This window comes from Oceanospirillum sp. (genome assembly GCF_048265165.1).
Lineage (GTDB): Bacteria > Pseudomonadota > Gammaproteobacteria > Pseudomonadales > Halomonadaceae > Oceanospirillum.
In genome coordinates this window covers 57672-173014 of record NZ_JBLXCD010000004.1, presented here as the reverse complement: position 1 = coordinate 173014, position 115343 = coordinate 57672, and the positions used below count along the sequence as shown (strand labels likewise).

The window sequence follows — 115343 nt, the reverse complement described above, 5'->3', positions numbered from 1 at the left end:
CTGCAGAACCCAGAGAGTTCAGCTCCAGGGTTACCGAGTCATAGATACCCAGTTCTTTCCACAAGCGGGCACTGAGAATAATCAGCTCAGCGTCAATATCAGGGCCTGCCATACCAAAGGTTTCTACACCGACCTGATGAAACTGACGATAGCGACCTTTTTGCGGACGCTCATGCCTGAACATTGGCCCTTGATACCAAAGGCGTTGTATCTGGTTATACAGCAAGCCATGCTCTTCCCCGGCCCGCACACAACTAGCTGTACCTTCGGGACGAAGTGTCAGACTGTCGCCATTGCGATCATCAAAGGTATACATCTCCTTTTCGACAATATCTGTGACTTCACCAATGGAACGTTTAAACAGAGCCGTTTGCTCAACAATCGGCATACGGATCTCCTGATAGCTATAACGCTTCAGGAGACTCCCGATGGTGGATTCCAGATACTGCCAGATGGCACTTTGCTCCGGCAGAATGTCATTCATCCCACGGATAGCCTGAATTTTCTTAGCCAAAATCGTTTCCTAAATACTGTCTTTTGTCTTTAAAAGGGTCTGGCAACGTGTTGAATCAGATACTACGTCACCAGGATATTAGTTTGCTCTCCCAGAGCACGTCTTTAAGCTGATACCGGAAGAAGCTCAGTACAGAGCTTAAGCGATCATTCAGACGGAAATCAGCTTTTGGCAATCAGCTGCGCCTCGGCCTCTTCTTTAAGACGAGCCTGCTCACGAATCATCTGTTCAAGCTCAGCCGCAAGATTATCATTACCTAATTTCTGAGCAGGTTTACCGTCAATATAAACCAGATTTGGCGAGCCGCCGGTCAGCCCCAGGGACACTTCTTTAGCTTCACCCGGACCATTAACCACACAACCAATCACCGCAACATCAATCGGAGTTCGCACATCTTCCAATCGGGTTTCCAGTTCGTTCATTACGCCAATCACATCAAAGTTCTGGCGGGAACAGCTCGGGCAGGCGATAAAGTTAATACCATTGCTGCGCAGTTTAAGACTTTTCAGAATATCAAAGCCGACTTTAATCTCTTCAACAGGATCTGCCGCCAGCGAAACACGCACCGTATCTCCGATACCATCCATCAGCAGCATCCCCAACCCAACAGAGGACTTAACAGTTCCCGACCGCAAACCACCGGCCTCAGTAATCCCCAGATGCAATGGTTGCTCAATCTGGCTGGCAATTTTACGATATGCGGCCACCGTCATAAAGACATCAGAAGCTTTCAGGCTCAGTTTAAACTCCTGAAAGTTAAGTCGGTCCAGAATATCAATATGGCGCATAGCAGATTCCACCAGAGCATCCGGTGTTGGCTCACCATATTTTTTCTGCAGCTCTTTTTCCAGGGATCCGGCATTGACGCCAATGCGGATTGGAATGCCATGATGACGTGCAGCATCAACCACCTGACGAACACGGTCATCGCTGCCAATATTGCCTGGATTAATTCGTAGGCAATCTACTCCCAGTTCAGCTACTTTTAGCGCAATACGATAGTCAAAATGGATATCCGCCACCAAAGGCAAATTAACCTGCCGACGGATTTTACCGAAGGCCTCTGCTGCCTCCATCGAGGGCACAGAAACACGCACAATATCTGCACCAGCCTCTTCAAGGCGACGAATTTGTCCGACAGTAGCATCTACATCACAGGTTTCTGTGTTCGTCATACTCTGCACGGAGATCGGTGCATCACCACCAACAGGGACATTACCCACCATAATCTGACGGGACTTACGGCGCTTGATCGGGGATTCAAAATGCACGAAATTGCCTCTCTCTTTAACAAACGGCCGTACTCAATACTCTAAGCCGCACTCAACACTCTATACTGCCTTACGAAACAGATAAGGCCTGCTCTACAAACAGCAAAGCTCCGGCCAATAAATTGACCAGAGCCTGACCGGAAAAGGAGCACAAATGCTCCTATTTTAAATCTGATATCACTCGTTCTGCACCCAGCTTTTACTCGCCTAATGTGAAACGCGCAATATTGTTGCGATTGGTGTGAGGTTTAAGATCAACCTCTTCACCCTGATAGCTCACCACAGCACCGGTAGCATTACCGATCATCAGTTTAAACGGTGGAACCCCTTCAACCACGGATTCTTCTCCAGCCTGTTTAAGATTTGAGACAACCTGAATACCCCGGCCATCCGTAATCTCAATCCAGCACTCTTCCGTATAAGTAATCATCAGGCGTGCCTGCATTGAAACAGCCTGACCAATTTCTTCCGGCGTTGGCTCAACAGAAACAGCCTCAGGCCCGGATTCAGAAGCACCGACTTCAGTCGCTGATTCCTGAGTCAAAGGAAGCTCTTCAGCGATCTCTTCTGTGATGGCCGGATCGTCTTCCGATACAGCTTCATCGTTTGTATCACTAGGTACTACGGCGGGTTCTTCTGTCAAACCCTCTTCGTCAGTATCAGACAGGTCCATCTGGGCAATAATGGTTTCTCCCCCCGACGTCTCAACCGTAACCGTATCGCTCTGCACCAAGCTCAGTGGCTCAGAACCATTGCGGCTTTGCCACCATATAATTGACAAGGCAATCAGAGCGGCAACAACCGCGATAGTCGTATATTTAATCAGAGGGTCAGATGAACTTCTCTGAGGCTTAATAACCTCAACCGGCTTATAGCGCTCCTCAGGCTTAGGCTCTTCATTGAAATTTGTATTATAAATATCTATCAGTGCCTCAGCCTCAACCCCAACCAGTTTTGCGTATGCACGCAGATAACCGCGGATAAAGGTTGTACCAGGTAAAGCGCTGTAATTGTCTTCTTCAATCTGAGTCACAAAGGAGTGTTTCAGATTAAGTTTTTCAGATACTTCACGGGTAGTGAGCTGCATACGCTCACGACCTTTTTTTAGCTGTTCTCCGGGCATATTCTCCGGAAGCGGGGCATCAGACTGAGTATCATCATGAGTGGCAACGGTATCGGTCATGATCGGATAAGTTCCTTGCGGTCTCGGTTCTGTATCAGTGTTTTAGCGTTTTGGTTTTTTAATTCGCTTCCTTCAGCCGGGATAACTCAAGTAAATAACGGCTGTGTTCTGCGTTTTTCCCCAACTGATCGGCCAGTCGGATACCTAACATTAAACTCCGCCCAGATGCTTTGGCAACTTTCAAATGTTTCTTTAGGTAACCCCAAGCGTTTTGCGGATAATTTTGCATATCTTTAATAGATGCTAACTCTAACAGGGCTCGAGCGGAGTTACGATCTAATTGCAGCGCTCTTTTAAAAGAAGTTTCCGCTTTAGTGATCTGGTTCAGCTGAAGCTGACACAACCCCAGATTCTCAAATGCCAGTCGCCGTTTTACATACAAGGTATCTTCTACGGTGATTTCAAGCTGATGGCAAGCCTCAACGTAGCGCCCCTGACTGTAAAGAAAAGCCGCATAGTTATTCCTTGCCACTGAAAACGAGCCACCTGCTCTTAACGCCGTTTTAAAGTACTCTTCAGCTAGCTCGATCTCACCTTCCTTCTGATAGATAAGCGCCATTCCATGCACCGCATCATAGGCTTTATCGTCAAAATTAAGAGCTTTTAAAAAAGCGCGCTTAGATCTCTCAATATTGTCACGCTCAAGATAAGCAAAGCCAAGCTGGGTATAAGAATGAACGCTTTGCTGGATAGAAGATGGATTTAGCTTAGGCTGTTCCGGTTGCGCAGAACAGCCCTGCAATGACCACATAAATATCATCATCAAATAAGCAGAAAAACAAACTCTGCTATTTATCTTTAGCACAAATTGCAATGCCATGGCCTTCCTTATGCCTGCAATAATAGAACCTAAAACAATCCAAGTTTCACACAAAACTCAATACTAGCTGAATACATGCTCAAATCTATCAGACTGCATCCTGATTCTGACCGGCGTCAACAATCTGTACAGAATCAATCAGGTTTTCCGCATATTTCGCACTACGGCGCGTTCTGTCCATCACCTGCCCGACCAGTTGGCCGCAAGCCGCGTCAATATCATCGCCACGGGTACTGCGCACAGTAACCACATAACCGGAATCGATCAGGGCATCTCGAAAACGCATGATGGCATTGCGACTTGGGCGCATATAATCATTGTTAGGGAAAGGATTAAATGGGATCAGATTGATTTTGCAGTCCAGCTTACGCAACACTTTGGCTAACTGAGCCGCCTGCTGGGGCTGATCATTAACACCGGCAATCAGAGTGTACTCAATCGTTATAGACCGGTTATCCCCCAGGGTATCCAGATAGCGCTGACAGGTATCCAGCAGCATATGAATCGGATACTTTTTGTTGATGGGCACCAGTTCGTTACGCAGCTCGTCATTTGGCGCATGCAGTGAAATTGCCAAGGCAACATCAATTTGACCGATCATCTTCTCCAGCTGAGGCACCACACCGGAGGTACTTAACGTCACACGACGCTTAGACAGACCATAACCCATATCATCCAACATCAGACGCATAGAGGACATTACCGGCTCAAAATTCATCAGTGGTTCGCCCATCCCCATCATCACAACATTGGTCACAGGGCGCTGTTTAGTATCAGTCCGTGGGCCAAAGGAGCGCTGCGCAACCCAAACCTGACCAATGATTTCTGCTGGAGTCAGATTACGTTGAAAGCCCTGCTTGCCGGTAGAGCAAAAACTACAATCCAAAGAGCAGCCTACCTGGGAAGAGACACACAAAGTACGGCGTTTCTCATCCATTGGAATCAGCACAGTTTCAATGCAGCTGCCGCCATCAACCTTCAGAACCCATTTCCGGGTTCCATCATCAGAGAAATCCTGGTAAACAACTTCTGGTCCACGCACTTCCGCAACATCTTTCAGCTTTGCCCGCAGGGCTTTGCTCAAATTAGTCATCTCATCAAAGTTATCCACACCGTAATGGTGAATCCACTTCATCACCTGAGCGGTACGGAAACGCTTCTCACCGATAGAATCGAAAAAAGCCTCCATCTGAGGTGTTGTTAAACCCAGTAGATTGGTTTTTGTTTGCTCGCTCATATCGTTATACCGGTAAAAAAAGAGAAAGGGTTATCTGGCGAAGGTTTCTGTCAGCTACTCATCAGTATAACTGGCAGCAAACATCACAGAAAAACCTGAAAGACGTTAAAATTCCTTTGTAAACAATGACCTGAAACACCGAATACAAAACCACAAACAGCCACTCTAGGTGGCTGTTTGTGTTTGGCCTGATCTGCACGGCAACACCGCTCAACTCAGTCCCGCATCAGAAATTAACCCCGTGGGCAGATTTCATCAGCGTTGAAGAAGTAAGCTACTTCACGCTCTGCAGAAGCTGCAGAATCAGAACCGTGAACTGCGTTCGCGTCGATAGACTCAGCGAAGTCACGACGGATAGTGCCTTCAGCCGCTTCTTTAGGGTTAGTTGCACCCATCAGGTCACGGTTAGTCAGAATTGCGTTTTCACCTTCCAGAACCTGTACAACAACAGGGCCAGAAGTCATAAATGCAACCAGATCGCCGAAGAAAGGACGCTCTTTATGCTCAGCATAGAAACCCTCAGCCTGCTCTTGAGACAGGTGAACCATTTTAGCTGCAACAACCTGCAGACCTGCGTTTTCAAAACGGGCAATGATCTGACCAACAACATTCTTAGCGACTGCATCAGGCTTGATAATAGAAAGAGTACGTTCAACTGCCATTGGATATTTCTCCAGCATATGTTCTGTGAAAAGTGTGAACAGTGAAAAAAGTGAACATTACTACGTAAGACATTTTTCATGTTCCGCCATAAAAACCCGCGAAGTATACGCAGATTGTTGGCAAATTAGTATGTCAAGCCGTGATTTTCTGGCAAAAAAACGTAAAAAAACCAACGTATATTTTAACACTGATCAAATCGACAATGATTCATCAACCTCACATGGGCAAACATGTCATCAGACATTAAAGCTTTCGCCACAACCGCACTCATCTTTCACATTTGGGTTGTTAAAACGGAAAAAACTGTTCAGACCCTGAGTGACATAATCAACCTCACTGCCATCCAGAATATCGAGCGCCTCAGCATCGACAATCACCTTTACATCATGCTGCTCGAATACATGATCTTCAGAGGCCACTTCATCGGCAAAATCCAGTACATAAGAGTAACCGGAGCAACCGCTTGGTTTTACCTTAACTCTAAGGCCTTCGCCTTTGCCACGATCAGCCAGGCACTTACGAATATGACCCGCTGCTGATTCTGTAATTGTAACCGCCATAACGGACTCCTTAATAATCACCTCTGCCTTACGACAGAAACAGGTTCATAAATTTCAAAAATAACACTCAGTCTGCTTAGCCGCCAAAATATCCACAGCCACCTAAGGCTTGGACAAGGCTCAGGCCAACAGGTTCTGCCTCCAACCCTAGCTGTCATATCTAACTGCGCAGCGCTGAAACTGCACGTTTAACACTGGCCACCGCCTGCTCGATCTCATCCAAAGTACTAAAGCGCCCCCAGCTAAATCGCAGAGAACTCAATGCAAGACTCCGGCTCAACCCTACGCCACTCAACACATAGGAAGGGTCAACGCTGGCTGAGTTACAGGCAGAACCCGTAGACACCGCCACATCTTTTAAAGCCATTAGCAGTGACTCACCATCGACACCAGAAAAACAAACATTGAGAATACCTGGGTAACCAGACTCCAGGTCGCCATTCACCGAAACACCATCCAGTTCAGATATCCCCTGCCAGAACTGCGAACGAAGACGGGTCAAATGCTCATGGTCCTTTTCCAAGCGATCAACAGCAATCTTCATCGCTTCTGCCATACCGACAATCTGGTGAGTCGGCAGAGTACCTGACCGCATACCTCTTTCATGCCCACCACCATGCATCTGCGCAGCAACTTTCAGCGCCGGATCACGCCGGACATAAAGAGCCCCCATTCCTTTCGGGCCATAAAATTTATGGGCACTGAAAGAGACTAGGTCTATCGGCATGTGAGCAAGATCCATTGCTATTTTGCCACCCGCCTGGGCTGCATCAACATGAAAGATTACACCGTTTTCCCGCAGCAGGCTGCCGATCTCCTGCACCGGATTAATACTGCCCAGTTCATTATTCACCCACATAAAAGAAGCCAGGATCGTATCTTCACGCAGGGCATCCTCAACCTGATCAACGGAGATCACCCCCTTACTGTCCGGCTTAAGGTAGGTTACATCAAAGCCCTGAACCTCAAGCCAGCCACAGGTATCCAGTACAGCTTTATGCTCAATGGCAGAGGTAATAATATGACGTCCTTGAGACTGACGCGCTTCAGCGACACCTTTCAGTGCCAGATTGTTCGACTCCGTAGCCCCTGACGTCCAGACAACTTCTCTCAGATCACAACCAATCGATTTAGCAATAACCTGACGCGCCTCTTCAACGGCCTGCTCTGCAAACCAACCCAGCATATGCGCACGGGAGGCCGGATTGGCAAAACAACCGTCAGAGGTCAGGTATTGCATCATTTTTTCTGCTACAAGAGGGTCAACCGGTGTGGTTGCAGCATAATCCATATATAAGGTTTGCATTGTTTCGATACCAGTTCATGCCACGACAGCAGTGGCTGATTAGCAACAAAGGAGAGAAAGGCTTGTGTAAGCTGGGCTGTCGAAGACGCACATTATATAACGCTCAGACGACAAAGCCAGACCGGGGTCTGGCTTAGTCAGGCGCGACCTCAATGCCGGATTACATCATCGCAATCTGGATCTTATTGCTGTCATCTTCACCTTTAAGGCCACAAGCCTCTCGCCCGGAATCTTCATGCTGACGCACCAACTCACCCAGACTGATGCCATTCAGGAAGTTGTGGATCTGATCACTCAGCTGACACCACAAATGATGGGTCAGACACTCACGACCATCTTTGCAATCGCCCTGTCCCTGACAACGGGTTGCATCGACGGATTCATTAACAGCATCAATTACCTGCGCAACGAAGATATCATCACTTGCGCGGCTTAACTGATAACCGCCACCCGGCCCCCGAACACTACTGACCAGCTCATTACGGCGCAACTTGGCAAAAAGCTGTTCAAGATAGGAAAGCGAAATTTCCTGCCGCTTTGAAATATCAGCCAGGCTCACCGGCCCCTCAGTCGCATGTAACGCCAGATCCAGCATCGCGGTTACTGCATAACGCCCTTTGGTCGTTAGCCGCATTGTGTTGTCCCCAATAGTTCAGATAAATCCCTGGCAACTCCAGCCTGCTACCCGACATCAAACAGATCCTGATATCAAACAAATAAATCAGCAGTAAAGACTTTAGTTTACCCTTATTGTTCAGGCATTATGATAACACCTACTGTTTTGGTCAAGTATTGAAGGGTAAAAGCAGATCGATCTCGGTCAATGCCTGAAGCACGCTTAATAAGCAACTGAATCGCCCGATGTTATTTTTTATGTTGCAGTCCGGCTGATTTTTCTGTTGCCGTCAGGATGCCACGAAGAATGTTCAGCTCTGTCTGATCCAGCCGGGCCCGCTGATAAAGCCTGCGTAAACGCTGCATCAGATTACGGGGATTATCCGGGTCATAGAAATCCAGACCAATCAGAACCTGTTCCAGATGAAGGTAGAAGCGCTCAACATCGGCAGCATCTGCCCAGTCCACATCCCAGTCATCCCTCCAGTCAGGTAAGGTTTTATTCTGCAGCTCAAGCCACTTAACCCTTAACTCGTAAACTAAAACCTGAACCGCTGCTGCAACATTCAATGAACTAAAGCTTTCATCTGTCGGGATATTGACATGAAAGTGGCAAAGAGCCAGCTCTTCATTGGTTAAGCCTCTGTCCTCCCGCCCGAATACCAGAGCTATCTGTGCATCCTGCTGTGCGATAACAGCCTGAGCCACCTCATCTGCCATCTGCCTTGGAGTGATCAATGGCCAGCATAGATTACGCTGGCGAGCACTGGTGCCAATCACTAACTGGCACCCGGAGACTGCAGATTCCAGGTTCTCAAAGGTAACGGCCTGATCCAGAATTTCATCAGCCCGGGAGCTTCGGGCATAAGCATCTTCATCAGGTTGTTTTTTTGGTGCAACCAGCGCCAGATTCGATAATCCCATATTTTTCATCGCCCGGGCCGCGGCGCCAATATTGCCGGTATGGGTGGTATTGACCAATACAATACGGACATTCTGCAGCAGCCCCTGAACACCTTCTGCCTGATCATTTACATTTGTCGGCATGACTCCAATCATCTCCATTATTTCAATTATCCGGAACCTGTTGACACCCAGCTACGATCGAAGCTGACGACAAAGGTGTGACTGATAAAACAGGAAAGCGTAAAAATTTCATTCCACAACCATGGCAGCCCATTTTCTTGGGAACATTCTGCAAAGGAGCGCCATCCAGTGAATATTTTACTTTAAACTCAATAAACTAGGGTTACCTTATCATCTGTTCAAAGATGACAACATCTCCCCCTGCGGGTAAAGCATAAGCCTGACTCAGCCCTCTCTCCCTTGTTCTAAAGAAAACAGCCCTCGATTTCCGCTTTTTTTCTGGTATGATGCGCGCCTTCGTTCTTTAACAATGTTTCATCTGACGGTAATCGCATGCATCCAATGGTTCAATTGGCGCTGCGCACTGCGCGTAGTGCTGTGCAAAATTTTCAGCGTATCAACGAGCGTCTTGAATTTGCTCGTGAAGACAACAAAATCGAACAACTTCTTGATGATACAGCCCGCTCTGTAGAAGGCTACATTATCAATCAACTGCGTCGAGCCCACCCTGAACACAGCTTCAAAGGCCAATATGAGCGGCTAAGCACCGGTGAAGGAGAGGGAAAAGACGTACTTTGGAATGTACAGCCGACTCACGGATGGAACAACCTGGCTCGCTCTATTCCTCAGAGTGCAGTCTCTATCAGTATTGAAATTAAAGAAAAAATTGAGCATGTGGTTGTTATCAACCCGTTCACCGGTGATGAGTTCTACGCGTCCCGGGGTCGCGGTGCTCAGTTAAATGGCCGCCGTATGCGTGCCAGTAACCAGCGCTCTCTCGACGCAGGCAAGTACGCACTACCTCTTCCAGGTCTGAACACCCGCGCGCGTAATTTCCCTATTTATATGGCAATGACACAACAGCTGGGCCAGGTCGCTGAAAGCTTCCACGCCAGTGGCTGTGTCTTGCTTGACCTGCTAAGCACCGTGTCCGGCCACACTGATGCCTGTGTTGCCTTTGGTGCTAAGGATCAGGAAATGCGCATCGCAGCTGTCTTCGCAAAAGAAGCAGGCTCACTCATTGGAGCCATTGACGGCAGCCCTAACCTGCCGCAGGATGGCAACCTTATTGTTGCCAATCCTAAGATGTATAAGGTTCTGTTGCAGATTACTAAAGCACACCTGTAACCGCGCTTTCATCTCGGTTTAGCTTTCTTTCTCTACGAAAGCCAGCGCCCCGTCCTAATAAGGCCGGGGCGTTTTTTATTGTCTTGCGTCTTCCTGGCAACTCTACCCTTCCGAAAAAACCTCACGGGCAATACAGAAACCAAAAAGCCGGCCACTTCACTCATTTAAGAAAAGTGCCGGCTTATAAAACAAAGACCTGAAAACAGTCTAACTAAGGACGATCATCCTCAACTTCACCTTCTTTCTCCGGTGCCATGAGATCTTCACGGTCAACCTTCAAAGCCAGCAGCACATTCGCCGCAACATAGATCGATGAGTAGGTACCAACCAGCACCCCAGCGAGTAAAGCGATGGCAAAGTTGTGGATCAGCTCACCACCAAAGAAAAAGAGCGCAAGTAGCACCAGCAAGGTGGTCAAAGAAGTGATCAGGGTACGACCCAGCGTCTGATTCAGAGAAACATTGACGATATCCTCCGGTGTACCCGTACGTAAACGGCGAAAGTTCTCACGGATACGATCCGAAACCACAATCGTATCATTCAGGGAATAACCAATTACGGCCAAAACAGCAGCCAGAACAGTCAGGTCAAAATCTAACTGAAGGATAGAAAACAACCCCAGCATAATGATCACATCATGCGCCAGCGCCGTAACTGAAGCTACAGAGAACTTCAGCTGGAAGCGAAACGCAACGTAAACCATCACCAGCCCCAGCGCCAACAACATGCCAAGACCGCCCTGATCGCGCAACTCTTCACCCACCTGCGCACCAACAAACTCGGCACGCTTCAGCTCCACATCGTAAGATGCATTGCCTTGAATGGCAGCCAGAACATCATTCCCGACAGTAGGGGAAAAGCCCTGCGCCAGCCTGACCAAAATATCAAGATCGCTACCGAAGTTCTGTACGGTAACATCCTCAAAGCCAGCATTTTCCAGCTCACTGCGCAGATCATTCAGTACCGGCGGTTGCTGAAAGCTGACTTCCACCAATGTACCACCGGTAAAGTCCAAGCCCAGTTTGAGTTGATTTACTGCCAACGATGCCAACGACAGCAGCACCAGTGCAACAGAGATAAATCCAGCAATTTTACGCTTGGCCATAAAATCGATGGAGCGATTGATCCGTGACATACGTATTCCCACTTTATAGGGTTTTCCACTTTATCAGGCGGCGAATACCGCCCGACACGATCAGAGACTTCTCATACAACAAAAGACACTCAAATCGTCAGATCGATAACTTTTTCACCTGGCGACCGCCATAAACAACATTCACCAGTGCACGGGTTACCATAATTGCGGTAAACATAGAGGTGATGATCCCCAGCGACAGCGTCACTGCAAAGCCTTTAACCGGGCCTGTCCCGACGGCAAACAGAATGACCGCTACTAATAATGTCGTCAGATTGGCATCAAAAATGGTGACAAAGGCACGCTCAAAGCCTGCATGAATCGCCATCTGAGGTGAAGCCCCATTACGCATCTCTTCTTTAATACGTGAGAAGATCAACACATTAGCATCCACCGCCATCCCGAGCGTCAGGACGATACCAGCAATACCCGGCAAGGTCAGCGTAGCAGACATCATCGACATCAGAGCGGCCAATAAAACCAGGTTCGCCGTTAACGCCACATTAGCGATAAGACCAAATACCCGATAGAAAGCCAGCATAAAGATTACAACCATCGCCATACCAATCTGGACAGAAGTAACCCCTAGTTCGATATTTTCTTTACCCAGGCTCGGACCGATGGTGCGCTCTTCAACAAAGTAGATAGGCGCTGCCAAAGAACCCGCACGCAGCAGCAGTGCCAGTTCAGAGGATTCACTTGGTGAGTCCAGACCGGTAATACGGAAGCTGTTACCCAGTGCACTCTGAATAGTTGCGAGTGAGATAATATGCTTTTCAACAAAAGGCACACGTTTCTCAATCCTTTCACCCTCGGCCTCAACGGTATGCGTCTTAACCTTATGCTCCACAAACAACACAGCCATACGGCGACGGATGTTGTTACGGGTTGCACGGTTCATCAACTTACCGCCCTGGGTATCCAGATCGATATTTACCTGAGGACGGCCGTTTTCATCAAAAGCGGACTGCGCATTAGAAACACTATTACCTGTGATAATGATGTCACGCTCAAGTGTTGCCCGACGGGCCTCATTATCGCGGAACGGATACTCTTCGGTATCGAGAACGCCAGCATCTGAGCTGGCTTCCAGACGAAATTCAAGATTCGCTGTTGCTCCCAGAATACGTTTAGCTGCAGCAGTGTCCTGAACACCCGGCAACTCAATCACAATACGGTTACGTCCCTGACGTTGAACCAAAGGTTCAGAGACACCCAACTCATTCACACGATTGCGCAGCGTTGTTAAGTTCTGTTTAACGGCATAATCTTCAATATCACGGGCTGCCTGCTCCGACAATGTCAGGTCAAGAAACAGGTCATCGCCTTCAGAGCGCTCTGTCTGAACAAAATCAACAAACTCTCTCCGTAAAAGAGATTTCGCTTTATCCAGGTACTCGTCATTAGTAAAACGAATACTGATCACCCCCTCATCTCGGGTGATACGGCGATAACGCAAACGCTCGCTACGCAGCAAGGTTTTTATTTCGCTGATATACACTTCATTACGCTGAGCCAGTGCTTCTTTCATATCCACTTCCATCAGGAAGTGCACACCACCACGCAGATCCAGCCCAAGTTTCATAGGGCCAGCTCCCAGATCCATCAGCCATTGCGGCGTGGTCGGGGCCAAATTCAAAGCAACAACAAAGTCCTGACCCAGAGTACCCTGAATCAAAGTCTTCGCTTTCAGCTGATCTTCATCATGTTTGAAACGAATGATACCGTTGTTGTTCTCAATCTCTTCACCAAAGTATTCGATACCCGCTTTATCAAGAGCACGGGTAACCTGGCTAAGATGTCGTTCGCTAACCTGTACAGAGCCACGCTGAGGCGTCAGCTGTACTGCAGGATCATCCGGATACAGGTTTGGCAGCGCGTAAACAACGCCCATTGCCACAACCACAAGAATCAGCAGATATTTCCAGAGAGGATATTTATTGATCATGAGCTGTTACGTTCCTTAAAACACCCGCTCGTAAAACCAACACTGCCGGCAAGTGCCGGCAGTATCTGGATCTACTTAGATGGACTTGATGGTGCCTTTAGGCAATACCGCTACGACAGAGGCTTTCTGTACGTTTACTTCGGTGCCTTCTGCGATTTCCATCACAACAAACTCATCAGCGACTTTTATGATACGACCCACCAGGCCACCACCAACAACAACTTCATCACCTTTTGAGATACCTGCTACCAGTTCACGATGCTCTTTGGCACGCTTACTTTGCGGACGCCACAACATAAAGTAGAAAATGACAACAAAACCGACCAGAAGGAAAATCTGGCTCATTGCGCTTGGATCAGCGGCTGCGCCACCTTCAGCAAAAGCTGGAGAGATAAAAAAGCTCATTGATGAGTCCTCTATTATTTTTTCAAATGTTTAGAATTGCTAACGTTAAAATTGCTAACGTTTTCAAACTGTTTACAGGCAACTGGCTGGTAATATCCACATATTTGCAAGAGATGCGGCCAATTTCAGCAATTACAAGGGAATGCCCTTACCACAGCTCAGGCCACAGGTTTGGTATACCGAACTGCGACCTTGCCAGATGAAGTACCAACATGACTACTATAAAGTACCAGCATGGCTTAACCGATCTGTGACACTACACTTAACGACGAGTTCCTGCAGCCTGCCGTCACCAGAGAATTACTCTGCTAATTCAGGTACTTCCCGTCCCAAACGGGCATAGAAGTCACTGACAAAGTCGTCCAATTTACCCTGTTCAATAGCATCGCGCAAACCGGCCATCAGACGCTGATAATAGCGAAGGTTATGGATCGTATTCAGCTGAGCACCCAGCATCTCCTTACACTTGTCTAAGTGATGCAGATAGCTACGGCTGAAATTCTGACAGGTGTAACAATCGCACTCTTTTTCCAGCGGGCCATCATCGTGGCGGTGCACCGCATTTCGGATCTTGATCACACCATCAGCAGTAAACAAGTGGCCATTACGGGCATTACGGGTTGGCATTACGCAATCAAACATATCCACCCCCCGACGAACGCCTTCCACCAGATCTTCTGGCTTACCAACCCCCATCAGATAGCGCGGACGATTTTCCGGCATCATCGCTGGCAGGTAGTCCAGCACCTGGATCATTTCATCTTTTGGCTCCCCAACTGACAGCCCGCCAATGGCGTATCCATCAAAGCCGATATCCGTTAAACCTTTCAGAGAAACATCACGCAAGTCTTTAAACATGCCGCCCTGAATAATCCCGAACAATGCAGAAGGGTTATCGCCATGGGCATCCTTAGAGCGTTTCGCCCAGCGCAAGGACATCTCCATGGATTCTTTAGCCTCTTTGTGAGTCGCCGGGTATGGCGTACATTCATCAAAGATCATTACAACATCAGAACCCAGATCCCGCTGCACCTGCATGGAACGCTCAGGGTCGATAAAAACCTTCTCACCATTAACAGGTGAGCGGAATTCCACGCCCTTCTCTGTAATCTTACGCATCGCACCTAAACTGAATACCTGAAAGCCGCCGGAATCCGTCAGAATCGGCCCCTTCCACTGGATAAAGTCATGCAGGTCACCATGCTTTTTCACCACTTCTGTGCCCGGGCGCAGCATCAGGTGAAAGGTATTGCCCAAAATAATCTCAGCACCGATCTCTTCAATATCACGGGGCAACATACCTTTTACCGTGCCATAAGTACCTACCGGCATAAATGCGGGGGTCTGCACCTTACCGCGCGGAAAGGTCAGCTCACCACGGCGCGCTTTGCCGTCGGTAGCTTTCAGCTCGTATTTCATAAAACATTCGCGGGACATAAAAAATCCAAGGGGCGTCACGCCCATCTGTTACTGGGTGTACGGCTGGTTTTAAACACCAACCGCAAAGCGATGGCTTAGCTGCTATGTCACCTCGCAGAAAGCCAGTCGCAGCTAAAATTTGCTACGCAACACAATCAACCTTACCGCTTAAGCTGCACTGGGCGGAAGATCGGGCTGAGTATTTTGAGAAATAAACATAGCATCGCCATAACTAAAAAAACGATACTCCTGTTCCACAGCTTCTTTATAAGCCTGCATCATAGTGCTATAGCCAGCTAACGCACTGACCAGCATCAGAAGTGTGGATTCCGGCAAATGAAAGTTGGTCAGCAGTGAATCAACTACCTGAAAACGATAACCGGGATAAATAAAAATATTCGTATCGGTCTGAACCGGCTCAATCTCACCGGGTGTACGGCTTAACTTCGCGGCAGTCTCCAGACAACGGACACTAGTCGTACCCACCGCAATCACACGATTACCGCGCGCTTTAGTCTCTTTAACCTGCTGGCAAACATCAGCACTCACCTGCACAAATTCCGAGTGCATGTGATGTTCGAAAATATTGTCAGCCTTAACCGGCTGGAACGTACCAGCTCCCACATGCAGCGTTACAAAGGCCGTTTTGACCCCTTTATCCGCCAGAGACTGCAGTAACGCTTCATCAAAGTGTAAACCAGCCGTTGGGGCTGCCACAGCACCAGCATTTTTGCCATAAACCGTCTGATAACGTTCACGGTCTTCCAGCTCATCTTCCCGGTCTATATAGGGAGGCAGCGGCATATGACCAATTTTCTCCAACAGCTCTAGAAGGTCAGCCTGCGGATCAAATTGAATCTCAAACAAAGCATCCTGGCGACCCAGCACTTCAACTTCAGAGTCATCCTGCAGAATCAGTTTCGCTCCCGCTTTGGGCGATCGACTGGACCTTATATGCGCCAGCGCCCGGTTATCTTCCTGCAGGCGCTCCAGCAGAATTTCGATCTTGCCACCGGACTCCTTCCTGCCAAACAAGCGCGCCGGTATCACACGGGTATCATTAAACACCATGAGGTCGCCCGGTCGAACCAGGTCTAGAATATCGGTAAACCGCCCATGGCTCAGCACACCAGAATCACCATCAACCTGTAGCAAACGACTGGCAGTGCGTTCTTTTGTGGGGTAACGGGCGATCAGGGATTCGGGCAGATTAAAAGTAAAATCAGTTCGTAGCATTGGGAGTCTTAGGTTATCTGCAGGGAAAAGAAGACAGGAATATTATCGGAAAGCAGCAATGAAGTCATTGACGGGACTGGAGATTCTTTTATAATGCGCCTCACGTTTGTACAGATACTTCTACACACGAGTGTGTCGCATGTATTACAAACTGTGCCAGTGTGGTGAAATTGGTAGACACGTCGGATTCAAAATCCGATTCCTTCGGGAGTGCCGGTTCGATTCCGGCCACTGGTACCACTTATTCTTTCAACAAAAGCTCACAGCGATGTGGGCTTTTGTTGTTTCTGGCCTCCGTAAAGATTTCTTCTCTCCCCTAGCCTCGCCTATTTCAGGGCCATCTGTGCTTTTTATGTGCATTAATATCCTAAACAAGTCCTGGTGAAGTTAATGTCGGTTTACTTTAAGTACCCGGAACAGATGCGCAAAGCGATTGACACGACCAATGCGGTTGGGGCGGTGCATCGCCAGTTCCGCAAACTGACCAAGACCAAAGGCGGCTTCGCCAATGAAAACTCGTTGCTCAAGCTGCTGTACGCGGGTATGTTGAAGGCCTCAGAAAATTAGACGCATCCGGTGCAAAACAGGAACCTGACGTTGTCGCAGCTGAGCATCCACTTTGAAGGACGGATCGACGGTTACGTGGATCTGTAAGTAATGGGTGACACAGAACTATGAACACCCTCCATAAATTTTTTTATACACCTCAATCCGTTGCTCATTGTCTAATGGAGAAAAACAAAATAAATCAACTGATTTATTACCGATTCGAAAAGAGAAATTATTTTTACTATATCTAGGCCAATCAAACCAAAGATCAATATTGATATAAGAAAAAAATATAGACCATTTATATGAATTTTTATCATTTGAATAAATATCTTTAGATAAATAACTCAAATCACCAGTACCGATCAATCCTTTGAAGTACGGATCGAATAAATATTTATCTAGATTAATTGAAAACTCAACCTCCAATCTATAATCGCCTATTCCATTTATACAGTTAACAATATCATCTGGGACAGGTAAGTGGTGTGCATCCAGGTCACAACCAAGAAGTTTCAAGAAGTATTTATATAGATTCTCTTGCTCAAACCTCCAATTACTACCAAAAACTTTCTCAAAGTCGATAAATCCATCGTCAATTATGCTTTTATTTTCAATCAGATATTTATAAAAAGCATCGTATGCAAAGTCAAAAGGTTGCGTTTTAACATTATTGCATTGTGAACAAATATTTTTAGGGAATTTTATTTGCTTAGCATTGGGGCCTTGTAATTCTTTCAAAAAATCTCTTCCATTCTCATCCTTTCTAAAATGAGACAAAGAGTTATCTCCTTTGTAAGGACCTTTGCCATATATATAGGTTAATAAACTCTTTTTAATTTTGTGCTCGCCAGTATCTGCATGTTTACCACAAATCCAACAATTCAAGGGTTCACTCCATTTCATAATGGCAATACCAAAAACGATGCGGGACGTCCACATTTATCTACATGGAAACTAACAAGAACCCTTTTACGTACTTCAGGCGTTATCTTGGTTGGTTGTCCGGAACGGGGTACATCTTTAAGCCCTGATAATCCTGATGCTAAATACCGCTTTCTCCATCGCGTGGCGGTGACCGTACAGCGCCTGAGTACACAGGCAGTATCTGTAATGGATACACCATCGGCTAATCGAAGCACAACCGGTGTAAGAGAAGACATAATAATCACCAATAAATAGAAGCGATGCTACTGACGATAGTTCAGTTTAGGCTGTATGTTTCAAATAAGGAAGCTCTGATTAACTCCGTACTTTTTGGATAAAATCCTCTAAAGCCACTTGATATCAAGGGGTGGAGGATTCGAAAATTTACTTAATCAGAGGTTTCCTAACCATACGGACCACTATAAATTAATTATTCTTTACTCCCAAAGAGGATGCTCTCGCCATCCATCTGGAACCCCCATTGCCATACGATAAGCCGGAATACCCGATATTGATTCAATTAATACGGTAGCTTCATCAACCCAGTCTTGATCATTACCAATATGCCGTAGTAAGTGCCTAAACATCAACAACACATAGAAGACACGATCATTTCGGGGAGTAATCGGTGGAGACCATTCTGAAAGCTTTGCTTTATCAGGTCGAATAGCCAATTTTCGGTTCCACAGTCGGCTATGATGGGCACAAACATTTCGCACATAAGTAAACGTATGCAACCAGTCACCTAACCGTTTGTGGTGCAGACCAAAATGCTGAGCAACCGCTTTCTTGTCTTCAATGCCTGCTTTATGGTCATTTCTCAGACCTTTGTAGAAAAAAGACAAGGCACCAAAGCTCATGACTTCTATCAGCATCCATACAGGGATATGAGGGAAGCCATTATATTTGTCTTTATAGTGGCGGATGAACTCGTCTGATGATCGACGGGTTTCTTCTTCCAGCTTTGCCAACCACCTGGCATGATCAAATTTGGCGTGAAAGTTACCTGCATCAGTATGGCCAAAGGCTCCATACTTATGTCCCATGTGGTAGGCAAGCTGAGTACGAACTGCAACTTCGACCCTCTCTATGGCATCAAGAATCAGTGAACGAAGCTTTCTATCAAACTCATATAGCTCAATAGCCCAGTCGAACCGAGATCCATTAATGAAACGACTGCTAATCAACCCTTGAGTATCCCTTTCTCGAAATGGATACCAATAACCACTAAGACGGTAGTAGCTGATAGAAGATAACTGGCGCAACGCCTCATCTTCATTATCAATAACCAGTCCCCTGTGCTTCAGGTGATCCAGTTGCTCAGAAAATGTTAGCGCTGGCTTCTTATAATCCTCAACCATGAGTCGTTCAGCTCCAGACAGGCATAAAAAAACCGCCAAGGTTGCGCTTCTTCGATAGGCGTGGCGGTTATGTTGAGTTCATTCTAATTCTGCACAACGCAGGATGCAACTCACCAGATATGGGTAATGATGTAAAAAAACCATAATGCCCCCCTTTGCACAGTGGGCCAAAGGCCGACCCCTGGATTATTGCTAAAGCAAAAACCATTGATGCCACAGTTGTGACTCATGAAGCATTGCTTGTACCTCAAACCTGAAAAGTGAAAGTTCCAAATATCTGCAACCAATTCGGAGTTCCGTATATAGACACTTTCAGCCTTTTGAGGAAACTAAAAGCAAAGTTTGTTTTATCCAGTGGAGCCTGAATAGATAACACCGTTTTTCCATCAAGCTCTCTAACAGAGAGCCAAATCATTTCCCGGATATAGCCTTGCTTTAAACACCTGCCCCAGTCTTAATTTAAGCGCCCTGGTTTTACCCTTTCCCATAAAAAAGCCGGAAACAGACATATCCGTTTCCGACTTGCAGTTTTTTTCTTAACCCTGACTTAGTTTTGTTCAATCATAAAATGATCAAAGAACTTAGCCAGCTCATCATGGGCGGTCACCGGCAGGATGGTGGCGACATGCTGGTCAGGGCGAACCACAACCACACAACCTTTAGCTCGGTCTACACCACGCAGATCATAGATATCATTACCAATTCTGGACTGGAAAACCTTCTCGTAATCATGCAGGCCATACTTGCCCTTAGCGGGCCACAGGTATGAGTGCAGGTCATGCATGGACAGGTCCTGCTGCTGGAAGACTGCGTAGGTATCAATAACGGAATCAACATCTGCGCCTTTTGGGGTGTATTTCACCACCGGAGAGGCGGCATCATTGGCCAGAAAATCAATCAATTTATAAGCATCCGATGATGCCTCGGCGGGATTTTGCTCGCCGCCGAAGACAAACAGCCGCCAGCGGCCATCGGCTTTAACCAGATGCCCCAGGTGCTGAATACGGCCATCAGCTGTGCGCTGAGCCTCAGCAGAGTGGAAGCGCTGACCAATTTTAAAGCCCGGAGCCAGACTCTGATGCTCCTGCCCCGTACAGATATAGGATGGGAAATATTCAATTGCAGTACCTGATACAAAGCCGCTCTGTCGCTTCATAAAGGCTTCAATCTTGGCGGTATCAACCCGAGCCTGATCAGTGCTATCCCCTGCAGCAGGACGTGTTGCCACCAGTTTCGACAGTTCGCGATCAGCATCAATCAGCTGCTGAGCAACCTTACGGCGCTCTGTTTCATATGTGTGCAGCAGCTTAGGGTCGGACTTGCCTTGCAGAACAGAAGCCAGCTTCCAACCCAGATTAAAGGTATCCGGCAGAGAGGTATTCAGCCCCCAACCACCTTTCGGACTATGGGTATGACAGGCATCACCGGCGACAAAAGCCCGAGGGATCACATTCTCAGAGCTACCGGCAGGGCGGTTATCAAAGCGCTCAGCAATACGCTGGCCTACTTCGTAAATTGACCACCAGGCCACTTCTTTAACATCCAGTTTATAGGGATGGAAAATCTGCTGCGCTTTAGCCACAAGATCTTTTTCGGTCAGGTTTACATCTCTGGCACGTTTGTCTTTAGCCAGCTGATCCAGTTCAACATAAAAGCGGCACAGATAACCGCCCTCACGGGGAATGGTCATAACAGCACCATGATCTTTGGACTGAATAAAGCTCTTCACCCGAATATCAGGGAAATCAGTATTAAGCAGGATATCCATCACGCCCCATGCTTTGTTCGCAGAGTCGCCCTGCAGCTCAATCCCCATGCTTTTACGCACGCGACTGCGGCCACCATCACAACCCACCACATAGCGAGCTTTAACGGTTTCAACCTTGCCGTTACCCTCATCATCTGAGCGCTTAAAGGTCGCCGTAATCGGGTAAGCAGTCGGGTCCTGCGTCAGGTTGTCATCGATTTCAAGATCGACCAACTCACGGCTGTAGTGGGGTTCTAGATGGGTGATCGAATTTCTCATACCATCGATCAGTAATTCATGTAAACGTGCCTGATTGACAATACTATGGGTAAACTCTGACAACCCGCCACGGGCATCAGAGATTTTCTCTGTCCGCTTGATGTTTTGCGGGTTATCCGCATCAGGTTCCCAGAAGGTGTTCTGCTTCAGCTGGTAGGCCTCTTTCACGACCATCTCACCGCTATTGAACGCTTCCATAATTTCTATCGTGCGGCAGGAGATACCGTCAGCACGACCAAAAAGCAGCGGACCCGGGGCCATGTCAACAATACAGGTTTTAATATCATCGAACTCGGACATTTGCCGCGCCATGGTCAAACCTGCGGGGCCTGTACCAATGATCAGGACATCAACCTGAGTGGGCAGATCCAAAACAGGAGGGTTCGGATAAGGTTTCCGTGCCGCGTCAGGAATCTGATAGTTACCGGGCTTAAAGCCATTGAGGTGATATTGCACGATATGCTCCTTTTAGAGGCACTTGATCGGTATTATTATTTTAAAGTAGTTAACATGTTAATTTGATTTAAGTCAACCAGGTTAAGGTCTATGCCCTGGCGAAGCGCCAGCTATCGCGGATACAGCAGAAGAACAGCCAACCTATAAGTTTTTCTCATAGATTAATGAATTATTACCATTTTTTTTCATTAATAAATCTCAGTATAAATGCACCTGTTATCAACTTAATTCCACTTCGCCTCGGGCTCTCAGCAGCTGGAAGATGCGAAGCACAAACAAAAAAGCCTGACTGAAGGCGTCTGATAAGAGCATCGACCGCTCCGGACAAAACCCAATATTCAGATCATCTTTCAACGCATTCGGATACCAGACTGACATGAACAACGTATTCAAATTTGATATCAACAGAATTACTTTCGACGAGAATTATCATCCTTCGGAAGGCACACGTTTAACCACTAATTTTGCCAATTTAGCCCGAGGTGAAAGTCGCAAACAGAACCTGAGCAATGCCCTTGAGATGATTAATAATCGTTTTAATGCACTGGCTGATTGGGATAACCCGCAGGGCAATCGCTTCTCAGTGGAACTGGAGATTGTTTCTGTTGATATGGATATCAACCATCCGGAGTCCGGAGAAAAATTCCCGGCTATTGAGATTTTAAAAACCAGCATTGTGGATCATAAGACCAACAAACGTATTGAAGGCCTGGTGGGCAACAACTTCTCATCGTACGTGCGCGATTATGATTTCAGTGTTTTGCTTCTGGATCACAATAAGGGCCGAAGTGAATTTTCTGTTCCTGACAATTTCGGCAACCTGCACGGCAAGCTTTTCCAGAGTTTTATCCGCTCAGAAGCTTACAAGGCTCAATTCGAAAAGCCGCCGGTCATCTGCCTGAGCGTCTCCGATAGTAAAACCTACTATCGCACTGATAATCAGCATCCGGTGTTGGGCTTTGAATATGAACCCAACGAGCCCTCTTTAACCGAACAGTATTTTAAGAAAATGGGCATGGAGGTTCGCTACTTTATGCCGCCTAATAGTGTGGCTCCACTCGCTTTCTATTTTTTTGGCGACCTGCTGAATGATTACAGCAATCTTGAACTGATCGGCACCATCAGCACCATGGAAACATTCCAGAAGATCTATCGCCCTGAGATTTACAACGCCAATGCCGCAGCGGGCCAACATTACAAACCTAACCTGAAAAACAGCGATCATTCATTAACTCAGATCGTTTATGACCGTGAAGAACGGGGTCAACTGGCCGTTAAACAGGCCCGCTTCACTGAAGAGAGCTTTATCAAGCCCTACGGCGCCCTGCTTGATAAGTGGGCAAGTCAATACGTCCTGTAATGCCACAGAAAATAATATAATTAAGAGATAAACATCAGCTATGAAACAACTATTACCTACATCCACTGCGGGCAGCCTGCCTAAACCTTCCTGGCTTGCAGAGCCGGAAAAACTCTGGTCCCCCTGGAAGCTTCAGGGTGAAACACTAACCGAAGGTAAAGAAGATGCACTGCGTGTGGCCTTGCAAGAACAGCAGCAGGCCGGTATCGATATTGTCAGTGATGGTGAACAAACACGTCAGCACTTCGTCACAACTTTCATCGAGCACCTGAGTGGCGTCGATTTTGAAAACCGAAAAACAGTCAGAATCCGTGATCGCTACGATGCAAGCGTACCAACGGTTGTCGGCCCGGTGACGCGTCAGAAGCCCGTTTTTGTTGACGATGCAAAATTCCTTCGCCAACAGACCGATAAGCAGATCAAATGGGCTCTGCCCGGCCCGATGACCATGATCGATACCCTCTACGATGATCATTACAAGAGTCGGGAAAAGCTAGCCTGGGAGTTTGCCAAGATTCTGAATCAGGAAGCGAAAGAACTGGAAGCAGCAGGTGTGGATATTATCCAGTTTGATGAGCCGGCTTTTAACGTCTTCTTCGATGAAGTGAACGCATGGGGAATCGCCTGTCTGGAAAGAGCCATCGAAGGGCTGAAGTGCGAAACAGTGGTACACATCTGTTACGGCTACGGTATTAAAGCGAATACAGACTGGAAGAAAACACTAGGCTCTGAGTGGCGTCAGTACGAAGAGGTCTTCCCTAAGCTGCAACAATCCAGTATCGACATTATCTCTCTGGAGTGTCAAAACTCCCACGTTCCGATCGAGCTACTGGAACTGATTCGGGGCAAGAAAGTGATGGTGGGAGCCATTGACGTCGCCACCAACCGAATAGAAACAGCGGAAGAGGTTGCCGATACTTTGCGAAAAGCCCTGCAGTTCATTGATGCAGACAAGCTTTACCCCTGCACAAATTGCGGTATGGCACCTCTATCCAGAGAAGTCGCAAGAGGCAAACTCAAAGCACTGAGCGAAGGTGCTGAAATTATCCGCAAAGAGCTGGTAGCCAACAAATAGCCATCCACTCAACAGACCTGGGTTTAGCAAGCCCACCTTATAAACAAAGAGAGCCCACATCAGGGCTCTCTTTGTTTAGCTGCAATCCTATTTTTAACCAGATTAAACAGTCTGCCTTAATACAACGCTTTCTGCTCAGCTGCCTGCCAGGTCAGCATAAGCCTGAGATCCAGTTCCAGCTGAAAATAATCCGGCTCCATATGTTGGCAAAGCTGATAAAAACTCTTGTTATGCTCCCGCTCCTTCAAGTGTGCCAGCTCGTGTACCAAGATCATCCGTAGAAATTCTTCCGGGCAACGCTTAAAGCAGGGGTCGATACGAATCTCGTGACTGGCTTTTAACTTGCCACCATGGGCGCGGGTGATATGTGCGTTTAACCCCAAGGCATGATGAATGACACTTACCTTGGGGTCGAAGGTAATTCTCTTTAAAGGTGGAGATTTCTTCATGTAGCGCTGTTTAAGCTCCAGCCCATACCGATAGAGCTGGTCATTGTTGCTGTACTGGTGGCATTTAGGGTAGCGCTGTAAAAGATGCTTATGCAGAGACTTTTGTTCCAGCAGCTCTTTAACCCGCTGCTGGATACCTGCTGGGTAGCCTTTCAGATAGATCATAGACGGGGGTTAACCTCTGGCCGTTACCACCTGCTCATTTCAGACTATAACTGGGTTGATTCCATAGCCTGCCGGAGCTTCCGGTCCGGCCAGGGTTTTGCGGCAGGTGGTGCTATTCGTTCCTGCACCGTTACTCCGTGGCCTTTCCGAGTGATCTCTGTCATCCCCTGGCTATTACGGATGTAAACACCTTTACCTCTGAACATGGCAACATCCAGGTCGCCGTTAAAGATAAAGCCACCCCAGAAGTCTGTTCCCCGAATACCTATAGTTGCAACAGGAGTTTCAACCTCAAACCGCGGATCAGACTGTTGACCAATCGCTCCGGTAATCGCCCTGAACGCCCCCTTCACCAGCTTAAAACGGGCATCTGATGTTCCGGCAACCGGATCAAACTGATAACGTTTAATCTCAAACTCTGTTGTATTCGCCAGTAGAATCCTTGAATTATCTCTCATTCTAAGGCCAACACGGCCAGAAGGGGCCGTTATTACACGATCACCCTCCTGTAGAATAGTGTTCTGTGTTATCCGTTCCACCTTACCCGACCGGAACAACTGGGCATGCCCTTGAACCTGAGTGATATTACCAACCACAGATTGTGAGTCATCCTCCGCATAGACCATAGGGTCAAAACAGCAGAAAACCAGCAAAATTAAACTAAGGTACTTTAAGAGGCGCACATCAAACCCTCTGTTAGCAAAGTGACAACCTGCGATTAAACAGGCTCACTCTGTATGATTCTGATCGACCCCATGTTTAACTTTATTTAATCAGAAGGCAAGGGTGCAGGCTATCATTAGTCTGACGAATGATCGGACCGGTCTAGCTGGAACTGTCCCACCAAAGACTGAAGTTTTTCAGCCTGTCCCCGCAAGGCATTGCTTTCCTGGGCAAGATCTGATGCGGCTTGGGTATTCTGTTCAGAGCTGTCGCTGATTTGGACAATATGCGAGTTAATCTCCTTGGTAACACTGGACTGCTCTTCCGTCGCCGTCGCTACCTGAATATTGAGTTCAGAGATCTGTCGTATATCAACCTGAATCGCTTCCAGTGCCTGGCAAGCCTGTTCAGCGGCCTCGACACTCTGTCGCGTATATTGTCCGGACTGCTCAACTTTATCTACAGCACTTTTAGCTTCATGCTGCAGCTCATCGATCATAATCTGGATCTCATCTGTCGAGTCACTGGTTCGCCGAGCTAAGTTACGTACCTCATCAGCAACAACCGCAAACCCCCTACCCTGCTCACCTGCCCGAGCAGCTTCAATAGCAGCATTCAGAGCCAGAAGGTTTGTCTGCTCTGAAATACCCCGTATCACTTCCAGGACGGTACCAATGCTGTCGCTCTTTTCCGCCAGGCGAGCAATAACCTGAGCCACACCTTCCATCTCCCCTTCCATAGAAGAGCTTTGTTGCTGAGCCTGACTAACAACATGGCGTGCAAGATCTGTATGCTCCACTGCTTTCTCAGTTGCACCTGCTGCTGCTGCTGCATTTTGAGCAATTTCAGCCGTAGCAGCACCCATTTCATGAATCGCCGAAGCAACCCAAGTAGTCTTATCCTGTTGGGATTGACTGGCATTCCGGGTCTGTTCAGAGTTAGCAGAGACTTCCGCTGAGGTCTGCCTCACACCCTGGGCCGTAACGGAGACCTCACTTAAAACGTTATGAATATTACCAATAAAGGCATTAAAGCCCCTGCCCACACGGGAGATTTCTGAATCACCTTTATCATCCAACCTCTGACAAAGATCACCACCACTATCGCCCATCTTCTGAAAAAGTGCCGCCAGATCATTGAGCGGCCGGGAAAGAGAGCGGGCCAACCAGATACCAACAACACCAAAAACTATGACGATAATCAGGATCGTCGCCATCGCCTTATATTCAGCGCGGTCAAGCTGAGCATAAAGCTCCGACTCAGGAACCTGTGCAATGACGTACCACTTCAGGCTGGGGATATAACTTGCAGCAACCAAATGATCACCAGAGCGGATAAAAGCAAAGTCCTGCTGCTGCAGCAATGACTGAACATTGGCCTGAGGATACATTTCCGAAAGCCGGCGCGTGTTATTGTAAGACGCATCAAAGTGGACCTGTACAACACCATCTCCATCTGCCAGATAGACAAAGCCGGTATTCTCTAAACGAAACTCCTTTAAATAGGCTGCTAACTCATCAAAAGAACGGGATGCCCCAGAAGAGCCGCGCCCATTCACCTGTTGATAGTTAACAAAGACATCTATATTGCCTTCTGGATAGGTATAAGTACTGGCGGATTCCGCCTGACCACTGTCTCTGAAACGGAAAAACCAGCCATCGAGCTGCCCTTCTTGCAAAACCCGCAAAAAGCCATCCTGATTCCAGTAACGGGCCGTATCACGATCAACAAAAGAAGCGTTACTGAGATTATTATTTTCAGCTATATCCTTCAAATACTGAATAAGCTGCTGCTCTCCCTCCGCATCAGCTCCTTTCTCAAGCCAGCTAAGCACAAAGGCATTCTCTGCAATACTACGAGTCAGTACCTGCATGCTGGTAATTTCTTTATCGATCGCATTACGGATTCGCTTTACCACGTTAGGCAGTTCAGAGGACTCAAGGCGATCAACCAGCACTTTTCGTGCCTCGGCATGCCCAATCCAGCCAGTGATACAGGCTGAGGCCAGAACAGCAATGATCAGAGTCATCAGCAGACGATTCTGGATTGACAATTGACGGAAGGTCTTCATGGTCGCAGCATCTCAAAATTAAACTAAAGGCTAATGGATAAGTTATTCTAGACTTTTTACTCGAATTACCAAAGAAAAAACTCAGTGAGTTACACACTAAACTCGGTGTGTTACAGATCCAAAAAACAGTTATCTTTCTTTACAAAAATATTTAAGTTTATTCAAAACAAGCCGATATGACGCCTGTTACAACTCAGTACGAATGGAACTCGAACTTTCTACTTTACGGATTAATTTCTTCCAAAGGATGTCGACATGGCCCTGTTTGTAAACACTAACATCGCTGCTTTAAGTGGCCAGAAGCACCTGTCTAACGTTGTTTCGCGCATAAACAGCTCTTATGAAAAGTTATCTTCCGGCAGTCGTATCAATAGCGCCAAAGATGATGCGGCAGGTCTGCAGATATCCAATCGCCTGGAAACTCAAATTACAGGCCTGAATCAGGCAACCCGAAATGCCAATGATGCGATATCTATTGCACAGATTGCAGAAGGTGCCATGGGAGAGATTACTAATAATTTTCAAAGGGTCCGTCAGCTGGCTGTCCAGGGAGGTAACCGTACGCTCTCTTCGGATGACCGTAGTTCCCTCGGCCAGGAGTTTGGACAACTGCTCACCACGAATGATGACATCGCTGAGCGTACGTCCTTTGGTAAGATCAAGCTGCTGAATAATGACTCCCCTACTTCAGGCTTTCAGATTCAGACAGGCGCAAATGCAGGTGAACAGAGTGAAATCACGACAGGCAACGCAACCCTCTCTGCACTTTTCGGAAAAGTGCTTGAAAATGAGGGTGTTGGCGATCAGGTTTTTTCTGCTATGTCCAATACCAACCTTGATGACTACGGAACCTTAGGTAAAGTGGTTGCCGCTTATATCGGCACCGGTAATGCCTCGACTGTGGACAACGCAGTGCTGGAGCTTTTCGGGGCTAATGCTGGTGTTAGTGCCGTTAAAAATCTGGGTGAGAAGGCCGCAGGAACGGTTCAGTTCAATGTTGGAAATTTCACAAAAATTTTAACAACAGAATTACCGGACAACTCTGTCGGAGCCGCCATTCTGGATAATGCAGACCTGGATTGGGCAACGCTACTTCCATCAGGCACACTAAACGAGGCCAGCATTGTTGCACGGGGCTTTACCGGTGATGAGATCAAGAGCCTGCATGGGTTTGCCACAGATACTCTGCTTGATTCCATGTCGGGCATGATCACACAGATTGGTCGTCAGCGCTCTAAATTAGGGGCAGAACAGAATGGCATCACCTCTCTGATCCGAAGTAACAATACAATGGCCATGAATGTCGCAGCCTCCAGATCCCAGATAACAGACACTGACTTTGCTTACGAGACAGCTGAGCTCACCCGCAATCAGATTATTCAGCAAGCATCATCGACTATTCTCTCTCAGACAAACCAGTTACCGCAGATCGCACTGTCACTCCTGCGTTAACAACCCTCAGGTACCGTAGCGCCTACCTTGGACGATACGGTATCTGTATTTCTGTCAGATACTCCTCCTGGCGATCTGTTTCGTGAATATCCAGTCTGTAGATCTCTATCGCAGGACCTACCGCAACCAACTGCTTTTCATCCATATAGGCCTGCAGCCGCTGATACTCCTGCGTAATAGTTTCCGGGCTTTCCCCTTGATAATAAAGGCAGAGATAATCCCCTTCGGCCAAACACGCCTCCCCTTGCTCATCAAAAATAAAAACCTGTTTGTATGTATGGTAATCCCCTTGCTCGAAAGCATTCTGCCCCAAAAAAACACCCGCTTTACCCCAGGCAAAATAGGTGATTTTCTGATCAGCCATCTGACTCTCCAGCTCTTTGTGGATTCTGTCCACCTCCCAAAAGCTACTGGTTTCAGCCGATGAAATCCGCACCCGGCGCTCCGGCATCACCTGATGACGAACCCCTCCGCTAACATCTATCCTACGGGTCTGCTGCAGGTAAGCTCGTCGCTCAGTAAGCTCGGCTTCAAGCTGTTCCAACTCACGTTTTTTCTCCGCGATCGTAGCTAATTGCAAATCCAGTAAATCTGCACTGCTGTCCAATGTACGATCCTGTATAAAGCGAGCGATATCGCTTAAGCCTATATCCAACTTACGCAGAGTTCGGATCAGGTTCAGCCGCCAGATCTGGCGACTGTCATAGTAACGATAGCCACTTTCCGTCACTTTCGATGGCAGCAGCAGCCCCTGTTTTTCATAGTGTCTCAGGGTTTCTACACTTATACCGTAAAGCTTGCTGACCTGACCGATGCGATACAGCTTCATCTTTGCCTCTTGTAAATCATTTTCTTAATCTCTGTCTTATTTCTCTTACCTGCCGCCCCATGCTCTACCCGATATACTCGGAGAGTCATTGACTCTGTAATAGCTTGAGACTTTAAACTGTTAATACCACCCAAAACAAGAGTAAGCATTGTGTTAACAGCGGAAACAACATCTGCCGATCAGGTGGGGAAAACCCTGCTTCGGTTCGCCCTACCCTCCATTGCATCCGTCTGGGTATTTAGCCTGTACGGTATTATTGATGGGATTTTTGTCGGCCAGGGTGTCGGCGCAGAGGCTTTGGCAGCCGTTAATTTAAGTCTGCCCTTTGTAGGAATTCTATTTGCTGTTTCTATTATTATCAGCATCGGAGCGGCCACCGCAGCGGGAGTCCAACGAGGGGCCGGTCAATTCGGAGCCGCAAACCGTATTTTTGCATCTGCTGTTTACAGTCTACTGGCCTTCGGCCTGCTTGCCTGCTCACTCAGCTTTATCTTTTTGGATCAGATCGCCTGGTTACTGGGCGCCCGGGGTGAAATGGTTGACCGTGTCAGCGAATACCTGTCGGTACTCCTGTTTTTTAACACCGCCTACTTAGTCTCTTATGCCCTGGAAGTATTCTGCAAGGTAGACGGCTTTCCCGGCCGCGAGCTGTTTGCCATCTGCCTTGCTGCATTAACCAACATCCTGCTGGATTACCTGTTTATTATTGAGCTGGAGATGGGACTAACCGGGGCGGCACTGGCAACCGGCATCGCTCAGTCAACAAGCCTGCTTGTTCTGTTGCTGCATTTTATGGGCCTGCTAGGTAACCGTGGTAGTTTAAGATTGGTTGCCGTACTCCCTCGTGGGTCACAGCTGCTCCGCTTTATCCGCACAGGACTACCGGACGGTATTACTGAAATGTCCATGGGACTGATTTTACTGGCCTTTAACAATGCCATTGCACTGTATTTAGGAATCCCCGCACTGGCTGCTTTTAGCGTTATCGGCTATATCAGCATCATGATGCTGCAAACCTTTTTAGGTTTAACTCAGGGCATGCAGCCCTTAGTCAGTTTTTTAAATGGCCAGGGCGAAACTCAACTATTGCGCCGGGTATTGCATTTAACCTTAGGCGCAGCGCTCATTTTAGGAATAAGCGCCTATAGCCTGATCTACTGTTTTGGTGACTCAGTGGCAGGTTTTTTTCTGGATGATACAGATCTCATCCACCTGTCACATCAGCTCATGATGCTCTTTTGCCTTGGATTTATTGTCATGGGGCTCAATGTTGTCAGCGCAGGCTACTTCACCGCACTGGAAAAACCTCTGCTGGCAGGCAGCATCTCTCTGTCCCGTGGTGGAGCGCTGGTAGCCATTCTGCTGCTTATTATTCCGCTGATCTGGAGTGTGGACGGTATCTGGTTGATCCCTCTGATTAGCGAAACGCTAGTATTGATACTAAGTATTGCACTACTAAAACACTCTCAGCCAATAGACGTCTAAAAAAACACCTAAAAACTACTCGTTTTTAGTCTTTTTTTTCAGAAAAGCGACCTGATTTAGCAATTTTTGTTTATATAACGCCCCTATAAATTGATATTGCCTAGGCCAAGGATAATATACTCCTCCACCTTAAAATAATGCGGACTAATTCCGATAACAATAACGATTGAGGGTAATGCGTATGTCGAATGACGCCTTAGCAGCGGACGCGACGAAGAGAAAAAGCAGCATCTGGAAATTTATCATCCCATCTCTGCTGGGTCTGCTGCTCTTTATGACACCGGTAGCCTACGACGGTAGCGTTACAATCCCGGTGGCCGTACTGGCAGGCATCTTCAAGAGCTTGCTAGGTGATAAGGCCCCGTTAATCGTCACGGGACTGATCTGTGTTGCTGCAACCCTGTCTGTAGTAACAACATTTTTCAGGCCGCTGCATGATAATAAGCTGATAAAAACCTTGTTTCTGACCAGTTATCCCTGGCTGGTAATGCGTGTACTGGGTGCTGTTTTTGCAGTTATGACCATCAGTGAGGTAGGCCCCGGCATGATCTGGCATGAGTACACAGGTGCTCTGGTTCTGAAGGATCTGATGCCAACCCTGCTGGCTGTATTTCTCTTTGCAGGATTGTTGCTTCCGCTGCTGCTGGATTTTGGTCTGCTTGAACTAACCGGAAGCCTGATGAGCAAGATAATGCGTCCGTTATTTAACCTACCCGGCCGCTCTGCAATTGACTGTACAACCTCATGGTTAGGCGATGGCACTGTAGGCGTCATGCTGACTAGTCAGCAATATGAACAAAAAATGTACACCAAACGGGAAGCTGCGGTTATTGCCACAACTTTCTCAGCAGTATCCATCAGTTTCGCGCTGGTCGTTATTGCACAGGTAAAACTGGAACACCTGTTTATTCCATTTTATCTGGCCGTTTCTCTGGCCGGGTTTGTTGCTGCATTAATTATCCCAAGACTCCCACCGCTGCGCTGGAAGGCAAACCAATACGATGATGGCACAGAGGCTGAAAACTGCGAGCTTGCAAAGAAACCTCTTTCTGAACTCTTTACCCTCGGTATAAGACAAGCCATTGCACGGGCAGAAAAAAGTAAAGGCTTTAAGGCTGTTCTGGCGGATGGCAGTAAAAATGCAGCGGAGATGGTGTTCTGCGTGCTGCCAGTCGTTATGGCGATAGGCACGATTGCACTGATGATTGCCGAAAATACATCTTTCTTCAGTATCCTGGGTGCCCCTTATGTTCCCTTACTGGAGTTGCTGCATATCCCTGAAGCAACGAAAGCATCAGAAACCCTGGTTGTTGGTTTTGCTGATATGTTTATCCCATCCATCATGGCGGCATCCATTGAAAGCGAGATGACCCGATTTGTGATTGCTGCGGTGTCCATCACCCAGCTGATCTACCTGTCAGAGGTCGGAGCCTTAATTTTGGGCAGCAAGATTCCGGTTAATATTTTTGAGCTATTTATCATCTTTATTTTGCGTACCCTTATCACGTTACCTGTGATTGCCGGCGTTGCGCACCTGGTATTCTGACCCGATAACTCAGCCCCTTGACCACAGCGACTTTGTATCGCTGGAGGTTAAGGGGCTCTTCAGAAGCAATGCTTCATAAGTTCACACTCAACGTGTTCGGCTTTACCTGAAAAAAGCTGCTGAGTCATTGCTGCGCAGGGCGCCCCCTGTGCAAGGCAAACGCGACAGGGTATTCCTGCATCCGCATCCTGCATCTGCTTTTTCTTACGGCAAACAACCTCTGTTTGAACCACAGGCTTTTTCTGCTTCATCGTAGCCGCTCTCATAAATAGACAAAGACTACAATGTTGAAGCCAGCCTCACCAGCAGTGAAATGGAACAATTCCTGACATGATGAAACACTACCAACATAGAGCCGTTTAATTATCTCATCCTAAATACAGTGGCAAGACTAACCCCATTTCATTCACTTACATTTATCAGGGAAAAGCCTACAGACCAGATTCATATCCACCTCTAGAATGCCCATAATTTTTGACGGATACACCGCTCAAACATCATGGACTAAAAGAGATCACACCATGCCCCACAGCACCACGAGCAAACGCCTGCAGAGAACCTCTCTTCTTTGTGATGAACTCGCACTGACGATGGCCGAAATTCAGTCTCGCCTTGAAGATCGTCGCAGCCGGATGAGAGACAATATGGCGCGCATGGCAAAAGGTCTAAAAATCCAGGGGCGTTTTTAGCCTGCCAAACTCCGGTGTGCTGATCAGTACACCGGAGTCCGCCCTTCTTTAAAGCTCAATATTCTGCAAGATCTGCACCACCGCCTGCCCACTCCTGAAAGAAAAACCAAAGCCTTCCCTTTAAAAGCATAAGGCTCTCCTCCTCCGAACAGAGCCACAATCATAAAAAAACCTCCGAAAGTAAACTGCGGGAAAATGCTGCATGAGACGACACTCAGTCTCTCAATTGCGCTTAAAAAACAGGCAAAACATAAAGCGATACACTTTGATGTTTTGCATTTTAAAAAACGTGTCATATAATAAAGCCTCTGAGATAAGACTTGGGTAATGCAGCCTTACTGCTTTGCCTATTATTCAAACAGGCACGCATCCTGTCGTATAGAAGGGGTGCGTTCTGATTTGCTGCAACCTGCCTGCACCAAAGACATGACTCGTTGAAACTTTAAGTTGATACAGAAATCGTCTACCACTGAATAAAATCAGTTACATGGCTTGGCAGATAATAAAAAGATCGGAGAGCATAGATATGACGCCCGAAGAACAAAATTTCATGCGTAAGATCGAAGCAGAAGAAAAGATCGAGCCAAAAGACTGGATGCCTGCGCAATACCGGAAAAACCTGATTCGTCAGATTTCGCAGCATGCACACTCTGAAGTGATCGGCATGCAGCCGGAAGGTAATTACATTACCCGTGCACCATCATTGCGCCGCAAAGCTGTACTGATATCTAAAGTACAGGATGAAGCAGGTCATGGCCTGTACCTGTACAGTGCAGCAGAAACATTGGGCATATCACGCTCAGAGATGATCGAACAGCTGCAGAGCGGTAAAGCCAAATACTCTTCCATCTTCAACTATCCGGTACTGACCTGGGCAGATGTCGCTGCGATTGGCTGGCTGGTGGATGGTGCAGCGATTGTCAATCAGGTATCCCTGCAGCGTACCTCCTATGGTCCTTATTCCCGCGGCATGATCCGTATCTGTAAAGAAGAGTCCTTCCACCAGCGCCAGGGTTATGAAGCAATGCTATCTATGGCTAAAGGCTCTCCAGAGCAGAAAGCGATGGCCCAGGATGCTCTGAATCGCTTCTACTGGCCAGCTCTGATGATGTTTGGCCCCCATGACTCTGATTCCGCTCATTCCCAAAAATCAATGGAGTGGAAAATCAAGCGTGAAACCAACGATGACCTGCGCCAGAAGTTTGTAGACCAGACGGTTAAACAGATCGAAGTACTAGGCCTTGAGCACCCGGATCAGGCGATCAAGTGGAACGAGGAGCGTGGTCACTACGACAGCTCTGATCTCAACTGGGATGAGTTCTGGAGCGTGATCAACGGTAATGGTCACTGTAACCGCCAGCGCGTTGAACACCACGTTGCCGCTCACGACGAAGGTGAGTGGGTACGTGATGCCATCACTGCATACAACGAAAAGAAAAGAGCTAAAAAAGCTCAGCACGCAGCGTAAAGGGGATATCAAACATGTCTGTTATTACTGAAAAACTTGAGTTATTCGAAGTCTTCATCCGCTCCAAGCGTGGCCTTGACCACAAACATGTTGGTAGCCTGCACGCTGAAGATCAGGAACAGGCTCTGGAATACGCACGCGACTGCTACACCCGCCGTAGCGAAGGCGTCAGCATCTGGGTTGTTAAATCTTCCGACATCTGCGCCTCCCAGGAAGACGATGCGGATAGCTTCTACGACCCTAACGATGACAAGCCATACCGTCATGCCACTTATTACGTTCTGCCTGACCCTGTGAACAACATGTAATCACGCTTTAAGCGTCAATGCGTGAAAGAAACGTGGAAAAGGTTCGGAGAAAGAATAATGAGTGAAGCAATAAAAGCGGCAACGCTTGAATACACCACCCGCCTGGGTGACGACTCAGTGGTACTGGGTCACCGCATTTCAGAGTGGATCAGCTATGGTCCTTTCCTGGAAGAAGATATCGCCTACGGCAACGTATCTCTCGATTACATCGGTCGTGCGCGTATGTTCTACGCCTATGCGGCAGAGCTGGCTAACGATGGCCGTGACGAAGACGATTTCGCTTACATGCGTAACGATCGTGAATACCGCAACCTGCTGCTGATGGAGATGCCGAAAGGTGACTTCGCCTACTCACAGGTTCGTCAGCTGTTTGCCGATGTGTACTACACCTATCTACTGCCTGAACTGCTGAAATCCAAAGACGAAACCCTGTCTGCAATTGCAGCTAAAGCGATCAAAGAAACCAAATATCACCTGCGCCGCAGCCGTGACTGGGTTCTGCGTTTGGGTGACGGCACCGAAGAGAGCCACAAGCGCACTCAGAAAGCCGTTGATGCTCTGTGGGGTTACACCCATGAACTGTTTGATATGGACGAGACTGAACAGATGCTGGCTGATGCAGGTATCGGGGTTGACGTATCCAAGCTCCGCGATGCGTGGCTGGCAAAAGTAACCGAGATCCTGAACGACGCAACCCTGACGATTCCTACCGAAGAATGGGCGGTTCGTGGCGGGCGTATCGGCTATCACACCGAGAACCTGGGTCATATGCTGACCGAGATGCAGATCGTGCACCGCTCCTTCCCGGGCTGCAAGTGGTAATAACGGCTGCACCTGTTCGTGGATAAATTGCTACCAAACTGTAACAACTGAGTCTCTGATGCCTGTCCAAAGACAGCGCATCAGTCCATTTGAGGTACTCATGCCATGACAGAAATCCCATTAATGCCGGTTGAGCAGTACAAGCGACTGCAGCTGCGCAGCGATGAAGCGGTTAAGGATCTCTGGGACCTGCTGGATGCTGTGAAAGATCCGGAAGTTCCAGCCCTGAGTCTGTGGGATCTGGGTGTGCTGCGTGACATCAAGCGCAACGGTAAACAGATTGTCGTGACCATCACGCCAACCTACTCCGGCTGCCCTGCCATGAATGCTATGGCAGAAGATATCACTCAGGCACTAAATGATGCTGGTTTTTCGGATGTCGAGATCAAAACCAGTCTGGCACCCGCCTGGAGTTCAGAATGGATGACTCAGGAAGGCCGTCGCAAGCTCAGAAATTATGGTATAGCGCCTCCGGAAGATGCTGAGCTGGATGAAGATGGCTTAACACCGGATGCCCATGCCCTGTGCCCGCATTGTAGTTCGCGAAACACCCGCCGGGTTAGTGAGTTTGGCTCTACAGCCTGTAAAGCCCTGTTCCAGTGCAACGACTGCAATGAGCCTTTTGACTACTTTAAGAAGATCTGACTCAAGATTCTGAATCAAAAAACACTGATTCAGGATGATCTGGCCGATCAAAAACAGCACAGAGTTTGCAACTACAAAAATAATCAGAGAACCTGCTTCCGGAAATGTCATTTCCAGTGCCGGTTCCGGCGAGGCTCCCACTGAGTCAGCCAACAGGATATAGGTGACATCATGTCTGACACCCAGTTTTACACACTAAAAATCGCGGATGTACAGCCGGAAACGGACACTGCGATCTGTGTAACCTTCGATGTTCCTGCGGAACTGAAAGAAAAATTTAACTTTATTCAGGGTCAGTTCCTGACTCTGCGTGCCATGATCAATGGAGAAGACGTTCGTCGATCTTACTCCATTTGCTCCGGCGTCACCGATGGCCATATGCGTGTAGGTATCAAGCGTGTTGAGGGTGGTCGTTTCTCTAACTATGCCAACGACGAGCTCAAGCCCGGCATGGATATTGAAGTAATGCCGCCCCAGGGTAGCTTCTACTCAGAACTAAAGGCTGACAACGCCAAGAACTACATGTGCATCGCAGCAGGTTCCGGCATCACACCGATGATCTCCATCATGAAATCCGTGCTGGATATCGAACCAAACAGTAAAGTTACCCTCATCTATGGTAACCAACGCAGCAACACCGTGATGTTTAAAGATGAGCTGAACTTCATTAAAAACCGTTACATGAGCCGCTTCCAGTGGATCAACGTCATGGATTATGAAGATCAGGGTGCCGACCTGCTGAACGGTCGTATCGACAACAAAAAAGGCTATGCTCTGCAGAAAGCCGGTCTGATCGATATTAAGAGCACCGACGAAGCCTTTATCTGCGGCCCGGAAGCCATGATGACCGAAGTTTCCCGCGGCTTCCGCATGGAGGGCTTGGGTGATGATCAAATTCACTACGAACTGTTCGCAAGCTCCTCAGCAGATGCAGAAGCGACTCTGGCTAAAGCACACGCCCGTGTTGAACAGTACGGTGAAAACAAAACCTCTAAAGTGACAGTGATTGCCGATGGCCGTTCTGTGATGTTCGACCTGGCAACCGTTGGTCAGAACATCCTGGATGCTGGTATGGAAGTGGGTATGGACTTGCCTTACTCTTGTAAAGGCGGCGTTTGCTCAACCTGTAAATGTAAGCTGACCAAAGGTGAAGTAGAGATGGATATCTCCCACGGCCTGGAACAGCACGAGATAGATGCAGGTTACGTTCTGAGCTGCCAGGCACACCCAATCTCCGATGAAGTGGTACTGGATTTCGACCAGCGTTAACCTTGTATCAGGTTCACCCACTAAAAAGCCCTGATTTTATCAGGGCTTTTTAGTATTTGAGATCTGAGAGAATCTCTTCAGCATATTCTGCCGGTCACTCAATACTCAGCATTGTGGTAAACATTCTGTACATCATCCAGGAAGTTCAGCATATCCAGGAATTTGTCCATGGTTTCCACATCATCACCGGAGATGGCGGTCATGTTGTGGGGAACAAACTGGATTTCATCCACTTCCAGCTCAACCGCTTCGCCCACCAGTTCAGTGATCGCTGTTTTCGCTTTAGCGTAATCGGTGTGTGGCGCAAATACCGTGAGTTTTTCATTCTCATTTTCGATATCCGTCACATCAACATCCGCTTCCATCAAGGCTTCTAATACAGCTTCTTCATCATCATAAGCAAAAACAAAGATCGCGCTGTGGTCGAACATGTGGCTTACGCTACCCTGCCCGCCAATTTTGCACTTGGCTTTGTTAAAGCATGTGCGCACATCACCAAAGGTACGGTTTGGGTTGTCAGTCAGGCAGTCGACAATCACCATGGTCCCACCTGGGCCAAAGCCTTCATAGCGTGCCGTTGAAAAATCTTCTCCGCCACTGCCTTTTGCTTTATCCAGAGCTTTATCGATAACGTGTCCGGGTACCTGATCTTTCTTTGCCCGATCAATCAGGCTCCGCAGGGACAAGTTGCCATCAGGCTCAACACCACCAGCTTTGGCACAGACATAGATCTCGCGGCCATATTTACTGTACAGCTTAGCTTTGGCGTCCGACGTTTTAGCCATGGACTCTTTTCGGTTTTGAAAGGCTCTGCCCATACCATTATCCCGTTTTATTGGTTTAAAACCCGGATTTTACCCCTAAGCGCGAAGCGTTAAAACTACCGTATAAGATTCCGACCTAAGATAAGGGCTCAACTTGCAATATTTCTGCGAAAAGCCACACCTTAACCAACGATAAGTCAGGTAGAAAATAAGTAAAAAGACTTCATTAACACACATTCAAAATGTAAATCTATGCAATATCCTGTAACATTGCCGTTACCAATAAAAAAAATAGATCTTATATCTCCTATTCAATGTAATGGTACAGCTATGTGGTTTAACAACGGACTGAAAACAGAAAATGAGTCTCTGAAACAAGAGCTGCTACAGCTTAAACAGCAGTACAAAGACGAAGTACAACAGCTAAAGGAGGTCATTGAAGAGAAGGAGAGTCATATCCGCCATATCCAGCAAACATCTGAAGACTTCTCCAGAATTATGCCTTGTATTCTTCAAGGGGGAGATATGCTGGATACTGTTCGAGATGGTCTGGCTTCCGGTGCCGAAGCACTTATTGAAGAGCGTAAAGCCCAAAAGCAGATGAACGATGTTTTTGCTGAAACCCGTGATGCCCTAGTTCGCTTAGAAAGCCGGGCTCACTTTATCAATGAGCATGCAGGTAAAAGCATGACGGCGGTTTCTGTACTGGATAAAACCGCCATCGGAATCAGCAAACTGGTCTCTTCCATTCAGGAGATCTCTGATCAAACCAACCTGCTGGCTCTGAACGCAGCCATCGAAGCAGCTCGAGCAGGAGAGGCCGGTCGTGGTTTTGCGGTCGTTGCCGATGAAGTTCGCCAATTGGCAGCAAAAGCCCACGAAGCCAGTGGACAGATCGAATCCCTGATCAGTCAGGTGATCGCTCAGACCAACGATATTAAAACCATGGTGAGTGAAAATCAGCAAAGCACTGCCGAGATCTCTGCGTCTTCATCCCAGATCGACCATGTGGTTGAACAGGTGCTGGAACGCTCTACTCACATGCAGAAAGTGATCAGCGACTCCACCACCTCAGCGTTTCTGAATACCGTGAAACTGGATCATGCGGTATGGAAAAATAATGTGTACAGTCTGATTGAGAAACAGCAGTTCACTGGCGAAGTGAACCGTCATACGGAATGCCGTTTGGGTAATTGGTACTTTAACGGATACGGTGCCAATCACTACAGCCATCTGCAAAGCTTTAAGGATCTGGATAATCCCCACAAGAAGGTACACGATTGCGGCCGCTCTGCTTTAAAAGCCGGAGCCAACGGTGATAGCCAGGCAATGCTGAAATATCTGCAATGCATGGAGGATGCCAGCCTTGAAGTGATCCACTGTGTAGACCGTCTTATGCAGGATGCCCGTACCCTCTGACACGGCCCTCAAAGCCCCGAAAAAAAGCGCCGCTGGTGATCATCGTCATCTCAGCGGCGTCTTTATTGGCAGTAACGAAAAAGTATCAGGCCTTCAGGTAGCGACTGTGGAACTCCAGGTGCTCACCAATAAAGCTGGCGATAAAGTAGTAACTGTGATCATAGCCCTCCTGCATACGCAACTGCAGTGGATAACCTGCCGCTTTCGCCGCCGCGACAAGGTTCTCGGGCTTTAACTGGTTCTGAAGAAAATCATCCCCATCGCCCTGATCAACCAAAATGGGCAGATGTTCCTTCGCTTGTCGAATCAGCTCGCAGCTATCATAAGCTTTCCAAGCCTCTCGATTATCCCCTAAGTATGCGGTAAAGGCTTTCTCGCCCCACGGCACATTGACAGGATTAACGATAGGGCTAAACGCTGAGACCGAGCAAAAACGTTCCGTGTTTTTCAGCGCCAGTGTTAAAGCACCATGCCCACCCATCGAATGCCCAGAAATTGCGCGCTTGTTCGTCACAGGAAAAACCGACTCAATCAGCTCCGGCAACTCCTTAAGAATGTAGTCTTCCATTCGGTAGTGCTGCGCCCAAGGTTCTTGGGTCGCATTCAGGTAAAAGCCCGCCCCTTGGCCCAAATCATAGCCATCATCATTGGCAACAGCTTCTCCGCGGGGGCTGGTGTCCGGTGCGACCAAAGCAATACCCAGCTCTGCCGCCATGCGATGAGCACCAGCTTTCTGCATAAAATTTTCATCGGTACAGGTCAAACCTGATAACCAATAAAGAACAGGTACCGGCTCTGTTGCAGCCTGGGGTGGTAGATAGATGGCAAAGCGCATCTCGCAGCCTAAAACATCAGAGCGGTGGCGATACTGCTTATGCCAACCGCCAAAGCTGCGGTTACGGCTGATATTTTCCAAAGGTTCCATAAGGTTCTCCTGCTGAAAACCGGATACCCCGCCTTATGAAATAGGGTATCCGGCTGTCATAACGTCAGCTCACTCGGTTTTGGAGCATCGGAGTTAAGACAGAGCTTAGTAATGAATCACACTACGAATCGACTTGCCTTCATGCATCAGATCAAAGGCTTCATTGATTTTTTCCAGAGGCATGGTGTGAGTAATAAAATCATTCAGGGCAAATTTACCCGCCAGATAATCTTCTACAATACCCGGTAACTCAGAACGGCCTTTTACGCCACCAAAAGCAGATCCGCGCCATACACGACCGGTCACCAACTGGAACGGACGCGTAGAGATCTCTTGTCCTGCACCGGCAACACCGATAATCACAGATTCGCCCCAACCTTTGTGACAGCACTCCAGAGCAGAGCGCATAACATCCACATTACCGATGCACTCGAACGAGTAGTCCACGCCACCATCGGTTAATTCAACAATCACCTCTTGGATCGGCTTGTCATACTCTTTTGGATTAATGCAATCGGTAGCACCTAGCTTCTTCGCCAGTTCAAACTTGGAGTCATTGATATCAATACAGATAATGCGGCTGGCCTTAGCCATAGTGGCACCGATAACCGCTGACAGACCGATACCGCCCATACCAAAGATCGCAACCGTTGCGCCCTCTTCCACCTTGGCGGTATTCATCACCGCGCCCATACCTGTGGTTACACCACAGCCCAACAGGCAAACTTCTTCCAACGGTGCGTCTTTATTCACCTTCGCCAAAGAAATTTCCGGTAATACGGTGTACTCGGAGAAGGTTGAGCAACCCATGTAATGGAAAATCGGCTGACCATCTTTGTAAAAACGGGTCGTACCGTCAGGCATCAGACCTTTACCCTGAGTCTCACGCACCGCCTGACATAAATTGGTTTTACCGGACTTGCAGAACTTACACTCGCCACACTCAGCGGTGTACAACGGAATCACATGGTCACCGACAACAACACTGGTAACACCTTCGCCTACGGCTTCAACAATACCACCACCTTCATGGCCGAGAACCGATGGGAAAATACCTTCAGGATCATCACCAGACAGTGTAAAGGCATCCGTATGGCACACCCCTGTCGCAATAATTTTCACTAATACTTCACCGGCCTTCGGTGGCATTACATCAATTTCTTCAATCGATAGTGGCTGGTTAGGCCCCCAAGCGATAGCGGCACGGGATTTAATCATTGGCTGAGTCATAGCAGGCTCCGGTAACTGATTCAATTAACTAAAACGGATCTCAAAGGACCGATAGCTTAATTCTATCTGTTACCGCAAAAGATATAATCATATAAAATATAAATTCACTTTTACTATAATGTAACAATAGCACTGCAAACACACAGATAAGACAAGAGAGTCAGCACCAATGAACTGGGAAGGTATCAACGAATTTGTTGCCGTGTATGAAAGCGAAAGCTTTACGCAGGCTTCGCGCCAGCTGAGCTGTTCAACAGCACAGGTCAGCCGTCAGGTGAGTCAGCTGGAAAAGCGTCTTGGCAGCAAACTCTTCTACCGCACTACGCGTCAGGTTTCAGCAACCGAAGCAGGACAAATTTTCTACCAGCATTGCCGCCAGATTCTGGATGCTCTGGGCGATGCAGAGCGCGCACTCACCGACCTGCAGGCCAGCCCCAGAGGCAAGCTCAAGATCACAGCGCCTGTCACCTACGGCGAAAGTCACCTCGTGCCTCTGCTTAATAACTTTATGCAACAACACCCGGATCTGGAGCTACAGTGCCACCTGAGCAATCAGACACTGGATCTGGTTACAGAGGGGTATGATCTGGCCATCCGGCTAGGACGGCTGAATAACTCCAGTATGATCGCCCGGCGCTTGTCCAGTCGCAGACTCTATGTCTGTGCGTCTCCGGACTACCTTGCTCGACACGGCGAACCTCATACGCTTTCTGAGCTAAATCATCACAGCTGTTTACAGGGAACATTGGATTACTGGCGCTTCCACTCCCAGGGACAGGAACGGAATATGCGAATTCACGGACGTATTCGCTGCAACAGTGGCCATGCTTTGCTGGATGCAGCCCTTAAAGGGCTGGGGATTGTTCAGCTACCGGACTATTACGTTGAAAAGGCTATGAGAGAAAAAACGCTGGTTAGCTTACTGGAGAGCTATCGGTGTGAAGATGAAGGTATCTGGGCACTTTACCCACAAAACCGACTACTTTCCCCGAAAGTTCGCCTGTTAGTAGACTACCTGATAGAAAATTTCTGAAGCCCTGCGAACGCCGGTCACCCGACCGGAGCCCAGTAGGGACGCACATCCAACCAGATAGATATCAAAAAAATAGAACTTTTAGTGTATAGAGTTTCAAAAAAACATTTAAAAGCAATCTATTTTAGCTACACTGATACTAACAGTTACAGTTATGCCCTAGACAAATAAATACAGTCACATCCGGGGCTAAAATTCCTGTCAGGTACATCCATCTCTAACTGTGCGACAAACCTGATTCTCAGACTTATGATATCGCTAGGATGCACTTGTATGAAAAAGCTCTTTTCCACTCTTTTATCGCTCCTTATCTCAATTTTGTTACCACGCTTCCTATTGTCTGTCATTTGCAAGCGAACTTCTCTGGCACTGATATGCAGCACACTGATGATCAGTCAGCTTGGGCTGGCAGCAACAAAAGATAAAGTGGTCAAAAACGGTGATCTCAATTGTGGCGTATTCCCGGATGACCCAGGCCGAAGTGCTATTAATGATAAAGGGCGCTGGGAGGGTTTTTATGTTGACTTCTGCCGTGCAACGGCAGCTGCAGTACTGGGCAACCCAGAGTTTGTAAATTTCATTGAGGTTGGTGCCAAAACCCGCTTCACAACACTAATGAAACGACAAACAGATGTGGTGATGTACAGTTCTACCTGGACACTGGGACGGGAGAATCAATACCAGATCGAGTTTCCGGCAATTTATCTGCTAGACGGACAAGGCTTTATGGTACGCAGAAGCTCAGGTATACGCAGGCTTTCTGATCTACAGGGCAAGCGGATCTGTGTAACAGCAAATACTACCACCTACAATAACCTGGTGGATACATTCAACGCCTTGAGCTACGACAGTCATATTATCTTTGCCAACGGCGACAGTTTCTTTCGTGGTAGTTGTGATGCCTACACCGCTGACCGTATGAATCTAGCAACCAATCGTGCAAACCGGGCAGACAATCCTAAAGACTATATCGTACTACCTGAAATGATTTCCCGTGAACCCATCGGCCCTAAGGTTCGTAATGATGACCCGGAATGGTCCCGAATTATTCGCTCTGTCGTTCATGCCGTTATTCTGGCTGAAGAGAAAGGTATTACCTCCGGGAACCTTGACCAAGTATTAAAAACCACCACTGATGTAGAGGTGATGAATCTGCTGGGTAAAACCAGCAACATTGGGACTGAGCTCGGCCTCGACCAAGAGTGGGCGTACCGAGTGATTAAAGCTGTTGGCAACTATGGCGAAATTTACAATCGCCACTTTGGCCTGGGAACCCCTATCAATATGGAACGTGGACTAAACCGTCTCTGGAACCAAGGTGGCGCACTGTTTGCACCACCATTTAAATAATACCGATTCCAGACATTAACTTAAGCCCACAGATTAAGAGTTCTTTTATGGGTCATCTTGGACATTTTTCCGGCAAAATCATCAGGAGCATCGGCTTTCGCCTAACTCTTTTCCTGATTATTGGCCTTGCATTATATCTGGTAATGGCAGCACTGAGCATTCAGGCTCTGGTCCAACAAACAGATGGCCTGAAAGAGTTAAGCGGCCTGCACTATGAGCGAGCATTGACTGCAGCAGAGCTTTCCCGTGATGCAGAAGTGATCGCAGCTCAGACCTTCGAAAGTATTCTGAGTACCAACCGAAGTGTCAGCCAGGAAGGTGCCATCGACCAAGATCTGATGGAGCTTTATCATTATGTGCGCAAACAACTGACCGCCACCAATGAAGAGGAGCAAGGCTATCTGGATGAGATAGACCTTTGGCAGAAGCCTTTCTTCGCCAGCCTGGAGAAGCTGGCACAGCGCATGGAAGAAGAACGTTTGTTAATGGGGCAGGAGCAAGCATTACTTAACCAACTGCAAAGCACAGCTTGGGAGCAGCCTCCGAAAACTGTGCCGCTCAAGGCACAACTGATTAGCCAGCAGGTGGTCAGCACTCTGCTGATGGCCTTAAAATCGGAAAGAAATGGTCAGCTACACCGTCTGCAGAGAAGCGCGGAAAGCTCCCTAGAACAACTGACAGACTACCCTAAACAACGGGCAAAGCTACAGCTATTAGTCAACCGAACCTTTGAGCTGCGCAGACCCGTAATTCTGAGTCACAGAGCAACACTTGCCTCCGCAAGAAAATCAAGACTCTACTCACAGCGGCTAACCACCAGTGGTTATAATTATTTCCAGAGTCTTAAAAAAACGGCTCATCTTGCCTCCAAAGCCTATGAGGCATCTGCGCAACAAGCCGTTATTGTAGTCGGTGTTTTCAGCGTTGTTTTCCTGTCCAGCATTCTTGCCATGGTGATATTCATTCGTCGCCAACTAGTAGAGCGTCTGAATCACCTGAGTGACATCATGAGTGCCCATGTTGCCGGCAACCCAAAGAAGATCCCTACCAGTGGAGATGATGAAATTTCCGTCATTGGTCAGGCCTTTGAAGTTTTTGTCGATGCCCGTAATACAGCAGAACAGCAATTAAATCAGGCTCAGGAAGAAACCGAGCAAGCCAATCAACAGTTACGCAAGCTGAACCGCCAACTTTTAGTTCTAAGTGAAACAGATCCGCTCACCGGAGTCGCTAATCGTCGCTATTTTGACCAGAAATTACAGGACTACTGGCAAATATGCCTGAATCGGGAACAACCTCTGGCTTTGGTCATGTGCGATATTGATCATTTCAAAACCTACAATGACCGTTTTGGCCACCAGGCTGGCGATCTTTGCCTGAAAAAAGTAGCATCCGCGCTCGATAAAACCATCCACCGCTTATCTGATACCTTGCTCGGCCGCTATGGTGGGGAGGAGTTTATTCTGCTTCAGGCTAACAGCTCGCAGAAGGATATCTTTGAACTGGCAGAGGCTATGAGGCTGGCGGTTGCAGAGATGCAACTGAAACACCCGGATTCAGAACAGGATATTATTACTCTGAGCCTCGGGGTTGCAGTGCTTCTGCCGGACGAAAACAATTCCGTTGACCAGTTGATCAGAATAGCGGATGACACGCTCTACAAGGCCAAAGACCAAGGGCGCAACTGCACATTGCAGGCTGCCCTCTCTGAGAGCATAAAGCTCAAATCCGGTGACTGAACACACTCATTAACTACTACCTGATAGCTCCATCATCATAAAAAGTGAATAAAAAGCGCCCAATGATAGGAGTTGCCTATCATAATAATCAGTGCAATCAATTATCTCACTTTGATAGGACACCCTATAATTCTCCTGACTTCAACGAAAAGGGCTTACAAAAAGCTCTTTTTAAAACATTAAATTGTTTACCAACTTTTTAAATGAATATCAGGAGCACTAAGATGCCACAAGCAATCAATACTGAGATCAAGCCATTTGCAGCAACTGCTTTCAAACAGGGTGAGTTTGTAGAGATCACTGAAGCAGACGTTAAAGGTAAGTGGGCGGTATTCTTCTTCTACCCTGCAGACTTCACTTTCGTATGCCCCACTGAGCTGGGTGACGTTGCAGACAAATATGAAGAACTGCAAAAGCTGGGTGTTGAAGTATTCTCCGTATCCACTGACACCCACTTCACACACAAAGCATGGCACGATAGCTCTGACACCATCGGCAAGATCAACTACTACATGGTTGGCGATCAGTCCGGCAATATCACCAACAACTTTGGTGTAATGCGTGAAGGTATGGGCCTGGCAGACCGTGCAACTTTCGTTATCGATCCGGAAGGTGTGATTCAGGCAATTGAAGTGACCGCTGAAGGTATCGGCCGTGACGCTGACGACCTGCTGCGCAAGATTAAAGCAGCTCAGTACGTTGCCGCTCACCCAGGTGAAGTTTGCCCGGCTAAGTGGAAAGAAGGCGAAGCAACTCTGGCTCCTTCTCTGGACCTGGTTGGTAAGATCTAAGTCTTCGTATTTCGAAGTACCAGGAGTTATGGGATACCCCTCTGGTTTCCCATATCTCAGGCTCTGCCAACCGGCAGATCCTGAGAGCAAAACCTGAATAAAACCTAACATCCTGATCTGCCTTTATGGCATCAGTTCTGCTTTAACCATCAAAAGCAGGATACGGCATAGCTATGTCTGAATTCTGTCTAAGACAAGCGTCCATCAAGCCTGATGACTAAAAGAGCAACACGGATCACCGTAAACCAGACGGATAACTTTTTAACTAAGTGGGTGAAATAACCATGCTTGAAGCTAATCTGAAACAACAGCTGGATGCCTATCTGCAACGCCTCGTTAATCCGATCGAGTTGACGGTATCCATAAACGGCACAGCAAAATCTGATGAATTACTGGAACTGGCCCGTGAAATTGAAGGCCTGAATGACAAGATTTCTCTGACGATCGATGAAACACCCACCGGTCGTGCACCACAAATGGTGGTGGCACCTCAGGGTGAGAAAGGTCGCGTGACGTTCGCTGGCATTCCCATGGGCCACGAGTTTACCTCCCTCGTTCTGGCGCTGCTGCAGGCCGGGGGTTACCCGTCCAAAGAAGAGCAAGCCCTGCAGGAGCAGGCAAAAGGTCTGACCCGAGAACTGAATTTCGAAGTTTATGTCTCACTCTCCTGCCATAACTGCCCGGACGTGGTTCAGGCGGTAAACCTACTGGCCGTTCTGAATCCGAACATCACCGCAACCATGATCGACGGCGGCGTCTTTCAGGATGAAGTCGAAGAGCGCGAAATCATGGCGGTTCCTTCCGTATACCTAAACGGAGAACTGTTTGGTAACGGTAAGATGACCCTGGCTGAGATCCTGAATAAAGTAGACGACGAAGCTGATGCTAAAGCAGCCGCCGCATTGGCCGATAAAAAAGCTTACGACGTACTGGTCGTTGGCGGCGGCCCGGCAGGTGCGTCATCTGCCATTTACTCCGCCCGAAAAGGAATACGTACCGGCATTATCGCTGAACGCTTCGGCGGTCAGGTAGCGGATACCGTGGGTATTGAGAACTTTATCTCAGTTTCTTACACCGAAGGCCCCAAGTTAGTCGCTCAGCTGGAAGAACACGTTAAAGAGTATGACGTGGATATTATGAAGGCCCAACAGGCAGTTGCCCTGCGGGATAGCGATGATGGTCTGAAAGAGGTTGAACTGGCTAACGGCGCAGTACTGAAATCCAAGACTGTGATTCTGGCCACCGGCGCCCGCTGGAGAGAGATGAATGTACCGGGCGAAGCTGAGTACAAAGCAAAAGGTGTTTGCTTCTGCCCGCACTGTGATGGCCCGCTGTTTAAAGGCAAGCCGGTTGCGGTCATCGGTGGTGGTAACTCAGGTATCGAAGCCGCTATTGATCTGGCCGGTATCGTGAAACACGTAACCGTACTGGAGTTTGGCGACAGCCTACGGGCTGATGATGTTCTGGTGAAAAAAGCGGAATCGCTGCCAAACGTGAAAATTATCAAACAAGCGATGACCACCGAAGTGCTGGGCGATGGCAAAAAGGTTACCGGCCTGACCTATAAAGACCGGTCTACCGATGAGATTCACACCGTAAATGTGGACGGCATCTTTGTTCAGATCGGCCTGGTGCCGAACAGCGACTTCCTGAAAGATACACTAGAACTAAGCAACCGCGGCGAGATCGAAGTAGACCCGCGCGGACAAACCAGTATGCCCGGTGTCTTTGCAGCTGGTGACGTGACCACAGCCCCTTATAAGCAGATCATTGTTTCCATGGGCTCTGGCGCAACAGCAGCTCTCGGAGCTTTTGATTACCTGATCCGCTCGTAAAAGTCAGGCTCACTACAGAACGATAAGCAGTGCGTCCGAAGTACCATCAAACACTGGCTGTCAGAAAATATATCACTTACTTGATCGCCGTCTGATTTATGACGGAGTTCCAACCAATACGATTCCATGCGCCTGAACCGCAGGCTATCGTATTGTTTTACCGAAGGGCTTTTCCACAGAAGAGTTCCTTCGGTTTTTTTTGTCCGCTATTAATCAAAAAGCAGTAATTAAGCTACCCTGCTAAATTTTCACCGCCAATAGCCGATACCTTCTTCAGTTCACATCTTATTTACACCAGCTAATATTAATAAGCAAAATGTGACAGGGATAGCATCACAGATTTGTCGAATCTGTCATTACCACAAGGAAGTCAGACCATGTTGAATACCAGCCATTATTTCGGCCGTTTTTTGAGCCCCTCAAACACCGCCACGACCGGAGCACAAAACACCTCATCACCTTCTGAATCTGTCCGTCAGGCAGTGCAGAGCGCCCGAGAAAACACCAAGGCACAAGCTCAGGAGCTCGGTGTTGAAAGCGTCGCAAGATTAGTGCCTGTTGATAATGCAACCTATAACGACCTGTTTCATGGCGAACAGAAAGTCAAAGCCGATGCCTTACTGGAGCGCATGTCGCCGGAACAGCGGGACTTTATAACCAGCAATATCGGTGATTACGTGAGCCTGCTGAAAGACGATGATATTTACCAGCTGGCGGAAAATCTCAGCGACGAAGAAGTGTCCCAGTTCACCGATATTATGATTGCCATGCAGTCGGAAGACCCGTGGGGCATTAGAGTCACTAATGATCTGGACTACATCCATATTAGGGATGTCATGCAGACTCTGGCTGACAGTAGGCCAGCACTGCGCCGGCAGATACTCGATCAGGCCCATGCCTATGCTGAGCAAGTGCAACCCTACACTGAACAGGTTCAACCAAGAGAAAAGCCGAGCACCTACAACCGAAAAGAACTGTTTCCCCGACCCCAAAACAAAAACAGCTCAATGGATAACCTGGTCACGTTTCTGAGTACCCTGCACAACACCAAAGACCATCAGAGCCTGATGAACAATCTGGACAGTGTTGATGAGACGCAAAAAATCCCCTTAATGCAGGTTTATATTCTGGATGAAGAATTAGGGGTACGCAGCTACGAAATACTGAAAAACAAAGCGTTCTCACCTGAAGCAAAAGAGGGATTGTTGCAATTTATTGCTGAGACTGCTGATAAAACCAGGCACTTTTTCGACCTAAAAATAGGGGCCAATAACAGCAGCAACCCGAATGACAGCAAAGCAGCCAGCGTGGCTTGGCTGGATAATCATAGCTACTCCATTGGGCGGGATATGGTTAAAGATACGCTGGACCTGCTGGATAACTATGAGTTCAGCGATGAGCAGCTGTTGAATATGACCGGCACGCTAAACAATCTGGACCGCAGTAACCAGCGCGCTTATCTGGAGATTACCGTGCAAGGTATGGAACACCTGTTTGGCAGTGATTACCTCGAACCGCTTGATCTGACAGAACACAGCGATGCTTTGGCCGCTATCGATGCGGTAAGAAACAACGCTGAAGCGCGGGATCTGGTTTTTATGTCCCGACTGGGCGATCTCTCTCGGCCTGCGGGAAAAACAGGGGATGCTACGTACTTCGTTAAAGAAAAGGGAGCTGAGCCCTATAAAGATATGGCAGAAACAGCGGAGGTACTGGTCGCCAATGCCTGGCTGGGGCAGCGCAAACTCGCCCCGGATATCTGGCCACCTGAAAGTGGCGAGTATGAAACACCACCCCTGAACAAGGATACGCTAACCATGGTGCGCCAGCTGAATCAGTTATCTGCCAAAGAGCGCGACCTGAGTGTAGACCGACTGTATGTTTTTGGCGACCTGACCCGAGGCGCGCTGGATATACGGTAGAGCGGCGTGTAAACCTTATTCAGGACGGGGCACCGCATACAAAAAAGAGCCACTAGAGCGGCCCTTTTTTATATTCTGAGGTTGCCAATCAAAGCCTACTTTTTATCCGGCAACCTTCTCTTCGCTGTTAAACTCGATCATCAGATCACTACCCAGTGCCTCAATGGCTTCTTCCACCTGAGACAGAGTCACACTGCCGGGCACCGTCAGTACCATATCGGCCTTAAACAACATCTCTGAACTCATCGGTGCAGGCTCGCAGCAGGTATCTAACTCTTTAACGTTCACCTGCAAACCGCTCAACACCTGTGACACCTCTTTCACAATACCTGGCTTATCGTTACCCACCACAGACAGCGAAACAGTGGAACCTGCAACAACATGATTCCCAGCCTTGGCAGCCGTCACTGTCAGTCCAAAATATTCCAAAGCAACCAGGTCAGCGACCAGAGCGTCCGCCTGATCATCCGCTACAGCAACGGTCAGTATACCGGCAAACTTATCCGCCAGATGAGACATACGACTTTCTAGCCAGTTACCCTGGTGCTGAACGATCGTTTCAGAAACTTTTTCCACAAGACCGGGCTTGTCATCACCGATCAGGGTTAATACCAGTTGTTGTGACATAGCCTTTCTCCGCTCTGCTTTTATTATGGCCTGTGGCTACCCTGCCGTATTTAAAAGGCAGCCACAGCTGAACTCTTCTTTAGAAATAGCATGCTTTGGTATGCTTTCAAATCACTTTTTATGGCAAAAAAAGCTATTGGATAAGCTAAGATCTGACCTAATGCATAGTAGAACACGTTCAGAGCAAATCTTTCATTACCTCACGTATACAGCTGACCACTTCACGCACACAGGTCATCCGGGAGTAGTTCGGCCGGATCAGCAGAGAGATATTTCGGGTTGGCTCAGGAGTCTTAAACCGGATATAACGAATACGGTGGGTATCTTCCAGGTTATGTGTTGCCAGCCTTGGCAACATTGTCATACCGATACCGCTGGCGACCATATAACGCAGGGTCTCCAAACTTGTGGCCTGAAACCGGTGGTCTTCTTTTGCTCCGGCAGTAAAGCAATAACCCAGAGCCTGATCTCTGAGACAGTGGCCATCTTCCAGTGTCAGTAGCTGTTGATTATTCAGATCATCAAAGGTCACCTGAGTTTTGTTTGCCAGCGAATGCTGAGGCGATACAGCGAGATCCAAAGGCTCTTCAAACAGGTCATAACGTTCAACCCCTTGCATATCCTCCAGCCAGGGCAAAATCAACAGATCCAACTTGCCTTCATTCAACTCCTGCATCAGCACCTTGGTCTGTTTCTCATGCAGGTAAAAATTCACCTTAGGCAGGCGCTCATTCAGAGGCTCCATAACATAAGGCAACAAATAAGGCGCCAGAGTCGGGATCATCCCCACATGCAGATCCCCTGCCAAAGGATCCAGTAAGGTGCGAGCTGTTTCTTCAAACACTTGGGCAGCGCTTAGTACGTTACGGGCTTCCTTTACCAACTGCTCCCCTGCTGGCGTTAACATCACATTTCTCCGGTGACGCTCAACCAGTTGCAGATTCAACTGCTCTTCCAGCTTCATAATCTGCCCACTCAGCGTAGGCTGACTCACAAAACAAGCCTCTGCAGCCTTACCAAAATGCTTAAAGCGATCAATTGCGTCCAGGTACTCCAAATCTCTTAGCTTTACCATAGGTTTCCTCTTACTTATAAGCTATTTATCTTTAGGTTTTACCTATCTTAGGTTGGCCAAACCACGCCTGCAACGACTGGAGGAAACACAAGCTTCGAATAAGATACGAATAATAACCATGATAACCAGTCCAGCATCTTGATTTATATCTGATATATATCAAAATACTGCCACTTGAATAACACAAAGCGACACAAAAATAACATTAAGGAAACAAAGGTTATTTGGCATGTCATCTGCATGTTATTCAGGCGACGGCAATAAATAATTAATAGATCACTATCAGGGTCATCATAGCAGCATCAGACTTAAAAACCGTGAAGAAAATAAAAGGCAGCTATAAAACAACACAGATACCCACTCTATCTGTGAAGAAACGTCATAACCTGGACAGTCAGTTAGCGCATTCTCTAAAGCTGGAAGCAGCTATGCTTGAACTGCAAAAAGAATTCCTCAATCGCAGCAAAAACATCTCTCATCATGTTGGGGAACTTGGGCAGTTGTTAGGCGTGAACCGTGTTGCCTGATTCATAAATGGGCAAAATCCACCAGTAACAGTGCCATGATGGCTCAGGAATACCCGGTCTCAAGTGTACTGAATACCAAGGCAACTGCATGCGGAAGGTTTTTAACAAGATAACGGAAGGGGTTTCCGTATCTCAGGTTCAGGCAAAAACGGACAGGGCCATTGGCACGCGAATGACCCTGTCCAAAAGTTTTACTATGTTATGTGACTGAGTGTTCTCAGTTCGTGGAAGCGATCAGACTGGCATTACCACCTGCAGCAGTTGTATCCACGCACAGATGACGTTCATGGACAAAGCGCTCAGGCAGATGAGCTTCTGTCAGTAACGGCAGTAAAACACCTTCCCGCTTAGCCAGTACATCACGATATGCTTTCAGCACCTCGGCATTAGCGTTACTGGCAATACCGTCAATCCCAGTCAGCCCTTGTAATACAGAAGCCTCAACCGCGCCATCCAACCCAACCACAGGAAGGCCAGCTTCAGCCAGCTGATCCGCCAGTGCTTTAATACCCGGCGCAACCACTACGACCTGATTACCCTGAGCCAGTGCAACAGCCGCTTGTTGCGTTGCACTTTCCATATCAGGACCAGCACACAGAATAAGCCCCCGAGCATGGAAACTCAGACGGTTTAACTCCCCTGTCGGCCCTGGCATTTCCCGGGTGACTAATAAATCGGATCTCACATGGGAAGCCAGACCTCCCAGCTGCTGCTCAACCAGCTCAATCGCTTCTGATCCAGGCACTACCAGTTTCAGGGCGCTGTTAACAGCTTCCTGCAGTACCGTTTCAGATACCGCATCACCCTGCAGGGGCTCTGCAAGATTCTCGCCAGTAATATTCTTAAAGCGGCGCACATACAGTGGACCACCGGCCTTAGGGCCAGTACCGGACAAGCCTTCACCACCGAAGGGCTGAGAACCGACAATCGCACCAATTTGGTTACGGTTCACGTAGCAGTTACCCACATGAACGCGCTCAGTTACGTAGTCGATACGGGAATCCATACGGGTGTGCAGACCAAAGGTCAGACCATAGCCACGGTCGTTGATATCGGCAATCACCTGATCCAGCTCGCTGGATTCAAAGGTGCAGACATGCAGCACAGGACCGAAGATCTCTTCTTCCATCTCATTAATACTGTTCAGCTTGATCACAGTTGGCGGTACAAAAGTACCGGTTGTTGGCACGTCATAGGTTTTCAGGCAGCGGCCCTGCTCTTTAAACGTGTTGATATGCGCCATGATCTTGTCCTGAGCCAGCTTGTCGATAACAGGCCCCACATCAGTGCTGATCAGCCAGGGGTTGCCCACAGTCAGCTCATCCATAGCACCGTAAAGCATCTCCAGCAGATGCTCAGCGATATCTTTCTGTACGTAGAGTACACGCAGTGCAGAGCAACGCTGGCCAGCACTCTGGAAAGAGGATGCCAGTACATCGCGGATCACCTGTTCAGGCAGAGCCGTAGAATCCACAATCATGGCATTCATACCACCAGTTTCCGCAATCAGCGGGGCTTCCGGTGACATATTGGCGGACATAGAACGGTTGATGTGTTGTGCTGTTGGCGTAGAGCCGGTGAAGCAAACACCCTTGATACGCGAGTCAGAGGTCAGGGCTGCGCCCACAACAGCACCGGCCCCCGGCAACAGTTGAATAACATCTTTCGGAATACCGGCTTCATGCATTAACTCAACAGCACGGGCAGCCATTAGAGCGGTTTGCTCTGCAGGTTTAGCCAGAACCGCATTACCAGCCGCCAGAGCTGCACAGATCTGACCGGCAAAGATCGCCAATGGGAAGTTCCACGGAGAGATACAGGTGATCAGGCCACGGGCGGTGCCATCAGCGCTGTGCAGCTCGGCTTCATCCGGGTAGTAAAGTGCAAAATCCACTGCTTCACGGATCTCAGCAATACCATCCAACAGAGACTTACCCGCCTCACGGGTCGCCAGTGCAAATAGCTCACCGGCATTCGCTTCCATCAGATCCGCAAATTTACGGATACGGGCACCACGTTCTTCAACCGGCAACGCTTCCCAGGCTTTCTGACCGCTTTGTGCAGCAACGATGGCAGTTTCGATATCTTTTTCAGAGGCTTCACGCACCTCACCCACCACATCCTGGTGATTAGCCGGGTTGATGACCGTTTTGCTGTTCGCACCGTCAACATCACCGGCAATCATAGGTCCTGCCTGCCATTTATGACTCAGGTAGGCACCGCGCTCTTTATCCAGCTGCTCAACAGTACGGACATCAGTGATATCCCAGCCAATAGAGTTACGACGGGTTTCACCACGCTCTTTATTGGTGAACAGATCAGCAGAACGGGTAATAACAGGATTAGAAATACTGTCCAGCGCCATTACCGTATCAAACGGATCACGGGCGATATCAGCCGGTGCAATATCATGATCAACAATCTGGTTTACAAAAGAGCTGTTTGCACCATTTTCCAGTAGACGCCGCACCAGATAAGCCAACAGATCCTGGTGCGCACCAACCGGTGCGTAGATACGGCAGCGTACTTTACTTTCCTGCACAACCACATCGTGCAGAGACTCACCCATGCCGTGCAGACGCTGGAATTCAAATTTATCCAGATCATCCGCCAGATTCATAATTGCAGCCACAGAGTGTGCGTTGTGAGTCGCAAACTGCGGGTAGATGCGATCAGTCATTTTCAGCAACTTAGTAGCACAAGCCACATAAGACACATCGGTGTTCACTTTGCGGGTGAATACCGGGAAGCCTTTCAGTCCCATCACCTGAGCACGCTTGATCTCTGCATCCCAGTAGGCACCTTTCACCAGACGCACCATGATCTTACGATCGAGTTTCTCGGCAGTGGCGTACAGCCAGTCAAGGACAAAAGGTGCACGCGGGCCAAAGGCCTGAACGACCACACCAAAACCATCCCAACCCGCCAGCTCAGGGCGCGCTAATACGGCACCAATTACATCCAACGACAGGTCCAGACGATCCGCTTCTTCCGCATCGATGTTAAAGCCCATATTGGCTTCTTTCGCCATCAGTGCCAGCTGGAAGGTACGCTCAACCAGAGTATCCATTACACCGTCGTATTTACCGAATTCATAGCGCGGATGCAGCGCTGACAGTTTTACCGAGATGCCGGGGTTTTTACGGATATCATCATATTTACAGGCCGAGGCGATTTTAGCTATCGCTTCAGAGTAAGCGCGATGGTAACGCAGCGCATCAGCATCAGTACGTGCCGCTTCACCCAGCATATCGTAAGAATAGTTGTAACCGCGGGCCTGTTGTTTCTTACCGTTTTTCGTAGCTTCTTCAATGGTACGACCCAGTACAAACTGGCGACCAAGCTCTTTCATTGCCTGTTTAACGGCGGTACGAACCACTGGCTCACCCAGACGCTTAATCATGCCACGCAGAGTATTAGTCAGGCCTTTCTCATCAGGAGACGCAATCAGTTTTCCGGTCACCATCAACCCCCAGGTGGAGGTGTTGATCAACGCTGATTCCGACTGCCCCAGATGCTCCTGCCACTTACCGGGAACAATTTTGTCCTCAATCAGCTCATCAATGGTTTCAGCATCCGGCACACGTAATAGTGCCTCTGCAAGGCACATCAGGGCGACACCCTCTTTTGTGGTCAGGCCATATTCCGCAAGAAAATTTTCCATCATCGAAGGCTTTGCAGATGTGCGAACGCGGGTAATCAATTTTGCCGCTTCATTTGAAATCTGCTGTCGTGTTTCGGCAGACAAGCCTGCCATCTCAACCAATGCGTTAACCGAATGGGTTTCATCTGCCAAATAATGGTCACGCATCGCTTCACGGATAGCGGTCGTGGTCATATCGGCATTTGTTATCGTCTTCATTGCCTGAGTCATATCGACACCTTTCGTTATTATGGGAATAATGCTCTGCATTCTAGCTTTTGACGAATAGACTTATTCTCTATTTTTTTTTCATATTTAAAACTTTGTTTTATTTTTTCACCGAAAAACAAAGCAAATGTAAAAAATAAATCTATTTATTTAGGTAATTAGGCTATAGAGTTTTAATAAACTATCTAACAACCTGAATGGCAGGGAAAATTGGCTAAATACCGCTAAAGCCTGCTAAATAACTCATCAGTAAAGGGCGTCACAAGAATGAAACGAACAGATGATCTCGACCGGATTGATCATGCTATTTTGCGCGAGCTGCAGAAAAATGCCCGCCTGACCGTCACAGAGCTTGCTTCAAGGGTAGGCCTATCTAAAACCCCTTGCCAGTTACGCATGAAAAAGCTGGAGCAACAGGGTTTTATTTTGGGGTATGTGGCTCTGGTCAATCAGAAACGTCTGGGCGTTAACCATATCGCCTTTGTGCAGGTAAAGCTCAGCGATACCAAAACCAAGGCATTGGATGCCTTCAATGAAGCCGTGCGTAAAATTCCTGAAGTGGAACAATGTCACATGATTGCAGCCGGTTTCGATTATTTACTGAAGGTTCGTACCAGTGGCATGGAAGATTACCGTAAAGTTCTTGGGGAACAGATCTCAACCTTGCCCTTCGTACTGCAAACCAGCACTTATGCGGTTATGGAGAGCGTTAAAGATATCGAATCCCACCTGCTCAGTCATTGATTATTAATGAGGTGCGCCCTGCAAACTGCCGCTGGGTACTACAAAAATAAATCCGACCAAACCTGTAAAATAAATAGGGTTATCACCAATACCCAAAACCATTACATAGCGTTACAATTAAGTCAGTATTGTTCTTCTTTATCTGAGGCACCTCCATGTCAGCCCGGCAGTCTCCTGCATCACTCCCAGTTTCTGAATCGTTTCAGACTGTTACCAAAAACATTACGCAACGGATCTGTCTGCTACTGCTTTTTAGCCTACCCATCCAGACTGAAGCATCTTTTGACAAAGGTATGCGCTTCTATGAACGTGAGCTGTATACCCATGCGCTGAACACCTTTCTTAAAGCCGCCAAAACAGGTGATGCCAGAGCACAGTTAATGGCGGGACGCTTGTACGCAGATGGGCGTGGTGGAGATTATGACTCCGACCAGGCCTACATCTGGTATCAGAAAGCAGCAGACCAAAACTTGCCAGAGGGACAATATCTGCTGGGTATGCAGTATCTTGAGCCCGGTAACCCGAACCACAATCAGACGAAAGCTATCGGCTGGATCAGGAAAGCGGCTGAGCAGGGGCTGACTGATGCTCAATACCAACTGGGTATGATGTATAAGCAAGGTATCGGAACAGGTTCCAGCCTGAAAAGAGCAGGGATTTGGCTGCAAAAAGCCGCTGGACAAGGCCACAGCTCTGCCCAGTATGAGATGGGACTGTTATCGGAAGATGGCCCCGGAGCCGGGCAGAACTACCCTGCAGCGGTAAGATGGCACACCCTGGCCGCCGAACAAGGGCACCCAAAAGCCTCACTGGCTGTCGCTTATCTGCATTACTATGGCCTTGGAACCTCTGTTAACCTGGAACAGGCCATTCATTGGCTTCAGAGAGCATCCGATACAGGCCTGCTGGTAGCCCAATATAATCTGGCAGTATTGTACGAACATTACCCCCGCATAAAACCCAATCTGGATGCATCACGCAAGTGGTACAAATCAGCTTGTAGTAGCGGCTACACCAGAGCCTGCAAGCCCTACCAAAGGTTACAGATGTCATACCAGCAAAAGCTGGAATCAACTGTTGAAACAGCAAAATACCCGTAGCGCCACTGAATGCTTCTGCTATACAGCAAAAAAAACACCACACAGGCAGCTCCTCATAGGGCATCTGTCTTTATTAAATAGGCAGACTGACCTAAGCGGGAAAAGCGCAGCTTATCTCATCCGGCAGAACAATCAACTAGAGGTCTGCCGGGCTCGTCTCCATGGCCTGTCGGCGCTGCCGGTAACGGGCAAGGCGGCTCTCCCCGGTAAAGAGCAGCAACCCCAGCCAGATCATCCCAAAGGTTACCAGCTTACTGCTATCCAGAGGTTCTTCATAAACGAAGACCGCCAGAACAAAAGTAATACTTGGTGCTAAATACTGGAAAAAACCTATCATCGACAACGTCAGTCGACGGGCTGCACCAGCAAAAAACAATAAAGGGAAAGTGGTCACCAGACCGGCGGCTACCAGAAGTAGGTCGGTTTGCAAGCTCTGGTGACCAAAAACCAAAGAACCTTCAGACTGCATCCAACCGAGGGCGATCAATCCAACTGGCAATACGATCAGGGTTTCAATAAACAAACCCGGTACAGCCTCCACCACCAGCTGTTTGCGTAAAAGGCCATAAAACCCAAAGCTAAAGGCCAGTACCAGCCCAACCCAGGGCAGGCTACCAAACTCAATTAACTGATACAGAACCCCTAACCCTGCAAAACTTAGTGCCAGCCACTGCATAGGCCGTAGCCGTTCTGACAGAAAAATCATACCCAGAAAGACACTGATCAAGGGGTTTACAAAATAACCAAGACTGGTTTCCAGTATGCGCCCTTCCGCCACAGCCCAGATAAATACCAACCAATTCAGGGAGATAATCAGAGCTGTTATCATCAGGCCTCCCAGTAACCTAGGCTGCCGGAAGACCGCAACCACCTTACCCAGTCGCCCGGTAAAACCGATAAAGAGTGATAGAAACACAACCGACCAGATGATCCTGTGCACCAGTATCTCAAAAGCAGGCACTTGGGCTACCGATTTAAAATAAACCGGGGCGATTCCCCAGATGGTGTATGCCGCCAGAGCAAAGATTACCCCCTGACGCAGATCTTTATCTTCAGCCACGTTCTACCACCTCATTATTAACAGTTGATACCGGATTAATGCCTGCTTTGTCAGCAGCCGAGTTGTGGATGTTTACCATTCCAGTTACCAGATAGCTTTGCCAGAAACCATCACTGGCATAACGCAGAAGACGGGTAACAATCGCCACCAGAGTCAGGCTGAATATCAGACGGAACCAGAGCGCCGCTGAGATATCCGCACCCATCACCATAATCAATAAAGTGTCTTCGATCAGGCTATGACACACGCTCAAAAGCAGCATAGCCGCAAAAATATCTTTCTTATTGATATGCCCCTTGCGGGACTCCTCTATCAGTAACCCGCCACCAAAAGAAAGTCCGAGAGTCATACCCACAATGGTCAGACTCGCAGCCTCAGGGCGAATACCCAGTAAGCGTAATACAGGCTTGAGCAGGAAAACCATCAGACGCTCTACGTGTATCCAGCGCAGAAAACGCAACAGACTAATCAGGCTGGCGATGACCAAAACAATCATGGCAAAGCTCTGTAGCTGCTGCCAAACCCACTCTGAAAGAGTTGTCCGCTGCACTTCGGGTTGCCATACAAGCTCAACGGGGTACTGCAGCCAGTTAAAAAAGTCATAAATATGAAACAGCAAAACCCCGAAGATTAGCGCAGTCACCAACCGCATTATAAGAGCTGCGAGCAAGCGTACACCTGCAATCTGCACAATACGTACCTCTATGGGTAGGCTATGAGCCACCAGCATCATACCGCCTAAAATACTGACTTGGGCAACAGTCATCGGATAGTCTGGCACTAACTGAAAAAAGATCATCAGCCCTGCATAAATATTGGTGATCAAATTGGTCGCCAACACCAACCCCATTGCCTCCGGTAATCCCACCAGAGCCATCAGAGGTTCAAGCACACGGGCGATAACTGGAATCGCTCCCAGCTCCTCCAGAACCCTGACGACAATCAAAACAGGGATCATCAGCTTGAGCAGAGTCCAGCTGACATTAAATATTTCACGCCCTAGTGATGGCAGCGTCCTGCCACGGAACCCCTGCCACCATCGCAAAAAAGAGAAATGATCTGTTACCGCCATATACCGATGCCTTAATCAAAGCCTGAATCTATCGTTTCCGGACGAAACCGATCAGGGTTAACTACGCCGGAGAAGGAGCCAGTTTACTCCGCTTTATTTTTATAAAATTTCTTTTATCTTTGTAAAAGCGAAGAAATATTTCTTTTTCTTTCAAAATAGATATTATAATTAGAAAAAAATATACACATAAGAAATATTATTAACCTACGAGATCTACCGATGGATCGTATCGATAAGCGGATTCTCAACCTACTGCAGAAAGACAACCGCATCAGTAATCAGAAACTGGCCGAAACCGTTGGCTTATCAGCTCCTGCTTGCCTGAAGCGGGTGAAAAAACTGAGGGAGAGCGGTGTCATCATGGCGGACGTTTCCATCGTCAGTCCACAGGTGGTGGGCCACCTGATTAATGTGATTGTAGAGGTGGAAATGGACAGGGATACCTTGGATGTTTACGACAGCTTCAATCGTCAGATGAGTGCCTGCCCTGAGGTCACCCAATGCTATCAGGTCACCGGCGAAGTGGACTTTGTTCTGGTGGTTCTTGTGCCGGATATGCAGGCCTATGAAGCCTTCGCTCGCCGGGAGCTAGCCAACAACCACTACCTGAGAAAGTTTCGTTCCCTGATCTCCCTGCGCCGAGAGAAATTTCGCACAGCCATCGAGCTTTGATTCTCACTGCACTATAACGCCTATTGATATATAGCAATGGATTGCTATCTAACAGAAGACGTCCCTTTGCCCCACCCGTTTAACTGATTACATTACCCCTTCGACTCAATCCCACGATATAACAGGCACTCAGGAAACGACCTTGCGTGCCAAGGATGAAGGCAAAGTGGATACACTGATACTCTCGATCTACCAACTTTTTGGCGTCAATTCTAAGGAGCAGTTTGCTGATCTGGTCAGCGCTAAGGGTCATCAGGAGATTATTCGACAGCACAGGGCAGACCTTATTGCCAGTCGTATTTTTCCCTTCGCCGTTCTGTTTGGTATCGTCGTGCCAGCCTGGGGTATCCTCGACCTGATCTACTTCCCCACAGAGATCGCTCTGACCTTTGTTGCCATGCGCCTGGCATCCGGTGGTGCCTTTTTTATTCTGGCCTATATCACAAAAAAAGTACGCATTGGCATGAAGCGGGCACTAACCAGTCTGATGGTCATGCTGATGATTCCAACACTCTTCTACCAGCTCAGCACGCCCCTGATCGCATCAGCAGAACTGACCGGTATGGCAACGACCCTGATGAGCCTTTATGGCCTGCTTCCCTATGTCGTGATCGCATCCCTGGCCCTTTTTCCATTAACACTGAAAGAGTTCTCTCTTTTCTCCCTTGTGCTGGTTATTTTATCGGGCATAGGCCTCTATCGCAGCGAGGGTAATGACCTGAATATGCTACTGGCTCAGCTATGGCTACTGTTGGTCATTCTGGGTGTTTCCATGTTTTCTTCCCTGCAACAGGTACGCTATCTGATCTCTCAGATGGTAAAAGCCAGCTATGACGGCCTGACCAAACTACTGACCCGCCGGGCAGGTATGGATATTATGGAGTCACTGTTTCGGGCGACAGGCCTTCAGCAATCCAATTTCTCAGTGCTTTTTTTAGACCTGGATAAGTTCAAAGGGATCAACGATACCCTGGGGCACGATGCCGGGGATGAGGTTCTGCGACAAACGGCCAAGACACTGAGTGAAAGTATTCGCCGTGGTGATGCGGCTATCCGCTGGGGTGGGGAGGAATTTCTGATTCTGTTGCCACATACGGATTCTGAGTCAGCCAAGAATGTTGTCAGTCGCCTTATGAATCGTGGTCTGGCAACTTTGCCCGACGGCACATCGGTTACAGCCAGCATAGGGCTATCAGAACAGCACGAAGACAATACACATAGCTGGAAGGATCTGGTGGATATTGCAGACAAGCGCCTCTATCACGCAAAACAAACGGGGCGGGCTAAGTGCGTTGCCCCGGATGGTAGTGAAGTCCACTTTCCTGCACAGAATTCCCAGGTTAAACCTAATTAAAACAACGCACTATTCTGACATCTCAATATAGAAATCAGCTCCTGAATAAGCAAACTTCAGGGGCCGGTCTCTGCTAAAGCCAGCAAAACTGTCGACAGAAAAGATCAGTATCTGAAGCGACCCAGCTGGGACTCCAACTGCTTAACTAACTCTAACAAAGCCTGACTCTCCTGGTTGGCGGCAACAGCACCATCAGCAACCAGACTGGTTTCATCACTGATATTAACGATATTGCGGGTAATATCCTCAGTTACCGCCCGCTGCTCCTCTACCACGCTGGCCATCTGTGTGGTCATATTATCGATCTCAGCAATTGCCCCTACGACCTGATTAAGATGCGTGGAAGCTTCTTCTGCCATCAGCAAGCACTCATCCGACTGAGCGTTACCATGCTGCATCGCTTCCAGGGCCTCTTTGGCGCGTAGTTGTAACTGGTCAATAAGAGCCTGAATTTCTTCTGTGGATTGCTGGGTTTTAGAAGCCAGCGTGCGAACCTCATCTGCCACAACAGCAAAACCACGACCCGTCTCACCAGCCCGGGCAGCCTCAATCGCTGCATTCAACGCTAATAGATTCGTCTGTTCAGAAATCCCCTGAATCGTTTCCACAATCTGGCTGATATTCTGACTGTCTGCCGCCAGCTGAGCCATGAGCTCTGATGTGCTGGAGACCTGGTCTGTCAAATGCCGAATAGACTCGGCACTACGATTCACATTTTCTGCACTGTTATCTACGGAGCCTTTCGCCTCACTGGATGCACTGGCTGTTGTCGTTGCAATCTGTGCAACCTCTCCGGCAGAGGCTGACATCTGGTTGATTGCTGTAGCAATCTGATCAACCTCAGCCCGCTGCTTCTCAATACCCTGAGTACTATTATCAGAGATCTCTGCCGCCCGGCACGCTGACCCCTCAACATCGCCCATGGCAGAAGCGATATCTTTAACAATACCGTGTGTTTTTTCGATAAAGGCGTCAATATTGTTTGAAAGCTCGCCCACCTCATCGCTCCGTTTAAAGTTAAGGCGCTGAGTCAAATCCCCATCCTGAGAAGCTAGCTGCCCAACCATATCAGCTGCGCGGCGGATAGGAGCAGCGATCCCCTGTGCAATCAACACCAGCAACACAATACCTAACCCCGTCACTAAAAGGCCGATAGTGATCGTTGCCGCCATGCTTTCCCGAAACTGTTTCAGCATTGACGACTCAACCTTCTTGGCGCCAGCAAGAACCCACTCAGCATCCTGGTGGATAATCACAGCCCATGGGGTAGAAACACCATCAGGTGAGATAGGCTGTACAGACCAAAAGCTGGAACCGATCTGACGGGTCACCGCTTCACCCGATTTTACACTCGCCAGCAGAAACTCTTTTTCCATGCCACTATAAGTTTTAGTCAATTCCAGCTTGTCATCGGAGTCAGCGGCCACTAAACCTTCATTGCTCAGCATAAAGACCTGTCCTTTTCCTTCATAAAGCGAGCGGTCGGCCTTATCCAGCAGTGTTTTCAGGAAGCTAAGCTCCATATCGGTACCGGTCATTCCAACGACTTTGTTTTGCACAATAATGGGCATGGTAATCGATGTGCCAACAATGGTTTTTTCTCCGGCCTTCCAGGAATAGGGCCCTATCAGACACACGGACCGGCTTTCAATCGGGCAGCTATACCAATCGCCATCGCTGGCTCCGGCAGCCGTTGCAGCTTGTGCTTCTTCTACTCCCAGCGTGCGATATCCCATGGAGCCATCATCATTCAGGAACCAATAAGGGGCAAACTGACCATTTTCATGGGTATGTAGCGCACCATCATGAAGCGCATCATCATCTACTGCATTTTTTTTCCAGGCCAGGTAGGTTCCCATAACAATGCTCTTATTTTGCGCAAGAACATCACGGGCATATCCATAGAAGCGCTCCCGACTGATATCAGCGCCCTGATCGGCAATAAAACTGGTGGAAGTATCCGTCATGGCCTTTGCTACAGCTAGAGCTCGGTTCAGCTCAATTTGAGTTTTTCCCGCTTCCGCCACAGCCGAAGCAGACATCTGAGCCAATGCTTTCTCGGTTAACTCACTGACGACCATAGATCGGGTTTTCTGCTCTACCTCGCTGTTTTTCCAGCCAAAAGTTCCCAGAAGAATAATAGATGAAAGCGCCAAACAGGCACCGGTTGCAATAGCGATGCGGGTTTTTATTTTCATAACACATCCTGACTGATAGGGTATTTACATAGCTAAAGCACAAATCCTGCCAAATAGGTATTTGGCTCATGTAAATAAAAAAAGGCACGCACCCAAGTTAGGGTGCGTGCCTTTTTATCAGTAGCCGCAAAGAGAATTTACGGCTTCACCGGACTGTCGTTTTGTTTATTTTTATTCGCCTGCCTGCTCTTTGTTAGCCAGACGCTTCTCCCAGTAGGTAGCACCTTTAATGCCCAACTTCTGAGGATCAAATGTGTACTCTGTTACACCTGCTTTCTGTTGCTCTTCATAGTCCTTCAACACCTTCATGGTCGGCTTGGACATAAAGAAGATGATGATGATACCGACAATGTTTAGCCATGCCATCAGGCCAACACCTACGTCACCAAGGCCCCATGCCAGATCAGCAGCCTTCACCGCACCATAAAAAGTAGACGCCATAATGGCCACTTTCAGTCCCAGAACCAGGCCCGGAAGATTGATGGTACGCTTCAGATACGCAACATTAGTTTCTGCAATATAGTAGTACGCCAGAATCGTAGTGAAGGAGAAGAAGAAGAGAGCCAAAGCGATAAACGGCTTACCGAAGCCAGGCATAGTGGTTTCAATCGCCATCTGAGTGAATACCGGGCCGTTAGCCGCGATATCCGCTGCAATGTTCTGAACCAGGAAGGTATCACCAACGCCATGAACGTTGTAGGCACCTGTGATCAGGATCATAAAGGCCGTCGCAGAACACACGAACAGGGTATCGATGTATACGGAGAAAGCCTGAACCAGACCTTGCTGCGCAGGGTGGTCAACCTCTGCAGCTGCCGCTGCGTGAGGACCAGTACCCTGACCGGCTTCATTAGAGTAAACACCACGCTTAACACCCCAACCAATTGCAGCACCAAAGCCCGCCATTGGAGTGAAGGCATCGCCCAGAATCTGACCGATGATCGCAGGGATCTCAGCAATATTCAGCAGAACGATAACACTTGCAATGATGATATAACCCAGCGCCATGAAAGGCACAACGATCTGAGTAAAGTGCGCAATACGCTTTACACCACCGAAGATGATAAAGCCCAGAACCAGAACCACAACCAGACCGGTGAAGATCTTAGCAGAGCTCAGCTCGCCCAGACCGGTCTGAATCATCGCACCAGAACCAAAGGTTGCTTCTACCGCGTTACCGATACTGTTCGCCTGAACCCCCGGCAATAGCAGGCCACACGCCATGATCGTTGCAATAGCAAAGATCCATGCGTACCACTTCTGGCCCATCGCTTTCTCGATATAGTAAGCCGGGCCACCACGATACTGACCATCCTGCTCTTCTTTATACAGCTGAGCTAGGGTTGATTCTGCATATGCTGTTGCGGCACCAAGGAAGGCAACAACCCACATCCAGAAAACGGCACCAGGGCCACCGAAGCCAATAGCAGCAGCAACGCCTGCAATATTACCCGTACCTACCCGACCAGACAGCGAAACAGCCAATGCCTGAAAGGATGAGATACCTTTGTCAGAGCTTTTTCCGGAAAATAGCAGGCGCCACATTTCGGAAAAGTGCCTGACCTGAACAAACCGGGTCAGTATAGAGTAGAACAAACCGGCACCCAGGCACAGGTAGATCAGTACCGGACTCCAGATAATGCCGTTCATAAAATCGACAAATGCTTGCATTAAAAATGCCTCCCGTTAGAGGTAAGCGCTTAAGCGCTTTTTAGTTCTTAGATTTATAGTAAATTACACGTGGAATATATTTATCAGACGACAGTCCTGAAAGGGATTTTACCTAAGTCGAAACAGAAAAGTACCCTGATTTTATGACTTATCAGGCACAAAAAACCTATTAATAAGAAAAATACAGAATAACCCTACAATCAAAACAGGATAAGTCAGCAATAATTATTGCAGCTTTAACAGATAATGCCGATACAGTACAGAAGCCCCTCAGAATTCAGCTAGAATTAATCTCATTAACAGGCTTATAACTCGGTTTAAAGATGAAGAAAGCCAGTGATGCACTAAAACTCACGGCCATAAGCCCTTTAGACGCACGGCTTCCCCGTGGTTAAGGAATGATGCATGTACCCTCTGCTAGAAATGGACAGGCCACCGGTCAAAATACGGACTGTTTTTTTGCGTATTTTTCTGCCTTTAGCACTCATAACCTTGCTGGTCTGCGGCCTGCTCACCCGTATCCTTTATGAAAACGAACTCAACCTGATTCGCTTGCATGAACAATCGCTTCTGGAGAGAAGCGCCCAAAGCCTGCAGCAAAACCTTCAGCCGCCACAAGACCACCTCAGAAGCCTCATTACAGAAGCTCCTGTACTCTACAGCCTTAGAAACCCAGCCGACAATCTTAAAGCAATGGAAGGTAGCTTTGCGTCACTATTAAGCCGCAACAAAGACTACTTTCAGGTTCGCTGGATAGACGAGACCGGACAGGAACGCTTGCGCCTTGAACCCACACAAAATAGCCCCTACGGGTATCTTCGGATCAAGAATGTACAGCTACAAAACAAATCAGAGCGTTACTATTTTCGAGCCACTCAGGCATTGATTGGCAGTAACAGGCTATTTCTCTCCCCAATGGACCTTAATGTTGAACAAGGGAGCATAGAGCGCCCTATACGCCCAACGCTACGTATGAGCATTCCACTTCAGGATAGAGGAGAGAACCGGGGCATTATTATTATCAATATCGATATGCGAAAGAATCTCAGTGATCTGCAACAGGTTCTGGAGCCTGATACGAACCGAATGCAACTGATCAGCCCCCAGGGATACTGGCTTCAGCACCCGGATAATAAATTGGAGTGGGGCTTTCAGCTACCCCATGGGCAAACCTTCAAAAAACAATACCCTAGTATCTGGCAGAGAATGCACAGTTTCAGCCAGAATCAATGGATTCAGGACCAAGGCCTTTGGAGCTGGGCCCCGGTTTATCCGGACAATGATCCTCAAATATTCAACAATCAGAGTATGGGATGGCTGCTACTTGAGCAGTCTCCTGAAGTCATTAACCAGCTACGCCTGAAATTCTGGGGTGGTGCTTTACTCTTACTCCTGCTGACAACCGCTATCAGTGGCTATATTCTGCAGCGGCTGCTTAAAGCTCAGCAAGCGCAGCAGCAGGCAGAAAGCCTGGCCCTACAGAATCAAATGCAGGCAGATCAGCTTAATAAACAGCGGGAAGATGAACAGCGCTTCCGGGTTATTTTTAACGCCTCGCACACACCTCTTTTAGTTTGTAATAGTCAAGGCAATATCACGCTGGTTAATCCAGCGCTGGAAAAACTCTTTGGCTACAGTGCCTTTGAGCTTTCAGGCCTGCCCATTGAGCATCTGATCCCTGTAAATATGCGCAAACAGCATATTAAAAATCGCACCAATTACCTGAACCACCTGCGCCCGCGCCGTAAAATGATGAAAAATGGTGAAAGCTTGCAGGGTGTCCGTAAAGATGGAGAACTTATTAACGTCGAAGTCGGTTTAAGCCCTTACGAAAATAAGGGAGAGACTTATATTCTGGCAACCCTGGAGGATATCAGTAGCCGGATACAATCAGAGCGCATGATCGCAGAGCTACACGCCAGAAAAACACGCCACCTGAAGAAAGCCAGAAAAGATGCAGAGCGCCTGGCCCGCCTGAAAACCGACTTTCTAGCCAATATGAGCCATGAAATCCGTACACCGCTGAACGCCATTCTGGTCCTGAGTGAGTTACTCGACCAAGAGCTGACTGAGCAACAGGCATTTTCCGAAAATACCAGAGAGCTCAGCAAAAACATTCAGCAAGCGGGAGAAAACCTGCTATTGATTGTGAACGATATTCTTGATTACTCCAGGATTGAAGCAGGGGGTTTAAGCCTGGAAGAAACCCCTTTCACATTACAGGATCTCTTTCCCCAAATACTCTCCATATGCCGCCCTCAAGCAGATAAAAAAGATCTGATGCTACAGCTGGACCCCGATGGCAATGAAAGATTACGCCTGATTGGCGACCCTTATCGTATCCGCCAGGTACTGCTTAACCTGGTCAGTAATGCCATAAAATTTACAGTTCAGGGTAGTGTCAGCATCAGGATTCATGCTCTGAAAAAAGAGCAAAATCAGATCAGCCTGCAATTCAATATCACAGATACAGGCCCGGGAATTGAACCGGAACAGCAAACTGCAATTTTTAATGCTTTTACCCAGGCTGATAGCTCAGTAACCCGGAAGTTTGGTGGTACGGGCCTAGGGCTTGCCATCAGCCAGCAGCTACTATATATGATGGGAAGCCAGTTGGAGCTCAGTAGTCAACTTGGTAAAGGTAGCGACTTTAGCTTTACCTTAAATCTGCCTCTGGCAGAGGAAGCAATCTCTGAAGATTTTTCAGAATATACGGAACCAGCCAGACCCGAAGCATCACTCTGCCTTGAGGGGCTAACTCTTCTGGTTGTTGATGACAGTGATCTTAATCGGGATCTTGCCCGACGCATTATTGAGCGGGCCGGAGGCGTGACAGTGTTAGCAGAAAACGGGGCCGATGCACTGAGTAAAGCAGAGAGTATGGTAGAAACACCACCAGACCTGATTCTCATGGATCTGCAGATGCCTGTTATGAGTGGTTACGAAGCAATCAAACAGCTTAGGCAACGACCTGCCTATCAGCAAACCCCAGTGATCGCCCTGACCGCAGATATTACAGAATCGGCCCATAAACAAGCCTTGGAGCATGGTGCAGATCAGGTATTGACGAAACCTTTCACCATACACCAGATTATCACGTGCCTGAAAGCCTGCCTTGATGGAAACAATAAAACAGACAGTGCCCCAAAAGATATGCAGCACCAGGGCGCCACACCCTTAATACAGCAAGCCTCCCAGGTAGAGCAGCACCCTATCATGGACGAAAAAGCAGCTCTGCTAAACTGGGGTGATGAAGAATCTCTGCAGCATTTTCTGGCACAATTCCAAAGACAGTACAGCCATTGCTGTCAGGAGATTACCGAATATCTTTTGGCAAATGAACGCAAGCAAGCCGAAGGTCTGGCTCACAAAGTTAAAGGGGCGGCCGGCAGTCTTTATCTGTGCGCTCTGGAGTACAAACTCCAGCAACTGGAGCACAAGCTGCGGGAAGGAAGTGAAACGAACGAAATGATCAGAGAACAAATATTACCAACGATTTCTGATACGTTAAATAATACACTGATATTTATCTCTAGCTATTCTGGTAAATAGAAGCTAACTATAATCAGGTAATAAGCATATTGAAGAAATAAGCCCTGTATACAGATAACAAACCATCGCTGACTATCAACCGGATACAGGCTTTGTAACAGGTCTCTTCAACACAGTTAAACAGCGTAAGGAGCAGCTATGAAGCCCTATCAGGTTCTTTTAATTGAGGATGAAGAGATCATCGCTGGGTTTATCGAGCACACTCTGGCTAAAGAAGATATTCAGGTTGTTCTTATGCCTAATGCTGAAAGTGCCTGGACCTATCTGCAGGATAATCCCTATCAGACGGATGTCATCTTACTGGACCGCCAACTACCGGGTATGGATGGCATTGAATTTCTGCAGCGATTAAAGCAGGACACTGCACTACAGCGAATTCCCGTCATAATAGAAACGACGGCATCGGATCAGGAAAGTATTCAGCAAGGGATCGATGCAGGAGCTTATTACTATCTGGTCAAACCTCTGCAACGGGAGCTGTTAATTCCTATTATTAATGAAGCTGCCAGCCAATATCGTGATTTCTGCACCTTGCAGGAGACTCTGAACGAAACATCCCAGGCTCTGCAACTCATGAGCCATGCGGAGTTTACACTGCGTACGTTGCCAGAAGCTCGTTTATTGACCAACACACTCAGCCAGATCTACCCTGAGCCCAAAAAGGTTGCGACAGGTCTCCTGGAGTTACTGGTCAACGCTATCGAACATGGTAATCTGAATATCAGCTATGAAGAGAAAACACTTCTGTTAATGAGCCGACAGTGGCATGAAGAAGTGGAAAATCGGCTGAGGGACCCGGAATATAAAGAACGTCGGGTGCACGTCAGTTATCGTAAAGAACCCAACCGCATTATGCTGACCATTACCGATGATGGTAGCGGCTTCGACTGGGAACCCTACCTAGAAATCCAGCCTGACCGCGTCTTTCACCTACACGGCCGCGGAATTGCAATGGCCCGCAGAATCAGCTTTGATTCTATCGATTATCAGGGCAATGGCAATCGTGTTGTCGCGATGGTTCAACTGGGATAATTCCGCTGGTTAGGCTAATATACCCGCGATTTTTCGGGTTATCTCAGGTATTGGTATCGGATATACCGTGACGGGCACCGGGCGTGAGAACAGATACAACTCTACCTGTAAGCCTCTGAAGCATTATCTGTTTTTTCGTCTTTATTTCTCCCGTCAACCTGATCGGCGATCCAGCTGATAGCTGGCGCAATAAAAGCGCAACGCCCAATCAGTAAACTCGGCGCTGAACCTTTCGGTTTGATCTTCAGCAGGCTCCGTCAACCTTCTGGATTGACATCACGCTCATCGCAAATAACGGAACAAGCGAATGCACCTGGACACATTTATTACCTCAGCTTTGATGGTTCTGATCGCAACCTCAATTGCGGTTGCCGTTTTTAAACACTTCGGGCTTGGCTCTATTCTGGGCCTTCTGGTGGCAGGGATTGCTGTCGGTCCTCACTCCTTTGGCCCTGCGATCACAACAGAAGTGGAAGATGTCCGTCACTTCACAGAACTCGGCGTGGTAATGCTGCTGTTTCTCATCGGTCTGGAGATGAAGCCTGCAAGGCTATGGTCAATGCGGCGCGAGGTATTTGGTTTAGGCTTACTGCAAATTCTGCTTTCCGGTGCCGTCATTGCAGCTTATTTTCTCTTCTTTGAACCTCACTGGACCAGCGCTCTTCTCATCGGCCTGACCTTTGCGCTCTCCTCCACCGCCATGGTTCTGCAGATACTGCAGGAAAGCGGAGAGATCAACAGTCGTCACGGTACCGCTGCTTTTTCTATTCTGCTGATGCAGGATCTGGCCATTGTACCTTTGCTAGCAATCGTGCCAATTCTATCCCAAACCGGCCGCTTATCTTCTGAAGTGCCTATGTGGCAGCAATTCAGTACTGTCGTCGGAATGCTGGCACTGATCGGTGTTTTTGGCCGCTATATTCTGCCGATGACTCTGGATGCGCTTTCAAAACGGGGTAACAAAGAAGGCTTTTTGCTCGTCGTACTTATGGCGGTTTTCCTGTCAGCCTGGTCTATGCACCATGCCGGTATTTCCATGGCCCTGGGTGCCTTTATTATGGGGATGCTGTTATCCGGCTCGAAGTACCGCCTGCAGGTTCAGGCACTGATTGAGCCCTATAAAGGCATGCTGATGAGCCTATTTTTTGTGGCTGTAGGTATGTCAATTGATATCAGTGCCCTGGCCTCTAAACCACTACTCTTTATGCAGCATGTTGTCGTTATCGTAATACTGAAATTTATTGTATTACTGGGTCTGGCAATGATGTTTGGTTATATTCGCCAACAAGCGATCCGCATTGCACTGCTCTTGTCCCAGGGCGGTGAATTTGGCTTTGTCCTTTTTGGCTCCGCCAAGGCTCTGCAGGTTATCAGCGATGAAACCTTTGTACTGGCTGTTGGTGTTATTTCTGTTTCTATGGTTGTCACGCCTCTGGCGCTGAAAGCCGCAGATATGCTGAACCACATGCTCTCCGGCAAGAAAAGCACAGAAGATACCCCCCAGATTGAAATTCCGGTGCAAAACTGCCAGGGCCGGGTAATTATCGGTGGCTTTGGTCGTGTTGGTTATACCGTCGCAACCTTATTGGAAGAGCGTAGCGTCCCTTATATTGCCTTTGATACCAATCCAACCCATATTGCCAAAGGGCAGGAGCTGGGTATGCCAGTTTACTATGGAGATGTGGGTGATCATCATCTGCTGGAGGCAGCACATATGCATGAGGCTTCACTGGTCGTTATGACCATCGACCATACCCCTTCAGCGCTACGGGCTATTCAGCATATCCGTACGGATTATCCCAACGTGCCCATTATTTCACGAGCGCGTGATCTGGCGTCCTGTAACGAACTTATCGAGGCTGGAGCCAATAGCGCCTTTCCTGAAGCCCTGGAAAGCAGTCTGCATCTTGGGGGAGAAGCGCTGAAGATGATCAACGTGAAAGAGAACGAAGTAGCTACCTTACTGGATACTGTTCGCGAGGACGGTTATCAGGCACTGATAACGGATAAGAACTAATCTCTGACCCAAGCAGCAAAGCAAGATAACCAATGAGGCACTGAATATTTTCAGTGCCCTTTCAGAGGTAGTGGTCAGTGGCTATTCAGTGTCAAAATCGCTCATATAGGCAGCATAAAGACTGTACTGGTTACGCCCGGCTTGCTTAGAGCGATACATGGCAAGGTCGGCATAACGCAGAAGTATATCTCCGGTCAGGGCATCATCAGGAAAAAAAGCCACCCCGATACTGGCGGTAACCCGGCATTCATGACCCGCTATGATATAAGGCTTTCCTATAACGGTAACAACTCTCTCAAGGCCAACAATCGCATCTTCAGTTTCAGTCAGGCCGGAAAAGAGCAGTACAAATTCATCCCCTCCCAGACGGGCGATATCATCATGCTCCTGCATACAGAGTTTAAGCCGGTCAGCAACAGCCTGCAGTAACTCGTCACCCATATCATGACCATGAGTATCATTAACCTGCTTGAAACCATCAAGGTCCATCATGGCCACCGCCAGAATCTTATGATTTACCTGGCTGTCAGCTAACTGTTTAGTTATATTTTCTTCAAGAAGGCGCCGGTTTGGTAAGCCCGTTAAGGCGTCATAAAAGGCCAATTTTTTTAACTGATGCCGACTTTCTTCCAGCTGCTTCTGGACTGCACGAATTTCAGTGAGATCCATATGGGTACCCACAAGGCGTTCCACGTGGCCACTTTCATCTTTCAGGGCAATAGCTCGGGATAAAGCATAAACCCAGTGTCCCTGTTTATGCCGCAGTCGAAACTCAACTTCATACTGGTCTTTTTTTCCAGCCACACAACGGGCGGCTTCTTCCCTGGCAGCGAGTAAATCATCCGGATGGAGCAGGCTCTCCCATACTGAAAACTTGTTTTCCAGTTCATCATCAGCATAGCCAAGCATGCTTTTCCAGCGCGGAGAGAAATAAATACTGTTGTCTCTCAGACGCCAATCCCAGAGGCCATCATTTGACCCCTGCATCGCCAGCTGGAACTGTTGCTGGCTCTCTTTCAGTGCAGCCTCAGTTCTTTTTTGCTCACTGATATCGGAGTGAGTACCTGTGACCCTAAGCGCGTTACCGTCACTATCACGCTCAAACACCATACCTCGGTCCAACACCCATTTGTAATCTCCCCTTTTGCAACGCATACGGTAGGTCGCATGGTAAACCTCTGTCTCACCCGCCAGATGAGCATCAATACGCCTGATAGCCTCTTCTAAGTCATCCGGGTGCACACGATCTGACCAATCCTCAAAGGTATTGCCTATTTCATCTTCCCGGTAGCCCAGCATCCGTTTCCACTGACTGGAGAAAAACAAACTATTGGTGCGCAGCCCCCAATCCCAAACACCATCACCCGCAGCATCCAAGGCTTTAACCCAACGCTCCTCACTGCGCCTGACCTCTTGCTCAGCCATACTCACTTGAGTCATCAGTTCATTGAAGTTTTCTGCCATCTCCACCAGTTCACAACTACCTTCAGGTTCAACCCGAGCCAAGGCATTGCCTTGACCATACTCCTGCATACGCATTCTGATCAGCTGCAACGGCTTAACAATAAAGCGGTTCAAAATAAGGGTAATCAGAAAAGCGGCAACAAGTGCAAATACCAGAAGGCGAATCCACTGTTTCGGATTCCAAACCTGTTGCGTTAACGCCGTCATCGCCAGGGATATGTCATATTCCACCACAAGAGCAGCAAGACGTTCCGGGCGCAAGGACGTACTACGCTCAAGCATTGTGACCGGCATGACAGAACAAAGGTGATTTTTACGACTGGGGTGGGCCACAACGACAGGAGAGGATTCAGTTACAGCCTCACCGACCCAGGTTCGCCGGTAGCAGCTGACATCCCCGACTTTTGAACCTTTTAATGAGAGCTGGTTAGCTAATAAGACACGTCCCTCATCAATCAGAGCAATCACCCTGAACTGGGTGCTGGCAGAATAACTGGTGATAAAACCTTCAGCGGCAGCCCGGTTATCGGCCAACATAAGGTCGGATACTGTTTGCCACATTCGAGCAGAACTTTCATTAAGACGCTGAAGCTGACGGGATTTTTCCTGAGGCACCAAGGTATATTTATATTCCAGCCAACGATCAAGTATCACTAAAGTGACCAAAATCAGGCTGATCAATATTGCCAGGCCCCGGGTAAGCCGCCAGCAGTTATTCAGTCTTATCATTCATCAGCCCTAGGTAAAAAACTATCCGTCAGAAAATCATCACCAATACTGATCTTTTGGCTCAGCAAGCCGGTATTAAGCATCATCTGCTTAAGCTGGAATATCTGCTGTCTAAATACCCCGGACTCGCCTAATAGGTTTCTGTTTTCCTCAAGGTCCGGGATACGGATGCTTTCAAAGCTGCTCAAGACCTGATACGGGGGTATTTTCAGACGCCCGGACATAATACTCGCGGACTCAGCACGGTTTTCGGCCATAAATGTCAACGCGCGAAAATGCCCAGCTAGAAGGTGACGTAACTGATCCGATCTTTTTCGGGCTGTTTCTTCATGCACAACCAGTACATCCATAACCCTCCCTGGTATCTCACTGCTATCAAAGAGTACATGACCACCTTCCAGCGCCAGTAACGACTTAAAAGGTTCAAAGGTAACAACTCCGGCAACAGCCTCATCCTGCCACATCTTCAAGTGTTCATTGACTGGGGCATTGCGAACAGAAATCTCATATTTTTCCAGGCCCGCTTTATCCAGGGCACTTTGCATAATAATAGCGCCTACAGCGCTTTTCTCGACAATCAGAGTGCGACCGGAAAGCTCCTGAAGCGTTTTAATCCTCGGCTTAGCGATAAGTACATCTGCGCCGTGGGAAAAATCCATTACCGCAATAACCCTCAGATCCCGAACACTGGCCTGCAGGGTAAGGGCTTCATCCATTGTTAATGCAGCTACATCCAGCTGACCAGCCTTGAATGCACGTAGAACCTGTGTAGCATTTATACTCTCCGTCAGAGACACCTGTTCAGAGCTAATAAATTTTTTATCACGGGCAATATAAAGGCTTTCATAACCCGGCCAGATATTGGTACCAACTTTCAGCGGTGGATGCGTTTGTTCACATCCCTGAAGAAAAAGAAGCATCAGAAATAAAAAAGCAGCCAATATGGCTATAGCACCCTGATGGCCTAAACCCACCAACGGCCTGACAGAAAAAAACGATAAAGACACCTTCATAAATCACCTTTGCAGGTCGTGCATCATTCTGTTCGCTTTTTACAGCAAATATGTGGCCAGTAAACCAACAGAGAAAAGAAAGTGTTCAAAATATCGCCATATTGGCCACTGGAAAATAAAGTGCGCACAAGACTTATCTGATAGACCAACCATTCTAAACACACAATTGCCAGTTTGGCGACAGGGCTGCAAATACCTCTAACCATTTTGCTGCAATAAACGATCTGTCACTCTCAGGGAGCATAGCCACCTTCACCGTTTAGAGTCATAATGCGCATAAACCTTTACAGGCCTGAGGCTTAACTATGTTGCTTGATGAAGCTCAAACAGCTGTTTCTGATCTGTTAGAAGCACTGCATGAATCACTGGATGATTATCAGGATAACCTTCAGCGTTTGCACCGCGCAGAGATCGCTCAGGAATTCAACGATGCGATGAATCGACGGACACAGCTGGTTAAAACCCTGGAAGAACGTATAAAAAAAGAGCTTTCTCTGCGCCCTCGTGCAGCAGATACAGAACGCGAGGACTTTAACTATCTGTGGAGCAAGCTTAAAAGCCTGGTGTTCGATGAGCAGGAAATGATGCTTCAGGAGAGGGCTGAACAGGAACGTCAGTTAATCAGCCTGGTCGCACGCTGCGAAAGCTTTGACTACCCTGAAAGTGTCAACCTGCAACTAAAAGCACTGCATCGGCACCTGACAGAGCAACTCAACCAGATCAAACATTTTCAGCTATCAGACTGAATAGAGAGAAGCAATAAGATATATTTGTATAGAATCTTTATAAAATTAAGATATGATCAGTGAAAACACAAATATAGCCACGGAGTGATCACATGGGTTCTCTTAACCAGCTTTGCATCACACGACTCACCTTTTGTGATAGCGACCTTATTCGTCGCGGGTTTGAACTGACATATCATGACACTCAACATACGGCCAATTCCTTAGAGGTCAGCGCTAAAGTTGCCAGCTTTACACTCCTGGATTACGGGCTTGATCAGGCCGGTGAAAGCGGCAAGGTGCTGCTAACCATCACTAAAGCCTGGTTACCCAATGCCAGTACACTTCCTGCTGCTAAGATTCAGGATCGGCTTGTACTTCAGCTCGATGAAGATATTTCCCCTGACCCCATCACACTGAATGCGTTGCATCACATTCGCAGTAAAGGGTTTCAGGTTGCCCTAACAAATTACACTATCAATGACCCGCGAAAAGCTCTTTTAAGTGAAGTTGATATCGTAAAAATTAACTGCCAGAAGCTGATGCCATGCGACCTGAAGCGTCTTTACGCAGAATTAAAAGGTTATTCCGTTGCGTTAATGGCCGGACAGATTGAAAACTGGCAGATGTTTGAGCAAGTGCGGGCAGCAGGCTTCGATCTTTATCAGGGCAGTTTTCTGGGTAAACCCGAGCTTTTGGATACCCCGAAAAACAGCACAAACCGTATTCTGCTGGTTAAACTGATGACGCTTCTCTTTGATGACAAAAGCAGCATCCAAGAGATCGAAAAGGTGATAGAACAGGAGCCGACTCTTTTCTATCGACTGCTCAAGTTTGTCAATTCCGCTGCATACCAACTGCCTAATAAAATCGATAGCCTGCATCAGGCTGTCATCTATATTGGCACTGAGACCCTGCGAACCTTGGTTGCTATTCTTGTTTGGGCAAAGGACGACCATAAAGCTTATACGGTCTTGCCACAGATACTTACCCGAGCCAAATCTTGCGAACTGCTGGCGAAAGAACTGGGGCTTGCTCCTTCAGAGCGTTACTTTACATTGGGCTTTTTATCCATGTTAGATGTCGCCCTAGATCAGCCTCTGGATAAACTCATTCTCAGTTTGTCACTCCCGGAAGAGATGCAAAATGCACTCCTGAAAGATGAGGGATCACTGGCAGAAGTTTTAAATTTTGTGCGTCAGTGGGAAAAAGCTAACTGGGAAATACTGCAACAGAATCAGATGTTCTCTTCGGAAAGCACACCTGAACTGATGCAGCAGGCTCAACACTGGGCACAGGAAACAGAAAAAGAGATGCAGAATATCTGAAGATAAATACCAGCGTCATTGTTAAAGTACATCCCTACTGGGAGACATTTCAGTTTTCCGGCATCATTGCTTGATATTCGACCACTATCAGGAGACCTCAGTGTCTGAATTAAACCATGCTGATGACGTATTTTTTCTGGCCCGTCAGGCGATAGCTGATCGGGAACTGAACCTCATTGGCTATGAGTTACTCTACCGCCGGAGTAAAACAGCAACCCATGCTGACATTCAGGATCATCTGCAGGCCAGCGCCCGGGTTTACTCAACAGCACTACTGGATCTTGGAGTCGGTCAGTTAGGCTCTGGTCTTCCTGTATCCCTGAACATACCCCAGCTCTGGTTGGAGCAGGATGAACTCTTCCCCACCGTAACCAGCCAAATTGTACTGGAAGTTCTGGAACAGGTGCGGCCGACAAAACAGGTGATAGAGTCACTCAACCGCCTGCGCAATAAAGGTTATACCATTGCGCTGGACGACTTTGTGCTGACAGAGGAAAACATGGCGCTAATTCCATGCGCTCAATGGATCAAGCTGGATACCCATCAGTATAGCCAGAAAGAACTGAAGGAAACGGTCAAGGCTCTGAAGCCTTATCCGGTAAAACTGGTGGCTGAAAAAATCGAAAACTGGCAGGAATATCGCAACCTGGAAGCCATGGGCTTCGATTATTTCCAGGGCTACTTTCTCTCCCGACCTCAGGTTTTTAAAGGACATCAGGCCAACAGCAGCCAGAAAGTATTGCTTGAGCTTCTTCATGAACTCTACAAAGACGATATGGATGTTAATCAACTGGTGGACACCATTGTCAAAGACCCTGGTATGACTTATCGCCTGCTGCGCCACATTAACTCTGCAGGTTATATGTTCAAGAAAGAGATCAGAAGTATCCATCAGGCTATTGTTCTTCTGGGCCAGGAGCGTCTGCGCTCTATGGTAAGTCTGCTACTGTGGAGTAAAAGCCCCTACCGTACCAGCTCTCAACTACCGGGAATTCTGGTTCGGGCAAAAGCCTGCGAAGAGCTGGCACATTTTTACGAGTTAGATCAGATTCAATGCTGCTTCACCGTAGGTGTACTCTCCAATCTGCACCTGGCACTGGGTATGGAAGCCGAAGAAATGGCAAATATGCTGAGGCTCGAGCCTGCCATCGCTGACGGCCTACAAGGAAAGGGCATTCCCGGTGAGATACTACAGCTGGTGATTGCCTATGAGCAGGGTGACTGGGATGCGATGGAAGCTTCTGACTGGTATCGGCCAGAGGTAAATGACTGCTTTATGAATGCCATGAACTGGGCTGATACCGTTGTTGGTGAGATGAGTAAAGAGTAAGCAGAGGCTGGAGATGACGGCTTCCAGCCTTAAAAAAACCCTAAGTTAGTCTTCCGGTTCGTCGGCCACCTCAACGACACCCTCAACGATGCGCACCGGATAAACATCAATATCTTCGTATGCAGGCGGTGCTGTTACTTCACCGGAGCGCAGGCAGAAACGGGCACCGTGACGGGGACAAACAATTTCACCATCCTCAATACAGCCTCCTTCCAGAGAGCCGCCATCGTGGCTGCAGACGTTCTCTACGGCATGAAACTCACCATCCACATTCGCTACCAATAGCTCAATATCATCCTCTGTGGTCACTAACTGATATTCACCATCAGCGATGGCGGCAGCAGCATCTACCTTAATCCAACCCATGTTATTGCTTTCCTTCCGGTTCAGTCTTCAGCCAACACAATCTGCGCCAGCCGGGTAAAGTCATTCAAGTGTTTATCCAGAACGGAAATTACAATCTCGATATTCAGGTTCTGGTAATCATGTACGGCTATTATCTTCATCAGAAACCGGCTGAGACGGCAGAATCGCCAGATCCAGATCACCATGCTCACCGGCACGACCAGAAGCAAAAGAACCAAACAGATAAGCAAGCCGGATACGGCCAGCGAAAAGGCGCTCAATAATATCGGGTAAGGCTTTCAAGTCTGTTGTCATAATGATCGACCTACAGGAGGAAGGCTACCACGCAGAACCAGCCTGATCAGAACATACCTGTGGCAAGCTTGGCATCTTCGCTCATCATGTCGCGATTCCAGGGCGGGTTAAAGACGATCTCCGTCAGTACCTTGGATATCTGAGGCGCACCCAAAATTTTACGGCGGGCGTCTTCGGCAATCACATCCCCCATACCGCAACCCGGTGCTGTCAGGGTCATCTTGATAATCACTACCGTTTCACCAGTGAGCAGTTTATCGATCCGGCAGCCATAGACCAAACCCAAATCAACAATATTGACCGGAATTTCCGGGTCATAACAGGTGCGCAGCTGCTCCCAGACAAAAGCTTCCAGCTCTTCTGCTGTGGCATTTTCGGGCAGTGTCGGGCGCTCTTTTGCTTCACCACCAAGGGCGTCAAGGTTATAGCTTTCGATCAGGTAAAGGCGGCTTTCAAAGCCAACACTGACACTACCGCCTTTAGCCTGCATCACCGTCACTTCACCACCTGCTGGCAGAGTGACCGTTTTGCCAAAGGGAATGGAAATCGCATCCACATCCCGGCTAAGAATAATTTTATCGTCTTTTTTCATGGCGCTTTATTTTTCCGGTTCCGGTTTGGCCAGACCTGACCTTAAGAATCTGGCCTAGCGCAACATATCACAGGCACGGTTCAGCGCCGCAATAAAGATATCCACTTCCTCTTTGGTGTTGTACAGAGCAAAAGAAGCTCTTGCCGTCGCATCGACACCAAAGTGGTGCAGTACCGGCATCGCACAGTGGTGGCCGGTACGGATGGCAACACCCAACTGGTCAATCAGCACGCCGATATCCTGAGCGTGAACCCCATCAATCACAAAGGAGATCACACCGGCCTTATGCTCAGCGTTACCAAGAATACGCATACCGGGAATCTGCTGCATCTGCTCGGTGGCGTAGTTCAGCAGAACTTCTTCCCAGGCGGCAACTTTATCCAGATCCGCCTGCATCAGCCAGTCACAGGCAACGCCCAAGCCGATCCCTTCCGCGATGGCGGGTGTACCTGCTTCAAACTTGTGCGGCAGCCCCGCATAGGTGGTTTTTTCAAAGCTGACATGGTCGATCATATCGCCACCGCCCTGCCAGACCGGCATTGCGTCTAACAGCGTTTCTTTGCCGTACAGTACGCCGATACCGGTCGGGCCATACATCTTATGAGCTGAGAAGGCATAGAAATCACAATCCAGTTCCTGCACATCTACCTTCAGATGCGGTACCGCCTGAGCACCATCCAGTAGTACCGGAATTTCATGCAGATGCGCCAGATCGACAATCTGTTTCACCGGGTTGATCGTACCCAGTGCGTTGGAAACATGGGTCACCGAGATCAGCTTGGTTTTTGCACTGATCATGGCGTTCAGTGCCGCCATATCCAGCTCGCCATCTTCATTCACCGGAGCCACCTTCAGCACAATGCCCAGCTGGTCCCGCAGAATCTGCCAGGGCACGATGTTCGCGTGGTGCTCCATCATGGAGACAATCACTTCATCACCGGCTTCCAGCTGACGACCAAAGGTGTTGGCTACCAGATTAATACCTTCCGTCGTGCCGCGAACAAAGATCACCTCTTTTGAGGAGCGCGCGTTAATAAACTGACGCACCTTCTCGCGAGCCTGCTCATAAGCATCGGTGGCTTCACCGGACAGGAAGTGTACACCACGGTGAATGTTAGAGTTCAGCTCTCGGTAGTAAGCGTTCATGCTTTCGATCACCGCTTCCGGCTTCTGCACCGTAGCGCCGTTATCGAAATAAACCAACGGCTTACCATGAACCGTACGCTTAAGAATCGGAAACTCTTGGCGCAGTTCCAGCATGTAAGCGGCCAATTCGGCCTCATTCATGTCGATTCCCGCTACGTGAGCTTTTACAGGAGCATTCATCTCAGGCATTCCCTCAATCGCGCCAGCCCCGTTTACACGAGGCCTTTCAGGTTGAACTTCTCAGGCAGACGACCGGCTACCGCGTCTTCAAGGCGGTCATGAACCGCCGGAATTTCAATACGGTCAATCACCTCGTTGGCAAAGGCCAGCGTCAGCAGGCCACGAGCCATCTCTTCACCCAGACCACGGGAGCGCAATGCGAACAGTGCGTTCTCATCCAGCTGACCTGTGGTGCTGCCGTGGGAGCACTTTACATCATCGGCGTAGATTTCCAGCTCTGGTTTAGTGTCAATTTCCGCTTTATCCGACAACAGCAGGTTGGCATTGGACTGATGGGCTTCAATCTTCTGGGCATCTTTATGCACAACAGCACGGCCATTGAACACACCACGGGAGCGGTCGTTCAGAATGCCTTTGTAATCTTCGTTGCTGTTGGTGTGCGGCGCATTATGGTTAACCAGCGTGTGGTTATCCAGATGCTGACGACCATTACCCAGATACAGACCGTTCAGATTCACTTCGGCACCTTCGCCACTCAGCTCTACCTGAATATCCTGACGGGCCAGTTTGCCACCCAGACACACATTATGTGAGGTAAAGCGGCTGTCACGCTTCTGATCAATATGCATGCTGGCAATGTGATACTGCTTACTGCTTTCCTGCTGCAGCTTGTAGTGGGTAATATTGGCACCATCCGCCAGATCCACTTCCGTCACGACATTCGTCAGATTGGCCGCTTCATCAGCACCTGCGTAATGCTCAACAATGGTTCCCTGAGCGTGAGTACCCGCTTTGATCAGAATGCGCGGCTGTACCAATACCGGGTTTTCCTGTGCGGTGGCGACAAACTGCAGGTAAACCGGCTGTTCCAAAACAGCGTTTGCTGCCAGATCAATCAGTACACCATCCTGCCACCCCGCAAGATTCAGTGCCGTAAAACCGCTGAAATTCGCCGCAGCCGTCTGACCCAGAACCGGTTTAGCGGCATTGGCATTTTTCGCCAGTGGCAGCACCTGAACACCTTGCGGCAGACTATTAAGCGTGGATGCTTTTTCAGAGAAAATGCCGTCGATAAAGACCAGTCGAATCCCATCCAGTCCCAAACTGCTCTCTTTTATTAAGGCTGCAGCATCTGCCTGCTCGTTTGGCAGTGAGAACTGACGCTTAGCCAGTGCTTTAACATCGGTGTATTTCCAGTTTTCCAGACGGGCATGGGGCAAACCCAGCACCGCAAACTGTTCAACAGCACCCTGTCGCAGGTCGGTTAACCAACCCGGACCTTCGCTGATCTGCGGGGTTACCGCGCTCAGCCACTGATCGGTAAATTCGGCCAAACTCATTGAGCCGCCTCCTCGATTACCCAATCGTAACCGTGTTTTTCCAGTTCCAGGGCCAGTGACTTATCACCGGATTTAATAATCTTACCATCGGACAATACGTGGATATGATCCGGCACGATGTAGTCCAGCAGGCGCTGGTAGTGGGTAACCATCACAATAGAGCGTCCGGCATCACGCAGGCTGTTGACCCCTTCAGACACCACTTTCAGTGCATCGATATCAAGACCCGAATCGATCTCATCTAACAGGGCCAACTTCGGCTCAAGAATCAGCATCTGCAGAATCTCGTTGCGCTTCTTCTCACCACCGGAGAAGCCTTCGTTTACCGAGCGGTGCAGGAAGCTGCTATCCATCTTCATAAACTGCAGTTTTTCACGGACCAGCTTCATAAATTCAGGGGCTTCAATCTCTGGCAGACCCAGGTGCTCGCGCTTGGCGTTCAGCGCCGCTTTCAGCAGATATACGTTTTTAACCCCCGGAATCTCAACCGGATACTGGAAGCCCAGCAGCAAGCCCGCGCGGGCGCGGTCTTCAATTTCCATCTCCAGCACATCTTCACCTTCAAAGGTGATGCTGCCGCCGGTCACTTCATAACCGTCACGACCTGCGATAACTGCTGACAGAGTGGATTTACCGGCACCGTTCGGGCCCATAATAGCGTGAACTTCACCGGGATTAATGGTCAGGTTCAGGCCTTTTAGAATCTCTTTATCTTCAACACTAACGCGCAGGTCTTTAACTTCTAACATGTGGTTTTAACCTTTTCTGTGGATGGCGGCCTGCTTCGGCTGCACCATCAAATCTGAATTCTTTTTCTGTTGAGCTGGCTAATTTTGGAGCTGGCTATTGGCTATGGTGCTAATAAAGCCTGCCGGTGTTTCCTGTTGCAACGTAGCCATGGATGGCGAAATCTGATTGCTGCAAAACAGGATGTTTTGGCAATCAGCAACAGGGAACCCGGTGAGGCTTCAGCCCCGATCTAAATCGCCCCTCTCGGTTTGTCGCCTGAGCGGGCTGCTATGTATCTGCTTTTAACCAACCGCGCCTTCAAGGCTGACGTTCAGCAGGGCTTCCGCCTCTACCGCAAACTCCATCGGCAGCTCTTTAAAAACGTCTTTACAGAAGCCGTTCACAATCATATTCACCGCATCTTCTTCGGAGATGCCGCGCTGACGGCAGTAGAACAGCTGATCTTCACCGATCTTAGAGGTGGTCGCTTCGTGCTCAACCTGCGCCGTGCTGTTACCGATTTCCTGATATGGGAAGGTGTGGGCACCACACTGATCACCGATCAGCAGAGAATCACACTGTGTAAAGTTACGGGCACCTTTAGCGCCAGGCAGAATCTTCACCAGACCACGATAGGACTGATCGGAACGACCGGCGGAAATACCTTTGGAGATAATGGTCGAGCGCGTGCCCTCACCAATATGAATCATCTTGGTGCCGGTATCGGCTTGCTGCATATTATTGGTTACTGCAACAGAGTAGAACTCACCGACGGAGTTCTTACCTTTCAGCACACAGCTTGGATATTTCCAGGTCACGGCAGAACCGGTTTCTACCTGAGTCCAGCTGATTTTAGAGTTATCGCCACGGCATTCGCCACGCTTGGTGACAAAGTTGTAGATACCGCCTTTACCCTCTTCATCACCGGGATACCAGTTTTGCACCGTGGAATATTTAATATCGGCATTTTCCAGTGCCACCAGTTCTACCACAGCGGCGTGCAGCTGGTTCTCATCACGCATCGGCGCGGTACAACCTTCAAGATAAGAGACCTGAGCGTCGTCTTCACAGATAATAAGCGTACGCTCAAACTGGCCGGTATTTTCGGCGTTAATACGGAAATAGGTAGACAACTCCATAGGACAGGTCACGCCCTTAGGGACAAAGACAAAGGAGCCATCGGAGAAAACGGCAGAATTCAACGCGGTATAAAAGTTATCCGCCACCGGCACAACAGAGCCCAAATACTGCTTAATCAGATCAGGGTACTCACGGATCGCTTCCGAGATGGAGCAGAAGATAACACCCGCCTCTCCCAGCTGCTCTTTAAAGGTGGTTGTGACCGATACAGAGTCAAACACCATATCCATCGCTACACCGGCAAGGGCCGCGCGTTCATGCAGAGGAATACCCAGCTTCTCGTATGTTTCCAACAGCTTAGGGTCAACTTCATCCAGGCTTTTCGGACGATCTTCGGAGGACTTTGGTGCCGAGTAATAGGATACCGCCTGAAAATCGACCTGAGGAAAATCCACATGAGCCCAATCAGGTTCCGCCATCGTCTTCCACTGCTCAAAAGCAGCCAGACGCCAATCCAGCATCCATTGCGGCTCTTCTTTTTTCGCAGAAATAAAGCGGATCACATCTTCATTCAGGCCGGGAGGCGCAGTATCTGACTCGATATCGGTTACAAAGCCTTGCTTGTACTCGCGACGTACAAGCTGCTCCATCTCTTGACTTGCCATTGGTCTCTCCTCACCCGGTTACAGGTTTTGTCGGAAGCTAATTCGGTTCTTCTGATCCTGCAGCTGTTGCCGAAGGATCTTATTCTGTCGTCAGCGCCACGAGAGGAATCTCGGCACTGACGCTGTCTTTATTGGTCTGCTGTGCTGCGGGTATCTCTGTACCTACGGTGTAGATATCATTACCGGACATCCACTGCAGCTGCAGAGGCTCTTTCTGAGCCAGCTGAACCAGTGTGATGCTCTGCAACAGCTGATGCATGGCTAAGCTGACCCGTTGCCAGTTATCCGCTACGCCACAGGTATCCTGCAGATCACACAGAGCGTCCTCCTGACTGCAATCTGTCATTGCGAAGGGGCCTTCAATGGCAACCAGAATATCGCTGGCCGTAATCTGTTTTGGTGGACGGGATAACCCGTAACCACCCTGAGCACCACGATGAGAGACCAGCAGGCCGCTCTTCTGCAGCATCTTAAGCGCCTTACTCACCGTTGGCTTTGGAATCTGTACCTGTTCCGCAATATCGGTGGCGGTAAACAGCTGATCCGGTGTGCGGGCGATATGAGCCATCAGCACCGCCGCGTAATCGGTCATTTTGCTCAGTTTCAGCATGATTCTACCTTCATCGTCATAGTGGACTATTTTAGTCCCATTTAACTTTGAACAAAACCCTTATACCCGAGTTTTTTACTGTGTTTTGCAAGATAACCGCGATTAACCGGCTTTTGATTAGGGTTTTAACGACGTTAGCAGCAAGTTATTGAGAATCGTTTTCAACAAGAAGTGCCAGAAGAGGTAAAAAAACAAAGCCCATCTCAAACGGATGGGCTTTCTGCCAGTACAACAGGTAAAGCTCAGACAAGGTCATACAAAGCAAAAAACACCTTTATACGACAAAGCGACAGGTCTTTTCATTCAGGTCTGAGGCCAGAGCTTTTAATTGACGACTCTCCTCCCGGTTACTATCAGCACCATCCAGCAACTGAGCGGCCATTTCGTTTACATGATTGACGGCTCCCACCAGATGATCCGCAGCCTGCTGCTGTTCATCGACAGCAAGAAACACTTGCTGGCAGCGACGATCAATCTGAACAATTCCTGTCACCACCTTATTCAGGACCTCCTGGGTGTGCTGAGACTGTCTCAACACCGATTCACTGCGATGACCACTGCGCTGACTGGAAGCGACAATCAACTCAATGCTGCCGAGCAGCCTTTCAATAACACCATCAATTTCACCGGTAGCCGTCTGGGTTTTCTGTGCCAGCATACGAACTTCATCCGCTACAACAGCAAAACCACGCCCCTGTTCTCCAGCTCTGGCTGCCTCAATAGCCGCATTCAACGCCAGCAGATTAGTTTGTTCAGCGATAGCCCGGATCGTTTCCAGAATCTGATGAATTTGGTTGCCATGCTCTGATAGCTGGGCTGATTCTGTACAAGCCTGATGAATCTCACCATTCATCGACTCCAGTTCATGGCCAACGTTATACATCACCTCCTGCGCCTGAGAAACCTGAGCATTAGCGTGACCTGCATCGAGGGTCAGTTGCTCCATACTATCGGCGATCAGATGAGAGGATTGAGACAGCTGCTCCACTGAAGCAGAGATCTGACTGACCTGTTGTTGCTGAGATACCAGTTGAGTATTCATCTGTTCAGACAGAGAAGCTCCCTGCTGTGCAGCCCCTTGCACCTGCTGACCCGAGCGTTGCACACTATCGACCAGAGCCTGAAGCTGACCGACAAACTGATTAAAATAACCGGCTACACGACCCACCTCATCCTCACGACTGACATTAAGTCGACGAGTCAAGTCACCACCACCTTGGGCCACCTCTTTCAGCATCGCCTGAACCTGGCTTAAAGGTGCTAAACGACAGTGAATGAGCCAGGCCGCCAACAACAGTGTCAGCAGTGCCAGCACGGGCCCAAGCACCAGTTGCATCAGGCTGGATTCTTTTTGTACTTCGGCAAACCGCGTCTGCAAGTGCACCAGAGGCTCCAACACAATCACTTTAGGCACCCTAATCTGCAAGATCCAGCCACTACGGGTAACTCCTTGCAGCCGAATAGGCACATCTGCATTGAGAAAATCAGAATCCTTCTGATCACTTTCAGGCGCAGCCTTCAGAGGGTTGCCTACTTCATTTGGCCGATGGCTATCACCCAAAACGATACCCTTTCGACTCAAAATCCGTACCTGTGCCTGCCCCTGATAAAGACTCTGACTGATACTTTGAGCCTGCTGCTGAATAAAGCCCAGGGAGAGGTCAGCACCCACCATGCCCAGAAAGCGCTCTTTATGCATAACGGGCACAACGACCGAGGTCAGCAGCCGATCCTGCCCCTGAACCTGAAAACGCTGAGGCTCCAGAAGGCAGGCTGTCCGCTGCTCTTTTGGACAGAGATAAAACTCTGCTTTCCGTGTACCGTCAGCAAAGTGCTCCTGACTTTCATGCGCTCTTAATGGTGTCATCTCAATATGGCCGCTCTCACTACGACTTAACAAAGGCGCAAACCGGCCATCTTCAGTTGAGCCTGTCAGGCGATTCAGCAGATTATCGTCATCTGCATCATCAAACGCATCTGCCTCCCATGCGGTATAGAGCGTCAGAAACTCCTTATGAGCCAGCAGAGAACCTCGCAGGACACCAATAAACTGCTCCCGCTCAAGCTGTAATGCCGGGTCTTCCCATGCCAGCTCCGGCTTCAGTTGTCCGGCGGTCATCGCCAGTCCATGGGTAACCTGATAAGCCCGATCCAGTAATTGCTGAATCTGACCTGCCTCCAGGGTAGCTCTTTGCTCCAAACGAATCATGGCTTCATGGCTCAGTAACTTACCCGCTTCGTCTGCCAGCAGCTGTCTGGAGCGATCACTATAGTGCAGACCTACCAGGAGTTGAGCACCCAACACCAAAAGTAATAACAACCCCAGCCCTAGAATCAGCTGATTTTTAATTGAATAACGCACATTCCAACCCTCAAACTGGTATATACCAAATAGATGGGATTTTCGCGTTTTAAGGTGTCAGGAATATGTCAGAAAAAACAGAGGGCGAACAAAAACAGTAAAGAAATGTAAGTAAACGTGTGACAGCCCATTATCTAAACAGGCCTCCCCTAGAAAACAGAGAAGCAGTCAACTTACATGCAGGGATTGGAATAAAACCCTGACAGGCTAGAATAGAAGCTGTAAAGAATGAGCCGTACACTCGGTTTACTGATGCTCAACCATCAATTCGACATTATCGGAGATCCCGGCATGCCTCTGTGGTTACAACTGCTGATTATTTTTATCGTATCAATCAGCGGTATCGTTTTTCATATCATACTGATTAAAAAAATCCGCGTTTGGGCCATTAACGACCAGATCAGCGCACTTTCCGGTGATAACAACGCTAAGAAAGCTCATCTTCAGAACCTGCATCAAAAATTATTAGCCGATAAAGTACCCCACAAACACCATCAGGATCGGCTAGAGGCTGCAGCCCAGACATTTGAAGATTAAACAACCTATGCAAAGCGGCCTATAACCAGGAGAAGGATTCTATGTTTGCCACGCTCAACAAGCTTATATCAGATAACGGATTTCAATCAGTAGCCCCCTCATTCAGCGAGTGGTTTTCTGCCGGCTCATTCAACAGCTCCTTGCCATTAACCGCAGATGCACTGGAAACTCTGCTGATGACCAGTAGTGCAGACAACCCTTCTCATCTTCGCGGCACTAAACACTGGATAAGCGAGATGAACGGCCTAATGTTGAAGCAGATGCTTCAGGTCTCTCATCTCCAGAGTGAAGCGTTCCGCCTCTACGGTGTGCCATCTTCATTATTTACTGGCTGGGCACAGCCTCTGATTCAGGCAACAGAAGACTCTGTTGCCAAGGATGAATCACCGGATATGATCACCCGCGCCGACCAGCAGCTGGACTCTGCCTATGCCGAGCAGCTAAAAATATTGGTGACCCATTTCACAAAAGAGGCTGATGGCGAGCTTAGTTTTAACAAAGAGACTTGTTCATGGGCCTGTAAAACCCTTCAGGGTCAAGTCTGGCTGATGACACAGCTCAATAATTTTCGCCTGCTGGAGTGGCAATACTATAGCCGGGGCCAAACTCATCTGACCGCCATGAAAAATCTGCTGCGCTCTCTGTTTCAGGTTATTACGGGGCAGACTTTTAGCGCCGATGAAAATCAGCCCTATCGTAAGAAAAATGCCGAAGGCCAATGGCGGGATAGTGATGAGGACTACCTGAAGGCTTGCACTCAACGTCTTCTGGAGCTGCTGAAATATAATGCTTTTGACCTGCGTAACTTTGCTCTCAACTCTCCCTATTCAAAACTGGGGGCCTGCCAATGGGAAACCATCGCCGGTTCTGAACTTTACTCCGTTAGACTACGCCACTATCCACGCCCAGCGGGCGTAAAAGCCAACGGCAAAACCCTGTACATGGCCAGCCCCATGATCAACCGCTGCGAGCTGTTTGATCTGGCACCTGAAAAGTCGGTGATCGAGGGTATGTTGCAACTGGGCTACGATCTTTATCTGGTGGATTACGGCAACCCGGAAGCAGATCAGTCTCAGCTTGGTCTGGACTTCTATGGCAAAACCGTTCACGACAAGTACCTGGATCTGATTCTGGAACGCCACCCGGGTCAGAATATTGAGGTAATGGCTTACTGCATGGGTGGCACTCTGTTTATGCCATACCTGGCCCGCAGGATTGAAGAAGCTCAGATAACCGGTAAGGATGTTTGTATCCGTCAGGTTGTATTGATGACAACCCCTATCCTGTTCGATGATGAAAGCAGTGGCCACAAACCGATGCGGGATGTCATTCGTCAGGATTACGACGCCGATGTCATGCAGCTCTTCTATGGCAACTGCAATGTATCGCCCTACGCGATTGAATCCGGTATGCACACCATCCAACCTGGCGTCGAACAAACCATGCTGGAAGGCTTTTACAGCCGTGCACATTTTCCGGGCGCAATCAAAGACTCAGCCCCCTTCCTGAACTGGCTACACAGCGGCACACGCTTTCCTGCACGCGCTCATCGTGAATGGATTCAAAAGATTTTTATGGATAATCAGATATGGGAAAACCAATACTGCCTGCCATCAGAGCTGCCGGAGCTGGACGGTAAACCGGTAAATATGGATGCACTGAACAACGCCGATATAGCACTGTTCGATTACGCTGGCTTACGGGACCCTATCGCACCGGTTGGCTCCTGTAAGACCAGCGAACGCTGGGGCCGAAAAGCAGAAAACCATCAGATGGTCTGTGGCGGTTTAAACCGTACTATCGAGAAAAATGTTGGTCATATTTTTGTCGTCAGCCACGCTCTACTGGGCGAGTTTCTGGAAGCTGTCACCGATTTCTTATCGGATGAACCACCCGCTTATCATGGGAAAAAGCCTGCATCTGCAGCAACAAAAACAGCGGCTATAACACAAGAAGCACCCACTGCTAAAGCAACTGCAGCGAAACCGAAAACTCGCAAAGCGGCATCCACTGCCAAAGCAACTACAGCGAAAACCACAGCTCGCAAAGCGACACTAGGAAAAACAACAGCAAGAAAAACAGCTCCGAAAAAGCCTGCGGCAAAAGCAGATTCCGATAACTCAGAATCCTGACAATCCCGTCGGCTGATCAAAAAATAAAAGGCGTGCCACGGCACGCCTTTTACTGATTGTCGGTGGAGAAAATTAATAACCGGGTTAGCTTTTCGTCGACTTAGCAACCAGCTTTTTTTACGGGCACTTTTCCACCTTGCCCGATATTTAAACCGCCAGATTCTAAGCGCCGTTACCGTTAGCCAAACAGAAGCTGTCATCAACAGCAGACTTAACATTCTGCTCCACCACCCCAGCTCCGACTTATGCACCGCCTCAAAACCAACGGTCATGGCATCCACTTTACTCGCCCCTGTCGCCTGAAAACGCGCCAGCAGTTTACCACTGTGCGCATCAAACCAAACGCTGGTCTTAGCGCTCTCAGCGGAATAATCCAGCGAAGAGTAACTACGATACAGATAAGTGCCTTTAAAAGCGGAATGAGATAAACCAACTGGCTGTAGCCGTTCAAAGCCTTGCTCTTTCGCCCACATCTCCGTCAGGTGCTGCCCCGTGGCTACCGCCAGTTCAAGGCTCATCGGCTGCGCCTGCCCCAAAGGTGAGGCCTCGATGGCTTTATGGGACAGCTGCCTCTGATTAAAGGGGTCAAACATCCCGTAATAAGCAGGCTTTAAGTTATAACTCAGCCCAGACAATAGAAAAATAACCACCAGCGGCGCTAGCACCAGTCCCAGCCATCGATGGTTAAAAAAGTCCTTCTGGAAGTGGCTTTTCCCTTTTCGATATTTCCAAAAGCTAAGCCAGTGCAGCAGATCCTGTCGCCATTGTTTTTTGCTCTTATTCGAATACCGGAGAGCGCTGTGGTGTGGCCAGCTCAGATACACACCCACAGGAATCATCAGCAACCAAGCCAATGTCAGCCAGCCCAGAATCAGCCGCCCCTCCTGTCCAGCCAGTATCGAATAGTGCAGTTTGTAGATCAACGGCATCAGGTTCAACAGCGGCTGCTCTACCGAAAACTGGCCCCACTTGCGCCCTCCCAGCACCTCTCCGCTGTACGGGTTCACAAAGATCTGGTTATGGACTGGAGCATGGTAATGACCAACGTCATCCCGTGTTCCGGCAATCCAGAACACAGCAGCAGGCTGCACACCACTCTGCCGAGCCTGTTGATAACCTGGTCCTTTATAAAAGCTCAGGTCAAACCAGCTGATTCGGGTTTGTGGATAAGCGGTTTGAATCCGTTTTTGCAACTGCCCAACCGACAGAGGCTGAGTATACAGGTCATACTGCTCAATCAGCATCAGGTCAGCATTCAACCACTGATCCAACTCCTGTTTATAAACCAGCAAGCCACCGGTCAGGGATAACATCAGCACCGGCAGAATCAGCAATAAGCCAAGCCAGCGGTGAAGCAGGAGGAAGGTGTGGCGGTTCAGGATAAGAGCAACCTCGATGATAAAAATTCTTTCAGAAGTATCAGTATCGGCGATGCGCCTTAGCTACAACACCCAATACAGCCTCGTCTTTGACTACAATATAAGCGGTTCTTTTTTTCAGGACATTACCAGCTTTACTCAGGCTTTCAGTACCGCTACACACAGAAAAGTTATCAGCCAACGCCTGCTCTTCTATCAACTGACCAAGCGCTTTCTCCCTCAAATCAACTACAAGCTCCCCTGCCTCCTGGAAAGATAAAAGATAAGATGCAATATGCTGAGCTTCTACAACAGCCATTAAGTCACCGGAAACATCACAGCACAGTAAAAATCTTACCGCAGGCAACTGATTTAAAGCCATAGTGACCGGAACGACCTCAAAATCAGCATCACATCGATCCTTAAAGAAAGGGGAATGCTCACCATCCTTAGAAGGTCTTGTACGCAAGATCTGATTCACGGTCGAGTAGTGCTTTACCCATTCTGCAGTCTCCTTGCAAAACCAACCAATGACATTAAGAATCCGACTGTGTTGGGCAGAGATATTTTCCTTATGAATAGGCTCATGATGAGCAATTCTGTTTCTAAATTTATTCAGATCACGAACTATCTTCTGAAACTCTTTACGTGTTGTTTTTTCCGCATTGGGTAACAAATCACCCATATGCTTTTGCCAAAAAGGCCTGTCATACTCCGGACGGAAAAGATTCGACCAAAAATCAAATGTCAGTGTTGCCACCACATCATCTAAGCTCGCTGACTTGGCTCGTGCGATGCCTTTATCCAGAGCATCAGAACTATCTTTAGACAAAACAGCCTGAAAATCAGATTCATGTAGCCAATTTGAACCAAACTCTGCGCTAAAAACAGCACTCATATGATTCCGCAAAGACACTTCCAAAACATGCAACGGAAACAAAAATGCCTTAGATAATCTAGCGTTATAGAGGTATAGATTAAAAGCGTACTCTTCAGAATAACCCGCACTCTTTAGATAAGGCGCTAGCCGACCTTCAGACAAGCTTACTCGAAGCGGTGTAAAACTTTGGTATGGGTACGGCAGTTGACTTTCAGCCATGAAGTACTAAAATCCTAGTCAGAGCAGTTGGAGAGGTCCCTCTGGTTGAAAAATCAACTACGCACCACCAACGATCTATATAGAGCCCCGAGACAGATGATTTTCATCCCTCTCGGGGTTTCGCTTTTTCAGGGCATGTTAAAATATGCCTGAGTCTAATACCAGCATATCGCAACTTGCATTCAATCCCCTGAAAAACAAAAAAACCCCTGAATTTCTTCAGGGGTTTCTTCATTTCAGCCAAACGCTATAAGTGGACTTATTCCTGAAGAACAGTTATTCCCACTCAATGGTCGCTGGTGGCTTGCTGGATACATCGTAAGCCACGCGGGAGATACCACTGATCTCGTTGATGATGCGGTTGGAAACCTTCTCCAGCAGCTCGTACGGCAGGTGCGCCCAACGTGCAGTCATAAAGTCGATGGTTTCTACCGCACGCAGTGAGACAACCCACTCGTAACGACGGCCGTCGCCTACTACACCTACGGATTTAACCGGCAGGAAGACGACAAACGCCTGACTGGTTTTGTGATACCAGTCGAAGTTGTGCAGCTCTTCGATAAAGATGGCATCCGCTTCACGCAGGATGTCCGCATATTCTTTTTTCACTTCACCCAGAATACGCACGCCCAGACCCGGCCCTGGGAAGGGGTGACGGTAAACCATATCGTATGGCAGACCCAGTTCCAGACCGATTTTGCGCACTTCATCTTTGAACAGTTCGCGCAGTGGCTCAACCAGTTCCATCTTCATGTCTTCCGGCAAACCGCCCACGTTGTGGTGCGACTTGATCACGTGTGCTTTACCGGTTTTAGCAGCAGCAGACTCGATCACATCCGGGTAGATGGTGCCCTGTGCCAGAAAGTGAACATCTTTCAGCTTGGTGGCTTCTTCATCAAACACTTCGATAAAGGTGTTACCAATCACTTTTCGCTTAGCTTCCGGATCAGAAACACCCGCCAGTTTGCCCAGGAACAGTTCCTCAGCATCGGCTCGAATCACTTTAACGCCCATGTTCTTAGCGAACATGTCCATGACCATATCGCCTTCGTTCTTACGCAACAGGCCGTTATCTACAAATACGCACGTCAGCTGATCACCAATCGCTTTATGCAGCAGAGCAGCAACCACAGAAGAATCCACGCCGCCAGATAGGCCCAACAGAACTTTCTGGTCACCAACCTGAGCACGTACACGCTCAATCTGGTCTTCGATGATGTTGGCAGCAGTCCACAGAGCCTCGCAACCACAGGCTTCCATCAGGAAGTGTTCCAGCAGACGACCGCCCTGCAGAGTGTGAGTTACTTCCGGGTGGAACTGCACACCGAAGAAATTTTTCTCCGCGTGGAACATGCCAGCAATAGCACAGCTTGGTGTAGAAGCCAGCAGCTCAAAACCTTCCGGCATGGCCACGACTTTGTCACCGTGACTCATCCAAACGTCCAGCAGCGCCTTTCCATCTTCAGCCAGATGATCTTTTACATCTTTGGTCAGTGCGTTATCCGCTTCGATTTTGACCTGGGCATAACCAAACTCACGCACATCTGAGCCCTGAACTTTACCGCCCAGCTGCTCAGCCATGGTCTGCATGCCGTAGCAGATACCCAGAACCGGCAGGCCCATACCAAAGACACACTCAGGCGCCCGTGGAGAGCCCTGCTCGGTGACGGACTCAGGGCCACCAGCCAGAATGATACCTTTCGGGTCAAATTCACGAATCTCTTCTTCGGTCATATCGAAGGCGCGAATTTCACTGTAAACACCCAGTTCACGAACACGGCGAGCAATAAGCTGCGTGTACTGAGATCCGAAATCCAGAATCAGGACTTTCTGAGCATGAATATCTTGGCTCATTATTTTACCAACCCATCAATAAAGTAACGGTCTGCCCGGGATGAACAGCCTGTATAAAGTGGTCGTCCGGCCAGCAGCAGGTGCTGTTCCGGGAATCATTCGTGCGCCTGCGCCGACGCTGTATTCCGACATGACATTTAAGGCATGCCTTAAATCAAAAGTGGGGCGCAATGCCCCACTTTTCAGTACCGGTTAACAGATCAACTCACCCGATAATTCGGTGCTTCTTTGGTGATCTGTACATCGTGTACATGAGACTCCATCATACCGGCGCCTGTGATCTTCACAAATTCAGGCTTGGTACGCATGGTCTTAATATCACCACTACCGGTATACCCCATAGACGAGCGCAGACCGCCCATCAGCTGATGCACGATAGCCGTCATGGAGCCTTTATAAGGCACACGACCTTCAATACCTTCCGGAACCAGCTTCTCTACGCCAGCATCTTTATCCTGGAAATAGCGATCACTGGAGCCCTGAGCCTGTGACATAGCGCCCATAGAGCCCATACCACGGTAGGACTTGTAAGAGCGGCCCTGATATAGCTCGATCTCGCCCGGTGCTTCTTCAGTACCTGCCAGAAGGCCACCGACCATGACAACGCTGGCACCGGCAACGATCGCTTTAGCCAGATCACCAGAGAAGCGAACACCACCGTCAGCAATAACAGGAATATCGTATTTTTCCAGTGCAGTAGAAACATTCGCTACCGCAGAGATCTGAGGCACACCAACACCTGCAACAATACGGGTGGTACAGATAGAGCCTGGGCCAATACCCACTTTAACCGCATCAGCTCCGGCTTCAGCCAGTTCAACGGCCGCTTCAGCTGTTGCAATGTTGCCACCGATGACCTGAACCTGAGGGAAGTTCTCTTTCACCCAGCGAACACGTTCGATAACACCTTTAGAATGGCCATGGGCGGTATCAACTACGATCACATCAACGCCGGCCTCAACCAGAGCAGTAACACGATCAGGGGTTTCAGCACCTGTACCGACTGCAGCACCCACACGCAGACGACCATCTTCATCTTTGCAGGCACTCGGGTAAGTACGGGCTTTCTCGATATCTTTAACCGTTACCAGACCCTGCAGATGAAACTCATCATCTACAACCAAAATCTTCTCGATACGGTGCTGGTGCAGTTTAGCTTTAATCTCATCCAGGGCTGTGCCCTGCTTAACCGTTACCAGCTTCTCTTTCGTGGTCATGATATTAGCAACCACATCATCCAGATTCGGTTTGAAGCGGAAATCACGACTGGTAACAATACCCACCAGCTCATCACCCTCAACTACCGGCATACCGGAAAAACGGGTGTCTTCGGTGAGCGCCAGCAATTCACTGACGGTTGTCGAAGGTGTTACCGTTACGGGATCTTTAACGATAACACTTTCATGTTTCTTAACCTGACGCACTTGCTGAGCCTGCTGAGCAATGGTCATGTTTTTATGGATAATACCGAGTCCACCTTCCTGCGCCATGGCAATCGCCAATCGCGCTTCGGTTACGGTGTCCATCGCTGAAGAGATCAGCGGTATATTAAGAGAGATATCACGGGTGAGTCGTGTCTTCAGGCTGACGTCATTCGGGAGGACGTCTGAGTAACCTGGAACCAGCAAAACATCATCAAAGGTGAGTGCTTCTTGAGCAATACGTAACATATTCCGCGAGCCTGCTGAAGAGTGAGGATAGAAAGAAGAATAACCCAATATTTTATCGTAACTGTTTTTCCGGGTAAACCGCTATTAGACTAGGATTCTTCTCTTTTACCGTCATACACTGTAAAAAATGACTAACACTAGCAACACCGAAACGATGAATCGCTAAAAAAATGCCAAACGGAGTAAAAAATGCCTGACCAGCTGCCAGCGAATTTCACCCATGGGCAGGATGAGATATTTAAGCAACCAGTGGCACCGGCCATCCCTGGGCGAAAGGTATTAACCGTCAGTCAGCTGAACCGGCAAGCCCGTCAACTGCTTGAAAAGCAATTTGCTCTGATCGTGGTAGAAGGTGAAATATCTAACCTTAGCGCCCCGGGTTCCGGTCACTTGTACTTCAGCCTGAAAGACGAAAAAAGTCAGGTACGCTGCGCGATGTTTCGCAACCGGGCAGGCCTTTTAGCATTCCGCCCGAAAAATGGCGATAAAGTTCAGCTGCACGCTAAAGTCAGCCTTTACGAGGGACGCGGGGATTTTCAGCTGATCGCCGAAACCATGGAGGAGCAGGGACGCGGCGCTCTGATCCGGGCTTTTGAAGTCCTGAAATTTAAGCTAAAAGAGGAAGGACTATTCGACCGCAGCCGCAAAAAGCCTCTGCCTCCAATCCCGGATGTCATCGGCCTGATCACCTCTCCGACAGGAGCTGCCATTCGGGATATGCTGATTGTACTCAAACGACGCTTCCCTCTGGCAGAAATTGTTGTCTATCCTGCCACTGTTCAGGGCAATGAAGCCCCGGATACTATCACCCGGGCCATTGAACTGGCTCATCTGCACGGCAAAAGTGACCTGCTTATTATTGGTCGTGGCGGTGGCAGCCTGGAAGATCTACAGGCTTTTAATGATGAGCGGGTCGCCCGGGCGATCTCAGCCAGCTATATCCCTACCGTCAGTGCCGTTGGCCATGAAACCGACATCACCATTGCCGATTATATCGCAGACTACCGGGCTCCGACGCCATCTGCCGCCGCAGAGCAAGTCAGTCCCGATCTTACCCAGTGGCAACAATGGCTATCCCAGTCTGAAGCGACACTACACCGTCAGATAGAGCGCCAACTACAAAATAATCAACAAGGTCTGGATCATCTGGCGCACCGTTATCAGCGCTGCTTTGGCGGACTCCAGCAACAGGAAAAACAGCTTACACATATAGAGCAGCGGCTGATTCAGGGTATGAAAAATCAGCTTTCCAGAAAGCAGCAGCAACTGGATAAAAACTCGGGTCGGCTGAAACACCCCAAAACAGAACTGCACCAGCAGCAACTACAACTGAACAACCTAAAACAGCAACTGTTTCGCACTCACGAATATCAGTCCCGACACCACCAACAGCAGCTGCAGCAACTACAAAACCGGTTATGGCGGGCAGCACCAGCCAAAGGCATTCAAAGTCAGCAATCTCAATTACATAAGCTATCACTAAGCTTACAAAAAGCATGGCAACACCAACTTGAAGGCCGCCAACATAAACTGGCAGAGTTAAGTCACCGGCTTCAAACCGTCAGTCCTTTGGCAACCTTATCACGGGGATATGCCATCGTTCAGGATGACAAAGGTAATATTGTTCGTCATTATCAGGATGTTAGTCAGGGGGATCATGTCTGTGCCCGACTGGCGACAGGTGTATTACACTGCAAAGTTATGGCGCAAGATGCCGATAACTAGACACTGAAGAACAATTGCGCTGTTAAGGGGAAGAAGATGCGCCGAACAATAAAGACCAGACGTTCCGGATTTCATGTATTTAGTACCAATAACGGGACTGGCAGGCTTCGCTCCTTTCTGTGTCGCAAAACAGCCATACTCAGAATTTCAGCACTGACCATGCTGCTAGCCCTCGGGTTTGGCCTAAGCACAGTCAGTCGGGCGGATACTCTCTCCAGCTACAGGCCCAAGCCAGACCCTATGCCCGGAGGTGTAGCCGTTATTGAGTTACCGGTTTCGCTCGGCACCGAAGAAGAGCCCGTTGTGTACTTTCAGGGCAGACGGACTTTTGTAAAAAATCATCCCTATAACCAAAAAAGTGATAACCGCTGGATTACCTGGGTGGGTATCCCTCTTAATACTCCGTCCGGCAAGGTGCCTCTGCTGATAGAGCAACCCAATGGCCGTAATCGTGAAATAATGATTAATATTCGCCCTCCCAAACACAGCGAGCGCTACCTGGTCAGTCGAGAACCTGTTCAAAAAAACCTATCCGCTGCTCAGCAGCAACAGATCATGAACGATACCGACCTGATTAAGCGCCTGACCCTGCAGCGTAGCGGTTTGGAACCAGATACCCGGCCATTTTTGCATCCTACCCGAGGCGAAATTATCCGCCCCTTCGGTGATCAAACGTATCTGAACGGCAAACTGCTTGATGGCCATAATGGTATTGATCTCAGCGGCCAGCGAGCCAATGCACCCGCTGATGGTAAAATTGTACTGATAAAAGATCTATTCTACGGTGGAAAAACCGTTCTGATTGATCATGGCCGTGGGCTTTTCACTCAGTACAGCCACCTTGCAAGCGTCAATGTACGTGTCCGTGAAGGTCAGCGCATTCGCCGGGGTGAAGAGATCGGAAAAGTAGGCAGATCAGGCCACCGTATCGATATTGGCAAGAACTATGCGGCCGATATTAAACAACCTCACCTTCACTGGAGTGTCAGCCTGAATGGCGTGTTTGTTGATCCGAAGCTTTTCTTGATGGAATAAGAGTAGAGTGATGCATACCTGCAGGCCTTAAAAAAGCCTGCTTAGGTCCTTATCTGTTTATCCTTTAAAAAACTGCATAAACGCCCTTTCTTCAAGCTGAGCTTGGTATAAACTCACCGCTTTAAAGCGTACGTCACTGCCGGGGGGGCGCTGAGCTAAAGCATCTAAACTTCGTGGTGTAACTGCGCCCAGTTTTGGATAGCCGCCAATGGTTTGGCGGTCATTTAGTAAAATAATAGGCTGACCGTCTGCGGTCACTTGAATAGCGCCTAAACTAATCCCCTCTGAAATTAATCGTTCACCTACAACCTCCAAGCGAGGGCCGTCTAAACGGGCCCCCATACGGTCAGTTTGTGGGCTAATACGGTACGTTTCATTAAAAAATTGCGCCAAGCTTTTACTTGGAAACCTGTCTACTTGTGCACCTAAAATCACATCTAATACCAAGGGTTGCTTGTAGTCAGGAATTCTATGTTCAGGCACTTTAAAAGAGTGTTCTTTGAACGCACTGATGGGCAATGAATGACAGGGCAGCCAGTCACCTGCAGCAACCTTTTGTCCTTTTTCATTTTGTCCGCCTGTCCCTTCGCGCATAAGTGTTGCACAGCTATCACCTAAATTCTGCGGCACATTAAAGCCACCACTCACGGCTAAATAACTACGCAAGCCCGCTTTAGGCGCATCCAGCTTAAGTCTATCGCCGGGCATTAAATTAAGGCTGGACCATAAAGGCTGAGGCTTATTATTAAGGGTAAAAAGAACGTCTGCGCCAGTCATCGCAATGCGTGTTGCAACCTGGCTTTCTAACTGCAAACCACCAAAAGTAATCTCTAAGGCTGGCGTGTTGTAAGCGTTACCTAACAGTCGATTAGCCCAAGCCCAGGCATGTCTATCCATCGGGCCGCCATTGGCAAGCCCTTGATGCATCACCTGGCTGCGTCCGGCATCCTGCAACAGCGTTAAGAAACCAGCATGAATGACATTTAGCCCTTGCTGTTCATTATTTTGTTTATTCATCTAGCTGCCCACCTAACGCTTGGTATTCAGCAAAATTGATGGCCCTAAATTTAACTTGCTGGCCGGCATTTAACAGGCTCGCTGGTTCACGCCTGGGATCAAAGAGTGTTAGCGGAGTGCGACCAATCAGGTTCCACCCACCTGGTGAAGATAAGGGATAAAGGGCTGTTTGAGTATCAGCTATGCCCAAACTGCCCGCCGGTACCTTAACCCTTGGAGTGGAAAGACGCGGTGCGGCCAGTTGTTCAGGCACCTCACCTAAGTATGCAAACCCCGGGGCAAAACCGATCGCAAAAACTTGATAAGCCTGACTGGAATGAAGCTGTATAACAGCTTCTTCACTTAATCCGGCTAAGGCTGCAATACGCGGTAAATCTGGGCCAACCTTTATATCGTACCAAACCGGTATCTCTACAATATCCGTTGCTAATTGGCAGCCAGAACGAGTGGATAAGTTATTGAGTAGCGGCGTAAGGTCAGCCATTAAGCTGGTCAGATCATCAACTAATAAATCATAGCGCAGCATTATGGAGGTGTAAGAAGGCACTACATCCAGAAGGCGCGCACCTAACTGTTGGCGCAAGGCTTGCGATGCCTGTTGGATCGGGTCGACTAAAGCCAGATCGATGCATTCACCAAAATGCAGAGTCACCGTATCTACGCCGGTTACATCATAGCGCCACTGCATCAGGCTTTCGCCCCCAAAGCGGCTCGTATGGCTTCTACCGCTTTTAAAGACTCCGGGTTATCTCCGTGTACGCAAAGGGTGTCAGCTTCTAGAATTAAATTCTCATCCTCTAATGTCTGAATGGCCTTTCCTTCAGCGAGTTTAGCTGCCTGCTCCACAATACTCTCTTGTTGATGATAAACCGCACCAGGCGTTGAGCGTGAAACAATAAAGCCGTTCTTGTCATAAGCTCTGTCTGCAAAAGCCTCTAATAACAGAGGGACCTGTTGCTCAGAACACCGTCTCTTTAAATACTGATTATCGGCAGTCGACATGGCCATCAGCGCCAGTGGCATGGCTGTTTTTTTAACGGCAAGCAAAATGGCATCAAGCACCTTGGGGTCGCGCATCATATCGTTGTAAAGCGCACCATGAGGCTTCACGTAGCTTAATTGTCCACCTTCTGAAGCGGCTATATTTTGTAACGCCCCGATTTGATAAAGCACCATTGCTGTAATTTCTTCTGGTGCACAGGCCATAGAACGGCGACCAAAGCCTTGCAAATCAGGATAAGCAGGGTGGGCACCCAGACTAACGCCATAAGATAGGGCTAACTGCACCGTTTTTTGCATAATTAGAGGGTCACTGGCATGGAAGCCACAAGCAATATTTGCTTGATCAATTAATGGCATCACGTCTGCATCAAGTCCCATCGTCCAAGAGCCAAAGCTTTCACCTAAGTCACAATTCAATAGCATCAGCTCACCTCTATTACGTTCTGACAATTGTATCCAATATAAGAAAACAATTTATCGATAAAATACCGATAATACAAAAACTATTTACTCATGTTTCTTAATAAAAATTTGACAGTAGAAAATTAGATCGCTAGTTTTTTAGCAAGGGGCCGTCCGTCGAAAGCATGGAAAAGGCTGTTTTTATAAGAATAATCAGTTGTCTACTGGAGATTAACATTATGCTTTTCAAAGCAAAAAAAATAAAAAGTAAGTTGCAGTATTTCACTGCGGCTACTGTTTTAGCCTTTGGCGCTACAAACTTACAAGCAGCTGAATGGGATATGCCCACCCCTTACGGCGACACCAATTTCCATACTGTTAACATTACTCAGTTTGCCAATGATGTGCGTGAAGCCACCAGCGGCGAACTGGACATTACCGTTCATAGCGGCGGTTCACTCATAAAACATGCCGATATTAAAAACTCTGTACGCCGTGGCTTAGTGCCTATTGGTGAAGTGATTATGTCGCGCCTTGCCAATGAAGACGCTCTATTTGAAGTTGATTCTGTTCCCTACCTAGCAAGCAACTACGAAGAAGCATGGGATTTATGGCAAGCCTCTAAAGGTGTTCTTTCAGAGCGCCTTAAAAAACAACGTCTAATGCTACTGTTTGCCGTGCCTTGGCCTCCTCAGGGTATATACACCAGCTTTCCTGTTGAAACAGGTGAAGAGTTACGCGGTGTAAAAATGCGCGCATACAACAAATCTAGCGAGCAAATAGCGAACTTACTGGGTGCTCTACCCACTCAAGTTGAAGTGCCTGATATTCCTACCGCCTTTGGTACAGGTCGCGTCGATGCCATGATCACGTCACCTTCTACCGGTGCAAATACACGTGCATGGGATTACTTAACCGACTTTAATCATGCACAACTTTGGTTACCAAAAAACATGGTGATCATTAATGCTAAAGCATTTGATCGCTTATCAGATGATGCAAAAGCAGCCGTTAAAGCCGCTGCAGAACGTGCAGAGAAACGAGGCTGGGAAGCAAGTAAACAAGAAACTGAAGCTAAAATCGCGATTATGCGTGATAACGGCATTCAAATTTCAAAACCTTCCGGCATTTTAACTCAGCGTTTAAAAGCAGTAAGCGAAACCATGACGGGAGAATGGTTAAAGCGTGCTGGTAAAGATGGTGTGACGCTACTTAAAGCGTATCAGTCTAACTAATTCATCTGGCGTTTAACCCGCTGAGCAGGAGTGGCAATGCGTAAAGTACTTAATAATTTATATCGGTTAGGGGGCGTGCTTTCAGCCCTGCATTTAACTGCCATTATGCTGCTTATCGTGCTGCAAGTGCTCGGCCGGGTGCTGGATAAAGTACTGCTTTGGGTGGATATTAACCCCTTGGGATTACACCTGCCCGGTTTGGCGGAAATATCCGCTTTTCTACTACTCGGTGCGACTTTTTTTGGCTTGGCCTACACCTTTTGGCAGGGTGGTCACATTCGTGTAACGCTTATAATTCAACGCCTCCCTCTATGGCTGCAGCGTGGATTAGACTCGCTTATGGCGTTCGTTGCCATGATGATTACCGGTTTTGCACTATGGTTTAGTGTTCTACTAACTCTCGATAGTTACGACTATGGCGACCTGTCTATCGGCATGGTGCCCGTGCCTTTATGGCTTCCACAATTGGGCATGTCCTTAGGTTTACTTTGGTTGTTAATTGCAGTCACCGATGCCTTTATTTCTTTGCTGAGTGGCCGTATCACTCAACTTGATACTGACGCCCCGCAGGAGTAATTGATGGATATGATCTGGATGACACTCATCCTGCTAATCGTGCTATTAGCACTATTAGGTGTTGGTTTATGGGTTTCTTTTTCGCTAACAGCCATAGGCTGTATTGCGCTATTTTTCTTTAGTGGCATTCCTGTTGGCGATAGCTTGGCAACGGCTTTTTACAGTGCCGCTGTATCTTGGGAGCTGGCTGCTTTACCCATGTTTATTTGGATGGGTGAAGTACTATTTCGCTCCCGGCTTTCCGAGGAGATGTTTCGCGGTATTGCCCCTTGGGTCGGTAAGGTACCGGGGCGCTTATTGCACACCAACATTGTTGGCTGTGGTATTTTTGCGGCTATTTCCGGGTCATCTGCTGCAACAGCAGCCACCATCGGCAAAATGACCATCCCAGAGCTTGATCGTCGCGGTTATAACAAAAACCAAGTATTAGGAACTTTAGCGGGTTCAGCGACTTTGGGCTTACTGATACCGCCTTCAATTATCTTAATTGTCTATGGGGTTGCTACCGAGCAATCTATTGCCCGCTTATTTGTCGCTGGCATTTTGCCTGGGCTATTGCTCATGGCTCTCTTTGCTGGCTATGTTATTATTTGGTCTTTGATGAACCCACAAGGTGCACCAGCTGAACAGTCTGAAAAGTTATCTTTTGTAGAAAAGGTTAAGCGCAGCAAACCCCTGGTTCCCGTTTTCTTACTGATAGTGGGCGTAATTGGTTCCATTTATACAGGTTTAGCGTCACCGACGGAATCTGCCGCAGTTGGCGTTGCTTTAGCGCATTTATTGTCTATTCAATCGGGCTCTATGAATTGGAAAACCTTCCAATCCGCATTAATGGGTACGGTTAAAACATCGTCAATGATCGCCTTTATTTTAGTCGGCGCTAGTTTCTTAACGACCTCCATGGGCTTTACGGGCATACCAAGAGAATTGGCTACCTGGATAAACACGCTGGGTTTATCGCCGCAGATGCTGCTTGTTGCCCTTACACTGTTTTTTATTCTGCTTGGCTGCTTTTTAGACGGTATTTCTGTTGTGGTACTCACGACCTCCATTATTTTGCCCATGGTGCAAGCCGCTGGCATCGATCCTCTTTGGTTCGGTATTTATCTGGTTATCGTGGTAGAAATGAGTCAAATAACACCACCGGTAGGGTTTAACTTATTTGTGATCCAGGGATTAACAGGCGAAAATATACTTCGTGTTGCCTGGGCTGCTTTCCCTTATTTCCTGCTAATTTTAGCATCGGTTATATTGATCACGATCTTTCCAGAAATTGTCACCTACCTTCCGAGTCAGATGGGCAACTAAACATTAAAACAAAAGTGAAAAGACCCGATTATGAGTAAAAAGACAAGCAATCACTTTGATTCAGCTAATTCAGACAAGCCGGCCCGAAAAATTGGCCCGATTGTTTCATCAGCGCATTTGGCCTCTGGCCGTTCTAGCGAGCTCTCAGAGTTAGAGTTTGGATTAATTGTTGCGAGTCATGCTTTTAATCGCTGGATGATTCACTGTGCAAGTGCTGCGGGAATAACCGATATGAGCCACTTAGATGTCTTGGTGCTGCATAGCTCGAACCACCGCAGCCGTGCAAAAAAAGTATCTGATATCTGTATGGTCTTAAATATTGAAGACACCCATACCGTGACTTACTCATTAAAAAAACTGCTTAAACAAGAACTTGTTAAATCTGAAAAACGCGGCAAAGAAACTTTTTATTCAGTGACGGATAAAGGCGCTGCCTGCTGTAAAGCTTACAGCGAGGTGCGGGAAAATTGCTTAGTCGACTCACTGAAAACTCTGGGCTTTGGTGAAGAAGAGCTAGGCAAAGCCGCTGTATTATTACGGGGTATGTCTGGCTTGTATGATCAAGCGGCAAGGTCTGCCGCTTCACTTTAAACGTTTATTGACTGGCCTAAAGCCGAACAAAATTCAGCCCCCTATCCAGCCGTAAAAATAAAATTCCGCATCAAGCACTCAAAAAAACCGCCCTATAATGGGCGGGTAATTTAGATTGAGCAGCTTTCACAAAATCATTGCTTCAGCGTAAATACTTCAGCAGCTCGCTCAGAGCTTTCCGTTCTCTGCGCGGGAAGTGCATACCTATAAAGCTATTCAGCGCGATTTTTTAGCACTACCCTGGCGGGCTTTGAAACGAGGATTACTCTTACAAATAACATAAAGACGGCCTCTGCGCTTGACGATCTGGCAGTCTGGGTGACGTAACTTAGCTGTTTTTAATGAACTGAGCACCTGCATATATCCATCCTAGAATTAGATGATGACCAAGAAGCGTTAGCAATTAGCGAACAAAAGGTCTCGACCAATCTTATTTCAGACCACGCTTTCCAAAACGCTGCTTGAATCTCGCCACACGTCCCTCACTACTGACTTTGCGCTGCTCACCGGTATAAGCAGGATGAGATGCACTGGAAACATCCAGGTTATACAAGGGGTAAGTTTTACCATCCTCCCAGACAATGGTTTCACTTGGTTTGCACGTTGAGCGAATACGAAATGTTTTATCGCAACTGCCATCCCGGAACACAACGTAATCATAATCCGGGTGAATATTCTTTTTCATGGTCATTTCTCCTGATGGCTACAAGTATATGTTACAACATAACATTAAATACGATGAAAACAATTATCATTTGCTTGGCTCAAGAAAAACCAATAGCCTTAAAATCACCAGGTTACTTGATATACAACAAGTATAAGCAATAACTAAATAACAAAAAATCCCCTAGAATATGAGTGAACTAAAGATTTAAAGCTGGCCCTTAGGGCATGATCTTATAGCCTAATTTACGGAGATCGCAGTCATGGCAAATCAGTTCTTTCCCGACTTTTCATTATTCTCGAAGGTTATCCCCCAGCATGTACCGGTACAAAAGGTACAACAGCACTGGCTTGATGGGGTAAACAATCTCGTTAACCTGGAACTAGAAGCCATGATGGAATATAACCATCTATGGTTCGACCTTTGGCAGGACTGTGCGTCCGGCGATAAGGAGGTGTGTCACGAACGCCTGATTGACCACTGGGCAGAGCATCACAAACTACTGATGGACCACCAGAAGCGTCGCGAATCGGTAATAACCGAATGGAAAGAGCATATCGAAGAGGTTCTTTAGTCCCTTCAGGTTGAGACAAGAGGTGATGCTCAGTTTCTAAGCCTAAAGCTATGATAAAAACAAAAATGGCCATCGCAATGATGGCCATTTTTTTGAGTCTGCTCACAACATCTCAGATGCCCAGAAAGGGATCCGAGAACAGAATTACTTCAACAGTTCTCTGATATTTTTCGCTTCCCAGTGCGGGAAATGCTTACGAATAAGGCCGTTCAGTTCCAGTTCAAAGGCACTAATCGGGCCGGCAGCAGTTTGAACGCCAACCTCAGCGATATCTTCAATCATACCCGCTCCAACCGTTACATTGCTCAGGCGATCCACAACGATAAAGCTACCGGTAAACTTACTGGATTTGTAAGCATCGAATACCACAGGAGCCGTCAGTTCAACCGTTACCAGTGCGATACCGTTCAGCGACAGCTCACGGGCATCGGATTTTTCCATGGTATTCACATCAATCTGATGCTCAATGCGCGTTACATAACCACTGGTGAAGTGAGTGCCGACCTTAAAGCTGTATTGTTTACCCAGTTCCAGGGGCGCCTCGTGCATCCAGACCATATGCGCACTAAAACTGTTGCTTACTTTTGCTTCCTGACCGGTTTCCACCAGCACATCGCCGCGAGAGATATCGATCTCGTCATTCAGCGTTACCGTTACGGCTTGACCCGGCTGCGCCTGTTCCAGATCTCCATCAAAAGTGACGATGGATTTAACCGTACTGGTTTTGCCGGAGGGCAGTACTGTAACCGACTGGCCTTTCTTAACAAAGCCCGCAGCAACGGTGCCACAGAAACCACGGAAATCCAGGTTCGGGCGATTCACATACTGTACCGGAAAGCGCAGGCTCTCCAGTGCGATATCGTGATTCACCTCCACGTTTTCCAGAATATCCATCAGTGGAGCTTCGGTGTACCAAGGCATCAGCTCGCTGTTATTGGTTACGTTTTCCCCCTTCAGAGCAGAAACCGGCACAAACCGGGTGTCCGGCAGATCCAGATCTTTAGCAAATTCTTTATAGTCCGCTACGATCTCGTCATAACGGGCCTGGGAGTAATCCACCAGATCCATTTTATTGACAGCAACGATCACATGCTTAATACCCAACAGAGAGGCGATAAAGCTATGACGACGGGTCTGAGTCAGGACACCATGCCGAGCATCGATCAGAATAATCGCCAGGGATGCGGTGGACGCACCGGTCGCCATATTACGAGTGTACTGCTCATGTCCCGGCGTATCAGCAATGATGAACTTACGCTTCTCGGTGGAAAAATAGCGGTATGCTACATCAATGGTAATCCCCTGCTCACGCTCGGACTGCAAACCATCCACCAGTAACGCCAGATCGATCTCTTCACCGGTTGTGCCACTCTTTTTACTATCACGACTAATCGCCGCCAGTTGATCTTCATAGATCATTTTGGAGTCATGCAGCAAACGGCCAATCAGAGTACTTTTACCGTCATCAACACTGCCGCAGGTGATAAAACGCAGCAGGTCTTTATGTTCATGTTGTTTCAGATACGCTTCAATATCTTCCGCAATCAGATCGGATTGGTGAGACATTTTGTGTCCTCATTCACTTGGGGCTAACACGTTAGCTGAACCTCTCAGCCCCAACTTAATATTCTTTATCAGGTCCGCAAACCAGGCAGCCTGACTCTCGTATTGCCGGATGACGCCTACGGCTTATCCGACCTACGGGTAAACACGTTTCGCTACAGTCTGACTTTAGAAATAGCCTTCGCGCTTTTTCTCTTCCATAGAACCGGTGCCATCGTGGTCGATCACTCGGCCCTGACGCTCAGACGTGGTGGTCAGCAGCATCTCCTGAATAATATCCGGCAGGGTTGCTGCGGTTGATTCCACGGCACCGGTCAGCGGGTAACAACCCAGCGTACGGAAACGTACGGAGCGCTGTACCGGCTTTTCGCCGTCAGCCAGAGGCATACGTTCATCATCCACCATGATCAGAGTGCCATCACGCTCAACCACCGGACGCTCTGCAGAGTAGTACAACGGCACAATCGGTATTGATTCCAGATAGATGTACTGCCAGATATCCAGCTCCGTCCAGTTGGACAGCGGGAACACACGGATTGATTCGTCTTTGTTCACCTTGCCATTAAACAGGTTCCACAGTTCAGGGCGCTGATTTTTCGGGTCCCAGCGGTGGAACTTGTCACGGAAAGAGTAAACGCGCTCTTTAGCACGGGATTTCTCTTCATCACGACGGGCACCACCGAAAGCTGCATCAAAGCGGTACTTGTTCAGAGCCTGCTTAAGGGCGTCGGTTTTCATCACGTCGGTGTACTTACGGCTGCCGTGATCAAATGGGTTGATGTTCGCCGCGCGACCTTCTTCGTTGGTATGAACGATCAGATCCATACCGGCTTCCTTCGCCATCTTGTCGCGGAACTCGATCATCTCACGGAATTTCCACGTGGTATCAACATGCATCAGTGGGAACGGAGGTGTTCCCGGATAAAAGGCTTTACGAGCCAGATGCAGCATTACCGCAGAGTCTTTACCGATTGAGTACAGCATTACCGGATTATCAAACTCAGCAGCTACTTCCCGAATAATATGGATGCTCTCGGCTTCCAGCTGTTTCAGGTGAGTCAGGCGTTCGGGCGATATCATCGTTGTGATCCACTCCTACTAAAGGTCATAAGCAAGCCCTGACAGGCCGGCTTTTCAAGTCAAATCAGTTATCGCAACCAGCTTATCAAAGCTTTTATCAGGTCTGCTGTGACGCAAACAGCCCCATTGAGTGCAATTATAATAGGCGTAGTTAAAACGGAATCCTTAATTACGTCAAATTATTTAAAATCATTTATTGATAACTTTTTAATATAAGCGTCAAAAAGATAACTCTGATCCAGTTGAATGCAAAAACGTTGCGTTATTCAGGCTTAGGAAAAGCAGCACTGTTCAGGTTAAGACGCTCAACCTTACTGATTATATTACCGTCATCCAGCAGGGTAAGATTCCTGTAACCAGGAGCCTGAGAGTCAATCTCAAAATTATTGATATGCGGGGCAAACTGAATGCTCGTGGCTGGCGTGGTATAGAGAACCAAGCCATCACGCTCAATCTGATGCGACTGGTGTACGTGCCCACAGATGACAGCCTTCACATGCGGATACTCACAAAGCGTTTGCCAAAGCCAGCCGTCATCCTGCAGAGGAATACTGTCAATCCCTGCAACCTGACCCGGTTCAGCCAGCTCTGAATGGAAAAATCCCTGACGTTGCGGCCCCACCAATAAAGGCTGATGGTGTACCGCCACAGCCTGAAATTCAGCCCTGGGAGCAGCTAGCATTTCAAGCAACTGATTCCGTGTCGGCACAGACAGTTCACCATGGGGCTGGCCAGAGTTAGAGTTAAGTAGCAGCCACTGCCAACGACCCAGACAAACAGAACTCTCAACAGGTCTGTACTGCGTCATCAGCTCAGGCTGATCATGGTTGCCGGGAATCCATAGCCAGGGCACACCAACGGCATCCATCCGCTCTGACAGTATTCGATAACTTTCAGGTGTTTCATCCTGACTGAGATCTCCAGTCAAAAGGAACATGTCCGGCAGCCCCTGCCGCTCTATCTGCTGTAGAATGGCTTGCAGATTCTGCCAGGGGTTCTGACCTTTAAAATCCTGCTCTATGCTGGCAAAAAGATGCAGATCGGTAAGCTGAATAACAGAAACGGGCATTACGGTTAAGTATCCTTTCAGGGGCTGAAAGCGTGGTTTTATATACTGGATCAGCGGTTAAAAGTGAGGTTCACCGGCTCAGCAATATGGCCATATCGCTGCAGGTGAGCCAGCCACTCACCAAGAAAAAGATTGATCTGTAGCTTCTCATCCGGTTGACGCATTTTATCATTCGGATAAAGATATCGCCCTTCAAAGTGACGCTGCCGCTGATACCCCACCACCTCAGCCATTCGGGCATCATGGTACAGCCGCACGGAGAGTTCTGGCTGACGCAACCAGTGCCCCCAGCTGTCTTTCTGAAAGATGCGCAGTAACGTCGTATATTTACTGCGCTCGGTAACTTTAATCACCAACTCTCCCAGATGCAGAGCCTCATCACTAACGGCAAAGTGCCATTGCTCTGTTTCCTCGAGATCCGGCAGTAACTTGAGTAAACGAAGGTAATTGGCTTCACACTCCGCCATCTGCTTTTTCAGATCTACCGCATAGTTGGGTTTTGTTTTCCAGCCATTGTATTGCTGCCAACTACCAAAACGTTGAGGCGCAGCGGATTTCTTACCCGAATTCGAGCACATATTTATCTCTCCGCCGCGTTAAATAACCACATAATCAGGCACCATAAGTTTCCTGCAGACGCACACGGTTGAGCTGTAACCACTGCAAACCAATAATCGCCATCGCATTGTTAATGCGACCATCCTGTAACCCTCTGAAGGCCTCAGCAGCACTCACTAACTCCACCCGAATGTCCTCATTTTCCTCTGCCAGACCATAAATTCCTTCCTGAATCTCCCTGCTGTCAATAATGCCCAGAAAAAGATCGATCTGCTCATCCATACCACCGGGGCTCACCCAGTATTTGTAGAGATGTTCCAGCTGAAGTACTTTACAACCGGCTTCTTCTTCCGCCTCCCGGTGGACAACATCTTCATTGCTTTCACCGGGCTCGGTCATGCCCGCGACTAACTCAAACTGCCAAGGGCTTTGGTTTGGCTCATAGAGGCAGCCAGGGCGAAACTGCTCCACCATAAGCAACTGATCTGTTATCGGGTCATAGAGTAAAACACCAACCGCATTGCCACGAACAAACACTTCACGGCTCATGACACCGGACCACCCTCCAGCAAACTTTCGGGTTTTAATCCGCAATTTATCAAAACGAAAAAAACCTTGAAAAACAGTATGCTTTTCAAGAATTTCTACAGAATCCTGCGCAAATGTTGGTGTCAGTTGCTCACTCATATTTTTTCCTTGTAGGTCTGGGCTCTGAGCATAACAAAATATCCGGGGAACTAAAGCGGCGTCACCTTCCCAGCTTCTTATTCAGCCTGCATGCCACCAAGTTCTTAGCAAAAGCTCAATAACATGAGTCAGATCAAACTAAAAACATACACAAAGGAACCATGTAACATAACATGACTGAAATAATGCAATTTTATTGCAAACATAGAGGTTAAAACCCACTACTGGATATCTTTAGTAATAAAAACAACTCTAAGCTAACTTCATGGCAATTTGTTTTGCCAACAGACTGATAAAAATATAACGACTAAGTCATAAGAGCGAGCGTTGCAATGCATAATCTCCTGGGCAATATAAAAATCAAATATAAACTCTGGGTCATTATTGGCTTGATGGCAATGGGAACTGCAGTTCTGATCAGCGTCTCCTTAATGTCCCTGAAGGACAATCTTCTCGAAGACCGTAAAATCAAAACCAAACATGTTGTCGAGACAGTACATGGCTTCTTGGATCACTACTATGCAATGGAGAAAGCAGGTCACCTGAGTCGCGAGCAAGCCCAGCAAGCGGCGCAAAAAGCAATTGAGGGTCTGCGCTACGACCAGGATGAATATTTCTGGATTAATGACATGAATGCCGTTGTGATCATGCACCCGATCAAACCCGAGCTGAACGGAAAAAACCTGGCCAACCTTGAAGACCCTAACGGCAAGAAAATTTTCAGCGAATTTGTCAGTACCGTAAAAGCCTCTAACGAAGGTTATGTTGAGTATCTCTGGCCAAAGCCAGGCCATGAGGCCCCGCAAGCTAAGGTCTCTTATGTAAAAGGCTTTGCACCCTGGGGCTGGATTGTTGGTAACGGTATCTACCTGAACGATATGGACGAGATTTTCTGGCAAACCCTACTGCAATACTCCATAACAGTAGGGATTTTAAGCCTGCTGATTGGCGGCCTGGCACTTTTCATTATTCATATCATCACAGTACAGATCACCACCCTGAAAAACACCATGGTAGCAGTGAAAGATTCCGGTGACCTTCGTGAGCGTGTTGATATTACAACCAAAGATGAGTTGGGTGATATGGCAGGTGCCTTCAACCATATGATGGATAAATTCCAGAACATCGTAAACTCTGTTGGCCAATCCACACAGCAGCTTTCCCATGCCATCAGCCAAATGTCCGATATTACCGCCAATACAATTAACGGCGTTACCCGTCAACGCTCTGAAACAGAGCAGAGCGCTGCGGGTATGAACGAAATGGCCGCCTCTGCTCAGCAGACTGCAAATATTGCTGACCAGGCTAATGAAACAACACGGCTGACCCATGAGCAGACCGAAACAGGTCTTCGGGTTGTTGAAGAAGCGACCAGTAGTATTAACGAACTGGCCAGCGAGGTGGAAGAAGCAGGCAGCGTGATTAATGCACTGGAAGACCACACCGCAAAGATTGAAAGCATCCTTGATGTTATCGGAGGGATATCCGAACAGACAAACTTGTTAGCGCTTAATGCCGCGATCGAGGCCGCACGAGCCGGAGATCAGGGTCGTGGCTTCGCTGTTGTAGCCGATGAAGTACGTCAACTGGCACAACGCTCCGCTGAGTCCACCCAGCAAATTCAGGAGATGATCCACGAGCTGCAAAGCCGCTCGAAAGTTGCCGTCGATGTTATGAATACAAGCCGTACAAAAGCCGAGACTACCGTCAGTAAAGCAACAGAAGCTGGCGAAGCCTTTCAAACGATTGCAGCATCAATGCAACAGATCAGCTCTTTAAACGCCCAAATCATGACGGCAGCAGATGAGCAGAGCAATGTAGCTCATGAAATGAGTCAGAACCTAGTATCCATCTCCAGTATTTCAGAAGATACCGAACAAGGTACCAGCCTGATACAAGATTCTGCTCAGGAGCTGCAGAAGAATGCTTATAA

Annotated in this window: 97 protein-coding genes, 1 tRNA gene and 3 pseudogenes (2 of these 101 cut by a window edge); 42 read left to right on the top strand and 59 right to left on the bottom strand. The window is 48.3% G+C overall.

Features of this window, described 5'->3' with window-relative positions; all coding sequences use genetic code 11:
* From hisS to ACN0R8_RS10300, 10 genes are all read right to left on the bottom strand, one after another.
* Window positions 1–514, bottom strand: partial view of a histidine--tRNA ligase gene (gene hisS / locus ACN0R8_RS10345; RefSeq protein WP_417597095.1) — the 5' portion only. 764 nt of this gene lie to the left of the window's left edge; the window shows 514 of its 1278 coding nt (coding positions 1–514); the start codon lies at window positions 512–514; its stop codon lies off the left edge, out of view.
* Window positions 515–675: 161 nt separating this feature from the next.
* Window positions 676–1785, bottom strand: coding sequence for a flavodoxin-dependent (E)-4-hydroxy-3-methylbut-2-enyl-diphosphate synthase (gene ispG / locus ACN0R8_RS10340; protein WP_417597093.1), 1110 nt, complete (start codon window positions 1783–1785; stop codon window positions 676–678).
* A 199-nt stretch (window positions 1786–1984) separates the two neighbouring features.
* Window positions 1985–2968, bottom strand: coding sequence for a RodZ domain-containing protein (locus ACN0R8_RS10335; RefSeq protein ID WP_417597091.1), 984 nt, complete (start codon window positions 2966–2968; stop codon window positions 1985–1987).
* Between the two features lie 58 nt (window positions 2969–3026).
* Window positions 3027–3788, bottom strand: a complete 762-nt coding sequence (gene pilW, locus ACN0R8_RS10330) for a type IV pilus biogenesis/stability protein PilW (protein WP_417597089.1) — start codon at window positions 3786–3788, stop codon at window positions 3027–3029.
* 88 nt (window positions 3789–3876) lie between these two features.
* The gene (gene rlmN, locus ACN0R8_RS10325; RefSeq protein ID WP_417597087.1) at window positions 3877–5025 is read right to left on the bottom strand and encodes a 23S rRNA (adenine(2503)-C(2))-methyltransferase RlmN; all 1149 of its coding nucleotides are present in this window, start codon (window positions 5023–5025) and stop codon (window positions 3877–3879) included.
* Between the two features lie 233 nt (window positions 5026–5258).
* Window positions 5259–5687: a nucleoside-diphosphate kinase gene (ndk, locus tag ACN0R8_RS10320; RefSeq protein WP_077243124.1), complete on the bottom strand. Its 429-nt coding sequence runs from the start codon at window positions 5685–5687 to the stop codon at window positions 5259–5261.
* 237 nt (window positions 5688–5924) lie between these two features.
* Window positions 5925–6248, bottom strand: coding sequence for a HesB/IscA family protein (locus tag ACN0R8_RS10315; protein WP_077243125.1), 324 nt, complete (start codon window positions 6246–6248; stop codon window positions 5925–5927).
* Window positions 6249–6408: 160 nt separating this feature from the next.
* Window positions 6409–7554 carry an IscS subfamily cysteine desulfurase gene (locus ACN0R8_RS10310; RefSeq protein WP_417597084.1) on the bottom strand — a complete coding sequence of 382 codons (1146 nt, stop codon included), beginning with the start codon at window positions 7552–7554 and terminating at the stop codon, window positions 6409–6411.
* Window positions 7555–7714: 160 nt separating this feature from the next.
* Window positions 7715–8188, bottom strand: a complete 474-nt coding sequence (gene iscR, locus ACN0R8_RS10305) for a Fe-S cluster assembly transcriptional regulator IscR (RefSeq protein WP_417597082.1) — start codon at window positions 8186–8188, stop codon at window positions 7715–7717.
* Between the two features lie 230 nt (window positions 8189–8418).
* Window positions 8419–9216, bottom strand: coding sequence for an RNA methyltransferase (locus ACN0R8_RS10300; RefSeq protein ID WP_417597079.1), 798 nt, complete (start codon window positions 9214–9216; stop codon window positions 8419–8421).
* Window positions 9217–9588: 372 nt separating this feature from the next.
* Here ACN0R8_RS10300 and ACN0R8_RS10295 point away from each other — a divergent pair, with 372 nt between their 5' ends.
* On the top strand, window positions 9589–10383 hold the full coding sequence (locus tag ACN0R8_RS10295; RefSeq protein ID WP_417597077.1) for an inositol monophosphatase family protein: 795 nt from the start codon (window positions 9589–9591) through the stop codon (window positions 10381–10383).
* 211 nt (window positions 10384–10594) lie between these two features.
* On the opposite strand, the gene secF is transcribed toward ACN0R8_RS10295, so the two are convergent.
* The 5 genes from secF to queA all read right to left on the bottom strand — a co-directional run bounded on the left by secF (window position 10595) and on the right by queA (window position 16526).
* Window positions 10595–11518, bottom strand: a complete 924-nt coding sequence (gene secF, locus ACN0R8_RS10290; protein WP_417597075.1) for a protein translocase subunit SecF — start codon at window positions 11516–11518, stop codon at window positions 10595–10597.
* Window positions 11519–11615: 97 nt separating this feature from the next.
* Window positions 11616–13466 carry a protein translocase subunit SecD gene (secD, locus tag ACN0R8_RS10285; protein WP_417597073.1) on the bottom strand — a complete coding sequence of 617 codons (1851 nt, stop codon included), beginning with the start codon at window positions 13464–13466 and terminating at the stop codon, window positions 11616–11618.
* 75 nt (window positions 13467–13541) lie between these two features.
* Window positions 13542–13871 carry a preprotein translocase subunit YajC gene (gene yajC / locus ACN0R8_RS10280; protein ID WP_417597071.1) on the bottom strand — a complete coding sequence of 110 codons (330 nt, stop codon included), beginning with the start codon at window positions 13869–13871 and terminating at the stop codon, window positions 13542–13544.
* 300 nt (window positions 13872–14171) lie between these two features.
* Window positions 14172–15308, bottom strand: coding sequence for a tRNA guanosine(34) transglycosylase Tgt (gene tgt / locus ACN0R8_RS10275; RefSeq protein ID WP_417597068.1), 1137 nt, complete (start codon window positions 15306–15308; stop codon window positions 14172–14174).
* Window positions 15309–15458: 150 nt separating this feature from the next.
* On the bottom strand, window positions 15459–16526 hold the full coding sequence (gene queA / locus ACN0R8_RS10270; RefSeq protein ID WP_417597066.1) for a tRNA preQ1(34) S-adenosylmethionine ribosyltransferase-isomerase QueA: 1068 nt from the start codon (window positions 16524–16526) through the stop codon (window positions 15459–15461).
* A 155-nt stretch (window positions 16527–16681) separates the two neighbouring features.
* Here queA and ACN0R8_RS10265 point away from each other — a divergent pair.
* Both ACN0R8_RS10265 and ACN0R8_RS10260 read left to right on the top strand, forming a co-directional pair.
* A tRNA-Leu gene (locus ACN0R8_RS10265) sits at window positions 16682–16766 on the top strand.
* Window positions 16767–16913: 147 nt separating this feature from the next.
* Window positions 16914–17180: pseudogene (locus tag ACN0R8_RS10260) on the top strand (transposase); the annotation flags it as partial.
* Window positions 17181–17198: 18 nt separating this feature from the next.
* Here the strand turns inward: ACN0R8_RS10260 and ACN0R8_RS10255 are convergent.
* The 3 genes from ACN0R8_RS10255 to ACN0R8_RS10245 form a co-directional block, all read right to left on the bottom strand.
* On the bottom strand, window positions 17199–17981 hold the full coding sequence (locus ACN0R8_RS10255) for a hypothetical protein (RefSeq protein WP_417597064.1): 783 nt from the start codon (window positions 17979–17981) through the stop codon (window positions 17199–17201).
* The gene (locus ACN0R8_RS10250) at window positions 17978–18238 is read right to left on the bottom strand and encodes a helix-turn-helix domain-containing protein (protein WP_417597062.1); all 261 of its coding nucleotides are present in this window, start codon (window positions 18236–18238) and stop codon (window positions 17978–17980) included. The genes ACN0R8_RS10255 and ACN0R8_RS10250 overlap by 4 nt, the downstream gene beginning before the upstream one ends.
* A gap of 201 nt (window positions 18239–18439) precedes the next feature.
* Window positions 18440–19363 carry an Abi family protein gene (locus ACN0R8_RS10245; RefSeq protein ID WP_417597060.1) on the bottom strand — a complete coding sequence of 308 codons (924 nt, stop codon included), beginning with the start codon at window positions 19361–19363 and terminating at the stop codon, window positions 18440–18442.
* A 155-nt stretch (window positions 19364–19518) separates the two neighbouring features.
* On the opposite strand from ACN0R8_RS10245, the pseudogene ACN0R8_RS10240 reads away from it, so the two are divergent.
* Window positions 19519–19728 (top strand): annotated as a pseudogene (locus tag ACN0R8_RS10240) (DUF4411 family protein).
* Window positions 19729–19910: 182 nt separating this feature from the next.
* On the opposite strand, the gene ACN0R8_RS10235 reads toward ACN0R8_RS10240, so the two are convergent.
* Window positions 19911–21845, bottom strand: coding sequence for an FAD-dependent monooxygenase (locus ACN0R8_RS10235; protein WP_417597058.1), 1935 nt, complete (start codon window positions 21843–21845; stop codon window positions 19911–19913).
* Between the two features lie 376 nt (window positions 21846–22221).
* On the opposite strand from ACN0R8_RS10235, the gene ACN0R8_RS10230 reads away from it, so the two are divergent.
* Both ACN0R8_RS10230 and ACN0R8_RS10225 read left to right on the top strand, forming a co-directional pair.
* A complete protein-coding gene (locus tag ACN0R8_RS10230; protein ID WP_417597056.1) occupies window positions 22222–23205 on the top strand; it encodes a DUF1852 domain-containing protein in 984 nt (327 codons plus the stop codon).
* Window positions 23206–23245: 40 nt separating this feature from the next.
* The gene (locus ACN0R8_RS10225; protein WP_417597054.1) at window positions 23246–24280 is read left to right on the top strand and encodes a methionine synthase; all 1035 of its coding nucleotides are present in this window, start codon (window positions 23246–23248) and stop codon (window positions 24278–24280) included.
* A gap of 116 nt (window positions 24281–24396) precedes the next feature.
* Here ACN0R8_RS10225 and ACN0R8_RS10220 read toward each other — a convergent pair whose 3' ends face one another.
* The 3 genes from ACN0R8_RS10220 to ACN0R8_RS10210 form a co-directional block, all read right to left on the bottom strand.
* Window positions 24397–24894, bottom strand: a complete 498-nt coding sequence (locus ACN0R8_RS10220) for a M48 family metallopeptidase (protein WP_417597052.1) — start codon at window positions 24892–24894, stop codon at window positions 24397–24399.
* Between the two features lie 44 nt (window positions 24895–24938).
* Window positions 24939–25577 carry a FecR family protein gene (locus ACN0R8_RS10215; protein ID WP_417597051.1) on the bottom strand — a complete coding sequence of 213 codons (639 nt, stop codon included), beginning with the start codon at window positions 25575–25577 and terminating at the stop codon, window positions 24939–24941.
* 116 nt (window positions 25578–25693) lie between these two features.
* A complete protein-coding gene (locus tag ACN0R8_RS10210; RefSeq protein ID WP_417597049.1) occupies window positions 25694–27628 on the bottom strand; it encodes a methyl-accepting chemotaxis protein in 1935 nt (644 codons plus the stop codon).
* Between the two features lie 255 nt (window positions 27629–27883).
* Between ACN0R8_RS10210 and ACN0R8_RS10205 the strand changes: the two genes are divergently transcribed.
* A complete protein-coding gene (locus ACN0R8_RS10205; protein WP_417597047.1) occupies window positions 27884–29080 on the top strand; it encodes a flagellin in 1197 nt (398 codons plus the stop codon).
* A gap of 22 nt (window positions 29081–29102) precedes the next feature.
* Here the strand turns inward: ACN0R8_RS10205 and ACN0R8_RS10200 are convergent, their stop codons facing one another.
* On the bottom strand, window positions 29103–29909 hold the full coding sequence (locus ACN0R8_RS10200) for a MerR family transcriptional regulator (RefSeq protein ID WP_417597045.1): 807 nt from the start codon (window positions 29907–29909) through the stop codon (window positions 29103–29105).
* A gap of 150 nt (window positions 29910–30059) precedes the next feature.
* Between ACN0R8_RS10200 and ACN0R8_RS10195 the strand changes: the two genes are divergently transcribed.
* Entirely contained in the window at window positions 30060–31394 is a 1335-nt protein-coding gene (locus tag ACN0R8_RS10195; RefSeq protein ID WP_417597043.1) for an MATE family efflux transporter, read from the top strand.
* 181 nt (window positions 31395–31575) lie between these two features.
* Entirely contained in the window at window positions 31576–32940 is a 1365-nt protein-coding gene (locus ACN0R8_RS10190; RefSeq protein WP_417597041.1) for a YjiH family protein, read from the top strand.
* A 59-nt stretch (window positions 32941–32999) separates the two neighbouring features.
* Here ACN0R8_RS10190 and ACN0R8_RS10185 read toward each other — a convergent pair whose 3' ends face one another.
* Window positions 33000–33191 carry a hypothetical protein gene (locus tag ACN0R8_RS10185; protein WP_417597039.1) on the bottom strand — a complete coding sequence of 64 codons (192 nt, stop codon included), beginning with the start codon at window positions 33189–33191 and terminating at the stop codon, window positions 33000–33002.
* 270 nt (window positions 33192–33461) lie between these two features.
* Between ACN0R8_RS10185 and ACN0R8_RS10180 the strand changes: the two genes are divergently transcribed.
* The 6 genes from ACN0R8_RS10180 to paaE all read left to right on the top strand — a co-directional run bounded on the left by ACN0R8_RS10180 (window position 33462) and on the right by paaE (window position 38141).
* Entirely contained in the window at window positions 33462–33629 is a 168-nt protein-coding gene (locus tag ACN0R8_RS10180; protein WP_417597037.1) for a hypothetical protein, read from the top strand.
* 526 nt (window positions 33630–34155) lie between these two features.
* Window positions 34156–35097 (top strand): 1,2-phenylacetyl-CoA epoxidase subunit PaaA, encoded by a 942-nt coding sequence (gene paaA / locus ACN0R8_RS10175; protein ID WP_417597035.1) that lies wholly within the window; start codon window positions 34156–34158, stop codon window positions 35095–35097.
* 14 nt (window positions 35098–35111) lie between these two features.
* Window positions 35112–35405: a 1,2-phenylacetyl-CoA epoxidase subunit PaaB gene (gene paaB, locus ACN0R8_RS10170; RefSeq protein ID WP_077243150.1), complete on the top strand. Its 294-nt coding sequence runs from the start codon at window positions 35112–35114 to the stop codon at window positions 35403–35405.
* 57 nt (window positions 35406–35462) lie between these two features.
* Window positions 35463–36227, top strand: a complete 765-nt coding sequence (gene paaC, locus ACN0R8_RS10165; RefSeq protein ID WP_417597032.1) for a 1,2-phenylacetyl-CoA epoxidase subunit PaaC — start codon at window positions 35463–35465, stop codon at window positions 36225–36227.
* A 105-nt stretch (window positions 36228–36332) separates the two neighbouring features.
* The gene (gene paaD / locus ACN0R8_RS10160) at window positions 36333–36872 is read left to right on the top strand and encodes a 1,2-phenylacetyl-CoA epoxidase subunit PaaD (RefSeq protein ID WP_417597030.1); all 540 of its coding nucleotides are present in this window, start codon (window positions 36333–36335) and stop codon (window positions 36870–36872) included.
* A 171-nt stretch (window positions 36873–37043) separates the two neighbouring features.
* Window positions 37044–38141 (top strand): 1,2-phenylacetyl-CoA epoxidase subunit PaaE, encoded by a 1098-nt coding sequence (gene paaE / locus ACN0R8_RS10155; RefSeq protein ID WP_417597028.1) that lies wholly within the window; start codon window positions 37044–37046, stop codon window positions 38139–38141.
* A 98-nt stretch (window positions 38142–38239) separates the two neighbouring features.
* On the opposite strand, the gene ACN0R8_RS10150 is transcribed toward paaE, so the two are convergent.
* The gene (locus tag ACN0R8_RS10150; RefSeq protein WP_417597026.1) at window positions 38240–38959 is read right to left on the bottom strand and encodes a YebC/PmpR family DNA-binding transcriptional regulator; all 720 of its coding nucleotides are present in this window, start codon (window positions 38957–38959) and stop codon (window positions 38240–38242) included.
* Between the two features lie 276 nt (window positions 38960–39235).
* Between ACN0R8_RS10150 and ACN0R8_RS10145 the strand changes: the two genes are divergently transcribed.
* Window positions 39236–40324 (top strand): methyl-accepting chemotaxis protein, encoded by a 1089-nt coding sequence (locus ACN0R8_RS10145; RefSeq protein ID WP_417597024.1) that lies wholly within the window; start codon window positions 39236–39238, stop codon window positions 40322–40324.
* Window positions 40325–40409: 85 nt separating this feature from the next.
* Here ACN0R8_RS10145 and fghA read toward each other — a convergent pair whose 3' ends face one another.
* Together fghA and ACN0R8_RS10135 are read right to left on the bottom strand one after the other, a co-directional pair.
* A complete protein-coding gene (fghA, locus tag ACN0R8_RS10140) occupies window positions 40410–41249 on the bottom strand; it encodes an S-formylglutathione hydrolase (RefSeq protein WP_417597022.1) in 840 nt (279 codons plus the stop codon).
* A 105-nt stretch (window positions 41250–41354) separates the two neighbouring features.
* On the bottom strand, window positions 41355–42467 hold the full coding sequence (locus tag ACN0R8_RS10135) for an S-(hydroxymethyl)glutathione dehydrogenase/class III alcohol dehydrogenase (RefSeq protein ID WP_417597277.1): 1113 nt from the start codon (window positions 42465–42467) through the stop codon (window positions 41355–41357).
* Window positions 42468–42648: 181 nt separating this feature from the next.
* On the opposite strand from ACN0R8_RS10135, the gene ACN0R8_RS10130 reads away from it, so the two are divergent.
* The 6 genes from ACN0R8_RS10130 to ACN0R8_RS10105 all read left to right on the top strand — a co-directional run bounded on the left by ACN0R8_RS10130 (window position 42649) and on the right by ACN0R8_RS10105 (window position 51149).
* Window positions 42649–43512, top strand: coding sequence for a LysR substrate-binding domain-containing protein (locus tag ACN0R8_RS10130; RefSeq protein ID WP_417597020.1), 864 nt, complete (start codon window positions 42649–42651; stop codon window positions 43510–43512).
* Between the two features lie 387 nt (window positions 43513–43899).
* On the top strand, window positions 43900–44862 hold the full coding sequence (locus ACN0R8_RS10125; RefSeq protein WP_417597018.1) for an amino acid ABC transporter substrate-binding protein: 963 nt from the start codon (window positions 43900–43902) through the stop codon (window positions 44860–44862).
* A gap of 47 nt (window positions 44863–44909) precedes the next feature.
* The gene (locus tag ACN0R8_RS10120) at window positions 44910–46601 is read left to right on the top strand and encodes a diguanylate cyclase domain-containing protein (RefSeq protein WP_417597016.1); all 1692 of its coding nucleotides are present in this window, start codon (window positions 44910–44912) and stop codon (window positions 46599–46601) included.
* 224 nt (window positions 46602–46825) lie between these two features.
* Complete coding sequence (gene ahpC / locus ACN0R8_RS10115) at window positions 46826–47392, top strand: alkyl hydroperoxide reductase subunit C (RefSeq protein WP_417597014.1); 567 nt, start codon at window positions 46826–46828, stop codon at window positions 47390–47392.
* A 284-nt stretch (window positions 47393–47676) separates the two neighbouring features.
* Window positions 47677–49227: an alkyl hydroperoxide reductase subunit F gene (ahpF, locus tag ACN0R8_RS10110; RefSeq protein ID WP_417597012.1), complete on the top strand. Its 1551-nt coding sequence runs from the start codon at window positions 47677–47679 to the stop codon at window positions 49225–49227.
* A 377-nt stretch (window positions 49228–49604) separates the two neighbouring features.
* The gene (locus tag ACN0R8_RS10105; protein ID WP_417597010.1) at window positions 49605–51149 is read left to right on the top strand and encodes a hypothetical protein; all 1545 of its coding nucleotides are present in this window, start codon (window positions 49605–49607) and stop codon (window positions 51147–51149) included.
* A gap of 102 nt (window positions 51150–51251) precedes the next feature.
* Here ACN0R8_RS10105 and ACN0R8_RS10100 read toward each other — a convergent pair whose 3' ends face one another.
* The 3 genes from ACN0R8_RS10100 to putA all read right to left on the bottom strand — a co-directional run bounded on the left by ACN0R8_RS10100 (window position 51252) and on the right by putA (window position 57252).
* Entirely contained in the window at window positions 51252–51776 is a 525-nt protein-coding gene (locus tag ACN0R8_RS10100) for a glycine cleavage system protein R (RefSeq protein WP_417597008.1), read from the bottom strand.
* A gap of 178 nt (window positions 51777–51954) precedes the next feature.
* A complete protein-coding gene (oxyR, locus tag ACN0R8_RS10095) occupies window positions 51955–52851 on the bottom strand; it encodes a DNA-binding transcriptional regulator OxyR (RefSeq protein ID WP_417597006.1) in 897 nt (298 codons plus the stop codon).
* A gap of 744 nt (window positions 52852–53595) precedes the next feature.
* A complete protein-coding gene (gene putA, locus ACN0R8_RS10090; RefSeq protein ID WP_417597004.1) occupies window positions 53596–57252 on the bottom strand; it encodes a bifunctional proline dehydrogenase/L-glutamate gamma-semialdehyde dehydrogenase PutA in 3657 nt (1218 codons plus the stop codon).
* 264 nt (window positions 57253–57516) lie between these two features.
* On the opposite strand from putA, the gene ACN0R8_RS10085 reads away from it, so the two are divergent.
* Together ACN0R8_RS10085 and ACN0R8_RS10080 are read left to right on the top strand one after the other, a co-directional pair.
* Window positions 57517–57993, top strand: a complete 477-nt coding sequence (locus ACN0R8_RS10085) for an Lrp/AsnC family transcriptional regulator (RefSeq protein ID WP_417597002.1) — start codon at window positions 57517–57519, stop codon at window positions 57991–57993.
* Window positions 57994–58148: 155 nt separating this feature from the next.
* Complete coding sequence (locus tag ACN0R8_RS10080) at window positions 58149–59093, top strand: tetratricopeptide repeat protein (protein ID WP_417597000.1); 945 nt, start codon at window positions 58149–58151, stop codon at window positions 59091–59093.
* A gap of 136 nt (window positions 59094–59229) precedes the next feature.
* On the opposite strand, the gene rarD is transcribed toward ACN0R8_RS10080, so the two are convergent.
* Complete coding sequence (rarD, locus tag ACN0R8_RS10075) at window positions 59230–60153, bottom strand: EamA family transporter RarD (RefSeq protein ID WP_417596998.1); 924 nt, start codon at window positions 60151–60153, stop codon at window positions 59230–59232.
* Window positions 60146–61225, bottom strand: a complete 1080-nt coding sequence (locus ACN0R8_RS10070; protein ID WP_417596996.1) for a hypothetical protein — start codon at window positions 61223–61225, stop codon at window positions 60146–60148. The genes rarD and ACN0R8_RS10070 overlap by 8 nt, the downstream gene beginning before the upstream one ends.
* A 219-nt stretch (window positions 61226–61444) precedes the next feature.
* Between ACN0R8_RS10070 and ACN0R8_RS10065 the strand changes: the two genes are divergently transcribed.
* Together ACN0R8_RS10065 and ACN0R8_RS10060 are read left to right on the top strand one after the other, a co-directional pair.
* Window positions 61445–61897: an Lrp/AsnC family transcriptional regulator gene (locus ACN0R8_RS10065; protein ID WP_417596994.1), complete on the top strand. Its 453-nt coding sequence runs from the start codon at window positions 61445–61447 to the stop codon at window positions 61895–61897.
* 142 nt (window positions 61898–62039) lie between these two features.
* On the top strand, window positions 62040–63251 hold the full coding sequence (locus ACN0R8_RS10060; RefSeq protein WP_417596992.1) for a diguanylate cyclase: 1212 nt from the start codon (window positions 62040–62042) through the stop codon (window positions 63249–63251).
* A 104-nt stretch (window positions 63252–63355) separates the two neighbouring features.
* On the opposite strand, the gene ACN0R8_RS10055 is transcribed toward ACN0R8_RS10060, so the two are convergent.
* Together ACN0R8_RS10055 and ACN0R8_RS10050 are read right to left on the bottom strand one after the other, a co-directional pair.
* Complete coding sequence (locus ACN0R8_RS10055; RefSeq protein WP_417596990.1) at window positions 63356–65449, bottom strand: methyl-accepting chemotaxis protein; 2094 nt, start codon at window positions 65447–65449, stop codon at window positions 63356–63358.
* 171 nt (window positions 65450–65620) lie between these two features.
* Complete coding sequence (locus ACN0R8_RS10050; RefSeq protein WP_417596988.1) at window positions 65621–67120, bottom strand: alanine/glycine:cation symporter family protein; 1500 nt, start codon at window positions 67118–67120, stop codon at window positions 65621–65623.
* Window positions 67121–67525: 405 nt separating this feature from the next.
* On the opposite strand from ACN0R8_RS10050, the gene ACN0R8_RS10045 reads away from it, so the two are divergent.
* The 3 genes from ACN0R8_RS10045 to ACN0R8_RS10035 all read left to right on the top strand — a co-directional run bounded on the left by ACN0R8_RS10045 (window position 67526) and on the right by ACN0R8_RS10035 (window position 73721).
* Window positions 67526–70672, top strand: a complete 3147-nt coding sequence (locus ACN0R8_RS10045; RefSeq protein ID WP_417596986.1) for an ATP-binding protein — start codon at window positions 67526–67528, stop codon at window positions 70670–70672.
* A 138-nt stretch (window positions 70673–70810) separates the two neighbouring features.
* Window positions 70811–71704: a response regulator gene (locus ACN0R8_RS10040; protein WP_417596984.1), complete on the top strand. Its 894-nt coding sequence runs from the start codon at window positions 70811–70813 to the stop codon at window positions 71702–71704.
* 307 nt (window positions 71705–72011) lie between these two features.
* Window positions 72012–73721, top strand: a complete 1710-nt coding sequence (locus ACN0R8_RS10035; protein ID WP_417596982.1) for a cation:proton antiporter — start codon at window positions 72012–72014, stop codon at window positions 73719–73721.
* 81 nt (window positions 73722–73802) lie between these two features.
* On the opposite strand, the gene ACN0R8_RS10030 is transcribed toward ACN0R8_RS10035, so the two are convergent.
* Both ACN0R8_RS10030 and ACN0R8_RS10025 read right to left on the bottom strand, forming a co-directional pair.
* A complete protein-coding gene (locus ACN0R8_RS10030) occupies window positions 73803–75914 on the bottom strand; it encodes a PAS domain-containing protein (protein ID WP_417596980.1) in 2112 nt (703 codons plus the stop codon).
* Window positions 75911–76921, bottom strand: a complete 1011-nt coding sequence (locus tag ACN0R8_RS10025) for an ABC transporter substrate-binding protein (RefSeq protein WP_417596978.1) — start codon at window positions 76919–76921, stop codon at window positions 75911–75913. The genes ACN0R8_RS10030 and ACN0R8_RS10025 overlap by 4 nt, the downstream gene beginning before the upstream one ends.
* 311 nt (window positions 76922–77232) lie before the next feature.
* On the opposite strand from ACN0R8_RS10025, the gene ACN0R8_RS10020 reads away from it, so the two are divergent.
* From ACN0R8_RS10020 to ACN0R8_RS10010, 3 genes are all read left to right on the top strand, one after another.
* Complete coding sequence (locus ACN0R8_RS10020) at window positions 77233–77673, top strand: hypothetical protein (RefSeq protein ID WP_417596976.1); 441 nt, start codon at window positions 77233–77235, stop codon at window positions 77671–77673.
* A 92-nt stretch (window positions 77674–77765) separates the two neighbouring features.
* The gene (locus ACN0R8_RS10015; RefSeq protein ID WP_417596974.1) at window positions 77766–78980 is read left to right on the top strand and encodes an EAL and HDOD domain-containing protein; all 1215 of its coding nucleotides are present in this window, start codon (window positions 77766–77768) and stop codon (window positions 78978–78980) included.
* Window positions 78981–79080: 100 nt separating this feature from the next.
* Entirely contained in the window at window positions 79081–80310 is a 1230-nt protein-coding gene (locus ACN0R8_RS10010; protein ID WP_417596972.1) for an EAL and HDOD domain-containing protein, read from the top strand.
* Window positions 80311–80355: 45 nt separating this feature from the next.
* On the opposite strand, the gene ACN0R8_RS10005 is transcribed toward ACN0R8_RS10010, so the two are convergent.
* The 9 genes from ACN0R8_RS10005 to ACN0R8_RS09965 all read right to left on the bottom strand — a co-directional run bounded on the left by ACN0R8_RS10005 (window position 80356) and on the right by ACN0R8_RS09965 (window position 89674).
* The gene (locus ACN0R8_RS10005; RefSeq protein WP_417596970.1) at window positions 80356–80676 is read right to left on the bottom strand and encodes a Rieske (2Fe-2S) protein; all 321 of its coding nucleotides are present in this window, start codon (window positions 80674–80676) and stop codon (window positions 80356–80358) included.
* Window positions 80677–80793: 117 nt separating this feature from the next.
* Window positions 80794–80970 carry a nucleotidyltransferase domain-containing protein gene (locus tag ACN0R8_RS10000; protein WP_417596968.1) on the bottom strand — a complete coding sequence of 59 codons (177 nt, stop codon included), beginning with the start codon at window positions 80968–80970 and terminating at the stop codon, window positions 80794–80796.
* A gap of 46 nt (window positions 80971–81016) precedes the next feature.
* On the bottom strand, window positions 81017–81562 hold the full coding sequence (sufT, locus tag ACN0R8_RS09995) for a putative Fe-S cluster assembly protein SufT (protein WP_417596965.1): 546 nt from the start codon (window positions 81560–81562) through the stop codon (window positions 81017–81019).
* A 54-nt stretch (window positions 81563–81616) separates the two neighbouring features.
* Window positions 81617–82849: a SufS family cysteine desulfurase gene (locus ACN0R8_RS09990; RefSeq protein WP_417597274.1), complete on the bottom strand. Its 1233-nt coding sequence runs from the start codon at window positions 82847–82849 to the stop codon at window positions 81617–81619.
* Window positions 82850–82920: 71 nt separating this feature from the next.
* Complete coding sequence (gene sufD / locus ACN0R8_RS09985) at window positions 82921–84228, bottom strand: Fe-S cluster assembly protein SufD (RefSeq protein WP_417596963.1); 1308 nt, start codon at window positions 84226–84228, stop codon at window positions 82921–82923.
* Window positions 84225–84977 carry a Fe-S cluster assembly ATPase SufC gene (gene sufC / locus ACN0R8_RS09980; protein WP_417596961.1) on the bottom strand — a complete coding sequence of 251 codons (753 nt, stop codon included), beginning with the start codon at window positions 84975–84977 and terminating at the stop codon, window positions 84225–84227. Before sufC ends, sufD begins: the two co-directional genes overlap by 4 nt.
* Before the next feature lie 282 nt (window positions 84978–85259).
* Complete coding sequence (sufB, locus tag ACN0R8_RS09975) at window positions 85260–86702, bottom strand: Fe-S cluster assembly protein SufB (RefSeq protein ID WP_417596959.1); 1443 nt, start codon at window positions 86700–86702, stop codon at window positions 85260–85262.
* A gap of 79 nt (window positions 86703–86781) precedes the next feature.
* Entirely contained in the window at window positions 86782–87312 is a 531-nt protein-coding gene (locus ACN0R8_RS09970) for an SUF system Fe-S cluster assembly regulator (protein WP_417596957.1), read from the bottom strand.
* A gap of 274 nt (window positions 87313–87586) precedes the next feature.
* On the bottom strand, window positions 87587–89674 hold the full coding sequence (locus tag ACN0R8_RS09965; RefSeq protein ID WP_417596955.1) for a methyl-accepting chemotaxis protein: 2088 nt from the start codon (window positions 89672–89674) through the stop codon (window positions 87587–87589).
* A gap of 228 nt (window positions 89675–89902) precedes the next feature.
* Between ACN0R8_RS09965 and ACN0R8_RS09960 the strand changes: the two genes are divergently transcribed.
* Window positions 89903–90211 (top strand): hypothetical protein, encoded by a 309-nt coding sequence (locus ACN0R8_RS09960; protein ID WP_417596953.1) that lies wholly within the window; start codon window positions 89903–89905, stop codon window positions 90209–90211.
* A gap of 41 nt (window positions 90212–90252) precedes the next feature.
* On the top strand, window positions 90253–92343 hold the full coding sequence (locus tag ACN0R8_RS09955; protein ID WP_417596951.1) for a hypothetical protein: 2091 nt from the start codon (window positions 90253–90255) through the stop codon (window positions 92341–92343).
* A gap of 164 nt (window positions 92344–92507) precedes the next feature.
* Here ACN0R8_RS09955 and ACN0R8_RS09950 read toward each other — a convergent pair.
* The 4 genes and pseudogenes from ACN0R8_RS09950 to guaB all read right to left on the bottom strand — a co-directional run.
* Window positions 92508–93701: pseudogene (locus ACN0R8_RS09950) on the bottom strand (PepSY-associated TM helix domain-containing protein); the annotation flags it as partial.
* 61 nt (window positions 93702–93762) lie between these two features.
* Entirely contained in the window at window positions 93763–94800 is a 1038-nt protein-coding gene (locus tag ACN0R8_RS09945; RefSeq protein WP_417596949.1) for an Abi family protein, read from the bottom strand.
* Between the two features lie 276 nt (window positions 94801–95076).
* Window positions 95077–96654 (bottom strand): glutamine-hydrolyzing GMP synthase, encoded by a 1578-nt coding sequence (guaA, locus tag ACN0R8_RS09940; RefSeq protein ID WP_417596947.1) that lies wholly within the window; start codon window positions 96652–96654, stop codon window positions 95077–95079.
* A gap of 200 nt (window positions 96655–96854) precedes the next feature.
* A complete protein-coding gene (gene guaB, locus ACN0R8_RS09935) occupies window positions 96855–98324 on the bottom strand; it encodes an IMP dehydrogenase (protein WP_417596945.1) in 1470 nt (489 codons plus the stop codon).
* Window positions 98325–98513: 189 nt separating this feature from the next.
* Here guaB and xseA point away from each other — a divergent pair, with 189 nt between their 5' ends.
* Together xseA and ACN0R8_RS09925 are read left to right on the top strand one after the other, a co-directional pair.
* Window positions 98514–100049, top strand: coding sequence for an exodeoxyribonuclease VII large subunit (gene xseA, locus ACN0R8_RS09930; RefSeq protein ID WP_417596943.1), 1536 nt, complete (start codon window positions 98514–98516; stop codon window positions 100047–100049).
* A gap of 159 nt (window positions 100050–100208) precedes the next feature.
* Window positions 100209–101084 carry a peptidoglycan DD-metalloendopeptidase family protein gene (locus ACN0R8_RS09925; protein ID WP_417596941.1) on the top strand — a complete coding sequence of 292 codons (876 nt, stop codon included), beginning with the start codon at window positions 100209–100211 and terminating at the stop codon, window positions 101082–101084.
* Between the two features lie 57 nt (window positions 101085–101141).
* Here ACN0R8_RS09925 and ACN0R8_RS09920 read toward each other — a convergent pair whose 3' ends face one another.
* Genes ACN0R8_RS09920 through ACN0R8_RS09910 form a run of 3 tightly spaced genes read right to left on the bottom strand, consistent with a single transcriptional unit; the run spans window position 101142 to window position 103526 of the window.
* Window positions 101142–102101 (bottom strand): biotin-dependent carboxyltransferase family protein, encoded by a 960-nt coding sequence (locus ACN0R8_RS09920; protein WP_417596939.1) that lies wholly within the window; start codon window positions 102099–102101, stop codon window positions 101142–101144.
* Window positions 102094–102789 carry a 5-oxoprolinase subunit PxpB gene (gene pxpB, locus ACN0R8_RS09915; RefSeq protein WP_417596937.1) on the bottom strand — a complete coding sequence of 232 codons (696 nt, stop codon included), beginning with the start codon at window positions 102787–102789 and terminating at the stop codon, window positions 102094–102096. The genes ACN0R8_RS09920 and pxpB overlap by 8 nt, the downstream gene beginning before the upstream one ends.
* Window positions 102789–103526, bottom strand: coding sequence for a 5-oxoprolinase subunit PxpA (locus tag ACN0R8_RS09910; RefSeq protein WP_417596935.1), 738 nt, complete (start codon window positions 103524–103526; stop codon window positions 102789–102791). The genes pxpB and ACN0R8_RS09910 overlap by 1 nt, the downstream gene beginning before the upstream one ends.
* 218 nt (window positions 103527–103744) lie before the next feature.
* Here ACN0R8_RS09910 and ACN0R8_RS09905 point away from each other — a divergent pair, with 218 nt between their 5' ends.
* The 4 genes from ACN0R8_RS09905 to ACN0R8_RS09890 are packed head-to-tail and all read left to right on the top strand — an operon-like array spanning window position 103745 to window position 107215.
* The gene (locus tag ACN0R8_RS09905) at window positions 103745–104740 is read left to right on the top strand and encodes a TRAP transporter substrate-binding protein (RefSeq protein WP_417596933.1); all 996 of its coding nucleotides are present in this window, start codon (window positions 103745–103747) and stop codon (window positions 104738–104740) included.
* 36 nt (window positions 104741–104776) lie between these two features.
* Complete coding sequence (locus tag ACN0R8_RS09900) at window positions 104777–105316, top strand: TRAP transporter small permease (RefSeq protein ID WP_417596930.1); 540 nt, start codon at window positions 104777–104779, stop codon at window positions 105314–105316.
* Between the two features lie 3 nt (window positions 105317–105319).
* Window positions 105320–106624, top strand: coding sequence for a TRAP transporter large permease (locus ACN0R8_RS09895; protein WP_417596928.1), 1305 nt, complete (start codon window positions 105320–105322; stop codon window positions 106622–106624).
* 30 nt (window positions 106625–106654) lie between these two features.
* A complete protein-coding gene (locus tag ACN0R8_RS09890; RefSeq protein ID WP_417596926.1) occupies window positions 106655–107215 on the top strand; it encodes a winged helix DNA-binding protein in 561 nt (186 codons plus the stop codon).
* Window positions 107216–107431: 216 nt separating this feature from the next.
* Here ACN0R8_RS09890 and ykgO read toward each other — a convergent pair whose 3' ends face one another.
* Window positions 107432–107575, bottom strand: coding sequence for a type B 50S ribosomal protein L36 (ykgO, locus tag ACN0R8_RS09885; RefSeq protein WP_417596924.1), 144 nt, complete (start codon window positions 107573–107575; stop codon window positions 107432–107434).
* A gap of 70 nt (window positions 107576–107645) precedes the next feature.
* Window positions 107646–107900, bottom strand: a complete 255-nt coding sequence (locus tag ACN0R8_RS09880) for a type B 50S ribosomal protein L31 (protein ID WP_417596922.1) — start codon at window positions 107898–107900, stop codon at window positions 107646–107648.
* 241 nt (window positions 107901–108141) lie between these two features.
* Between ACN0R8_RS09880 and ACN0R8_RS09875 the strand changes: the two genes are divergently transcribed.
* Window positions 108142–108453: a hypothetical protein gene (locus ACN0R8_RS09875; protein ID WP_417596920.1), complete on the top strand. Its 312-nt coding sequence runs from the start codon at window positions 108142–108144 to the stop codon at window positions 108451–108453.
* A 144-nt stretch (window positions 108454–108597) separates the two neighbouring features.
* Here ACN0R8_RS09875 and cysN read toward each other — a convergent pair whose 3' ends face one another.
* From cysN to ACN0R8_RS09850, 5 genes are all read right to left on the bottom strand, one after another.
* Window positions 108598–110019, bottom strand: coding sequence for a sulfate adenylyltransferase subunit CysN (gene cysN, locus ACN0R8_RS09870; RefSeq protein ID WP_417596918.1), 1422 nt, complete (start codon window positions 110017–110019; stop codon window positions 108598–108600).
* 165 nt (window positions 110020–110184) lie between these two features.
* A complete protein-coding gene (cysD, locus tag ACN0R8_RS09865) occupies window positions 110185–111096 on the bottom strand; it encodes a sulfate adenylyltransferase subunit CysD (RefSeq protein WP_417596916.1) in 912 nt (303 codons plus the stop codon).
* 262 nt (window positions 111097–111358) lie between these two features.
* Window positions 111359–112165: a metallophosphoesterase gene (locus ACN0R8_RS09860; protein WP_417596914.1), complete on the bottom strand. Its 807-nt coding sequence runs from the start codon at window positions 112163–112165 to the stop codon at window positions 111359–111361.
* Window positions 112166–112215: 50 nt separating this feature from the next.
* Entirely contained in the window at window positions 112216–112743 is a 528-nt protein-coding gene (locus ACN0R8_RS09855; protein ID WP_417596913.1) for a DUF1249 domain-containing protein, read from the bottom strand.
* Between the two features lie 34 nt (window positions 112744–112777).
* On the bottom strand, window positions 112778–113410 hold the full coding sequence (locus ACN0R8_RS09850; protein ID WP_417596912.1) for an NUDIX domain-containing protein: 633 nt from the start codon (window positions 113408–113410) through the stop codon (window positions 112778–112780).
* A 332-nt stretch (window positions 113411–113742) separates the two neighbouring features.
* Here ACN0R8_RS09850 and ACN0R8_RS09845 point away from each other — a divergent pair, with 332 nt between their 5' ends.
* Window positions 113743–115343, top strand: partial view of a methyl-accepting chemotaxis protein gene (locus tag ACN0R8_RS09845; protein WP_417596911.1) — the 5' portion only. Its footprint extends 34 nt past the window's final position; 1601 of the gene's 1635 nt are visible here — the first part of the coding sequence; its start codon is at window positions 113743–113745; its stop codon lies off the right edge, out of view.

What these genes read in the sequence shown, in the direction of transcription:
- ACN0R8_RS10295 (WP_417597077.1), top strand. Translation starts at nt 9,589, where the DNA reads ATGCATCCAATGGTTCAATTGGCGCTGCGCACTGCGCGTAGTGCTGTG.
- ACN0R8_RS10310 (WP_417597084.1), bottom strand. Translation starts at nt 7,554, where the DNA reads ATGCAAACCTTATATATGGATTATGCTGCAACCACACCGGTTGACCCT.
- xseA (WP_417596943.1), top strand. Translation starts at nt 98,514, where the DNA reads ATGCCTGACCAGCTGCCAGCGAATTTCACCCATGGGCAGGATGAGATA.
- sufD (WP_417596963.1), bottom strand. Translation starts at nt 84,228, where the DNA reads ATGAGTTTGGCCGAATTTACCGATCAGTGGCTGAGCGCGGTAACCCCG.
- ACN0R8_RS10120 (WP_417597016.1), top strand. Translation starts at nt 44,910, where the DNA reads ATGGGTCATCTTGGACATTTTTCCGGCAAAATCATCAGGAGCATCGGC.
- pilW (WP_417597089.1), bottom strand. Translation starts at nt 3,788, where the DNA reads ATGGCATTGCAATTTGTGCTAAAGATAAATAGCAGAGTTTGTTTTTCT.
- ACN0R8_RS09945 (WP_417596949.1), bottom strand. Translation starts at nt 94,800, where the DNA reads ATGGCTGAAAGTCAACTGCCGTACCCATACCAAAGTTTTACACCGCTT.
- ACN0R8_RS09895 (WP_417596928.1), top strand. Translation starts at nt 105,320, where the DNA reads ATGGATATGATCTGGATGACACTCATCCTGCTAATCGTGCTATTAGCA.
- ACN0R8_RS10100 (WP_417597008.1), bottom strand. Translation starts at nt 51,776, where the DNA reads ATGTCACAACAACTGGTATTAACCCTGATCGGTGATGACAAGCCCGGT.
- ACN0R8_RS09850 (WP_417596912.1), bottom strand. Translation starts at nt 113,410, where the DNA reads ATGAGTGAGCAACTGACACCAACATTTGCGCAGGATTCTGTAGAAATT.
- sufB (WP_417596959.1), bottom strand. Translation starts at nt 86,702, where the DNA reads ATGGCAAGTCAAGAGATGGAGCAGCTTGTACGTCGCGAGTACAAGCAA.
- queA (WP_417597066.1), bottom strand. Translation starts at nt 16,526, where the DNA reads ATGCTACGAACTGATTTTACTTTTAATCTGCCCGAATCCCTGATCGCC.
- ACN0R8_RS09905 (WP_417596933.1), top strand. Translation starts at nt 103,745, where the DNA reads ATGCTTTTCAAAGCAAAAAAAATAAAAAGTAAGTTGCAGTATTTCACT.
- paaD (WP_417597030.1), top strand. Translation starts at nt 36,333, where the DNA reads ATGACAGAAATCCCATTAATGCCGGTTGAGCAGTACAAGCGACTGCAG.
- ACN0R8_RS09880 (WP_417596922.1), bottom strand. Translation starts at nt 107,900, where the DNA reads ATGAAAAAGAATATTCACCCGGATTATGATTACGTTGTGTTCCGGGAT.
- ACN0R8_RS09970 (WP_417596957.1), bottom strand. Translation starts at nt 87,312, where the DNA reads ATGCTGAAACTGAGCAAAATGACCGATTACGCGGCGGTGCTGATGGCT.
- ACN0R8_RS10000 (WP_417596968.1), bottom strand. Translation starts at nt 80,970, where the DNA reads ATGACAACAGACTTGAAAGCCTTACCCGATATTATTGAGCGCCTTTTC.
- ACN0R8_RS10030 (WP_417596980.1), bottom strand. Translation starts at nt 75,914, where the DNA reads ATGATAAGACTGAATAACTGCTGGCGGCTTACCCGGGGCCTGGCAATA.
- cysN (WP_417596918.1), bottom strand. Translation starts at nt 110,019, where the DNA reads ATGTCTCACCAATCCGATCTGATTGCGGAAGATATTGAAGCGTATCTG.
- ACN0R8_RS10145 (WP_417597024.1), top strand. Translation starts at nt 39,236, where the DNA reads ATGTGGTTTAACAACGGACTGAAAACAGAAAATGAGTCTCTGAAACAA.
- ACN0R8_RS10050 (WP_417596988.1), bottom strand. Translation starts at nt 67,120, where the DNA reads ATGCAAGCATTTGTCGATTTTATGAACGGCATTATCTGGAGTCCGGTA.
- paaA (WP_417597035.1), top strand. Translation starts at nt 34,156, where the DNA reads ATGACGCCCGAAGAACAAAATTTCATGCGTAAGATCGAAGCAGAAGAA.
- ACN0R8_RS10055 (WP_417596990.1), bottom strand. Translation starts at nt 65,449, where the DNA reads ATGAAAATAAAAACCCGCATCGCTATTGCAACCGGTGCCTGTTTGGCG.
- ACN0R8_RS10065 (WP_417596994.1), top strand. Translation starts at nt 61,445, where the DNA reads ATGGATCGTATCGATAAGCGGATTCTCAACCTACTGCAGAAAGACAAC.
- ACN0R8_RS10080 (WP_417597000.1), top strand. Translation starts at nt 58,149, where the DNA reads ATGTCAGCCCGGCAGTCTCCTGCATCACTCCCAGTTTCTGAATCGTTT.
- ACN0R8_RS10250 (WP_417597062.1), bottom strand. Translation starts at nt 18,238, where the DNA reads ATGTCTTCTCTTACACCGGTTGTGCTTCGATTAGCCGATGGTGTATCC.
- ahpF (WP_417597012.1), top strand. Translation starts at nt 47,677, where the DNA reads ATGCTTGAAGCTAATCTGAAACAACAGCTGGATGCCTATCTGCAACGC.
- putA (WP_417597004.1), bottom strand. Translation starts at nt 57,252, where the DNA reads ATGACTCAGGCAATGAAGACGATAACAAATGCCGATATGACCACGACC.
- ACN0R8_RS10315 (WP_077243125.1), bottom strand. Translation starts at nt 6,248, where the DNA reads ATGGCGGTTACAATTACAGAATCAGCAGCGGGTCATATTCGTAAGTGC.
- ACN0R8_RS10255 (WP_417597064.1), bottom strand. Translation starts at nt 17,981, where the DNA reads ATGAAATGGAGTGAACCCTTGAATTGTTGGATTTGTGGTAAACATGCA.
- yajC (WP_417597071.1), bottom strand. Translation starts at nt 13,871, where the DNA reads ATGAGCTTTTTTATCTCTCCAGCTTTTGCTGAAGGTGGCGCAGCCGCT.
- paaB (WP_077243150.1), top strand. Translation starts at nt 35,112, where the DNA reads ATGTCTGTTATTACTGAAAAACTTGAGTTATTCGAAGTCTTCATCCGC.
- ACN0R8_RS09860 (WP_417596914.1), bottom strand. Translation starts at nt 112,165, where the DNA reads ATGCCCGTTTCTGTTATTCAGCTTACCGATCTGCATCTTTTTGCCAGC.
- ACN0R8_RS10085 (WP_417597002.1), top strand. Translation starts at nt 57,517, where the DNA reads ATGAAACGAACAGATGATCTCGACCGGATTGATCATGCTATTTTGCGC.
- ACN0R8_RS09910 (WP_417596935.1), bottom strand. Translation starts at nt 103,526, where the DNA reads ATGCTATTGAATTGTGACTTAGGTGAAAGCTTTGGCTCTTGGACGATG.
- guaB (WP_417596945.1), bottom strand. Translation starts at nt 98,324, where the DNA reads ATGTTACGTATTGCTCAAGAAGCACTCACCTTTGATGATGTTTTGCTG.
- ACN0R8_RS10135 (WP_417597277.1), bottom strand. Translation starts at nt 42,467, where the DNA reads ATGATTAAATCCCGTGCCGCTATCGCTTGGGGGCCTAACCAGCCACTA.
- ACN0R8_RS10230 (WP_417597056.1), top strand. Translation starts at nt 22,222, where the DNA reads ATGAACAACGTATTCAAATTTGATATCAACAGAATTACTTTCGACGAG.
- ACN0R8_RS10220 (WP_417597052.1), bottom strand. Translation starts at nt 24,894, where the DNA reads ATGATCTATCTGAAAGGCTACCCAGCAGGTATCCAGCAGCGGGTTAAA.
- ACN0R8_RS10045 (WP_417596986.1), top strand. Translation starts at nt 67,526, where the DNA reads ATGTACCCTCTGCTAGAAATGGACAGGCCACCGGTCAAAATACGGACT.
- ACN0R8_RS10245 (WP_417597060.1), bottom strand. Translation starts at nt 19,363, where the DNA reads ATGGTTGAGGATTATAAGAAGCCAGCGCTAACATTTTCTGAGCAACTG.
- ACN0R8_RS10015 (WP_417596974.1), top strand. Translation starts at nt 77,766, where the DNA reads ATGGGTTCTCTTAACCAGCTTTGCATCACACGACTCACCTTTTGTGAT.
- ACN0R8_RS10190 (WP_417597041.1), top strand. Translation starts at nt 31,576, where the DNA reads ATGTCGAATGACGCCTTAGCAGCGGACGCGACGAAGAGAAAAAGCAGC.
- ACN0R8_RS10020 (WP_417596976.1), top strand. Translation starts at nt 77,233, where the DNA reads ATGTTGCTTGATGAAGCTCAAACAGCTGTTTCTGATCTGTTAGAAGCA.
- ACN0R8_RS09855 (WP_417596913.1), bottom strand. Translation starts at nt 112,743, where the DNA reads ATGTGCTCGAATTCGGGTAAGAAATCCGCTGCGCCTCAACGTTTTGGT.
- ACN0R8_RS10125 (WP_417597018.1), top strand. Translation starts at nt 43,900, where the DNA reads ATGATCAGTCAGCTTGGGCTGGCAGCAACAAAAGATAAAGTGGTCAAA.
- ACN0R8_RS10130 (WP_417597020.1), top strand. Translation starts at nt 42,649, where the DNA reads ATGAACTGGGAAGGTATCAACGAATTTGTTGCCGTGTATGAAAGCGAA.
- ACN0R8_RS10070 (WP_417596996.1), bottom strand. Translation starts at nt 61,225, where the DNA reads ATGGCGGTAACAGATCATTTCTCTTTTTTGCGATGGTGGCAGGGGTTC.
- ACN0R8_RS09925 (WP_417596941.1), top strand. Translation starts at nt 100,209, where the DNA reads ATGCTGCTAGCCCTCGGGTTTGGCCTAAGCACAGTCAGTCGGGCGGAT.
- guaA (WP_417596947.1), bottom strand. Translation starts at nt 96,654, where the DNA reads ATGAGCCAAGATATTCATGCTCAGAAAGTCCTGATTCTGGATTTCGGA.
- pxpB (WP_417596937.1), bottom strand. Translation starts at nt 102,789, where the DNA reads ATGCAGTGGCGCTATGATGTAACCGGCGTAGATACGGTGACTCTGCAT.
- ACN0R8_RS10210 (WP_417597049.1), bottom strand. Translation starts at nt 27,628, where the DNA reads ATGAAGACCTTCCGTCAATTGTCAATCCAGAATCGTCTGCTGATGACT.
- iscR (WP_417597082.1), bottom strand. Translation starts at nt 8,188, where the DNA reads ATGCGGCTAACGACCAAAGGGCGTTATGCAGTAACCGCGATGCTGGAT.
- ACN0R8_RS10150 (WP_417597026.1), bottom strand. Translation starts at nt 38,959, where the DNA reads ATGGGCAGAGCCTTTCAAAACCGAAAAGAGTCCATGGCTAAAACGTCG.
- ACN0R8_RS09960 (WP_417596953.1), top strand. Translation starts at nt 89,903, where the DNA reads ATGAGCCGTACACTCGGTTTACTGATGCTCAACCATCAATTCGACATT.
- tgt (WP_417597068.1), bottom strand. Translation starts at nt 15,308, where the DNA reads ATGTCCCGCGAATGTTTTATGAAATACGAGCTGAAAGCTACCGACGGC.
- ACN0R8_RS10185 (WP_417597039.1), bottom strand. Translation starts at nt 33,191, where the DNA reads ATGAAGCAGAAAAAGCCTGTGGTTCAAACAGAGGTTGTTTGCCGTAAG.
- ahpC (WP_417597014.1), top strand. Translation starts at nt 46,826, where the DNA reads ATGCCACAAGCAATCAATACTGAGATCAAGCCATTTGCAGCAACTGCT.
- ACN0R8_RS10105 (WP_417597010.1), top strand. Translation starts at nt 49,605, where the DNA reads ATGTTGAATACCAGCCATTATTTCGGCCGTTTTTTGAGCCCCTCAAAC.
- rlmN (WP_417597087.1), bottom strand. Translation starts at nt 5,025, where the DNA reads ATGAGCGAGCAAACAAAAACCAATCTACTGGGTTTAACAACACCTCAG.
- ACN0R8_RS09920 (WP_417596939.1), bottom strand. Translation starts at nt 102,101, where the DNA reads ATGAATAAACAAAATAATGAACAGCAAGGGCTAAATGTCATTCATGCT.
- sufT (WP_417596965.1), bottom strand. Translation starts at nt 81,562, where the DNA reads ATGAAAAAAGACGATAAAATTATTCTTAGCCGGGATGTGGATGCGATT.
- cysD (WP_417596916.1), bottom strand. Translation starts at nt 111,096, where the DNA reads ATGATATCGCCCGAACGCCTGACTCACCTGAAACAGCTGGAAGCCGAG.
- ACN0R8_RS10225 (WP_417597054.1), top strand. Translation starts at nt 23,246, where the DNA reads ATGAAACAACTATTACCTACATCCACTGCGGGCAGCCTGCCTAAACCT.
- paaC (WP_417597032.1), top strand. Translation starts at nt 35,463, where the DNA reads ATGAGTGAAGCAATAAAAGCGGCAACGCTTGAATACACCACCCGCCTG.
- secF (WP_417597075.1), bottom strand. Translation starts at nt 11,518, where the DNA reads ATGTCACGGATCAATCGCTCCATCGATTTTATGGCCAAGCGTAAAATT.
- ACN0R8_RS10205 (WP_417597047.1), top strand. Translation starts at nt 27,884, where the DNA reads ATGGCCCTGTTTGTAAACACTAACATCGCTGCTTTAAGTGGCCAGAAG.
- ACN0R8_RS10200 (WP_417597045.1), bottom strand. Translation starts at nt 29,909, where the DNA reads ATGAAGCTGTATCGCATCGGTCAGGTCAGCAAGCTTTACGGTATAAGT.
- ACN0R8_RS10300 (WP_417597079.1), bottom strand. Translation starts at nt 9,216, where the DNA reads ATGCCGACAAATGTAAATGATCAGGCAGAAGGTGTTCAGGGGCTGCTG.
- ACN0R8_RS10035 (WP_417596982.1), top strand. Translation starts at nt 72,012, where the DNA reads ATGCACCTGGACACATTTATTACCTCAGCTTTGATGGTTCTGATCGCA.
- ACN0R8_RS09990 (WP_417597274.1), bottom strand. Translation starts at nt 82,849, where the DNA reads ATGAATGAGGCCGAATTGGCCGCTTACATGCTGGAACTGCGCCAAGAG.
- ACN0R8_RS10005 (WP_417596970.1), bottom strand. Translation starts at nt 80,676, where the DNA reads ATGGGTTGGATTAAGGTAGATGCTGCTGCCGCCATCGCTGATGGTGAA.
- ACN0R8_RS09900 (WP_417596930.1), top strand. Translation starts at nt 104,777, where the DNA reads ATGCGTAAAGTACTTAATAATTTATATCGGTTAGGGGGCGTGCTTTCA.
- ndk (WP_077243124.1), bottom strand. Translation starts at nt 5,687, where the DNA reads ATGGCAGTTGAACGTACTCTTTCTATTATCAAGCCTGATGCAGTCGCT.
- fghA (WP_417597022.1), bottom strand. Translation starts at nt 41,249, where the DNA reads ATGGAACCTTTGGAAAATATCAGCCGTAACCGCAGCTTTGGCGGTTGG.
- ACN0R8_RS10040 (WP_417596984.1), top strand. Translation starts at nt 70,811, where the DNA reads ATGAAGCCCTATCAGGTTCTTTTAATTGAGGATGAAGAGATCATCGCT.
- secD (WP_417597073.1), bottom strand. Translation starts at nt 13,466, where the DNA reads ATGATCAATAAATATCCTCTCTGGAAATATCTGCTGATTCTTGTGGTT.
- ACN0R8_RS09890 (WP_417596926.1), top strand. Translation starts at nt 106,655, where the DNA reads ATGAGTAAAAAGACAAGCAATCACTTTGATTCAGCTAATTCAGACAAG.
- ACN0R8_RS10180 (WP_417597037.1), top strand. Translation starts at nt 33,462, where the DNA reads ATGCCCCACAGCACCACGAGCAAACGCCTGCAGAGAACCTCTCTTCTT.
- paaE (WP_417597028.1), top strand. Translation starts at nt 37,044, where the DNA reads ATGTCTGACACCCAGTTTTACACACTAAAAATCGCGGATGTACAGCCG.
- ACN0R8_RS09875 (WP_417596920.1), top strand. Translation starts at nt 108,142, where the DNA reads ATGGCAAATCAGTTCTTTCCCGACTTTTCATTATTCTCGAAGGTTATC.
- ACN0R8_RS10335 (WP_417597091.1), bottom strand. Translation starts at nt 2,968, where the DNA reads ATGACCGATACCGTTGCCACTCATGATGATACTCAGTCTGATGCCCCG.
- oxyR (WP_417597006.1), bottom strand. Translation starts at nt 52,851, where the DNA reads ATGGTAAAGCTAAGAGATTTGGAGTACCTGGACGCAATTGATCGCTTT.
- ACN0R8_RS09955 (WP_417596951.1), top strand. Translation starts at nt 90,253, where the DNA reads ATGTTTGCCACGCTCAACAAGCTTATATCAGATAACGGATTTCAATCA.
- sufC (WP_417596961.1), bottom strand. Translation starts at nt 84,977, where the DNA reads ATGTTAGAAGTTAAAGACCTGCGCGTTAGTGTTGAAGATAAAGAGATT.
- ykgO (WP_417596924.1), bottom strand. Translation starts at nt 107,575, where the DNA reads ATGCAGGTGCTCAGTTCATTAAAAACAGCTAAGTTACGTCACCCAGAC.